Origin of the sequence: Pseudomonas sp. ANT_H4 (assembly GCF_008369295.1) — a bacterium.
GTDB lineage: Bacteria > Pseudomonadota > Gammaproteobacteria > Pseudomonadales > Pseudomonadaceae > Aquipseudomonas.
On record NZ_VOBG01000001.1, the window covers coordinates 285,426 to 397,858 of the forward strand.

Genomic DNA, 112,433 nt, shown 5'->3' on the forward strand with positions numbered 1-112,433 from the left:
GTGACGGGAAAGTTTGTCAGCGATTAAAGAAGAGCTAAATGGAGCGAGCGTGCTCGCTCCTGGCAAGAAAGGGGGTTACAGCGTTTTTTCAAAGATCTTCGAATTACGCTGGAAGTTGTACAGCGAAGCCCGCGCCGACGGCAGACGATCTACGCTGCTGGGCACAAAGCCCCGCTCACGGAACCAGTGGGCGGTGCGGGTCGTCAGCACGAATAGCGTCTTCAACCCCTGGGCCCGGGCGCGGGTCTCGATGCGTTCCAGCAGTTCATCACCCCGACCACCATGACGGTACTCCGGGTTGACCGCCAGGCACGCCAGCTCGCCAGCATCCGACTCGGCGATTTGATACAGCGCCGCACAAGCGATGATCATGCCTTCACGCTCGACCACGCTGAACTGCTCGATCTCCCGCTCCAGCACTTCGCGCGAGCGACGCACCAGAATCCCCTGCTCTTCCAGCGGGCTGATCAGGTCCAGCAAGCCGCCGACGTCTTCAATCGCCGCCTCGCGCACCAGTTCGAACTGCTCCTGGGCCACCAGCGTACCGCCGCCGTCACGGGTAAACAGTTCGGTGAGCAAGGCGCCGTCTTCGACGTAGCTGACGATATGGCTGCGCCCAACTCCGCCACTACACGCCTGGGCGGCGGCATCCAGCAATTCGCCCTGGTAGTCGCTGCCCAGGCGCTGCAAGTGCGCGGGCACTTGTTGCGGCCGCAGCTCACGCACCAGGCAACCGTTTTCATCGATCAAGCCCAAATCGGCGCCAAACAGCAGCAATTTGTCAGCACCCAGGTCGATGGCCGCACGGGTGGCGACGTCTTCGCAGGCCAGGTTGAAAATTTCCCCGGTAGGCGAGTAACCCAACGGCGACAACAACACGATGGAACGCTCGTCCAGCAGGCGGTTGATGCCCTTGCGGTCGACCCGGCGCACTTCGCCGGTGTGCTGGTAATCGATGCCATTCAGCACGCCGATGGGACGCGCTGTCACCAGGTTGCCACTGGCCACCCGCAGGCGCGAGCCCTGCATCGGCGAAGAGGCCATGTCCATGGACAGGCGTGCTTCGATGGCGATGCGCAAATGGCCAACCGCGTCGATCACACACTCCAGGGTCGTAGCATCGGTGATGCGCAAGCCTTCGTGGTAATGCGGGGTCAAGCCACGAGCGATGAGGCGGGTTTCGATTTGCGGGCGCGAACCGTGGACCAGCACCAGTCGCACGCCAAGGCTGTGGAGCAGCACCAGGTCATGAACAATGTTGCCGAAGTTCGGATGGTCCACACCATCGCCCGGCAGCATGACCACAAAAGTGCAGTCGCGGTGGGCGTTGATGTAGGGCGAAGCATGACGAAGCCAATTGACGTATTCGGGCATAAAACCTGGGCCTGTAATAAAAAGCAGCCGAAAAAGGATGAATCGTGAAAACACACAGCGGGCTGTTGCTTATCGTCGGAACAGGCTTGGCGACACGCTCACTCTCCTTTATGTACGGGATGGTCAGTGGTTAATTTATGCAGGCTTCAGGCAGTAATGTTCAATCAGTTCCCGCAATAGACGCACTGTAGGCGTCAAGCGTGACATTTCGAGGTACTCGCCCGGCTGGTGGGCGCAGGCGATGTCGCCAGGGCCAAGCACAATGGTTTCACAACCAAGGCGCTGAAGATAAGGCGCTTCGGTGCCGAACGCTACTGCTTCGGCACGATGGCCGGTCAGTCGCTGCGCAACGCGCACCAATTCAGTGTCTTCTGCCTGCTCGAACGGCGGCACTTCGGGGAACAGCGGCGCATAGTCGATCTTCACCTGATGGCGCTCGGCCAAGGGTTCCAGTTTCTGTCGGATGGCGGCGCGCAAGACTTGCGGGTCCATGCCCGGCAAGGGCCGCAGATCAAACTCCAGGGAGCACTGGCCGCAGATGCGGTTGGGGTTGTCGCCGCCATGAATGCAGCCAAAGTTCATAGTCGGTTGCGGCACACTGAACTGCGGGTTGCGGTATTCACGCTGCCAGGCCAGGCGCAGGCCACGCAGTTCGCCGATGGCATCGTGCATGGCTTCCAGGGCGCTGTGGCCCAGGCTTGGGTCCGACGAATGGCCGCTGCGTCCGAGAATATCAATGCGCTCCATCATCACACCCTTGTGCAGGCGGATTGGCTTGAGGCCCGTCGGCTCGCCAATCACCGCTGCGCGGCCCAGCGGGCGCCCCGCCTCAGCCAACGCACGGGCGCCGGCCATGGAGCTTTCTTCATCACAGGTGGCGAGGATCAGCAGCGGTTGCTTGAACGGTTGATCCAACAGCGGTTGCACGGCTTCGATCACCAGGGCGAAAAAACCCTTCATGTCGCAGCTGCCCAAGCCTACCCAGCGACCGTCCACTTCCGTCAGCTTGAGTGGATCGGTCTGCCACAGCGCGCCGTCGTAAGGCACCGTATCGCTGTGCCCCGCCAGTACCAGGCCACCAGGTCCGGTACCGAAGCTGGCCAGCAGGTTAAATTTACCGGGGCTGACCTGCTGGATGTCGCAGGCAAAACCCAGGTCGCCGAGCCAGGTTGCCAGCAAGTCGATCACCGGCCGGTTGGTTTGATCGAGAGACGCCTGGGTACAACTGACCGAAGGTGCGGCAATCAGCGCGGCAAATTGATCTTTCATGGGTGGTAAAGGCATGCGCTGTCTCTCAACTTCCACAGATGAAACCCATCATAGAGCCATCTGCGCCGAGGAATAAACCGTTGCGGCACGTTGCCGGGCTCAGTCCTGTACACTGCACGACTTTGGCAGCCACACATTTCCCCGGCTGCGCTCCCGATCCTGGATTTTCCGGCCATGCAGAAAGAAACCGAAATCAAGCTCCGCGTCAGCCGCGAAACCCTCGCCGCGCTGCGTGAGCACCCGTTACTGAAAAAGCGCAACAAAAGTGGCTGGGAACGCCGTGAGCTGATGAACCAGTACTTCGACACGCCTGAGCGTGACCTGGCCCAGGCCAAGGTGGCCCTGCGCCTGCGCAAGGATGGCGACGAAGTGATCCAGACCCTCAAGACCCGTGGCCAGAGCGTCGCCGGCTTGTCGGAACGTAACGAATACGACTGGAAACTGGCCAAAGCCAAGCTCGACGTGAAAAAGCTCGACGGCGAATGCTGGCCCGAGCAACTGGCCGATCTGGACAAGAAGACCCTCAAGCCGATCTTCACCACCGATTTTGTCCGCGAACGCGCCGAAATTGCCTGGGGCCGTGGCAAGGCTAAGGTGGTGATCGAAGCCGCCCTGGACCTGGGCCACGTGATTGCCGGCAAACAGAAAGAAGAAATCTGCGAACTGGAACTGGAACTGCGCGAAGGCGAACCCGCCGCGCTGCTGGAACTGGCTGCGGAATTGGCGGCGACCCTGGCGCTGATGCCCTGCGACATCAGCAAGGCCGAGCGTGGTTATCGCCTGTTCGACGCCAACAGCTATTCCCTGAGCCTGCCAGCGCCGGTGCTGCACGCCGAAACGCCGCTGGACGACGCTTTCGCCGCCGTGATGTGGCATTTGCTGGGCAGCAGCCAGCGCCTGGCCGAGCAGTACCGTTTCAACGGTCACTGGCGCCTGTTGCAAGACTGGGTGGAAAACCTCGGCGAACTGCGCGCCTTGATTGGCAGCCTCGGCCAAGCCGCGCCACGCCAATCCACCAGTGAACTGCGCAGTGCGCTGGACGCCTTGCTGGAAGACTGGCGCCCGTTGGTTCAGGCCGGCGACGAAGATGAAGACGTGCGCAAAGCTGCGCCGGAACAGTTCGCCGATGAATTGGAAGACGTGCGCTGGGGCCTGTTCTCACTGAACACTTCCCGCTGGCTGCTGGCCCGTACCTGGGCTGCTGATCGCAACGTACGCGGCAACCGTCAGGGCGCTGCACAAGTCGCCAACTGGCTACCGCGCCTACTGGCCGACGAAGCCGTCGCCCTGCAACTGCAGCGCTATCAGCAACAGCCGGAAGACTTGGCCGAGCAACTGCCACGCATCGAACGCATCCTGGCCTGGTTGCACCATGCGCGTCAGGTACTGGAAATTCCGGAGATGGATCGCTTGTACGGTGAGCTAAATAAGTTGGCGCACCTGGCCAATCAGCCGATCACCGATGAATCGTTGGATGCGCGGATGCACCAGGCGATTGCGGTGTATCAGAATCGGGCGTGGAAGACTTTACTGCGCCTGTAAAAAACCTGTGGCGAGCGGGCTTGCCCCGCTCGCCACAAGGGCCGCCTAGCGCAACACCGGTAAGCTCGTCGTTGATTTGATCTCCGACAAGGCCACAATCGAATTGACCTCCTGAATCCCCGGCACCATCGACAGTTTTTCGAAGAAAAACCGCTCATACGCCTCGATGTCTGACGTGACGATCCGCAGCAAAAAATCCACCGCCCCCATCAACACATAACACTCCAGAACTTCCGGAAAACCGCGAATCGCCTCGGTGAATTCGGTGAAGTTGGAGCGCCCGTGAGCATTGAGTTTGACCTCGGCGAAAATTTGCGTGTTCAGGCCGATTTTCTTGCGGTCGAGCAAGGTCACCTGTCCACGGATCACCCCTTCCTCCTTGAGCCGCTGAATCCGCCGCCAGCACGGCGACTGCGAGAGGCCGACCTGTTCGGCAATCTGCGCGCTGGAAAGCGAAGCGTCTTCCTGTAGCAGCGCCAGAATCCGGCGGTCGTATATATCCAACTCACTGTGCATAAAAATACCTTTAAGCGTCATATCTACGAATTGATTTATTCATTTATAGGCCAATACGTCCAAACATAGATAAGAAATACCCGCTGCAGCATGTAAAAATTTCTCCAGTCGAATCCGGAGAATTGCCATGCACTCAGTCGAAGCTACTCGCCCAGCCACCCGCGTCGATGCCTGGGCAGTCAACAACAGCCATTGCCGGGCCCACTATCAAATCCTCGCCGAGGCGGAACCCGACGTGTTGTGCCGGGTGCTCAACTACTTCGCCCTGCAGTTTTTGGTGCCGCAGCAGGTGAGTGTGATGCGCGACGATGACCTGTTGACCATCGACGTGGTCATGGACGGTTTGAGCTGGCATCGGGCCCAGGTGATCGGTGAAAAACTTCGTAACCTGATCAGCGTCTGTTCGCTGGAGCTGCAACCGCTTGAATCCACGCGGCTACAAGCGGTACAGGCGGTGGCTCAGTAAAAGCCTGCAATACCCTGCTGGACGACAAGGCCCAAGGCGCAACTAGCCTTGTTGCACCTCTCGATATCGTCCAGGAAATTCACCATGCCCGTTGCGCCAACCCCTCAGGATCGCAGGCTGACGCTTGATGAGCTGCTACCCGCGTTGATCACACAAGGACTGATCAGCGAAGACATGGCCAAGCGGTTGTCGAACGAGACGGACAACGGACTGCATCCCCTGGAGTTTCTCGCCAGCCGGCAGCTCGCCGATCCCGCCCACCCCGGCCAGTCGCTGTCCCTGGAAACCCTGACGCAATGGCTCGCCTGTCACGTTGGCCAACCCTACCTGCGCATCGACCCGTTGAAGATCGACGTGGCGACGGTGGTGCCACTGATGTCCTACGCCTTTGCCCAACGGCATAAAATCCTCGCCATCGCCCTCGACTCCCAAAGCGTGACGGTCGCCAGCGCCGAGCCTTATCTGTGCAGTTGGGAATTAGGCCTGGCCCATGTACTGAAACGCTCGATCAAACGCGTGCTGGCCAATCCCCAGACCATCCAGCGCTGTAGCGTGGAGTTTTTCAGGCTGGCCAAGTCAGTCAGCGGAGCTGATCAAAAAACACTCAGCGCGTTCAATCCCGAACAGTTGCTCAACCTCGGCGCCAGTGACCAGGAGCCCGACGCCAACGATGCGCACATCGTCAACATCGTCGATTGGCTGCTGCAATACGCCTTTGATCAGCGCGCCAGCGATATTCATGTCGAACCCTGTCGCGATCAGGGCCGCGTGCGCTTTCGCATCGACGGGCTGCTGCACGATGTCTATCAATTCCCGCCCCAGGTGACGACGGCCGTGGTCAGCCGCCTGAAAAGCCTCGGGCGGATGAACGTGGCGCAAAAGCGCAAACCCCAGGACGGCCGCGTGAAGACCAAAAGTCCGACCGGAATAGAAATGGAACTGCGCCTCTCGACCTTGCCCACAGCCTTTGGCGAAAAGCTGGTCATGCGGATTTTCGATCCCCAGGTGCTGCTCAAGGACTTCCACCAACTAGGGCTCTCAAGTAACGACCTGCAACGCTGGAAAAGTATGACCGGCCAGGCCAATGGCATCATTCTGGTTACCGGTCCCACCGGCTCGGGCAAGACCAGTACGCTGTACACCACCCTCAAACAGCTGGCGACCCGCGAGGTCAACCTGTGCACCGTGGAGGACCCGATCGAGATGGTAGAGCCGGCCTTCAACCAGATGCAGGTCCAGCACAACATCGACCTGACCTTCGCCAGTGGCATACGCGCACTGATGCGCCAGGACCCAGACATCATCATGATCGGTGAAATCCGCGACCTGGAAACCGCCGAAATGGCGATCCAGGCCGCGCTGACCGGGCACCTGGTGCTGTCGACGCTGCACACCAACGACGCGCCGAGCGCCATCAGTCGCCTGCTGGAACTGGGGATTGCTCACTATTTGATCAAGGCAACTTTGCTGGGGGTCATGGCTCAACGTCTGGTGCGCCTGCTGTGCCCGCACTGCAAACAGGCCATGGCCCTGGCGCAAGAGGATTGGCAAAGCCTGACCCAGCCTTGGCCGGTCCCTCGCCCAGAGCAGGTTTATCAGGCCGTCGGCTGCCCGGAATGCCGGCAAAGCGGTTATCGCGGGCGGGCCGGCGTTTACGAAATCATGCGGATGAGCGATGACGTCAAGGCACTGATCAGCCCGGACACCGATGTGCAGGCCCTGCGGCGCGAGGCGCTCAAGGAAGGCATGCACAGCCTGCGGTTATCGGGCGCGCTCAAGGTGGCCGAAGGGCTCACAACCCTTGAGGAAGTGTTGCGGGTAACGCCTCAAAACGAAGTGCGATAAAGATTGCGTCGCCAAAGCTGCCAGCAACATCAGCACACTTATTTAACAAAATGACCGACGGGGCGGGGCCAAAGATCATGAAAGCACGCCGTAGAGGGGGCAGGGTTTGCCCTTAAGGTCCGCCACGTCACCACGAGTGGCGCAATCCCTTAATTGTTCACCGAGTAAACCGTTCTTATCTCTGACAAGCCCGTTACAATCAGCCAAACCTCGCTTTACCGCCACCATCCAGACAGGGAATAGTTATGCAGATCGGTACCGTATTGCTTCTTTTTGTAGGCTTAGCTATCGCCATCCTCTTCATGGGTTTCAAGGTCGTGCCACAGGGCTATCAGTGGACGGTCGAACGCTTCGGGCGCTACACCAACACGCTCACACCCGGCCTGAACATCATCATTCCGGTCATGGACCGCATCGGTCGCAAGATCAACGTGATGGAAAGCGTGCTGGATATTCCGCCCCAGGAAGTCATCACCGCCGACAACGCCACGGTACAGATCGATGCCGTGTGCTTCTTCCAGGTGGTCAACACCGCCCAGGCGGCCTACGAGGTGAACAACCTCGAACACGCCATACGCAACCTGCTGCAAACCAATATCCGTACCGTGCTCGGATCCATGGAACTGGACGCGATGCTCAGCCAGCGTGACGGTATCAACGAAAAACTGTTGCGCACCGTCGACGAAGCGACCGCGCCGTGGGGCATCAAGATCACCCGGATCGAAATCAAGGACATCAGCCCGCCTGCCGACCTGATGGCCGCCATGTCCGGCCAGATGAAGGCCGAGCGGATCAAGCGTGCCCAGATCCTTGAAGCCGAAGGCCTGCGGGCGGCGGCGATCTTGACGGCTGAAGGCAAGAAGCAGGCACAGATTCTTGAAGCCGAGGGTGGTCGCCAGGCCGCATTCCTGGAATCCGAAGCTCGTGAGCGTCAGGCCGAGGCAGAAGCCCGCGCCACCAAAGTGGTATCGGAGGCAATTGCCACCGGTAACGTGCAAGCCATCAATTATTTTGTTGCGCAGAAGTACATCGACGCCCTCGGCAAGCTGGCCTCGGCCAACAACAGTAAAGTGATCCTGATGCCTCTGGAAGCCAGCCAGGTGATCGGTGCGGTGGGCGGCATCGGCGAGATCGTCAAAGCCACCTTCGACAACAAGAAAGCCTGAGGCACACGCCATGTGGGAATTCTTGCAGAACCTGTCTTTTTGGGACTGGCTGGCACTGGGCACCGTGCTGTTGATCCTTGAAGTGTTCGGTGCCGGTGGCTATCTGTTGTGGATGGGTATCGCGGCGGCGGCCGTCGGCGTGCTCAAGTTCCTGATCCCAGGGCTTGGGCTGGAACTGCAACTGCTGCTGTTCGCCGTGCTGTCCATATTGACGGCGGTGTATTGGTGGAAACGCCAACGCAGCAGCGCCAAGGTCAGTGACCAACCGGGGCTGAACATGCGTGGTTCGGAGCTGATCGGTCGCACCTTTGTGGTGCATCAAGCGATTGTCGATGGCCGGGGCAAGATCAAAGTCGGCGATGGCGTGTGGATGGCCACCGGTGAAGATGCGCCGGTGGGGGCTCAAGTCCGAGTGATTGGCCAGGATGGCGTGGTTCTGCGGGTTGAAACTGTTTAGTCAGCCAGGGAACTAGGCTGGGCTATCTATAATCCAACGATTTAGATAACCCAGTTGGAGTCACCCATCATGCGTCTCAAATATGCTGTCGCAACCCTCGCCGTGCTATCCCTTCCTGTCGGTTCAGCCATGGCCGACAGCTTCTGGCGTAATGTCATCTCGTCGGGCGCCACAACCGGCTCGACGTACCTGACCTTCAAGGACCACAAACTCGTGGTCGCAGCCCAGGACGACGCCGGCAGTTTCGTCGCCAGTGACGGCGGCATCCGTGGCCCGTACCTGGAAGCCGCAATGCAGAAGGTCCGCGCTGACAACCCTGGCCTGAAAGCCACAGACATGGAGCTGGCCAACGCCATCCTGGCGAAAAACGCCATCGCTTCCGAGTAAAACCGCCTCATGAGAAAGCCGCTTTTGAAGCGGCTTTTTTTTGCCTGGAGGGTGACAATTCGTTCACAGATGACAGGCTATATTCAGTCTCTGCATGTAACCATGTTGATATGTTCTTACCCATTGCCTCTCTTAAACGGATACCTGCCACGTCATGAGCCAGTTGCCCTTCCTGCCGTTTTCAAAGCCCACCATTGATGAAGCCACCATCTCGGCGGTTGGTGATGTGTTGCGCTCTGGCTGGATCACCAGCGGGCCCAAGGTGCAAGCGTTCGAGGCGCAGTTATCGGAATATTTTGGCGGCCGGCCGGTGCGCACGTTCAACTCAGGCACCTGCACGATGGAGATTGCCTTGCGCATCGCTGGCGTTGGGCCTGGGGATGAAGTCATCACCACGCCGATCTCCTGGGTGGCCACGGCCAACGTGATTCTTGAAGTGGGCGCCACACCGGTGTTTGCCGATATCGACCCGGTCACCCGCAACATCGACCTGGCCCAGGTGGAAGCGGCCATCACGCCGCGCACCAAGGCAATCATTCCGGTGTACCTGGCGGGCCTACCGCTGGACATGCCAATGCTCTACGCGCTGGCCAATAAGTACGGCCTGCGCATCGTCGAAGATGCCGCGCAGGCACTGGGCTCCAGCTGGGATGGCCAGCGTATTGGTGCCACCGGAGATTTTGTGTCGTTCAGCTTCCAGGCGAACAAAAACATTACTTCCTCTGAAGGCGGCTGCTTGGTGTTGAACAACGCCGAAGAAGCCCGACTGGCAGAGAAATATCGCCTGCAAGGCGTTACCCGCAGCGGCTTCGACGGCCTGGACGTGGATGTGCTGGGCGGCAAGTTCAACATGACTGATATTGCGGCGGCCATCGGCCTGGGTCAGTTTGCCCATATAGAGAACATCACCGCCCATCGCCAGGCACTGGCCCAGCACTATTTCGAATGTTTTGGCAGTGATTTTGAAGAGAAGTACGGCGCGCAACTGCCGCCGACAGACTTCGAGAACAGCAACTGGCACCTGTTCCAACTGGTGCTGCCGGAGCGCCAGGACGGCCTGCCGGCACGCGCCACGTTCATGGAGCAGATGCAGGCCCACGGCGTCGGCATTGGCTATCACTACCCGCCGATCCACCTGCTGAGCCTGTATCGGGCACAAGGATTCAAGGAAGGCATGTTCCCGGTGGCGGAAAAAGTCGGGCGTTTGATTGTTTCGTTGCCGATGTTTACGGCGATGACGAAAGCGGATGTAGAGCGTTCGGTGGCGGCGGTCAAAGCAGTGTTGAAGGCAAGCTAAACAACGATTTTTAGCCTCCTCCAATCAAATGCAGGAGCTGGCTTGCCAGCTCCCGCACTGATTTGTGCCGTTGCAGCTCTCGGGCTTATTCGCCGATGGCGGCCTTGTAGCCGGCAGCATCCAGCAGTTTGTCCAGTTCCGCGGCATTGCTTGGCTTGAGCTTGAAGATCCAGGCGCCGTACGGGTCGGTGTTCAGCGACTCGGGGCTGCCACTCAAGTCTTCATTGACTGCAATCACTTCACCGGCAATCGGTGCATAGATGTCCGAGGCCGCTTTCACCGACTCTACCACGCCAGCCTGATCGCCCTTGCCAAACACCTTGCCCACTTCAGCCAACTCGACGAACACCACATCCCCCAGAGCTTCCTGGGCATGGTCGGAGATTCCGACAGTTACGGTGCCATCAGCTTCCAGACGGGCCCATTCGTGACTTTCGGCAAAACGCAGGTCGGCAGGGATATCGCTCATAATCTGTGTCCTCAAGAAGAAATGTCAGCGGCCATTGGCCCGCCGGAAAATTTAAATCAATGTTTTGCCATGGCGCACGAAGGTCGGTTTGACCACCCGGACCGGGTACCACTTACCGCGAATTTCCACTTCGGCACGGTCAGCGGTCGCCATCGGTACACGCGCCAGGGCAATGGATTTGCTAAGCGTAGGAGAGAAACTACCACTGGTGATCTCTCCTTCGCCAACATTGGCGATACGGACCACCTGATGAGCACGTAAAACCCCGCGTTCTTCCAGCACCAGGCCCACCAGCTTGAACTTCACACCGCCTGCCCGCTCGGCTTCCAGCGCAGCGCGGCCGATGAAGTCGCGGCAGGCAGGTTCCCAGGCGATGCTCCAGGCCATATTGGCGGCAAGCGGCGATACATTCAGGTGAATATCCTGTCCGTAGAGGTTCATCCCGGCCTCAAGGCGCAGGGTGTCACGGGCGCCGAGGCCGATGGGCGAGATACCCGCACCTACCAGGTCGTTGAAAAACGCCGGGGCCTGATCGGCAGGCAGGATAATTTCCAGGCCGTCTTCGCCGGTATAGCCGGTACGCGCAATAAACCAGTCGCCGTCGGCCTGACCTTCAAAAGGTTTGAGCTGGTGAATCAGGACGCCACGGGACTGAGTCACTAGTTCGGCAATTTTGTACCGCGCATGGGGGCCCTGAATGGCGAGCATGGCCAAGTCCGCGCGCTCGTGCAGTTGCACCTGGTAGCTGCCCAAATGAGCCTGCATCCAGGCGATGTCCTGGTCGTGGGTGGCAGCGTTGACCACTAGCCGATAGCCGGCTTCAGTGCGGTAGACAATCATGTCGTCCACCACGCCGCCTTGCTCGTTGAGCATGGCGCTGTACAAGGCACGGCCGCAGCCATGCAAACGATCAACATCATTGGCCAATAAATACTTGAGCCAGTGCGTGGCCTGCAGGCCGGTGACGTCGATCACGGTCATGTGGGAAACATCAAATACTCCGCAGTCACGTCGCACCTGATGGTGCTCTTCGACCTGCGAGCCGTAATGCAGAGGCATATCCCAACCGCCAAAATCGACCATTTTCGCGCCAAGGGCGAGATGCAGGTCATACAGAGGCGTACGCTGTCCCATGGGTTTCTCCTTCCGGGCGTGGCGAAGGTGCGGACGGTTGCCGTTCGGGCCACACACCTTGCAATACAAGGCCTGCAGCCACGTTCAGTCACCCGATCTAAAAGATGGACCGCACCGAATGCCGCGCATTGTAGCCTCAAGCCGTAGGACTGGCACCTAACCGATTCGTCGCGCTGAGCGCCGGATCAATCCGATGACCGGTAATAGGCCCACCAGCACCAGGGTCAACGCTGGCAGAGACGCGCGCGCCCACTCGCCTTCACTGGTCATTTCGAAGATTCGTACCGCCAACGTGTCCCAACCGAACGGGCGCATCAGCAGGGTCGCAGGCATTTCCTTGAGCACATCGACAAACACCAGCAGCGCCGCGCTCAAGGTCCCCGGCAGCAATAACGGCAGATACACTTTGCAAAACAGTCGCGGGCCACTTACCCCCAAACTGCGGGCGGCTTCAGGCAGCGAGGGTCGGATTTGCGCCAGGCTGTTTTCCAGCGGCCCGTAGGCCACCGCCATGAACCGCACCAGATAAGCCAACAGCAATGCCGACAGGCTGCCCAACAGCAACGGCTTACCCGCACCGCCCAACCAGCCCGACACCGGGATCACCAGTTCACGGTCCAGGTAACTGAATGCCAACATGATCGACACCGCCAGCACCGAACCCGGCAAGGCGTAGCCGAGGTTGGCCAGGCTGATACCCGAACGAATGGCCCGGGTCGGCGCCAAGCGATGGGCAAACGCCAGCACCAACGCCACGCTAACGGTGATCAACGCCGCCATGGCGCCCAGGTACAAGGTATGGACGATCAGCCCGGCGTAACGCTCGTCGAGGTCGAACCGGCCACGCTGCCAGAACCAGGCCACCAGTTGCACCATAGGGATGACGAAAGCGCAGGCGAAAACCAATCCGCACCAGCCGCTGGCCGCTGCCGCCTTGAACCCGCGCAGGTGATAGAGCGCCTTGCCACGCGGCCGTTCATTGCTCGGCCGGCTGGAACCCCGGGCACGACGCTCGCCGTACAGCACCAGCATCACCACCAGCAGCAACAGGCTTGCCAATTGCGCGGCGCTGGAAAGGCTGAAAAAGCCGTACCACGTCTTGTAGATGGCGGTAGTGAAGGTGTCGAAGTTGAACACCGAGACCGCGCCGAAATCTGCCAGGGTTTCCATCAGCGCCAACGCCACACCAGCCCCGATGGCCGGCCGGGCCATGGGCAAGGCCACGCGCCAGAACGCCTGCCACGGCGATTGCCCCAGCACCCGCGCCGCTTCCATCAGGCCCTTGCCCTGGGCCAGGAATGCGGTGCGCGCCAGCAGGTAGACGTAGGGGTAGAACACCAGCACCAGCACGATGATGACGCCACTGGTGGAGCGCACCCGCGGCAGGCGCAGGCCGCTGCCGAACCATTCGCGCAGTAGGGTTTGCACGGGGCCGGAGAAGTCCAGCAGGCCGACGAAGACAAATGCCAGAACATAGGCGGGAATGGCGAACGGTAGCATCAGCGCCCAGTCCAGCCAGCGGCGGCCGGGGAACTCGCAGAGGCTGGTCAGCCAGGCCAGGCTGACACCCAGCACCGTAACGCCCACGCCAACGCCCAACACCAGGGTCAGGGTATTACCCAGCAGGCGCGTCATCTGGGTTTCCCATAAATGGGACCAGATTTGCTGGTCGATGCTTTGCCATGACAGCAACAGGACGCTCAGCGGCAACAGCACTAGGGCGGCGACGATGAAGACCGGCAGGTACCAGCGGCGTTGAGCGGGGTGGGCCAAGGAAAACTCTCGATCAAGGTAGGAATATGTGCGCTTTGCAGAATACGCCGCGGCTCTACTGTACGAGCGAGCTTGCTCGCGAAAAACGTCAACGGCAACTCGGGCTTGCCTGGAAGAATGCGGCGCTCTCAGGCTTTTCGCGAGCAAGCTCGCTCCTACACAAAGCAAAGCCCGTTAAGCAAAACGCCCCGCAAATGCGGGGCGCAGTATAGCGTTTGGCTTAGTTCCAGCCAGCGCGATCCATCAGGCGAATGGCTTCGGCCTGGCGCTTGCCAGCCACTTCAACCGGCAGGGTGTCGGCGACAAACTTGCCCCAGGCGGCCACTTCGGCCGACGGCGGCACAGCCGGATTGGCCGGGAACTCCTGGTTCACGTCTGCAAAAATTCTCTGGGCCTCAGGTGTGGTCATCCACTCCACCAGCGCCTTGGCCGCTTGCGGGTGAGGCGCGTGCTTGGTCAGGCCAATACCCGACAGGTTGACGTGCACGCCACGGTCGCCCTGGTTCGGCCAGAACAGTTTCACCGCCAAGCCCGGCTTCTGCTTGTGCAGGCGGCCGAAGTAGTAAGTATTGACGATGCCAACATCGCACTGGCCGGCGTTGATGGCTTCCAGCACGGCAATGTCATCGGAGAACACGTCGGTGGACAGGTTATTGACCCAGCCCTTGACGATTTCTTCAGTCTTGGCCGCGCCGTGGGTTTCGATCAGGGTGGCAGTCAGCGACTGGTTGTAGACCTTTTTCGACGTGCGCAGGCACAGGCGGCCTTCCCATTGCTTGTCGGCGAGGGCTTCGTAAGTGGTCAAGTCGCCCGGTTTTACGCGATCGGTGGAATAGGCGATGGTCCGCGCCCGCAGGCTCAAGCCAGTCCAGGCATGGGTCGATGAGCGGTATTGCAGCGGGATGTTGGCGTCGATCACCTTGGAGGTGAGCGGTTGCAGGATGCCCATTTGCTCGGCTTGCCAGAGGTTGCCGGCGTCGACGGTGAGCAGCAGGTCGGCGGTGGCGTTTTCGCCTTCGGCCTTGATGCGCTGCATCAGCGGCGCTTCCTTGTCAGTGATGAACTTGATCTGTACGCCGGTTTTTTTGGTGTAGGCATCGAAGACTGGCTTGATCAGTTCGTCGATACGCGAGGAGTAGACCACCACCTCGTCAGCCGCCTGGACGGTGGTGCTGCCAATTAGAGTGAGTGCCAGGGCAGTCAGGAGGCGCTTGGGTACCAACATGAGTGCGGTCTCTCGTAGCGAAATGAGCGTAAATGATAAGGACTCACATTTAGCTTCTCAACTGAACACTTGGCGAAGGCGTTACGAGATGTTGCGCAACCGGAATTTCGGGTGAGGCCATCAGCCGCACCCTCTCCTTCACGCCTTGGCCAGTTCCGGCAAATCCCCGGTCAACCCCAACGCCTGACGCACGAACATCGCCTTGGCCTCAGGCATCTGGTCCACCACTTTCAAGCCGGCATTGCGCAGCCAGCGCAACGGCAGTTGATCGGCCTGGAACAACCGCTCAAAGCCTTCCATTGCCGCCATCAGCGCCAGGTTATGGGGCATGCGCCGGCGCTCATAACGGCTGAGCACTTTCACATCCGCCAGCCGCTCGCCGCGCTCCGATGCCTGCAACAACACCTCAGCCAACACGGCTGCATCCAGGAAACCCAGGTTCACACCCTGCCCCGCCAGCGGGTGAATGACATGAGCCGCATCGCCGATCAGCGCCAGGCCTTCGGCCACATAGCGCTTGGCATGGCGTTGACGCAGCGGCACGCACAGTCGCGGGTCGGCGCTCACCACGGTGCCAAGACGGCCTTCAAAGGCACGCTCCAGCTCACGACAGAAGCTTTCATCATCCAGCGCTATCAGGCGTTCGGATTCGCTCGGCGTGGTCGACCAGACGATCGAACACCAATCTTCCTGGCCGTCCCGTACCAGCGGCAGGAACGCCAGCGGGCCATGGTCGGTAAAGCGCTGCCAGGCGGTACGCTGATGCGGCAGGCTGCTGCGCACGCTGGTGACGATGGCGTTATGCAAGTAATCCCATTCACGTGTCGCGGTACCGGTCAGACGTCGCACCGCCGAATTGGCGCCGTCAGCGGCGATCACCAGCGGCGCGCGCAAGGTGCGGCCGTCGGCCAGGGTCAGCAGCCAGTCGTCGCCGGAGCGGCGCATCTGCTCCAGCCGCGCATTGGCCAACAGGCCCAGGTCGCAGTCGTGCAGGCGGTCGAGCAAGGCGTCCTGGACCACGCGGTTTTCGACGATATGCCCGAGCACCTCGGCATGCACGCTGGCCGCCGAAAAGTGGATCTGCCCGGTGCCGCTGCCGTCCCACACCTGCATCTCGCCATAAGGGCTCGCGCGGCGCTCAACGATGCCGTCCCAGACGCCGAGGCGCTCCAGAATTCGCTGGCTGGCGGCCGACAAGGCGCTCACCCGCGGTTCGAACGGCGCATCCACGTCGAAGGGCTTGACGCTCAGCGGGCTGCCATCGAGCAGCAGCACTTGCAGGTCACTGCCCTGCAACGCCAGCGCCAGGGCGCTTCCGACCATTCCGGCCCCGACAATCAGCACATCTGCGCGCATGTCCATGCTTTAAGCCTGTCTCGCTTGCGGCTTGCGCCGCACGTAAAGGGTTTTGTCGACCCCCGCCACCAGGGTGCCGGAGCCGTCATGAATCAGGACCTTGAGGTGCGGCAAATACTTGTCGCCGCTATCGGTCTGTCGGCGAATCTCGTCCAGCAAGGCTTCGTCGATGGAAAACTCGGCAAACACCGGGCCTTTACCCGGCGAGATAAAGTCGATGGCCGCAGCCTTGTCCCATACGATGTAGTCGCGGCCCAGGTTCTCCATCAGCATCAGCATGAAAAACGGGTCGACCATCGAGTACAGGCTGCCGCCAAACTGCGTGCCTACGTAATTACGGTTGTACCAGCCCAGGCCCATGCGCACCTTGACCTGACGAAAGTCGCTGCTGATGTGCTGCACGCGAACCCCGGCGCCGAGGTACGGCGGGTACAGGGTCATGATCCAGCGCAACAGCCGCGCCTTGCCCAGCCGCTCGATCAGCCACCTACGCATCGGGACGGGTGCCCAGGCCCATGGCCTGACGGGCGAACCAGCGCTTGGCCGGTGGCAACAAGTCCAGACCGAGCAAGCCCATGTTGCGGCCCAACGCGACCAACGGCTGGGCACTGCCAAACAGGCGGGTGACCTGATCGGAGAAACCCACGGTCAATTTCTGATCCATGCGCTGGCGTTCGCGGTACGCCTGCAAGGTCGCCAGGTCACCCGGCACCGCCGGCCCGGCCAACAAGGCCTCGGCCAGGGCGTAGGCATCGCGCAGGGACAAGTTGAAACCCTGCCCCGCAATCGGGTGCAGGCTGTGGGCGGCGTTACCCAGTATCGCCAGATGGGAGCGCACCTGCTCCTCGGCTTCCACCAGGGTCAACGGATACAAATGCCGAGCGCCCACCTGTTTCAGGGTGCCAAGGCGATAGCCGAACACACCTTGCAACTCACTGAGAAAACTACGTTCGTCGAGATTGGCAAGACGCTGGGCGTCCATGCCGACACGGGTCCAAACCAGCGCGCAACGGTTGTCCGGCAGCGGCAGCAAGGCCATCGGGCCGTCATCGGTGAAACGTTCGAACGCCTCGCCGTTATGGGCTTCACTCGGGGTGATGTTGGCAATCAACGCGCTCTGGTTGTACGGGCGTTGTTTAACGCCGATGCCTAACTGCTCCCGCAGCCCGGAACGGCCGCCATCGGCGAGTACCGCGAGGTCACATTCGAGGACGGTTTCATCGTTCAGCGTCAGGCGATAGCCGTCGACCAGCGGCTCCATGCGGGTGACTTCGGCCGGGCAGCGCCAACTGATCACGTCCTTGTCCAGGCCTTGCCACAGGCACTGGCCGAGCCAGGCGTTTTCCACCACGTAGCCGAGAGCCGGAACGCCTTCTTCCATGGCCGACAAGCGCGCGGTAGAGAAACGTCCACGGTCCGACACATGAATCTGCTTGATTGGCTCGGCGCGGCGGGAGATGTCTTGCCACACCCCCAGGCGCTGATAAATCTGCCGCGCACCGAAGGACAGTGCCGAAGAGCGGGCATCGTAGCTCGGCTGGAAACTGTCGCCGGGGGCGAAGGGCTCGATCAGCACGATCTTCCAGCCGCGCGCCTTGGCCCCGGCCTGCAGCGCCAACGCCAGGCTGGCGCCCACCAGGCCGCCACCAATGATTGCCAGATTGATCCGGCTCATCGTGCATCCGCCATCAGGGCTTCGATCTCGGCGACCGTCTTGGGTACGCCAACGGTCAGAATTTCACAGCCTTGCTTGGTCACCACCACGTCGTCCTCGATGCGTACGCCAATGCCACGCCATTTCTTCGCCACGTTCTGGTTGTCCGACGAGATATAGATCCCCGGCTCCACGGTCAGGGCCATGCCGACTTCCAGCACCCGCCACTCACCGCCGACCTTGTACTCCCCGACGTCGTGCACATCCATCCCCAGCCAGTGGCCGGCGCGGTGCATGTAAAAAGCCTTGTAGGCTTCGCTGGCGATCAACTCATCCACATCGCCCTGCAACAAGCCCAACTTCACCAGCCCGGCGGTGATGACGTGCACCGTCGCTTCGTGGGCCTGGTTCCAGTGCTTGTTCGGCGCGATCTGAGCAAACGCTGCTTCCTGGGACGCCAGCACTATTTCGTAAATCGCTTTCTGCTCAGCAGAAAACTTGCCGTTGACCGGCCAGGTACGCGTGATGTCGCTGGCGTAGCAGTCGATCTCGCAACCGGCGTCGATCAGCACCAGATCGCCGTCCCTGAGCACCGCGTCATTCTGCTGATAATGCAGGATGCAACTATTGCGTCCCGACGCGACGATGGAGCCATAGGCCGGCATCTTCGCCCCGCCCTTGCGAAATTCGTAATCAAGCTCCGCTTCCAGGCTGAATTCATGCAGCCCGACACGGCTGGCCTGCATCGCCCGTACATGGGCCGCGCAGGAAATCCGCGCAGCCTCGCGCATCACCTTCACTTCCGCGGCGGATTTATACAGCCGCATGTCGTGGAGCAGATGATCCAGGGCAACAAATTCGTTCGGTGGCTGGGCGCCCAGGTGCGCCTTGGAGCGGATCACATTGATCCACTCCATCAGGTGCCGGTCGAATTCGGCGTGGCTGCCCATGGCCGAATACACCCGGTCGCGGCCTTCGATCAGGCCAGGGAGGATGTCGTCGATATCGGTGATGGGAAAAGCATCGTCGGCACCGAACTCACGGATCGCGCCTTCTGTGCCAGCACGCAGGCCGTCCCACAACTCGCGCTCGGCATTGCGTTCACGGCAGAACAGCACGTACTCGCCATGCTGGCGACCGGGCATCAGCACGATCACCGCCTCAGGCTCGGGGAAGCCACTCAGGTACTGGAAGTCGCTGTCCTGGCGATAGACATGTTCGACATCGCGATTGCGGATCGCCACGGCAGCAGCAGGCAGGATCGCGATGCTGTTGGGTTCCATCTGCGCCATGAGCGCCTTGCGGCGCCGGGTGTATTCCGCTTTGGGGATATGAATCATGGGCAGGTGGGCTTCCTTTCTTAGTGCAGCGAAGGCTTGATTGCTGCCGGTTCATCCGGTTTCTTGGTCTCGGTGAACAGCAGCAGCGGCGCGACGCGCAAGTATTCCATCACTTCCATATAGTCGCTTTCACCGTCTTCGGATTCTTCCAGGGCTTCTTGCACCTGGGAGATGGCGGCGAGGTCTTGCAGCACTTCCTTGGCGTCGGTGCTCAACTCCAGGCCGGCGGCGTTCACCCCAAAACCATGGAGGAAGCCCTGGCACCATTGGCCCAGTGCCGCGGCACGGTCAGGGAGCGGCGCATCATCGGTTGGCAACAGCAGGACGACAGTCACGTCGTCGCCGGTCAACTCGCCCTTGACCATCTCTTGCAAGCCGATCAGGGCGTTGCGAACGTTCTCTTGCGGCTCGGTTTCAAGCAGCTCGGCAACGTCAGCCAACCAGTTGTCGGCATCAAACCCGACACCGGTGCAACTGCGACCCAGCAGCACGCCGTGAAGCTCGGCAGGCGAGCAAGGATGACCGCTGATGCTCAGCAGTTTGGAAAAAGCGTCGTACGGGGAATTCTGAATAGGCATGGTGAGCTAGGCGCCAAGCGGCGCAATGTCTAGAATGAAGCGCTGTATCCTAGCATCGGCAGACGTACCAAGACTATCGAGGGCGTCAGATCGTTTATCCAGCAGTTGCCATTCATCAGACAAATCCAGTGGAACCCAATGGAAGACACCGACCTGCAAGCGCTGATGGCCAGACTCGAATTGCTAATTAACCGGGTCGAGCAACTAAAGAGCCAGAATGGACTCCTATTAGCTCAGGAAAAGACCTGGCGCGAGGAGCGCGCTCACCTCATTGAAAAAAACGAAATCGCCCGGCGTAAGGTCGAGTCGATGATTTCGCGCCTGAAGGCCCTGGAGCAAGACTCATGAGTTCAAGCAATAGCGTCACCGTGCAGATTCTCGATAAAGAATATTCGATCAGTTGCCCCCAGGAAGAACGCAGCAACCTGGTGAGCGCTGCCCGCTACCTGGATGGCAAGATGCGTGAAATCCGCAGCAGCGGCAAAGTGATTGGCGCCGATCGCATCGCTGTGATGGCCGCGTTGAATATCACCCACGATTTGCTGCATAAGCAGGAACGCCCTGACGTGCAGGCCGGCGGCTCGACGCGCGAGCAGGTACGCGACCTGCTGGAGCGCGTTGATCTGGTGCTTTCTACCGACCAGGAGCCACCCAAGGGCTGATTGCAGTGTCTGTTTCGGGTATACTCGCCCCACTCCCTGGCGTGCTTGCCAGTCGGCGATGTCCCGGAGCCGATTCGCACTACCCTGGAAGTTGCACGTTTGGCTGGTGTGCATGTCCGCTAGACGGAAAGCCTTAAAGCCTACTGCATCTTCCACCTTGAACTTTCGGGTTCAAGGGCTTAGTCGACAGCGGTTCTGTCGGGGAGCCTGATTCCCAAATCCAATGCCAGTCTTGTGACTGGCATTGTTTTATGACCCGAAAAAAGCAGATCCCCATGACCGAACCTGCGCCGCTTTCCCGCCCGCAACTTCGACGCATGCTGCGCAAAGCCCGTCGCGCCCTGACGCCGAGCGAGCAACGCCAGGCCGCCCACGGCCTGTATCGGCAACTGGCACAACACCCGCTGTTTCGCCGGGCCAAACATATCTCTTTATATCTACCGATGGACGGTGAAATCGATCCGCGCTTGCTGCTGCGCGCCGCCCAGCGCCGGGGCAAGGCTACCTACCTGCCGGTACTCAGTGCGTGGCCGCGAACCAAGATGGTGTTTCAACGGGTGCGTCCGGGGGAAAAGCTGTCGCCTAACCGTTTTCGCATTCTTGAGCCACGGGTCAACGTTGGCCGCCAGCGCAAGGTCTGGGCCCTGGATCTGGTGCTGTTACCGCTGGTGGGTTTCGATGATATGGGTGGACGCCTTGGCATGGGCGGCGGCTTTTATGACCGCAGTCTTGCCTACTTGGCGCGGCGAACGACCTGGCGCAAGCCGACGCTATTGGGCCTGGCCCATGAATGTCAGAAAGTCGAACGACTGGCGCAGGCGAGGTGGGATGTGCCGCTTGAAGGCACGGTCACCGATAGGCAATGGTATGTCGCAGAGAGGACGCAGCTGGAGTCAGCGGCGCCGAAGTAGCTTCAACGCTTGAAGAGTTGTGGCGTCTGTTGTGCAAGTTCAATCGGTGCTTCGGTCTTGTTCGTCCACAGGCTTTGCGCGTAGCCAGTGGTCACGACGCCCAGACCGAACAAAATAACCAAAATCCATAGTAAATCCGGTTTGCGTTTCATCGATTGCCCCCCTTCAGGCATATCACACACGATGACAGCAACGTTCCATAAGTAGTCCGTTCTGGCTGCGTCAAGCTTAAAATCCCGGCATTCTGCGTTAACGTGATCCAACACGCAAACCTTGACGTCAACCGACCGTCGGTTTGTCATGCAATTGCCGAACAACTTGCCCAATACCCCAAAAGGAGCAAAAACATGGCCTATTGGCTGATGAAATCCGAGCCCGACGAGCTGTCCATCAAGGACCTGGAAAAACTCAGTGAAGCCCGTTGGGATGGCGTGCGCAATTACCAGGCGCGCAACTTCCTGCGGGCCATGGCGGTGGGCGATGAGTTTTTCTTCTACCACTCCAGCTGCCCGGAACCGGGGATTGCCGGGATAGGGAAAATCATCGAGGCGGCCTATCCCGACCCGACCGCGCTGGAGCCCGAGAGTCATTATTTCGATGCCAAGGCTACGCCCGAAAAGAATCCGTGGAGCGCGATCAACGTCGCCCATGTCGAGACTTTCCCCAAGGTGCTGGGCCTGGGGTATTTGAAACAACAGAGTGCCCTTACCGAATTGCCCCTGGTGCAAAAAGGCAGCCGACTGTCGGTGATGCCGGTAACCGCCGACCAATGGGCCGCCGTGCTGGGCTTGCGCTAGACAGCAGAACCCTGCGGTCACGCCACCGGCGCATGCATCTGCGCGTCAACCGGGTTAGGCTTGCGCTTCATTTGACCGGTATCAAGGGCCCTAGGGCAGTATCTGTCAAACTAGGACGCTAACACCGCAGGACGCACCCATGTCGACGACCCATCGCAGTTCCCATCTTTTCGCCACGCTCCTGATACTTCTGCTGGTGGCCGCTGGCGGCTTCGGTTACTGGAAGTCCACCCAGGACCGCCTGCCCGAAGGCTTGAGCATGGGCAACGGCCGGCTCGAATCCACCGAAGTGCAGATCGCCACCAAAATCCCCGGGCGCCTGGCCGAGGTGCGGGTCGATGAAGGCGACAAGGTGCTCAAGGGCCAACTGCTGGCGCGCATCGACACACGCACCCTGGAAGCCCAGCGTGCCCAGGCCGAAGCTGAAGTGCTGCGGGCCAAGGAAAACTTCGCGGCAGCCGAGGCCAACGTGCAACTGCGCCAGAGCGAACAGCTGCTGGCCAACCAGGAACTCAAGCGCACCCAGGAGCTGTACAAGCGCGGCTTCGCCAGCGGCCAACTGATCGACCAGCAACAGGCCCACCAGAACACCGGTAACGCCGCCGTGCTTGCTGCCCGCGCTCAGGTCAACGCAGTCAAGGCCGCCATTGGCGCCGCCCAGGCCAGCGTCGAACAGCTCACCAGTGAAATCGAAGACAGCAGCCTGCGGGCGCCCATCGACGGCATCATCCAGTTGCGCTTGGCCGAGCCCGGCGAAGTGCTCGGCGCCGGTGGCCGGGTGTTGTTGCTGATCGATCCCAACGACCAATACATGAACCTCTATTTGCCCGCCTCCGTTACCGGTCGCCTGACCGTAGGCAGCGAAGCGCGGATCGTCCTCGACGCCCTGCCACAACAACCGCTGCCGGCAAAAATCAGCTTTGTCGCCGCCAAATCCCAGTTCACCCCCAAAGAAGTTGAAACCCGCGACGAGCGCCAGAAACTGGTATTCCGGGTCAAGTTGCGCCTGACCCAACCCAGTGCCGTGCCGCAAGCCAAGCCCGGCATGCCCGGCGCCGGCTACGTGCGCACCGCCGAACTGGACTGGCCGGCTAACCTGCAATGACCGGCCCGGCGCTGCACGCCACAGACATCAACCATCGCTACGGTAAGCAACAGGCCTTGATCGACATAGCCTTCAGCTTGCCGGCCGGCACCCGTTGCGGGCTGATCGGCCCGGATGGTGCCGGCAAGTCGAGCCTGCTGGGATTGATCGCCGGGGTTAAAAAGCTCCAGGACGGTCAACTTGAGGTGCTCGGCGGCTCCATCGAAGACCGCCGCCACCGCAACAGCCTGTACCCGCGCATCGCCTTCATGCCCCAAGGCCTGGGCGGCAACCTTTACCCCGAGCTGTCCATCAGCGAAAACATCCGTTTCTTCGCGACCCTGTTCGGCCTGTCGAAAGCCGATTGCGACCAGCGCATGCACAACCTGCTGCTGGCCACCGACCTGGCTCGTTTCGCCGAGCGCCCGGCGGGCAAGCTCTCCGGCGGGATGAAACAGAAGCTCGGCCTGTGCTGCGCGCTAATCCACGACCCGGACCTGTTGATCCTTGACGAACCCACCACTGGCGTAGACCCGCTCTCCCGCCGGCGCTTCTGGGAGCTGGTAGAAAACGTACGCAGCGAGCGGCCGCAACTGACCCTGCTGGTGGCCACCGCTTATATGGAAGAGGCCGAGCAGTTCGAACATTGCCTGATGCTCGACCGCGGCAAATTGATCGCCGACGGCCTGAGCAGCGAACTGGCGGCCATCACCCCCAGCGGCAAACTGGATGAAGCCTTTACCCACTTCCAGGGCGACAGCGCCCACAACAACCAACCGTTGGTAATTCCACCCAGGGCGAGCGACAACACTGACATCGCCATAGAAGCCCATGACTTGACCCTGCGTTTCGGCGACTTCACGGCGGTGGACAAGGTCAGCTTCGCTATCGGCCGGGGCGAAATCTTCGGCTTCCTCGGCTCCAACGGCTGCGGCAAGACCACTACCATGAAAGTCCTCACCGGGCTGATGCCGGCCAGTGAAGGCAGCGCCACCTTGCTGGGCAACCCGGTGAACGCCAAGGACCTGGCCACTCGCAAGCGCGTGGGCTTTATGTCACAAAGCTTCTCGCTGTACGGCGAACTCAGCGTGCGGCAGAACCTGGTGCTGCATGCGCAACTGTTCGACCTGCCCAAGGCTGACAGCGAGCAGCGCATCGACGAGCTGATCAAGCGCTTTGACCTGAGCGGCGTTGCCGAGCAGCCTTCCGGCGAGTTGCCATTGGGCTTGCGTCAGCGCCTGTCATTGGCGGTGGCGGTGCTGCATCGTCCGGAAGTGCTGATCCTCGATGAACCGACTTCCGGCGTCGACCCGGCGGCGCGGGATGATTTCTGGCGGCTGTTGATAGAGTTGTCCCGCGAGCAAGGGGTGACGATCTTTCTGTCCACCCACTTCATGAACGAAGCCCAGCGCTGCGACCGCATCTCGCTGATGCACGCCGGCAAGGTGCTGGCTTGCGATACGCCCGATGCACTGCAACAGCAATTTCACGGCGAGACCCTGGAAGCGGCGTTTGTTACTTGCCTGGAACAAGCCCAGGGTGCGCCTGACGCGCCGACAACCGTCGAGACCGCCACTGCTGAAACACCCGCCACGGTGCCCACCAGCAAACGCGGCTTCAGCGTAGCCCGCCTGTTGGCTGTCGCCAGCCGCGAAGGCAAGGAGTTGTTGCGCGACAAGGTGCGCATGGCCTTCGCCCTGCTCGGGGCGATTTTCATGATGGTGATCTTTGGCTACGGCATTTCCCTCGATGTGGAGAAGCTCGCCTTCGCCGTCTACGACCAGGACCAAACTCCACAAAGCCGCGCCTACCTGGAAGCCTTTCGCAGTTCGCGCTACTTCGCCGAACAACCGCCGATCCAGGACTCGAACGAACTGCACAAGCGCCTGCAACGCTCGGAAATCAAGCTGGCCCTGGAAATTCCACCCGGTTTCGGCCGCGACCTGTACGCCGGGCGCCAACCGGCGGTTGCCGCATGGCTCGACGGCGGCATGCCGTTTCGGGCCGAGACCAGCCGCAACTACGTGGAAGCAGTACACCAGGCCAATCTCCAGCAACTGGCCGAACTCCACAGCCCACCACTGAACAACCGCGCCGCCGCCAAACTGGAAACCCGCTTTCGCTACAATCAGGACGTGGTCAGCGTAAACGCCATCGGCCCCGGCGTCATGGCGCTGATCCTGGCGTTTATCCCGGCGATGCTCACCGCCCTCGGAATCGTGCGTGAGAAGGAGTTGGGTTCCATCACCAACTTCTATGCCACGCCGCTGACCCGCCTGGAATTTCTGCTGGGCAAACAGGCGCCGTACCTGGCCGTCAGCCTGATCAACCTGGCCTTGCTGGTGGCGATGAATCGCTGGCTGTTCGGCGTGCCGTTCAAGGGCAGCGGCGTGACCCTGGCCTTCGGCGGCCTGCTTTACGTGCTGGCGACCACCAGCATGGGCCTGTTGATTTCGGCGTTCACCCGCACCCAGATCGCCGCGATCCTCGGCACCATGATTATCACCAGCCTACCGACCATTCAGTTCTCCGGGTTGATCGTGCCGCGCTCGTCCCTGGAAGGTGCGGCCGCGCTGATGGGCATGCTGTTCCCGGCCGGTTACTTTCTCGATATTGCCGTCGGCACCTTCACCAAGGCCCTGGACCTGCGCCAGCTGTGGCCGCAGTGCCTGGCACTGTTCGGGTTTTTCCTGGGGTTTACCGGACTTAGCCTGATCATGCTCAAGAAGCAGGAGGCCTGATGCACAAGCTCGCTCATATCCTGCGCCTGGGCATTAAAGAACTGACCAGCCTGCGCCACGACAGCGTGTTGCTGTTGTTTTTGTTCTACGCCTTCACGGTGGCGATCTATATGCCGGCGGCCGGTTCGGTCATCGGCGTACATAACGCCAGCGTTGCCCTGGTGGATGAAGACCACAGTCACTTGTCCCGCCAGTTGGCCGAAGCCTTGCTACCGCCAGAGTTCCAGCCCGCGGTGCCGTTGCCCTATGACCAGCTGGACAAGGTCATGGACAGCGGCCAGTACACCTTCGTGATCAACGTGCCGGCAAATTTCCAGGCCGACCTGTTGGCCGGGCGCCAGCCGAGTGTGCAGGTCAATGTCGATGCCACAGCCATGAGCCAGGCCTTTATGGGCGCCGGGTACATCGGGCGGATTTTCCAGCGCGAACTGCTCACCTATAGCGGTCAGGCCGATGCGGCCAACAAGGCGCCGGCGTTACTCACCACGCGGGCGTTGTTCAATACCAACCTGGAAGGCGGCTGGTTCCTGGCGGTGATCCAGATCGTCAACAACATCACCATCCTCGCCATTGTGCTGACCGGCACCGCATTGCTGCGCGAGCGCGAACACGGCACCCTCGACCACTTGCTGGTGCTACCGCTGACGGCGCTGGAAATCATGCTGGCGAAAATCTGGAGCAACATGCTGGTGGTGGTGCTCTGTACCTGGCTGTCGCTGGAAGTGGTGGTCAAGGGCTTGCTCGGGGTACCGCTGGCAGGATCGCTGACGTTGTTTCTGCTGGTCACGGCACTGTATCTGTTTGCCAGTACTGCCCTGGGAATCTTCCTCGCCACCCTCGCCCGCTCGACGCCACAGTTCGGCTTGCTGGCGATCCCGGTGATCATTCCGATGCTGTTGCTGTCAGGCGGCAGCACACCGCTGGACAGCATGCCGCAATGGTTGCAATGGGTGATGCAGGGCTCGCCGTCGACGCACTTTGTCAGCCTGAGTGCGGCGATCCTGTTCAGGGATGCGGGTGTGAGCGTGGTGTGGCCGGACTTGCTGGCGCTGGCGGGGATTGGCTTGCTGTTTTTTGCGGTGGCGTTGGCGCGGTTCAGGAAGAGCCTTGCCTCTTAAGGTATTGCCGATCTCTGTGGCGAGCGGGCTTGCCACAAAGGGCCCGCCGCACACAGCAATAGGGTGCGATTACTGGATGATCAGGTTGTTGAACAACAAATCCTCAACCATCGGTTTACCGGTCTCGTCGTTCATCACTTGCTGGGTCTGCTTCAAGGCTTCCTGACGCAGTTTTTCCTTCCCCTCGACGCTGCCCATGGCCTCGGCGGTTTGCTGGGTGAACAGGGCCACCAACTGATTACGAATCAACGGATCGTTGGCTTTGACCGCAGCAGCAGCCTCCGGCCCGGTCACGCGCAGGGCGATGTCAGCCTTGTACACCTTGAGTTTCGCAGTGCCGTCCAGGCCATAGTTGCCGACGAAGGGCGGCGTCAGGCTGATATAGCTCACCTTCGGCGCTTCGCCTTCCTTGGCTTCTTTGGCTTCTTCGGCATGGGCTGCCATTGGCAACGTCAGGGCCAGCATCAACAGGGTCCACGCTTTCACAGTTCATTCCTCAATTCGATTGCTCAGTAGCATAACGCTAGCAAGGCTGAGCACAAGCTTATGGCGACTTATCAGGCCAAGGTATGCTCGTTGACCCCTCGACTTACCCACCTACACTTATCGGCCAATACGCCAAAAGGAAGAGTCCGATGAAAGCCGTGCTGTGCAAAGCCTTCGGCCCCGCCGAAACCCTGGTGCTGGAAGACGTCGAAAGCCCGGCAATCAAGAAGAACGAAATCCTGCTGGATGTGCACGCCGCCGGGGTGAATTTCCCGGACACCTTGATCATCGAAGGCAAATACCAGTTCAAGCCGCCCTTCCCGTTTTCGCCGGGTGGTGAAGCGGCGGGCGTGGTCAGCGAAGTCGGGGAAAAGGTCAGCCACCTGAAAGTCGGCGACCGGGTCATGGCCTTGACCGGCTGGGGCAGCTTTGCCGAACAGGTCGCGGTACCGGGCTACAACGTGCTGCCAATCCCGCCAAGCATGGACTTTAACACCGCCGCCGCCTTCAGCATGACCTACGGCACGTCGATGCATGCCTTGAAACAGCGCGCCAACCTGCAAGCAGGGGAAACCCTGTTGGTACTGGGCGCGTCTGGCGGCGTTGGTCTAGCTGCTGTGGAAATCGGCAAGGCCATGGGCGCCCGGGTGATTGCTGCCGCCAGCAGCGCGCAAAAGCTCGCGGTGGCCAAGGCAGCCGGCGCTGATGAGTTAATCAACTACAGCGAAACCAGCCTCAAGGATGAAATCAAACGCCTGACCGACGGCAACGGCGCTGATGTGATCTACGACCCGGTGGGTGGCGATCTGTTTGACCAGGCCATCCGCGCCATCGCCTGGAACGGCCGGCTGCTGGTGGTGGGTTTTGCCAGCGGGCGCATCCCCGAGCTGCCGGTGAACCTGGCACTGCTCAAGGGCGCGGCAGTGGTCGGGGTGTTCTGGGGTTCGTTTGCCCAGCGCCAGCCCCAGGATAATGCGGCGAACTTTGCGCAGTTGTTTGGCTGGTATGCCGAGGGCAAGTTGAAGCCGTTGGTGTCGCAGGTGTATCCGCTCGACAACGCCGCCCAGGCGATCAATGACCTCGGCCAGCGCAAGGCGGTGGGCAAAGTCGTGGTTCAAGTCCGCTAACCCTGCCTTTCTGTGGGAGCGAGGGGGACGCCTAGTTCTTGCTCGCTCCTACCTTATTACGCCCCTAACTTATCCATTAGCGACATGTTCGTAAAAGAACATGCAATAGCTCCCAATTCCTGTGCTCCCAGATAAGAGGCGATGCTATTTTCGGTAACGAAACTGTAACATTCGCATCCGCAGTCAAAACAAGAAACTTGGAGCTCTTGAATGTTTGCTTTCTTTCGACCTGCCGCACACCAGGCGCCCCTGCCTAAAGAAAAAATAGACAGCACCTACCGACGCCTGCGCTGGCAGATCTTCGCCGGTATTTTCGTCGGTTACGCCGGGTACTACCTGCTGCGCAAAAACTTCTCCCTGGCCATGCCGTATCTGATCGACGAGGGTTACACCCGAGGCCAGTTAGGCCTGGCAATGTCGGCGATTGCAATTTCCTACGGCTTGTCCAAGTTCCTCATGGGCCTGATTTCCGACCGCTCCAACCCACGTTACTTCCTGCCCTTCGGCCTGCTGGTTTCCGCCGGGGTGATGTTCATTTTCGGTTTCGCACCTTGGGCGACGTCCAGCGTCACCATGATGTTCATTTTGCTGTTCATTAACGGCTGGGCCCAGGGCATGGGTTGGCCGCCAAGTGGGCGGACCATGGTGCACTGGTGGTCGCAGAAGGAACGCGGCGGCGTGGTGTCTGTGTGGAACGTGGCGCATAACGTCGGCGGCGGCCTGATCGGCCCGCTGTTCCTGCTGGGCATGGCCTTGTTCAACGACTGGCACGCGGCATTCTACGTCCCGGCCACCGTGGCTCTGCTGGTGGCGGCCTTTGCCTTCATCACCATGCGCGACACCCCGCAATCGGTAGGCCTGCCGCCGATCGAGCAATACAAAAACGATTACCCGGAAGGCTACGACGCCAGCCACGAAGAGGAATTCAGCGCCAAGGAAATCTTCGTCAAGTACGTGCTGCGCAATAAAATGCTCTGGTATATCGCCTTCGCCAACGTCTTCGTCTATCTGCTGCGCTATGGCGTACTGGACTGGGCGCCGACTTATTTGAAAGAAGCCAAGCACTTCGACGTCGATAAAACGTCCTGGGCCTATTTCCTCTACGAGTGGGCAGGGATTCCAGGCACGCTGTTGTGCGGCTGGATGTCAGACAAGATCTTCCGGGGCAACCGTGGCCTGACCGGCATTGTGTTTATGGCATTGGTGACGGTCGCGACCCTGGTTTACTGGCTCAACCCACCAGGCAACCCGATGGTCGACATGATCGCGCTGTTCTCCATCGGCTTCCTGATCTACGGCCCGGTGATGCTGATCGGCCTGCAGGCGCTGGAATTGGTACCGAAGAAAGCCGCTGGTACGGCGGCAGGCTTTACCGGCCTGTTCGGTTACCTGGGCGGTTCCGTGGCAGCCAGTGCAGCCATGGGCTACACCGTTGACCACTTCGGCTGGGATGGCGGTTTTGTGTTGCTGATCGGTGCGTGTCTGTTGGCGATTGCCTTCCTGATCCCCACCTTGTGGCACACCAATAGCGTCAGCAACGCGCGCTAGTCGACGGAGCAATCCTTCAAACAACGCTTGAGCCGCGCCTCCAGGTTTTTATCTGGCATGGCGTGGCTACGCAGGGCGTTGACGGTCTGCTCGACATAATCGCGCGTAGTGCCGTAACGCCCGCAAGCGCTTTCAAATACCTGGTTCAGCACGCTGTCCGGCAAGTTGCCGGCGTAGCTGGGCAGGTGCCGTTCCAGGACAAACCCCAACGCCTGCACCTGGCTGCCATCGGCAAGACGGCAGCTGAGCCAGTGCGGGCGGTAGGATGGAAACGGCATCTCGCGGCGCCACAGGGCGTAGAGCGACGCTTCCAGTTGCTCTTCCGGCAAGCGGTAGGCAAACCCGCTGCAGGAGCCGCCACGGTCCAGGCCAAACACCAGCCCCGGCAACTCCGGCGTGCCCCGATGCTCGTGGGACCACAGGTACAAGCCGCGATGATAACCATGTACCCGTCCCCGCACCCGCTCTACAGCTGAGCATTCAGGCCGCCAGATCAGCGAGCCATATGCGAATAGCCAGACCGGCCCACCCTTGTGCCGACCCATGGTGGCCTGCATCGAGCTCATCAACTGTTCGTGAGTGAGTTGCGGCCCAAGATCGAGCCGCGGAGGGTAAGCCAATTGCAAAAGATCAGATTCAATGGCGGTCATGGCGAATCGCTTAGGTCCCCCTTTTTAATTACCAATTGTATGCAACTTTACCGTAATAGAACGCGCCGCTGTAACCGTACGGCGAAAAAGTGCTATAGGCCAAGTTACCACCGCTACTCGCGTAGGCATTGAGCTTTTCCGGGTATTTGTCGGTGACGTTGTCGCCACCGACGGTGAAGGTCCAGTTCTTCAACTTGTAGTCCGCCGACAGGTCCAGCACCCAAGCGGCCTTGAAGGTTTGGTCGTTGACCTTGTCTGCCTGATAGCTGGTGAACTCGCCATAACGCACCAAGTTGCTGTGCAGCGCCCAGTTGCCGAAGCTCAGGTCGTTGCCCAGGCTCAACTTGTGTTGGGGAGTGGTATCACCCAGTAAACCGATGCGTTCGCGACGGTCCACCCGCACCAGGTTGACGCCCAGGTTATCCAGCACCGCCGGGTTAGCTTTTACGTCCGTGACCTTGGTGTGGTTGTAGTTGTAGCCGACGGTGCTGTTCCAGCGCACGCCGTTGTCCAGTGGGTAGCGATAGTTGGCCACCAGATCGACGCCGTCGGTGCTGGTGTCGGTGGCGTTGGTGAAGTAGCGGGCGCTGGTGTAGTTGATGTTGCCGACGCCATTGGCTTGCAGGTAAGCAATCGCAGCCGGGTTCAGCACCAGGTTCGACGACAGGCTGATGCGGTCACGGATGTCTATGCGGTAGACGTCGGCGGTCACCGTCAGGTTGTCGGTGGGCTCCAGCACCAGGCCGAGGCTGTAGTTGCGCGACTTCTCGGCCTCGAGGTCTTCGGCACCAAGCAGGCGGGCCACCTGACTGTTGGCCGGGAAGGTACCGGCTTCCTGCACGGTATTGCCGATCAGTTGCGATGAAGTGAAGGCAAAGTTTTGCTGGGCCAGGGACGGCGCTCGGAAACCATTGGAGACGCTGCCGCGCAAGGCCACTTGCGGAGTGAAGTCGTAACGGGCCGAGAGCGAGCCGCTGACGTTGGAGCCAAAGTCGCTGTAGTCCTCATGACGCACGGCGGCCGAGGCGCTGAGTTTTTCGGTGAAGTTGGTTTCCAGGTCCAGGTACTGGGCCCAGTTGTGCCGCGATGCAGTGCCGGCATCTGCCGCACGGAAACCGCCCAGGCCGGAACTGCCGGTCTGGTAGTAGGACGCTGGCTCGCCGGCCTCGATTTCGTAGCCCTGGTGCAGATATTCGCCACCAAAGGCCACCGATACCGGGTACGGCAACCAGCCCAGGTCGAACTCACGAGACAGGTCCAAGCTCACTTGCTTCTGGTCGTTGCTCAGGGTGCCGTTGTCGAACTTGCGTGGTGTCGCCAAGCCCAGGGAGGTGTTGATGGTCTCGGTGCCCAGTTCGTACTGGTTCTTGCCGTAGTTGGCCGACAAGTCGTAATGCCAGTCATAAGCCAGCAGGCCGCGCAGACCAACCACCAACGAGGTGTCTTCCAGGCTGCCGCGAATCAGCGGCAAGTAGCCGTTGGGGTTGAGTGCCGCAATGTTGTTGGAAGCGTTGCTCGCCCGGTAGAAGGCCGCCGTCTCACCGCGACGCTTGCTGTAGCCGCCGAAGGAGTAGAACTCGGCGGCTTCGTTGAAGGAATATTCGCCGTTGAACGCCAGCTTGCCTTCATTGGTCGACGGTTCGCCCTGGCGGAACACTCGCTGACCATAGGTGGTGGAGCCCACGCTGGCCGGGCGGTAATCGTTACCGGCGCGGTTGGTGTAATCGTTATCGGCGCCTTCGGCCGAGAGGTTGATAAAGCCGTTGTCCCCCAGCGCCAAGCCGGTGTTGCCGCTGATGTTGCGCTGGATGCCGTCGCCTTTTTTGTACTCGCCGAACTTGGTGGAGATTGAGCCGCCATGGTCGGCGTGCTTGAGGATGACGTTGATCACCCCGGCGATCGCGTCGGAGCCGTAGCGGGCGGAGGCGCCGTCGCGCAGTACTTCGATGTGGTCCACCGCCGACAGCGGGATCGCATTCAAATCCGCCGGTGCCGAACCTCGACCTACCGCACCGCCGAGGTTGACGAAGGCGCTGGTGTGACGACGCTTGCCGTTGACCAGCACCAGCACCTGATCCGGTGACAGGCCGCGCAGTTGCGCCGGGCGCACCAGTTCGGCACCGTCCACCAGGCTGGGGCGCGGGAAGTTGATGGAAGGGATCAAGCGCGCCAGCACGGCGCCCAACTCATCGGAACCGGTGCTGCGCAAGCTGTCGCCGGAAATCACGTCAATCGGTGACAGCGAGGCGCTGGCGGTGCGCTCTTGAGCGCGCGTACCGGTCACGATGACGGTGTCGAGTTTTGGTACATCGGCAGTGACCGTTTCGGCGGCTGCGACGGGACGAAATCCCACGGCGGCCAGCAAATTAGCCGACAAAATCGCCGTGTAAAGCAGGTGCTGCTTGTTGCTCCCCATACCGCTCCCCTTGGAATCAAAAGTCAGAACATCAATGCTCTGAGCTCATACGATCGATCCGTGTGGCAGACGGTGGCGGTCAGTGTCTGGTTATTGGCAGATAGTCGGTGGCCCGATATATATAGCTTAATGATATCTATTGGACAGAATAAATACCGTCTAGGAATAAGCAAAGGTATAAGCCCGTACACCCGCCCGTCAGGATTCAGCGACTCAATTCCGGTACTTTCAGCATCCGTTCAGCCTTTGTGCACCCCGAGCCTTCAAAATAGGCGTACGTCACGACCCACTTAGCCGTCACTCAACCGACTATCGAGGTCGCACCATGAAATACCGACTTTGCGGCCTGCTGCTTATTGCACAGGCCACCACTGCCCTGGCGGTCGAAACACCACCGACCGAAGATGACAAAGGCTTCTGGTACGTCCAGACCAGCGTCTACACCCGGCACTTTGCCCCAGACCCCGAGCACAACAACAACCAGGACCTGATTGGCCTGGAGCGCAATGAAGCTTCGGGCCTGGTGTATGGCGGGGCGACGTTTCGCAACTCGTTCAGTCAGCGGTCCTACTACGCCTATGCCGGCAAGCGCTATGACATGACCGACTATCCGGTGTACCTGAAGCTGACCGGCGGGGTGATCCAGGGCTATCGCGGCAAGTACCGCGACAAGATCCCGCTGAACCGTTTTGGCGTGGCGCCGGTGATCATTCCGTCAGTGGGCGTTAACTATGGGCCTGTGGCCGGGGAGTTTGTGTTGCTGGGGTTTAATGCGGCGATGGTGACGACGGGGCTGCGGTTTTGATTGCTGTGGCGAGCGGGCTTTCCACAACAAGCCCGTTCGCCACAGGATACTCGGCAGCCTTTGAGGTTAGGACCTTGGGGCATAGGCAAACACATCGGCACGCATCTGGTGCGCATCCATGCCGGCCGTCACCAACGCATCCAGCGTGGCATAGATCATCGCCGGGGAACCGCTGGCGTAGACATGCACGGCCTTGAGTTCGCTGATGTCTTCGCACACTGCTTCATGCAACATTCCGCAGCGCCCTTCCCAACCGCAAAGGTCGCTGACCACTTTGTGCAGGAACAGGTTGGACAGTTGCTTCCACTGCTCCCAATGCTCGATCTGATAAAAGTCGTCGGGACGACGCACGCCCCAATACAGGTGCACCGGGTGTTTGAAACCGCTGGCCCGGCAATGTTCGATCAGGCTGTGCATCTGCGCCATGCCGGTACCGGCGGCGATCAACACCAGCGGCCCGTCGGGCAATTCCGCCAGGTGAGTATCACCAAACGGAAATTCGACCCGCGCCATCTGGTTGCGTTGCAACTGCTCGATCAGGCTACGGGCACTGTCTTCGCGGACCAGCACATGCAGCTCAAGCTCACGTCCACCGTGGGGGGCCGAGGCCAGTGAAAACGCCGACTTCTCGCCGTTTTCCCGCTCAATCATCAAGTACTGCCCGGCGTGATAACGCACTGGCTTGCCGGCCGGCGCCCGCAAGCGGACGCGCCAGACATCACCGCCGATGTCCACGCACTCGCTCAGTTGGCACGACAGCTTGCGCACGGGCAACTCTCCCGGCGCCAACACGCCATCCCATAGAACGATGCAATCCTCCAGCGGCTCGGCAATGCAGGTATAGAATTCGCCATGGTCACGCACCTCGCCGGCCTGCTGCACGCGGCCCTCGACCAGCAGTGCCGCGCACACGTGGCACACGCCGTTGCGACAGGCCTGGGGGCAATCGTAGCCCAGGCGCCGCGCGCCATCGAGAATCCGCTCACCGGGCACAAGCTCAAGTACCGCACCGGAAGGCTGCAGGGTTACACGCATCAATCTATTCCTAATTCTTTCCAGAGCGCATCGATACGAGCAGTCACCGCCTCGTCCTTGACGATCACCCGGCCCCACTCGCGGGTGGTTTCACCCGGCCATTTATGGGTGGCATCCAGGCCCATTTTTGATCCCAGGCCTGATACCGGCGAGGCGAAGTCGAGGTAGTCGATTGGCGTGTTGTCGATCATCACCGTGTCGCGCTTGGGGTCCATGCGCGTGGTAATGGCCCAGATCACGTCATTCCAGTCCCGGGCGTTGATGTCGTCGTCGGTCACAATAACGAACTTGGTGTACATGAACTGTCGTAAAAACGACCAGACACCGAGCATTACCCGCTTGGCGTGGCCCGGATACGACTTCTTCATGGTCACGATGGCCATGCGATACGAGCAACCTTCAGGCGGCAGGTAGAAGTCGGTGATTTCCGGAAACTGCTTCTGCAGGATAGGCACGAATACTTCGTTCAGCGCCACGCCGAGAATCGCCGGCTCATCGGGCGGGCGGCCCGTGTAGGTGCTGTGGTAGATCGGCTTGATCCGGTGGGTGATGCGCTCGACGGTGAACACTGGGAAGCTGTCGACTTCGTTGTAGTAGCCGGTGTGGTCGCCATACGGACCTTCAGCAGCCATCTCCCCGGGATGTATCACGCCTTCGAGGATAATTTCGGCAGTCGCCGGCACTTGCAGGTCGTTGCCACGGCACTTCACCAGCTCGGTGCGATTACCGCGCAGCAATCCGGCAAAGGCGTATTCGGACAGGCTGTCGGGCACCGGCGTCACCGCGCCGAGGATGGTTGCCGGGTCTGCGCCCAGGGCCACGGCGACCGGGAACGGTTTGCCGGGATGCTTCTCGCACCACTCGCGATAATCCAGCGCACCACCTCGGTGACTCAGCCAACGCATGATGACCTTGTTGCGGCCGATCACTTGCTGACGGTAAATGCCGAGGTTCTGGCGGTCCTTGTTCGGGCCCTTGGTAACGGTCAGGCCCCAGGTGATCAGCGGGCCAACGTCGCCGGGCCAGCAGGTTTGCACCGGAAGCATGCCAAGGTCGACGTCATCGCCTTCGATGACGACTTCCTGGCATACCGCATCCTTGACCACCTTGGGGGCCATGGCAATGATCTTGCGGAAGATCGGCAGCTTCGACCAGGCGTCTTTCAGGCCCTTGGGTGGCTCGGGCTCCTTGAGGAAGGCCAGCAGCTTGCCAATCTCGCGCAACTCGCTGACCGCTTCGGCACCCATGCCAAAGGCCACTCGCTCGGGGGTGCCGAACAGGTTGCCGAGCACCGGAATATCAAAGCCCACCGGTTTTTCGAACAGCAACGCCGGGCCCTTGTTACGCAAGGTGCGGTCGCAAATCTCAGTCATTTCCAGGACCGGGGAAATCGGCACCTGGATACGTTTCAACTCTCCGCGCTGCTCAAGTTGCTGCACGAAATCCCGAAGATCCTTGAATTTCATTAACCATGCCACCCGTAAAATAGGCGTACATCCTACCTGCTCTGAGGGCGGCTGGCAGCTTATCGCGGTGCAATTGAGTGCCGCGCACGCTTAATTGGCCGTCAGCCCTCGCGATTGCAGCGAACTGAACAACGGCTCCAGAAAACCCTCAATGTAGCGCGCGCCCACCTCGGAAATGTGGTTGTCGTCGGTATACAGCGCCTGGCCATTGAGTTCGACCCGGCACAGGCTGTCGATAGCACACAACCGGGACGCAGGGTCCAACGCTACGACGCCTGAGTCGGCGGCGGCCATCTGATCGAACAACTGGTTGATGAACCCCTGGCGCTGCAAGTGCTGAGCCAGCGGTAATCCTTGGCCTTCCACCGGCCGATGGAGCATCGCCAGACGGCTCAGGCGGTACGGCACGCTAAACTCCTGCAGCGGCACTTCCTTGACCAGCCAGACCCGATGCCCTGCGGCGCGCAACCCGGCGACGCGCTCACGCATGCCCTCGGCGAAACGCTGTTCGGCAATAGCCTGCACGTAGTGGCCGGTGGCCGGGTCCTTGAGCGCATGCTCTTTGTCACCAGACGCCTGCCCATAAACGTATAGGCTCCAACGGGCCACCAGCACCACATCGCTGAAGGTTTGCTGGACCAGGACCTCCTGCACGCGCTGGTTGAAATGCGCACAACGGGGAATACCTTCCAGGCCTGCAAGGGGCACGCAGCCGGCAAAACTGGCCTGAACCAGGCTGATATCGTGTTTCTGCGCCCCATCCTCAAGGGCCGGGATCAACGCCGTGGCATGGCTGTCGCCCCAGACCAGGGCGGAAACCGAGCGACTCTTGGGCCCGAAATGGCAGAAAAGCCGGTCATCAGGGGTGTCCTTCTCGGCCAGGCACGCCAACAGTTCCGGGCTCCACTCTTTGGCCTGGGCATAACGCAACGCCTCCTCGGACAGCCGCCAGGGCAAGCCATCGGTCCAGCGCAACGCTTGCCCGGCCAGGCCGATACAAAGAATGCCGACGCCCGCCGCAGCCAATATCGCCTTGCGTCCCGCCAACAAACGCTTTTCCCGGAACGGGCTTTCCACCAGCCGCCAGGACAGGTAACCCAGTCCCAGGGTCAACATAATCAGCCCAGCGAGCTCGAACGGCCCCAGACCATCGACGCTGGCATAACTGGCAAAAACAAACACTGGCCAATGCCACAGGTACCAGGAATAGGAAATCAGCCCCAGCCCCACCAGCACTCGCGTGCCCAGCAGCCGTCCCATCAGCGTTTGCTGATGTCCGTTGGCCCATATCAGCCCGACCACGCCCAGCACCGGCAGCAACGCCGCCACACCTGGAAATGGCGTGCGGGGGTCAAAACAGAACACCGCCACCAGGATCAGCACCATGGACACCAGGCTGACGCCTTGAGCCAGGGCCGGTGATGCGCGCCAGTTACGCTTGGGCTGTACCGCCAGCATGGCACCGGCAAGTAGCTCCCAGGCTCGCATCGGCAGCAGGAAGAAGGCTTTTTCCGGGTGATAAGCCACGGCCCAGACACTGAGCCCGAACGACACCAGCAACACCGCGAACAACGCCGTGCGCCAGTGTTTCAAGTAACGAGACAGCAGCGCCAGTAACAGCGGAAACAGGATGTAGAACTGCTCCTCCACCGCCAGCGACCAAGTGTGCAGCAAGGGCTTGAGGTCGGACGCCACGTCAAAGTAGCCGTCCTGACGCATAAACAGCAGGTTGGAGGTGAACAGCACCTGATAGCGCACCGAACGCCCCAGCTCTTCATAGTCCTTGGGCGCCAGCAGAAACCAGCCCATCAGCAGCGCCGCGATCATCATCACGAACAGCGCAGGCAGGATGCGCCGGGCACGACGGGCCCAGAAATCCACGAAACTGAAACGATTGGATTGGCGCTCGCGCCAGATGATGGAAGTGATCAAGTAGCCAGAAATCACAAAGAACACGTCGACGCCAATAAAGCCGCCTGTGAACCCTGGAACGCCAAAATGGAATAACACTACAGCGATTACAGCTATTGCGCGCAGGCCGTCGATATCCCGTCGGTAAGCAAATGTGGTCATAAAGTCTTATTGTCAGTCAGATGCGAATGGGGTGAGCGTAGACGTGCTCACCTTTTTTGTTTCTTAACAGACACGCATAGTGCCTAAACCTCCCTCTCTCGACACAAAAAAAATAGCGCCCCGTAGGGCGCCATCTTTTTTCGACCTGAAAAGTCGCGTTACTTGCGCTTCATCGACAAGAAAAACTCGTCGTTGGTCTTGGTTTGTTTCAACTTGTCGATCAGGAACTCGATGGCGGCTACTTCGTCCATCGGGTGCAGCAGCTTGCGCAGGATCCACATGCGTTGCAGTTCGTCGTCGGCAGTCAGCAACTCTTCGCGGCGGGTGCCGGAGCGGTTGATGTTGATGGCCGGGAAGACGCGTTTTTCAGCGATCTTACGATCCAAAGGCAATTCCATGTTGCCGGTACCTTTGAATTCTTCGTAGATCACTTCATCCATCTTCGAGCCGGTTTCAACCAGCGCGGTGGCGATGATGGTCAGCGAGCCGCCTTCTTCGATGTTCCGTGCGGCGCCGAAGAAACGTTTAGGTTTCTCCAGGGCGTGGGCATCGACACCACCGGTGAGGACCTTGCCGGAGCTCGGGATCACGGTGTTATAGGCACGGGCCAGACGGGTGATGGAGTCGAGCAGAATCACCACGTCCTTCTTGTGCTCGACCAGGCGCTTGGCCTTCTCGATCACCATTTCGGCAACCTGCACGTGGCGGGTTGGCGGCTCATCGAACGTCGAGGCAACCACTTCGCCGCGCACGGTGCGCTGCATTTCGGTCACTTCTTCCGGACGCTCATCGATCAACAATACGATCAGGTGAACTTCAGGATTGTTACGAGCGATGTTCGCTGCGATGTTCTGCAGCATGATGGTCTTGCCAGCCTTCGGTGGCGCGACGATCAGGCCACGCTGGCCTTTACCGATCGGGGCGCACAGGTCGATGACACGACCGGTCAAGTCTTCGGTGGAACCGTTGCCGGCTTCCATCTTCATGCGCACGGTCGGGAACAGCGGCGTCAAGTTCTCGAAGAGAATCTTGTTTTTCGCGTTCTCGGGACGATCGTAGTTGATCGTATCGACCTTGAGCAGGGCGAAATAACGCTCGCCTTCCTTCGGAGGACGGATCTTGCCAACGATGGTGTCACCGGTGCGCAAGTTGAAGCGACGGATCTGGCTCGGCGAGACGTAGATATCGTCTGGACCGGCAAGATAGGAAGCGTCTGCAGAGCGGAGGAAGCCGAAGCCGTCCTGGAGGATCTCCAGCACGCCATCACCGGAGATTTCCTCGCCGCTTTTCGCGTGCTTTTTCAACAAGGAGAAAATCACGTCCTGCTTGCGCGAACGGGCCATATTTTCTATGCCCATCTGTTCGGCCAATTCGAGCAGTTCGGTAATCGGCTTTTGCTTGAGTTCAGTCAGATTCATATAGGAATGACGTAATCATTTATGGAGGGGGGGAATTAAGCTTTGGGCTTAATGAGGCCGCGCCGCAGAGAAGGCGACAGAATCGCGTACTAATCGAAAAGAAGAGCGTCGGCGACGGCTTGCAGGGGGCAGTGGAGAAACCAGTGCGGGACCGAATGTACCACCTGAGTTTCAGAGCGTCTAGCCCTGACTTACGAAAAAGCCCCGCAATTTGCGGGGCTTTTTTTACGACGCTTAGATGTTGGCGTCGAGGAATGCTTGCAACTGGGACTTGGACAGTGCGCCGACCTTGGTGGCTTCGACGTTGCCGTTCTTGAACAGCATCAGCGTCGGGATACCACGCACGCCATGCTTGGCCGGGGTTTCCTGGTTGTCGTCGATGTTCAGCTTGGCAATGGTCAGTTTGCCTGCGTAAGTGGTAGCAATGTCGTCCAGGACCGGAGCGATCATTTTGCAAGGACCACACCATTCAGCCCAGTAGTCAACCAGCACCGGGCCTTGGGCCTGAAGTACTTCTGCCTCAAAGGTCGCGTCGGTGACGTGCTTGATAAGATCGTTGCTCATGGATGTCTCCGGGTTGTAAGCAAAAAAAACGTTGCCCATCATAGCTGCCCTTCCCTCGTTCAGGAAGCCGCCTCTGATTGAGTCTTGCTATGGTGGTGCATGAGTTTGGGTATAGCCCAACTTAAGGTGCGACGGGAGTAATGAAGGCAATTCCTGTACGCAACGCCGCATTGCGTACGTGTTCCTGCATGGTTTTCTGCGCCACCCCGCTAGCGCGCCGGGCCAGCGCCCGGAGAATCTTGCGGTGCTCCTGCCAGGTTTCCATGGCACGCTCCGGCCGGATGAACGGTAGCTTCTGGCTCTCCAGAAACACCTCGGCACTGGCACTGAGAATGCTGAGCATCGCCTGATTGCCGCTGGCCTGGAGGATGTGCTGGTGGAATTCGAAGTCTAGCCGGGCCGACGCCTCAAAGTCGCCGATCTTGAACTCCTTGCGCATCGCCTCGACATTATCTTCCAGGAGATCCAGCTCATCGGTGGTCAACGTCACCGCCGCCAGCCCCGCCGCGAACCCTTCCAGGGCGTAGCGCAGTTGAAAGATGTCCAGCGGCGTGGCCTGCGCAGCAAAAGGCCAGGCCAGCCCCGGGGTTTCCTCGGGCGCTTGTACGAACACACCTTTACCTGGCTGCACACTGACCACGCCCAAAGCGCTGAGGGAAGACAAGGCTTCGCGCAACGAGGCGCGACTCACGCCCAATTGCAGCGCCAGGTCGCGCTGGGAGGGCAGCGCATCGCCCGGCCCGAAACCCTCTTCAGCGATCAGTTTGCGGATGGCTTGCAACGCCACCTCCGGTACGGCCTGCGCGATGGAATTCATAAAAACTCAAGTTTCCAGTCAACTGATCGGCTAGTTGTAAAGCTATTCGCACCAGCCGGCAAGCCACGCCCTAAAGGGGCTCGTGGGGTTTTGGCAACGCTCGAAAAGGGTGCAAAAAGCGCAGTAACTGTTCAGACCAGTAAGACCGCCGTAGCTCAACAAGTACCGATCTTTCAGCCGATCCAGGCAGTGATGGCATGGGCTGTGCACTGGCAGAAATCAGAAAATCCCTTCGCCCTTTTCGGAGAGTTGCCATGACCAAGCGTTGCAGCGTCCTGCTCACTGCCCTGTTTGCCAGCCTGATGCTGAGCCAGGCGCCCGCACAGGCTGACAGCCTGGACGATATCGTTGCCCGTGGCACCCTCAAGGTCGCCGTGCCTCAGGACTTCCCGCCGTTTGGTTCGGTAGGACCCGACATGAAGCCTCGCGGCCTGGATATCGATACCGCAAAACTGTTGGCCGACCAGCTCAAGGTCAAGCTGGAACTGACCCCAGTCAACAGCACCAATCGCATTCCGTTCCTGACCACCGGCAAGGTCGACCTAGTGATTTCCAGCCTGGGCAAGAATCCGGAGCGGGAAAAAGTCATCGATTTCTCCAAAGCTTATGCGCCGTTCTACCTGGCGGTCTTCGGTCCGCCTGACGCCACGATCAGCACCCTCGACGACCTCAAGGGCAAAACCATCAGCGTGACCCGTGGTGCCATCGAAGACATCGAGCTGACCGCCGTCGCGCCCAAAGAAGCCACCATCAAGCGCTTTGAAGACAACAATTCAACCATCGCCGCCTACCTCGCAGGCCAGGTAGACCTGATCGCCAGCGGCAACGTGGTCATGGTGGCCATCAGCGCGCGCAATCCCAAGCGCGTGCCGGCACTGAAAGTGAAGCTCAAGGACTCGCCGGTCTACGTGGGCGTGAACAAGAACGAGCCAGCGCTGCTGGACAAGGTCAACCAGATCCTGGTCGCGGCCAAGGCCGACGGCAGCCTGGAAAAGAACGCAAAACTGTGGCTCAAAGAGCCGCTGCCAACTGATCTCTAATCGCTGCGAAGAGGGTTAGATATGGCCTATCAATTTGACTTTGTGCCAGTCCTGGCCAATACCGATCTGTTGCTGCGCGGCGCGCTGTTCACACTTGAGCTGACCGCCATCGGCGCGGTGCTGGGCGTCGCCCTGGGGATCGCCGGGGCAGTGGTGCGGGCGTGGAAGATCCAGCCGTTTTGCTGGATCTTCGGGGTGTATGTCGAATTGATCCGCAATACGCCGTTCCTGGTGCAGTTGTTTTTCATCTTCTTCGGTTTGCCCTCCCTCGGCCTGCAGATTTCCGAATGGCAGGCGGCTGTACTGGCGATGGTGATCAACCTGGGGGCCTACTCCACGGAGATTATCCGTGCCGGCATCCAGGCCATTCCTCGTGGACAGCTGGAAGCCGCGGCGGCGCTGGCGATGACCCGCTTCGAGGCGTTCCGCCATGTGGTGCTGCTGCCGGCGCTGGGCAAGGTCTGGCCCGCCCTGAGCAGCCAGATCATTATCGTAATGCTCGGCTCGGCAGTCTGTTCGCAAATCGCCACTGAGGAGTTGAGCTTTGCCGCCAACTTTATCCAGTCGCGCAACTTCCGCGCTTTTGAAACCTATGCCCTGACCACCCTGGTCTACCTGTGCATGGCGTTGATGATCCGTCAGTTACTCAATTGGATCGGCCGCCGCTATGTGATGAGAAACAGTCGATGAGTGATTTTTCCTTCTGGGACATCGTGCGCAACCTGCTCACCGGCCTGCAATGGACCCTGCTGCTGTCGCTGGTAGCGTTTATTGGTGGCGGCCTGATCGGTTTGCTGGTGATGACGATGCGCATCAGCACCAAGGCGTTCCCACGCAACGTCGCGCGTACTTACATCGAACTGTTCCAGGGCACGCCGCTGTTGATGCAGCTGTTTTTGGTGTTCTTCGGCGTGGCCCTGCTGGGGATTGATATCTCACCCTGGCTGGCGGCGGCGATTGCCTTGACCCTGTTTACCAGCGCCTACCTGGCGGAGATCTGGCGTGGCTGCGTCGAATCCATCGTCCACGGGCAATGGGAAGCGTCGGCGAGCCTGGCCCTCAACCCGTATGAGCAACTTCGCTACGTGATCTTGCCCCAAGCCCTGCGCATCGCCGTGGCGCCCACCGTAGGTTTCTCGGTGCAGGTGGTCAAAGGCACCGCCGTGACCTCGATCATCGGCTTCACCGAACTGACCAAGACCGGCGGCATGCTCGCCAATGCCACCTTCGAACCCTTCATGGTCTATGGCCTGGTGGCGCTGGGTTACTTCCTGCTCTGCTACCCCTTGTCCCTCAGTGCGCGCTACCTGGAAAGGAGACTGCATGCCTCTGCTTAGAATTTCTGCCCTGCATAAGTATTACGGCGATCACCATGTGCTCAAGGGTATCGACCTGACGATCGAAGAAGGCCAGGTGGTCGCGATCATCGGCCGCAGCGGCTCGGGAAAATCCACTTTGCTGCGCACCCTCAACGGCCTGGAGTCGATCAACGATGGCGTGATCGAGGTCGATGGCGAATACCTCGACGCCGCCCGTGCCGACCTGCGCAGCCTGCGGCAGAAAGTCGGCATGGTATTCCAGCAGTTCAACCTGTTCCCCCATCTGACGGTGGGTGAAAACGTCATGCTCGCGCCGCAGGTGGTGCAGAAAGTGCCCAAGGCCAAGGCCGCACAGCTGGCGAGGCAGATGCTGGAACGGGTTGGGTTGGGGGAGAAGTTCGATGCTTTCCCCGATCGCCTGTCCGGCGGCCAGCAACAGCGTGTGGCCATCGCCCGTGCGCTGGCAATGTCGCCCAAGGTGTTGCTGTGCGACGAAATCACCTCGGCGCTGGACCCGGAGCTGGTCAACGAAGTGCTCAGCGTGGTCCGCCAACTGGCCAAGGACGGCATGACCCTGATCATGGTCACCCACGAGATGCGTTTTGCCCGGGAGGTGGGTGACAAACTGGTGTTCATGCACCAGGGCAAGGTGCACGAAGTCGGCGACCCGAAGGTGCTGTTTGCCAACCCGCAGACAGCTGAACTGGCCAACTTCATCGGTTCGGTGGAAGAGCCGGGCTGACCAGCTCAAAATTCCCCAGGCACTACGCGTTGGCGTCAGCGTTTGATCGTGGCACGATGGCGAGGTTATCGACCGAGATCCCCTACCCATGCCGCAATCCCAAGCCAAGAATCTGTCCCTGATCGCCGCCATCGACCTGGGCTCCAACAGCTTTCACATGGTCGTGGCCAAGGCCCAGAACGGCGAGATCCGTATCCTTGAGCGGCTCGGTGAAAAGGTGCAACTGGCTGCCGGGATCGACGAAGAGCGCAAGCTCAACGAAGAATCCATGCAGCGCGGGCTCGATTGCCTCAAGCGCTTTGCCCAACTGATCAACGGCATGCCTCCGGGCGCCGTGCGAATTGTCGGCACCAACGCCCTCAGGGAAGCCCGTAACCGTGGCGAATTCATCCGTCGCGCCGAAGAAATCCTGGGGCATCCGGTAGAAGTCATTTCTGGTCGTGAAGAAGCACGCCTGATTTACCTCGGCGTGTCCCACACCCTGGCCGACACCCCTGGCAAGCGCCTGGTGGCAGACATCGGCGGCGGCAGTACCGAGTTCATCATCGGCCAACGCTTTGAACCCTTGCTGCGCGAAAGCCTGCAGATGGGTTGCGTCAGCTACACCCAGCGTTATTTCAAGGATGGCAAGATCACCCCGGCCCGCTATGCCCAGGCGTATACGGCGGCGCGGCTGGAGATCATGAGCATCGAACATGCCCTGCATCGCCTGACCTGGGGTGAAGCCATCGGCTCATCCGGCACCGTCCGCGCCATTGGCCTGGCCCTGAAGGCCGGCGGCCACGGCACCGGCGAGGTCAATGCCGAAGGCCTGGCCTGGCTCAAGCGCAAGATTTTCAAATTGGGCGACGCCGAAAAAATCGACTTCGACGGCATCAAGCCTGACCGCAGGGCGATCTTCCCCGCCGGCCTGGCGATCCTCGAAGCGATTTTCGACGCCCTTGAACTGCAACGCATGGATCACTGTGATGGCGCCCTGCGCGAAGGCGTGCTCTACGACCTGCTGGGCCGCCATCACCACGAAGACGTCCGTGAACGCACCCTGGGCTCCCTGATGGAGCGCTACCACGTCGACCTCAAACAAGCGGAGCGAGTCGAGCGCAAGGCGCTGCATGCCTTCGACCAGGTGGCCGAGGATTGGGACCTGGCAGACGGCGTCTGGCGTGAATTGCTGGGCTGGGCGGCCAAGGTCCATGAAGTGGGCCTGGACATCGCCCACTATCATTACCACAAGCACGGCGCCTACCTGATCGAACACTCGGACCTGGCCGGTTTCTCCCGGGAAGACCAGCAAATGCTTGCGCTCCTGGTACGCGGCCATCGCCGCAATATCCCCAAGGACAAGTTCGCCGAGTTCGGTGCCGAGGGCATCAAGCTGATTCGCCTGTGCGCCCTGCTGCGGTTTGCAATTTTGTTCCACCACATTCGTGGCACCCAGGAAATGCCTCAGGTCACCTTGCGCGCGCACGGTGACAACCTCGATGTGGTGTTCCCGAAAAACTGGCTGAACGAAAACCAACTGACCCAGGCGGATTTCGCCCAGGAAGCGGAGTGGCTGACGCGGGTTGGGTTTAGCCTGAACGTGCGTTGATCTGTGGCGAGGGGCTTGCTCCCTCGCCACATTGAGAGTTACCCGCCCCAATCAAAAACGGCCCTCGCAAGGGCCGTTTTTTGTCAGGCTTAAAAGAGTCTCAACGAACGTTCAACACCGGGCTGCCCAACCGCTCCAGCAACGTCGCCTGGGCGCTGCGTGGGTTCTGGTTGCCGGTTGGCGTGTTGCGCACGTAGCGACCGTCCGACTGCAGGCTCCAGCTGTGGGTGTTATCGGTGAGATAACTCTCCAGTTCCTTCTTAACCCGCATGATCAGCTTCTTGCCTTCCACCGGGAAGCAAGTCTCCACACGTTTGTCGAGGTTGCGCTCCATCCAGTCGGCACTGGAGAGGAACATCTGCTCCTCGCCGCCGTTGAGAAAGTAGAACACCCGCGTGTGCTCCAGGAAGCGGCCGATGATCGAGCGCACATGGATGTTATGGGAGACCCCGGCGATGCCCGGCCGCAGGCAGCACATGCCACGCACCACCAAGTCGATGCGCACGCCAGACTGGCTTGCCTTGTACAGCGCGCGGATGATTTTCGGATCAGTCAGCGAGTTGAACTTGGCGATGATGTGTGCCGACTTGCCGTCGAGGGCGAACTGGGTTTCCCGGGCAATCATGTCGAGCATGCCCTTTTTCAGGGTGAACGGCGCGTGCAGCAGCTTCTTCATGCGCAACGTCTTGCCCATGCCGATCAACTGGCTGAACAGTTTGCCGACGTCTTCGCACAATGCATCGTCGGAGGTCAGCAGGCTGTAGTCGGTGTAGAGTTTGGCGTTACCAGCGTGGTAGTTACCGGTGCCCAAGTGGGCGTAACGCACGATTTCGCCGGCTTCACGACGCAGGATCAGCATCATCTTGGCGTGGGTCTTGAAGCCGACCACGCCGTAGATCACCACCGCACCGGCCGCTTGCAGACGGCTGGCCAGTTGCAGGTTGGATTCTTCATCGAAGCGCGCGCGCAATTCGATCACTACAGTGACTTCCTTGCCGTTACGCGCGGCGTCCACCAGCGCATCGACGATTTCCGAGTTGGCGCCGCTGCGATACAGGGTCTGGCGCACCGCCAACACATGCGGGTCCTTGGCAGCCTGGCGCAGCAAGTCGACCACCGGGGTGAACGACTCAAAGGGGTGCAGCAGCAAGATGTCTTGCTTGCTGACCATGCTGAAAATGTTCTCGCTGTTTTGCAGCAGTTTCGGGATCTGCGGGGTAAAGGGGATGTATTGCAGCTCCGGATGGCTGTCCAGGCTGGTGATGCTGAACAGGCGCGTCAGGTTCACCGGGCCGTTGACCTGGTACAACTCGGTCTCGGCGAGGTTGAACTGCTTGAGCAAATAGTCGGACAGGTGCTTGGGGCAGGTGTCCACCACTTCCAGGCGCACTGCATCGCCGTAGCGACGGGAGAACAATTCGCCGCGCAAGGCGCGGGCCAGGTCTTCGACGTCTTCGGTGTCTACCGCAAGGTCCGCGTTACGGGTCAGGCGGAACTGGTAGCAGCCCTTGACCTTCATGCCCTGGAACAGGTCATCGGCGTGGGCGTGGATCATCGATGAAAGGAACACATAGTTATCGCCAGCACCCCCAACCTCTTCGGGCACCTTGATGATTCGCGGCAACAGACGCGGTGCCGGAATGATCGCCAGGCCCGAATCGCGACCGAAGGCGTCGATACCTTCCAACTCAACAATGAAGTTCAGGCTCTTGTTCACCAGCAGCGGGAACGGGTGCGTCGGGTCCAGGCCGATCGGGGTGATGATCGGTGAGATCTCGTCACGGAAATAGCGACGCACCCAAGTCTTGAGCTTGACGGTCCAGTTGCGGCGACGAATGAAGCGGACCTGATGTTTTTCCAGTTCCGGCAACAGGATGTCGTTGAGGATGGCGTATTGACGATCAACATGACCATGCACCAACTCGCTGATGCGGGCCAAGGCCTGGTGCGGTTGCAGGCCATCGGCACCGGCCTGTTCGCGGGCGAAGGTGATCTGTTTCTTGAGGCCAGCGACACGAATCTCGAAGAACTCGTCCAGGTTGCTGGAGAAAATCAGCAGGAACTTCAGTCGCTCCAGCAGCGGGTAGGACTCATCCAGCGCCTGTTCCAGCACGCGAATGTTGAATTGCAGTTGCGACAGCTCGCGATGGATGTAGAGGCTGCTGTCATCCAGGTTCGGAATCACGATCGCAGGCGCCACCACCACCGGCGGTTCCGCGATCACGGCAGGCGGCGCGGGCTCCAGTACCGACGGGGTTTCGGCAACTGGTTCGACCACCGGGTGAGCGTCTTTTACGGCAACTTCTGTGAGTCCTTCGGTATTCATCGAGTGTTCCTGTGAGGGCTATTTTTGCTCTCTAAGCAATTGGGCGGCACGGACGGCAAAGTAAGTCAGGATGCCATCAGCTCCCGCACGTTTAAAGGCAGTCAAGGATTCAAGAATCACCCCTTCACTCAACCAACCATTCTGGATCGCGGCCATGTGCATGGCGTACTCACCGCTAACCTGATAGACAAAGGTCGGCACCTTGAATTCATCTTTGACGCGGTAAAGGATATCCAGGTACGCCATGCCGGGCTTGACCATAACCATATCGGCGCCTTCGGCCAAGTCTGCCGCCACTTCGTGCAGGGCTTCGTGGCTGTTGGCCGGGTCCATCTGGTACGAGGCCTTGTTGGCCTTGCCCAGGTTAAGCGCCGAGCCGACCGCATCGCGGAACGGGCCGTAATAGGCGCTGGCGTACTTGGCCGAGTAGGCCATGATCCGCACGTTGACGTGATCGGCCAGCTCCAGGGCTTCGCGGATCGCCTGGATTCGACCGTCCATCATGTCCGATGGAGCAACCACCTGAGCGCCCGCCGCCGCATGGGATAGAGCTTGCTTGACCAGTGCATCGACGGTGATGTCGTTCTGCACATAACCGTCTTCGTCCAGGATGCCATCCTGCCCATGTGTGGTGAACGGGTCCAGGGCCACGTCGGTAATCACCCCAAGCTCCGGGAAACGCTCGCGCAGGGCACGAGTGGCGCGCTGGGCGATGCCTTCGGGGTTCCAGGCTTCGCCGGCGTCCAGTGACTTGAGTTCGGATGGCGTCACCGGGAATAGCGCCAGCGCCACAATTCCCAACTCGACCCAGTGCACAGCTTCTTCAAGCAACAGATCAATGGTCAAGCGCTCGACACCAGGCATCGACGCCACCGCTTCCCGACGGTTTTCACCGTCCAGCACAAATACCGGCAGGATCAAATCATCCACCGTCAGGACGTTTTCACGAACCAGACGGCGAGAAAAATCATCACAGCGGTTGCGGCGCAGACGCGTGGCAGGGAACAAGCGGTTGGCGGGAGTGAAGCTCACGGCAGACTCCTGAGCCCGTGTTGACGGGCGAGCGTGACAGTTATAAGCGGCCATTATGACGAAGGAATGACAGTTGTGCTTAGCCATGCGACCTGTAGTCGCATTCGCAGTTTTTGTAGGAATTGTTCACTTCGTGACACATCTCGATACTTTCATGAATGTTCACGAAGGCGTAGGCTGCGCGTTCATTTCGCTAGCACCCAGACAATGCTCCAACAACTTCTGCATGACTTCGGCTATTTTGCCCTCTTCCTAGGCACGTTCTTCGAAGGCGAAACCATCTTGGTGCTCGCAGGCTTCCTGGCGTTCCGCGGATACATGGATATCAACCTGGTGGTGGTCATTGCCTTTTGCGGCAGCTACGCCGGCGACCAGCTGTGGTATTTCCTGGGGCGCAAGCATGGCCGCAAACTGCTGGCACGCAAGCCGCGCTGGCAACTGCTGGGTGACAAGGCGCTGGAGCATATCCGCAGGCATCCGGACATTTGGGTGCTGAGTTTCCGTTTTGTCTACGGCCTGCGCACCGTCATGCCGGTGGCCATCGGTCTGTCGGGCTATCCGCCGGGACGTTACCTGCTGCTTAACGGCATCGGTGCGGCGATCTGGGCGACTGCGCTGGGCGCTGCGGCCTACCACTTCGGCGCGGTACTTGAAGGCATGCTGGGCAGCGTCAAGAAATACGAACTGTGGGTGCTGGGCGCCTTGCTGGTACTGGGCCTGGGCCTGTGGATCCGTCGCCGCATCAAGAACGCCCGCCTGATCCGGGAAGCCTGCGCTGCCGAAAAGGTTCGCCTGGCAGAAGAACAGTTGAGCGAACCGCAAACATCCAACACGCCTAAGACGCCAGTCGAGTAAGCCGGTCTCTGCAACAGTAGAGGCCGATGACGCTAAGCAAGCTGTAGCTGAGCAGCCCCAGCCAGCTCAGCGAACTGGCCGGCCATAGCCCGACCAGCGGCGCCAGCCACACCAACGGCACGTTCAGCGCCAGTCGCACAAGCTCAGCCTTCAATGCCCATGGGCGATTCTCCAAAGCCACGCCCAGCGTAAACAACCCCAATGCCATCGCGCTCCAGCCCAATACCAGGGCCGCAGTCGGCATTGCTTCGCCAAAATTCATCAGATAGCTGCCAAATCCTACATAAGCGGCGAATTGCAGGGCGACATAAATCTGCTGGCGCGCATCCAACGGCACCTCGAATTTGCGGAACTGGCTCAGGTCCGGCTTGGCCAGCGGGTACTTGGCCTTCACGTCCGCCGGGCGCCAACCGGTGCGCATGAACCAGATGCGTAGCTTGTCCCACCTACTTTCGGTGCGCCGGGCATCGCTCCACAGCTGTGCATAAAACTGCAGGTTAGCCCACAGCGGGTTCCAACTGGCCAGCGGCGTGGTCACGCCAAAGATGACCGGCTCGTTTTCGTCTTCCTCCTGGAAGGAGCCAAACAGCCGGTCCCAAATAATGAACACACCGCCGTAGTTGCGATCCATGTAGAGAGCGTTCTGCGCATGGTGAGCCCGATGATTGGACGGCGTGACGAAAAACCACTCGAACCAGCCAAGCTTGGGCACATGGCGGGTGTGGACCCAGAATTGATACAGCAGGTTGAGGGACGCTACGCTGATAAATACCACCAGCGGCACGCCGAGCACGGTCAGCGGCAGGTAGAAGATCCAGCTCAGCAGAAAGCCGGTGCTGGTCTGGCGCAAGGCCGTGGTGAGGTTGTAATCCTCGCTCTGGTGATGCACCGAATGCGCGGCCCAGAGGATGTTGCGCTCGTGGCCACAGCGATGCAGCCAGTAGTAACAGAAGTCATAGAAGACAAAGGCAAATACCCACGTCCAGACGCTTTGGGCCGAGAGTTCGATGACTGCCAGGTGCTTGAGGGCAAACGCATAGGTCAACAGCCCCACACCTTTGGTCAGCAACCCCGTGGTGGTGGAAAGCACGCCGGTGCTGAGACTGTTAATGGCGTCCGCCACCCGATAGTTGCGCTCACCGCGCCAACGGTCGGCCAGCAGCTCGACCACGATCAGCGCAATGAAAAACGGTACCGCGTAAGGAACGAAGTCCATGGGCAAGTCCGGTCAATTATTGTTACATCAAGATTAGGTGTAGCGGCTTGAGATCCCATTGGCAACGAGTGACAAATTAGTAGACATTTAACGCCATGAATCAGGAGAAATGCCCATGAGCAAAAAGATTGCAGTGATCCTTTCCGGCTGTGGCGTGTACGACGGCGCTGAAATCCATGAAAGCGTAATCACCCTGCTGCGCCTGGACCAACGCGGCGCTCAGGTGCAGTGCTTTGCACCCAATATTGCGCAGTTGCATGTGATCAACCATCTGACCGGCGAAGAAATGCCCGAATCACGCAACGTGCTGGTGGAATCGGCGCGCATTGCCCGGGGCCAGGTGAAGGATATTCGAGAAGCCCGCGCCGAAGAGTTTGACGCGCTGATCGTGCCCGGCGGTTTTGGCGCGGCGAAAAACCTGTCGAACTTCGCTATTGAAGGCGCCGGGTGCAGCGTCAATCCGCAGGTGCTGGAACTGGCTGAAGCCTTTGCTGAAGCAGGCAAGCCGGTGGGGCTGATCTGCATCTCGCCGGCCTTGGCGGCGAAGATCTACGGCCCTGGCGTGATCTGCACCATCGGCAACGACGCCGACACAGCGGCGGCCATGGACAAGATGGGTGCGACTCACCAGGAATGTACCGTGGATGAGATTGTCGAAGACAAGGCCCGCAAACTGGTGAGCACCCCGGCTTACATGCTGGGGCAGAACATCAGTGAAGTGGCCTCAGGGATCAACAAACTGGTGGACCGCGTGCTGGAACTGACCCACGAGAACGATTAATCGGTGCGCATCAACCGGATCAAGATCCGGTCCAGGGCATTGGCGAAGGCTTGCTTCTCCCGTTCACCGTGAGGCGGCGGACCGCCGCCCATCTGGCCCTGCTCCCGCAGATCAGTGAACAGGTTGCGCACTGCCAGCCGCTCGCTCATGTTCTGCGGGCTGAACTCCTTGCCGCGAGGGTCGAGAGCAGTCACGCCGTTTTTCACCAGGCGATCCGCCAACGGCACATCGCTGCAAATCACCAGTTCACCAGGCACCGCGTGTTCCACCAGGTAATCATCGGCGGCGTCCGGGCCGATGGGCACGACGATCAGCTTCACGCACGAAAAACTCGGCTTGATCTGGCTCTGTCCGGCCACCAACACCACTTCAAACTGGCGCTTGAGAGCGAATTTCACCACCTGATCCTTGGCCGCCCGAGGGCAGGCGTCGGCGTCGATCCAGACTCGCATGGGTATTTCCTTTTGATCAGACCGTAGCCCGGCGCTTATCGGCCAGCCGACTGCGGCCATACAGCACCACAATCGCCAGAATTGCCACCGCCTGGGCACTCAGCGAATAGGCATCAGCGTGGATGCCCAGCCAGTCGAAGTCAAAGAACGCCACCGGCCGCGTGCCAAAGACACCGGCTTCCTGCAACGCCTTGACGCCATGCCCGGCGAACACCACCGACAGTGCGCACAGCAGCGCCGCGTTGATGCCAAAAAACAGCGCCAGCGGCAGTTTTGCCGAACCGCGCAAAATCACCCATGCCAGGCCCATCAACAGCACCAGCGCCGTGGCGCCGCCTGCCAGTACCGCGTTGTGCCCGGAGGGACCTGCCTGCAGCCACAGGGTCTCGTAGAACAGAATCACTTCAAACAACTCACGGTAGACCGAGAAGAACGCCAGCACCGCAAAGCCAAAACGCCCGCCGCCGCCCACCAGGCTGCTCTTGATATAGTCCTGCCAGGCCGCCGCGTGACGCCGGTCATGCATCCACACCCCGAGCCACAGCACCATGACGCTGGCAAACAGCGCCGTGCAGCCTTCCAGCAATTCGCGTTGGGCGCCGCTGACATCAATCACATACGCCGCCAACGCCCAGGTCGCCAAGCCAGCCACCAGCGCCAGGCCCCAACCAACGTTGACGCTGCGCACCGCCGATTGCTGGCCGGTGTTACGCAGGAATGCGAGGATCGCCGCCAGCACCAGAATCGCTTCCAACCCTTCACGCAGCAGAATCAACAAGCCGGAGATATAGCTCAACGACCAGCTCAAGCCATCGCTGCCCAACAGGCCGGCAGATTCCGTGAGCTTGCCCTTGGCCACATCCAGGCGCTGCTGGACTTGCTCGATCGGCAACCCATCCTGCAACGACTGCCGATAGGCCATCAGGGCTTTTTCGGTGTCCTTGCGCACGTTGGCGTCGACGTTGTCCAGAGAGCTTTCAACCAGCTCGAACCCTTCCAGGTAGGCAGCCACCGACAGGTCATAGGCCTGTTCGTGTTCACCGTTGCGAAAGGCAGCAAGGCTCTTGTCCAGGGTGGTCGCGGTGTAATCAAGCAACTGCGCCGGGCCTCGCTTGACCTGAGGCGGCTGCGCCCGTTGCGCACGAAAGGTGACAGCCGCGTCCGGGCCTTCGGCGGCCAATACTTCGTTGGGGGTCTGTCGAGCCAGCTCGGCAAGGTTGAAGGATTTTTCGCTTTTCGCCGCAGCCGGGTTGGCGGTGAAGCCGGCGATGTAGGTGGCCAGGTCCCAGCGCTGGCGGTCGTCCAGTTGATCGGCGAAAGACGGCATGTCAGTGCCTTCGACCCCGAGACCAAGGGTGTTGTAGATCCCGTAGAGACTCAAGCGGTCCAGCCTCGCGGTATCACGCAGGTTGGCCGGTGGCGGCGTCATGCCAACGCCCGCAGGACCGTCGCCGGCGCCTGCATCGCCGTGGCACACCGAGCACTGCTGGGCGTACAACGGCGCGCCACGCGTCGGGTCTGGAGTGATGGCCGGGGCCTGGCTGACTTCATAGGCCACCGCCAGCTTCGCGCCCAATTGGCGAGCCTGATGGGCTACCGACTCACCCTCCTGATGCCCGTTCACGGCAGCAACCAGTTGATCAACGCCTTTCACCAGTTCAGCGCGTTCGGGCTTGTCCGGTAGTTCAGCGACAAGCCCCTGCAAAACGCCAAGAAATTCCACCTGTTCACGGTATTCAGAATCATCGATAACCTTGCCCGCCTCCACCGTCGGCGGGTAATCGGCGCCGATATAGTCCAGTAGATGCAGAGCCTGAGTGGCACCCTCTGCGGTTGCAGCCAACAGGTTGAAGCTGCACGACACCAACGCAGGCAGGAGCAACCAGGCGAGAAAACGGGAAGGGGCAGTCATGAATGATTCCCAAATGGAAATAAGAAGTAACACATTGTCGAGTGTTAGAAGGTTTGACTCAAGACGTTAGTGATTTGTCGGGGGCAATGACCCGTCATTGGGTCGATGTAGGTAGTGGCATTTTCGTTAAGCGATGGCACTGAAAAGCCATTGTTTTGCCAGTATAGGGACCTATAATGCGGCGCCTTCGTTATCGCGAAATGGCATTTTGCTCCTCTTTTATGAGGGATTTGTGGGATAGAGGCTTCTCCTGCGATTGGTTATTCGGCCCAACCAGCACATTAGGCCGATTACGCTCAGGGAAGCAGCACTCCAATGGTATCTCGCCTCTTTACTTCGCTTGCGCTCAGCGCGGTCATGTTGCTGACGGGCTGTTCTATGTTTCGCAGTTACGATTCGGAGTTGCAGGCTACCAATCAGCAGTTGGCCACCGGTAATGTTGACGGCGCATTGACGTTGCTGGAGAAGAACAACAGCGGCGAAGACAAGGACCTTCTCTACTACTTTGAAAAAGGCGAGCTGCTTCGGGCCAAGGGTGACTTGACCGGCAGCCAGACAGCCTGGCGCAGTGCGGATTTGGCGGTCTACAAATGGGAAGAGTCGGTGAAGTTCGACACCGAGCGCTACCTGTCGCAGTTCGGCAGCTTCCTGGTCAACGATAAAGTCCGCCGCTACGAAGGCTATGACTACGAGAAAGTCATGCTGACCACGCAGATGGCGCTGAACCTGCTGGCCGTGAATGACTTCGACGGCGCCCGCACCGAAATCAAGAAAACCCACGAACGCGAAGCAGTGATCGCGGATCTGCGGGATAAGGAATACCTCAAGCGCGAAGAGGCGGCTGAACGCCAGGGCGTGAGCACCCAATTCAAGGATCTGCGCGGCTACCCGGTGGAAAGCCTGAATGCACCGGAAGTGGTCGGCTTGAAGAACAGCTACCAGAGTGCCTTCAGTCATTACCTGGCTGGCTTCGTCTACGAGGCCCTGGGCGAGAAAGACCTGGCCGCGCCGGGCTATCGCAAGGCTGCTGAACTGCGCCCCAATACGCCGTTGCTGGAACAGGCGCTGCTGGATCTGGATAAATCAGCTTCCAGCGCCGATGAAAGCGACGTGCTGATCGTCGTGCAAAGCGGTTTGGCACCGGCCCGGGATTCGATTCGCTTGCCGCTACCGATCCCCATCAACGGCAATCTGGTGATCACTCCGCTGTCGTTCCCGGTGATCAAGCCCGACACCTCCACCGCGACATTCAACCAGATCGGCGTCGACGGTCGGCAGCAGAACCTCACCGCCCTCAATAGCACCACCGCCATGTCTCGTCGCGCCCTGCGCGATGACATGCCGGGGATCATCCTGCGCACCACCGTGCGGGCGATTACCCGAGGCATAACGCAAAAGAACCTCAACGAGGTTAATCCCATGGCCGGCCTGGTGCTGGGTATCGCCTCGGCGATCACCGAAGGCGCCGACACCCGCACCTGGCGCACCCTGCCAGACCTAACCCAGGTGACGCGCCTGCGCCTCAAGCACGGCGAGCATCAGGTCAGCCTGCCCAATGCCCTGGGCGGCAGCCTGGTGACGGTTAAAGCCGACCAGCGTTATCAAGTGATCACCTTACGCGTGGTCGGCAACCAGGTGTTCGCCAGCGGTCTGGCGGCCCATGTGGTACCAAGCAACCCTTCCCAGGCTGTCGCCAGCCTCAAACAACCTTAAGGAGCACGCTATGCGTCATTTCATTTTCGGCGCCCTGGCGCTGGTCCTGCTCGCCGGCTGCGCCACACCGCCACCGGAACCGGGCAGCGCTGCGAGCAAAATCGTGGTGATGGGCAAGTTCAAGGGCATCGCCGTGGGCGCAATCCGCGTCGCCCGGGAAAACGGCTTCATGACCGCCAAGGTGCAACTGAGCAACATCACCAGCAGCAACCAGATGATGTATTACCGCTTCGCCTGGTTAGGTGCCGATGGTTTCCCGGTGGGCGATGAAGAGACCTGGAAAGTGCTGACGCTCTATGCCAACCAGGCCACCTTCCTGCCGGCTATCGCCAACCTGCCCCAGGCTGCCGACTTCCGCCTTGAAGTAAAAACGCCGTGATCCACCCCCCTATTAAGCTTCAGAGAGACATCCCCATGTTTGCACGCTTTTCGTTCCTCGCCGTGGTCGCCGTTTTGGCCAGCGGCTGCGCCAACACCTCGCCGGTCATCGGCGGGAAAAACATCAGTTACGGCGACACCAAGGCCGTGGAACTGGTGACCAACGAGTTCGGTTCCACCGACCTGCAGATGATCGCCGAAAGCATGACCCGCTCCCTGGCCCAGTCCGGCATCCTCCACGGCCGCCCTGTGGTGCAGGTGTACGACGTGAAGAACAAGACCAGCGAGTACATTGACACGCGCGAAATCACCACCTCAATCAAGACCCAGTTGATGAAGACCGGCACCGCGCGTTTTGCCAGCGACAACACCGACATGCAAAGCCAGGTCGACCAGCTCAAGCTGCAAAACCAGAGCGGCCTGTACAAGAAGGCCACGGTCAGCAAGACCGGCAACATGATCGCCGCCAAGTACCGGCTGGAAGGCTCCATCAGCTCCATCGTCAAGCGCAGCGCTGACTACAAGGACGTGTTCTACAAGTTCAGCCTGCAACTGATCGACGTCGAAAGCGGCCTGGCCGAATGGATGGACGAAAAAGAAATCCGCAAGACCACGGAGCGCTAAGCAATGCGTGCATGGATCGGCATAATCGGCCTGCTGTGCGCCTTTGGCGCCTCGGCCGCACCCAAGATCGCCGTCACTGACCTGGCCTACGAGGCACGAGTGGAGGAGTACATCCACGCGGTCTCGGCCAACAACAACTTCCAGGCCAGCGCCTACAACGCCAGTGGTTCGTCGAGCTACAGCGAGTTCGAAAGCCGCAACAGCTACATCGAACAGACCGAGTTGCGTAAATTCACGGGCGACATCAAGGGCGAGATCCTCAAGTCGCGGCAGTTTCAGTTGGTGCAGGGCACGCCCTATACCGCTGACGCCAAGGGCGATGTCTACGACGTGATCAAGCGCATCAAGGCGGGCAACTTCAAGGGTGCCGACTACGTGCTGTTCGGCACCTTGTCGGACATCGACTTCACCCAGGACATCAACGCCCTGGACAACACCAACAGCTACTCGGCGGTCCTGGGCCTGACCCTGGTGGCCGATTTCAGCCTGATCAACACCCGCACCTTTGAGATCACCTCGGCGTTTACCGCCATAGGCGAAGGCCAGGACACCAAGCTGGTGAACAGTCGCGATGTAAAGGTCAGCCTGAGCCGGCCACGGGTAGTGCGGGAAGTGTCGAAGGCGTTGGGGGAAGATGTAGCGCGCCAGTTGCAGGAGCAACTGGGCAGCGGCTATCAGGAGCAACCTGGTCAACCTGCATTGCGCAACAACTTGCCACGAGATGAAGCGCCGAAAATTCTGCGCTGATACACAAATCAAATGTGGGAGCTGGCTTGCCTGCGATACAAACGCCTCGGTGTATCAGTTACACCGTGGTGATGCTATCGCAGACAAGCCAGCTCCCACATTTTGATTCGGTTTCTTCAGTCAGGCCGTTGCGCGATGCAGGCTGGCAAGGAAACCCGCCGCGCCCACAAACAACCCGGCAAACGTACGGTTCATACGTTTCTGTTGTTTGGGCGTGCGCAACAAACGCAACACTTTCGACGCCAGCCCCGTGTAGCCCGCCATTACAATCATATCCACGCAGATCATCGTCGCGCCCAAGATCAGGTACTGAATCAGCAGCGGAGCCTGCGGGTTCACGAACTGCGGCAGCACCGCCAGCATGAACACCAGGGCCTTGGGGTTGCTGGCATTTACCAGGAAGCCGCGAAACATCATCGCCAACGGCTTGCCGATGGGGCGAACCGCTGCGTCATCGGTCAGGTCGGCCGGCAGTGCGCGCCATTGCTTGATGGCCAGGTACACGAGGTAGGCCACGCCAAACCATTTGATTGCGTAGAAGGCAGTGGACGATGTGGCGAGAATCGCGCCCAGGCCGCCGGCAACCACGGCAATCTGCATTGCCAGGCCCAGTTGCAGGCCCAGGGCGTTCCAGTAGCCGCGCAGGAAACCGTATTGCAGGCCACTGGACATCGAGGCGATGGCGCCCGCGCCAGGAGAGAGACTGATGATCCAACTGGCCAGGAAAAAGGCCAGCCATGTGTCGAGCGCCATTACACACCTCGGGGAGAGTTTGCTGAATATTTCTTAAACTAACCCCGGCACCCGAACAATGGCTACAGATTTTTCTGTAGAAGCGCTCGCGCCTACAAAGGTGTTACATCGGTGCCGCGCCAACGGCGCACCGAGCGCTGGAAGAACAGGCTGTTGGGCACTTGCACCATGACGCTGCCGGTCCCCGCCTCCTCCACTTCAATCAGCGTGGTGTAGAGCAGGTTGATCGCCACCACCCGGCCTTTGACGCCAGGCTTGTCGACGGTGTCCACCAACTCGACCACATCTCCGAGGCGAAACGGCCCAACGGTGAAGATCAAAATGGCGCAGAGCAGGTTGGACAGCACCGACCACATGGCGAAGAACGCTACCGCTGCCACGGCGACAAAGCCCGACAGCGCGGTCCACAGCACCGTGGCAGAAACGCCGAGGCGCTCCAGCACAAAGATCAGCGCACTGCCCATGATCAGCCAGCGCAAGCCGCCGCGCAGGGGCATCAGCAGTTGCGGCGGGAACGGATAACGCTCGCCCAGACGGGTCAGGCACTTGGCGACAAAACGCTGGGCGAGGTAGCCAGCCAGCAGGATCAGCAGGATTTGCACGCCAAACCATATGGGCTCGACCCATTGCGGCGGCAGCGGCAGTTGCAACGCTTCCATCAGGACAGCGCCTCCAGCTCTGCTTGCAGGCTTTCCAGCAGTTCGAGGGATTCCATCCAGGTTTCTTCCAATTGCGCTTCACGCACCTTGAGCTTGGCCTGTTCGGCCAGCAGGTCGCGCAGCTCGTCCTTGCGCGCAGGTTCGTACACAGCGCTGTCGCCGAGGCTGGTTTCGATCTTCGCCAGCTTCTCGTGGACCTTGCCCAACTCGGCTTCCAGCTTGTCGGCTTCGCGTTTGTGAGGGGCCAGTTGCTGACGCAACGCGGCGGCGGCCTGGCGCTGGGCCTTCTTGTCGGTTTTGTCGGGATTGACCGGAGTATTGCTGGCCGGCGCGTGGCGCAGACGATAGTCCGTCAGCCAGCGGGCGTAGTCTTCCAAGTCACCGTCGAACTCCTCAACCTTGCCATCGGCCACCAGCAGGAAGTTATCGGTAGTGCTCTTGAGCAAGTGCCGATCGTGAGACACCACCAGCACGGCGCCGGTGAACTCCTGCAGGGCCATGGTCAGCGCCAGGCGCATTTCCAGGTCCAGGTGGTTAGTCGGCTCATCGAGCAGCAACAGGTTCGGCCGGCCCCAGGCGATCAACGCCAGGGCCAGACGAGCTTTTTCGCCTCCGGAAAAATTCAGCACTGGCTCGTCGATGCGCGCGCCACGGAAGTCAAACCCGCCGAGGAAGTCGCGCAGTACCTGCTCCCGCTCGGTGGGCGCCAGGCGCTGCAAGTGCAACAACGGGCTGGCCTTGGAGTCGAGAGAGTCCAACTGATGCTGGGCGAAGTAGCCCACCACCAGGTTCTCGCCACGCACCAGGCGACCGGCCAGGGGTTGCAGATCGCCGGAAAGGTTTTTGATCAGCGTCGACTTGCCCGCACCGTTGGGGCCGAGCAAACCGATCCGCGCGCCCGGAGCGAGTTGCAGCTTGACCTTCTCCAGGATGGTCTTCTCGCCGTAGCCCAGGCGAGCATCGGACAGGTCGAGCAAGGGGCTGGAGATTTTCAGCGATTCGCGGAACACGAAGTCGAACGGTGAGTCGACGTGGGCCGCCGACAGTTCTTCCATGCGTTCCAGGGCCTTGATCCGGCTCTGGGCCTGACGGGCCTTGGTGGCCTGGGCCTTGAACCGGGCGATGTAGCTTTCCATGTGCGCCCGTTGCACCTGTTGCTTCTCGTAGGCTTGTTGCTGTTGAGCCAGGCGTTCGGCACGGGCACGCTCGAACGCGCTGTAACCACCGCGATAGAGGGTGATTTTTTTCTGTTCGATGTGGGCAATGTTGTCGACCACGGCGTCGAGGAAGTCCCGGTCGTGGGAAATCAGCAACAGGGTGCCCGTGTAAGCTTTCAGAAAGTCTTCCAGCCACAGGATCGCATCAAGATCCAAGTGGTTGGTCGGTTCATCGAGCAGCAGTAAGTCCGAGGGGCACATCAGCGCTTGGGCCAGGTTAAGGCGCATGCGCCAGCCACCGGAGAAGTCCGCGACCGGGCGATCCATTTGTTCGTTGGTGAACCCGAGGCCAGCCAGCATCTTGCGGGCGCGGGCGTCGGCGGTGTAGCCATCGGCGCTGTCCAGCTCGGCATGTAGGCGGGCCTGTGCGGCGCCGTCCTGGGCCTTCTCGGCCTCGGCCAGGTCGTGTTGCACCTGGCGCAGGCGCAGGTCGCCATCGAGCACGTAGTCGATCGCGATGCGGTCCAGGGTGTCGATCTCCTGGCGCATATGGGCGATTCGCCAGTCGGCCGGCAGCAGACAATCCCCGGAATCGGGAGTCATCTCGCCCAGCAACAAGGCAAACAACGTGGATTTGCCGGCGCCGTTGGCACCGATCAGGCCGGCTTTGTGACCGGCGTGCAGGATCAGCTCGGCGTCTTCAAGAAGACGTTGCGGGCCACGCTGTAATGTTAGGCTTTGAAGTCGGATCATAATGGCGGCGGAGTCTACCAGCTTCGTTGACCGCTGGCTTGGGGGGAATATGTGCGCTGACCTGTGGAGCTTTGCCCTCTTGACCTACGCCCGCCCGGGTGTCGAGGACGCTTGCCTACGCCTGCAGGGTCAAGGGGCCGATGTGTGCCTGTTGCTGTGTGGGTTGTGGCTGGATCAGCGTGGCGTGACGTTCGAACAGCGCCGCTTGCAGGCGCTGCGACAGATCGCAGATCCCTGGCAGGCCGAGGTGGTCGAACCCCTACGACACGTGCGCAAGCAATGGCGCGCCATGGCGCAGCAGGATGCCGAGCTGGGAGTGTTACGGGAACGGGTCAAGGCCCTGGAGCTGGATGCCGAACGGCAATTGCTGTCGCGCCTGGAAGCCCTGGCGCAGATATGGCCATTGGGCGAGGCGACCGATCAAGGTGCCTGGCTTGAAGGACTGGCGACCGAAGCCGCCAACCTTGACCGCGACGCGCTGCATCAGCTGCGCGTCGCGATCACCGGCACTTAGGAAGCGCTGGTTGGGGTGGTGCTTGCCGGTGCAGGGGTGCTGCTGGCCGACGCGACAGATGCCGCAGTGCTGGCAGCCGGTGCGGCCGGGGTAGCTGGCTTGGCAGCGATAGCGGCTGGTTTTGTTACAGCAGGTTTAGCGGCGGCTGGCTTGACGGCTGGCTTTGCAGCAGCAGGTTTAGCAGCTGGCTTGGCGGCTGGTTTCGCAGCAGCGGTTTTAGCAACTGGCTTGGCGGCCGGTTTTGCAGCAGCGGTTTTAGCAACTGGCTTGGCGGCTGGTTTCGCAGCAGCGGTTTTAGCAGCTGGCTTGGCGGCTGGTTTCGCAGCAGCGGTTTTAGCAACTGGCTTGGCGGCTGGTTTCGCAGCAGCGGTTTTAGCAACTGGCTTGGCGGCTGGTTTCGCAGCAGCGGTTTTAGCAACTGGCTTGGCGGCTGGTTTCGCAGCAGCGGTTTTAGCAGCTGGCTTGGCGGCTGGTTTCGCAGCAGCGGTTTTAGCAACTGGCTTGGCGGCCGGTTTTGCAGCAGCGGTTTTAGCAGCTGGCTTGGCGGCTGGTTTCGCAGCAGCGGTTTTAGCAGCCGGTTTGGCAGCAGTTTTAGCTGGTGCTTTAACCGCAGGCTTGGCTACAGCTTTTGCAGGCGCCTTGGCAGCAACTGCTTTGCTCGCAGGTTTTTTCGATGCGCTCGCCGCAGCCGGTTTGGCCGGTGCGCGGGAGCCCAAGACCTTACCGACGGCTTCTTTCACACGACCAATACCCTGAGCCAATTTCAGGCTCTCTTGAGCATCGCGCTTGAGTTGTAGAATGTAGGTGCGGGTTTCGGACTGACGACCCTTGAGGGCGTCGAGCAAGTCCTCAAGTTCTTTGACTGCGCCCTTGGCTTTGGCTTGTGCCTTGGCTTTGCCGGCGGTTGCGGCGTCTTGCAGTTTAGTGCGGGATTTGTGCAGTTTTTCCTGAGCCTTGCCGCGTTGTTTTTCCAACTTGGCGAGCAACTTCTCAGCATCAGCCAAGGCTTGGGAACACGCACTTTCCAAATGTTCGAGCAGGCTGCTCGATAGCTGTTGGAGCAAGTGCAATGGGGTATTTACAGGCTTCTGTTTGGCCGACATGGTTTACCTCCTGGCTGACGTGGGTGCGGCTCATACTAGCTCTCTGCTCTTGCCGCCGCTAGGGCATGTTGACAGTATCGAATGCCTTGCGTTGCACAGCTTCAAAATTCTTATCGATATAACAAAAAGCCGCTCCACTTTTTGGGCACTCACACTGGCATAATCCAACGCACTTTCGGCTGGAGAACGCCCATGTCGCGTTACCTTTTTTTAGTGTTGAGTTTGTCGATTTACGCAGCCCAGGCAAATGACCAAGCCCCGTCTAACGACAGCCATGATCTCGCCTACAGCCTAGGAGCCAGCCTGGGTGAACGCTTGCGTCAGGAAGTCCCCAACCTGCAAATCCAGGCCTTGATCGACGGGCTCAAGCAGGCCTATCAAGGCAAGCCTCTGGCTCTGGATGACGCGCGCATTGAACAGATCCTGGCTCAGCATGAAACCCAGAGCACAGCAGAGGCGCAAGTTCCGCAAAGCGAAAAAGCACTCGCCGCCGAACAGCGTTTTTTAACCACGGAAAAAACCAAAACCGGTGTGCGCGAATTGGCAGACGGGATCTTGCTAACCGAACTGACCCCCGGCGCCGGAAAAAAACCGGGGCCCAACGATCGAGTTCAAGTGAAGTATGTGGGGCGGCTGCCCGATGGGACGATCTTCGATCAGAGCGCACAGCCCCAATGGTTTCGCCTGGACAGTGTGATCACTGGCTGGCGCAACGCGTTGCAACAGATGCCGGTCGGGGCGAAATGGCGCCTGGTGATCCCATCGGCGCAAGCCTATGGCACTGACGGTGCAGGCGAGTTGATCGCACCCTACACGCCGCTGGTATTCGAAATTGAGCTGCTCGGCACAAGTGCCTGAACTCAACGAAAAACGGTGCGCAATGCGCACCGCTTTTTGATCCTGCAGCGACCTATCAAGCCTGTGTTACCGGCTCTTCCTTGTGGGCGTTGTGCAGCACCTCGATCAGGCAATCTTCCAGCTCAAAGCGCTCATGGAGCAGACCGCCCAACTCTTTGAATTTCGCCGCAACGCACTCGCCCTTGTCGCAAAGATCGTTGAAGGCCAGGAGCTTTTCGGTGATGACGTCGATGCGTGGGTAAATCGTCTCAGCCAAGTCAAGACCTCGCTGATCGTCGAAAGCTTCTGCTTCCTTGGTCAACTGCTCATAAACACCGAAGTGGCCAGCTGACACGTAATCCACCAAGACACCACAAAACTCCTGCAAAAGCTTGCGATTCTCAGCTAGCGCTTCGGGCTTGGCACCGAGAGCATCATAGGCTCGAACCAGTTCGTGACGCGCCTTCAACCAACCATCGATCAGTTTGTGCACACCACCCCAACGTTCCTGAGCATTCTGACAACTTTCCAGCATGATGATCTCTCTTCCCTTATGGGCGGTGCCGTCCTTTGCCCGCGCAACACTTCAAGATTAAAGCGGCAACCGGACAAAGCCGCATCGAACAAACTGTTTCAATAACGCGTGCGGGCCAGATTATGCCCGCAGGACTATGGCTTCAAGGTACGCAGGAGAGAAAGTTCATACAAGTGTTTAATCCCGCCTACAGACCTGTGGTGCTCAATCAGTGCTGCGCCATCCTTAGACGCAGACTGAATACCAACCGGAAAAACTGCGTACTACCCAGGATCAGCATCGCGACGAAGAACAACAGGCTCCACTCCGCAATGCTCAAGTCGAACAGCGTCCAGTTGATTTCCACGCAATCGACGGTGCCCTTGAATGTCAGCCTCAGCGCCTGCCAGAGCGACAGGTTTTCAATCATGTATTGCAGGCTGGGCCAGCAGTTGGGCAATTGCTCTGGAGGGGTGTTTTGCAACAGCACCTGACGCACCGCCGTGATGGCGCCCAGCAATGCACACCCCATGCTCGCCAACCAATACAGATAGATGCCGGAGCGCTTGGGGCCATGAGTCGCGGCCACAAGGTTGATCAGCGTGAAAGCTGCCAGCGAAATTCGTTGGACCATGCACAAGAAACAAGGGCGCAAAAGAGCCTCGTATTCCAGGTAAAAGGACGCGCCCAAGGTCAGCGCACCAGCCAAAAACGCCAGGAAGAACAAGGAGCGTGAGGGGGCCAAAGACATTGTTTATCCGCAACGCAAGAGATAGGTAGTTACGGTAGAGGAAAGGCCTTACCCCTTTCAATACGCGCTGGAGCAGACGATTCCGCGAGAACGTAGGGATATCCCATCAGCATCAGGGTGATTAAACGTAAGCCTGCGTAGGTATTTACCTGCAAGCCGTTTTATTCGCACCTATCAGGCGGTATTGAGGGTTGGCCACCAGACAATTCTGAGCCAACCCTGCGCTACTTCCTACTTCAAACCCGCGCGGGCACCGGTAGCGGTGACGCCAGCAGGCGATTGTCCAACAGGCCCAGGCCTTCCTGAAATAATTGGTTGCTGCGCTCGGTGTCGCCCAACTGCGCTAACAGCCGTGCCAATTCGGCGCAGGCCTCGGGATTGCGCTGAACCTGCAAACAGCTTTCCAGATAGTCCCGAGCCTTGCCCCACAGGCTGTTTTGCAAGCACAGGCGACCCAGGGTCAGTAACAAGCTGGCATCTCCTGGATGGTCCTTGAGCCAGCCTTCAGCAAACTTCAATTGCCGCGCCGGATCACCGCCGCGCAACAAACCATAAAGCCTGATCAGATGGCTGTCATAGGCGCGTTTGAGCGTCCCACGCAGCACCTCTTCGGCCTTCGCATCCGCGCCCAGCTGGCGCAGTTGCTCGGCATAGGCCAGCACCAGTTGCGGTTCCTGGCGCTGCGCCGAGGTCAACTGCTGCCAGGCACGTTCGAGGGATTGCAGACCTGCCTCGCCTTGTTCTTCGCGCTGGGCTGCCAGGGTCAGGTTCTCGCCCCATGCCCGACGCTCCAGGTCTGCCAGTTCAGCCGACGGCAACACCTTGTCCTTGCGCAACTGCGGCAACAACCGAATCACCGACGACCATTCACCACGCTGCTGGTAAAGCCGCTGCAACTGACGCAACACCTGAGCATTATGGGGATGGCGTTCATGCATGGCCTGCAGAGTCACCAGGGCAGCTTCGGTATCGCCACGGTCCACCTGCAATTGCGCGTGACTCAAGGCCACCGCCAGCTCGGCCTGGGGCTGACGCTCAAGCGCACGCTCCAGCAAGCCATCCGACTCTTCGTAGCGACCCTGCTCATTGGCCGCCCGCGCGGCGCCGAGGTAGTAAAGCAGAGGTTGGCGTTCGGCCTCAGCGGCACGGTGCAAATGACGTTCGGCGCTGGCCCAGCGCCCTTCTGCCAAGTCCATCTGCCCCTGCTCGATAGCGATCTGAACCCGACGACTGCGGTTACGCCGCGACCACGGGTTGACCACCCCACCGGAGGTGGTCATCAGGCTCAGGAGCACCCTGATCAAATAGATCGCCAAACCGATGACGAACACCGCCACTAACGTCGACCACAGCCCAGACTCGTAATGCAGCACGTGGGGATAAGTAATCAGCACATAACCGGTGTGTTTCGAAATGCCCACAGCCAGCGCCAGGGCAACTGCAATCGCAAGCACCAGGATCACGTAGAAACGCTTCATCGGCTTTACTCCTGGGTCGCCGGCGTGCCAGCGGAAGCCTTGGCTTCATCGGCAGACAGATGACGACGTTCAAGGTAAGCCTGCACCGCAGACAGGCTCGCGGCCAAGTCCGGCGTCACCACCGAAACAGCTTTGGGCTCAAGCTCGGCAAGGCGTGCCAGCATTGCCTGGCTTTGCGGGTTGTTCTGATTGAAGTTGTCCTGCAAGACGCTTCGGGCCTCGCCCAACGAACGGGTGTAGACCGCCGGCTCGCCATTCAAGGCAGCCCATTGCGCCTGCTCCAGCGCCAGGCTAAGGGCCAGGCGAACCTGGTTCAGGCCTTGGCCGGCAAGCAGTGGACGAATGTTGTCATCCGGGTTGAAGTCGATACGAAAATAGCGGGATATCTGCTCCCACCATTGACTCCAACGGCTTTCATCATCGGTGGTTGGGCGTCCTGGGGGGGCGTCCTGAAGCTGATATTCCGGAGAAGTGGCGGCCAGTTGCACTACTTGGTCACGCAGGGCCGCCAGTTGCAGATAGAGCCCGGTGCGATCCGGCTGCTCGACGCTGCGCAGGGCCGCCAGGCTCTTGGCCAACTGCTCACGGGCAGCATAGGAACCCGGATCGCTCTGCTCACGAAGGATTTCATCAGCGCCCTGGACCAGCGCCTGGGCACTGTTGATATCTTGCAAGGCGGACAGCCGCAGGCTGGCCAGACGCAACAGATGCTCGGCCTCGGCCAGGCGCCAGTCCTTGCGGCTCGCGCCCAGCACGGTTTCCAGTCGCTGGCTCAAGCGCTGCTGATCACCTTGCAGTTGCGCTACCAGACGGCGACGCTCTTCCAGCTCATCAGCTCCCGGCAACTGCGCCAAGCGTGCGGCCAACTGCTGCTGGCTCTGCTTAAGGCCTTGGGATTGTTCATCCAGGGTTTGCACCTGGCCCAGCTGTTGCTGGCTGCTCGCTTGCAGGGCCCGGACCTGCCAGATCCCCCAGCCACCGGCCGCAACGCCTGCGGCACCAAGCAACAAGGCCAGGATCGCCAGGCCGTTACCACGGCGGGGCGCAGTGACTGGGGTCTCAACAGGCGCATCAAGCGCGGGCTGGGCTTCATCTTTAGGCAAGGCTGTTTCGCTCACGTATCCATCCTTTGCGTTTAGAGAGTGGGAACGGGTTGGCTCCGTAGCGCCACTAGCAAAGCCGCGGCACTCGCACCGCGACAATCCACAACTTTTTCTGCACCAGCGGCACGGGCCATTTCGGCGACGCGCGGGCTGGGCACGAACAACGGCATCTGTGCAACGCGCGGCCAGTCGGCGCCCGCCAGAGCTTGCAGATGTAAAAAACCCTGCCCACTGCTGACCACCAGGCCGTTCAAGCGTTCCGCGTCGATGCGTTGCGTCAGCACGCCAGTGTCGTAAGCCGCAAGGAAACGGCGATACAACTCCAGATAATCGACACTAGCACCTTGGTCACGCAAACGCTCAGCCAGTAGCTCGCGCCCACCCTCGCCCCGCAGGATCAACACGCGCGGATCGGGCCCTGCAATAGCCTCGCGCAACCTGGGCAATTCAAGCAAGGCCTCGCTGTCATCGCCGCTCTCGGGGTAGCTGACGTCCAGGCCATGGCCGGCCAATACTTGCGCCGTCGCGGCACCGACGCTGAACCAGGGTTGAGCCGGTATCCGTGGCCCGTATTGGGCCAGCAATCCCAGTGCGAACCGAGCAGCCGGCTTGCTGACAACGATCACCGCACAATAGCGGTCAAGGTTGCGAAAAGCTGTTTGCTGTTCGGCCGTGGCGGGTAGGCCTTCGATTTCCAGCAAGGGCAAGCTGCTGCTGAAGATCCCCTGCTCGGACAGTGTTGCAGCGAGGGCGACAGACTCATCTGCCGGCCGGGTCAGCAGCACACGCCAAGCTGTCACTGCGGACCGACCTCGCCATAGACTGCTTGCAGAATGGCGCCGGCACCTTTTTCCAGCAGTTCCTCGGCCACTTTTACCCCCAGGCTGGCAGCCTCACTTTGCGGCCCGCGAATCTCGGCGGTCAGCAGCAAGCCGCCACTCGGATCACCCACCAGGCCTCGCAGCCAGAGGTTTTCACCTTCCAGAACGGCGTAGCAGGCAATCGGCACTTGGCAGCCACCGTTAAGGTGCTTGTTCAGGGCACGCTCTGCAGTCACCCGGATCTCGGTATCGCGGTGATCCAGGGGCTTGAGCAGCGCGTGAATTTCGCTGTCAGCCGTGCGGCATTCAATGCCCACGGCGCCCTGCCCACCGGCTGGCAAGCTGTCCTCAACGCTGATGGCCGAGGTGATGCGGTCTTCGAAGCCCAAGCGAATCAGGCCGGCGGCGGCCAGGATGATTGCGTCATATTCACCAGCATCCAGCTTGGCCAGGCGGGTGTTGACGTTGCCACGCAGGAAGCGGATTTGCAGGTCTGGCCGGCGGGTCAGCAACTGGGCCTGGCGGCGCAGGCTAGAGGTGCCGACGATGCTGCCCAGTGGCAATTTATCAAGGGAGGCGTAGGTATTGGAAACAAAAGCGTCGCGAGGATCTTCGCGCTCGCAGATGCAGAACAGGCCCAGGCCTTCGGGGAAGTCCATCGGCACGTCTTTCATCGAGTGCACGGCGATGTCGGCCTCGTTCTCCAGCAGAGCGGTTTCCAACTCCTTGACGAACAGCCCCTTGCCGCCGATTTTCGACAGCGGCGAGTCAAGCAGCTTATCGCCGCGACTGACCATGGGCACCAGGGATACCTTCAGGTCGGGATAGGCCTGCTCAAGGCGTGCTTTGACGTATTCGGCCTGCCACAAGGCCAGGGCGCTTTTACGGGTGGCGATGCGGATTTCGCGAGAGGACATGGATCAATCCGTACTGAATAGATACGGCAGATAATAACAGCTCAGGCAGATTCGCCTTGATTTGAATCAGCAGGTGCGGGGCCACCCTGACCTCAACGCACCGGGATAGAGGATGTGAAGGTCGCCGCAACCCTCGGGTTAAAGCTGCTGCATCATCTTGCGCACACCTGCGACGTGGCGCCGGCTGACGATCAAGGCGTCGCCGTTAAGCCCCTTCAGAAATAACTGAAAGTGTCCCAGCGGCGTGCGTTGCAGGCGTTCGATGCGTTCGCGGGCCACCAGCGCATTGCGATGGATACGCACGAAGCGCTCACCAAACTCGTCTTCCAGGGCCTTGAGCGGCTCATCGAGCAGCACTTCCCCGGCCTCGTGACGCAAAGTCACGTACTTATGATCGGCGATGAAGTAGACCACCTGGTCAAGGGGGATCAGCTCTATGCCCTTGCGGGTCCGTGCACTGATATGGCTGCGTGGCCCGTTGCCGCTTTGCGCTGCGGGCTGGGTCAGGGCGGCGAGTTGGACGCGATTGGGGCGCTCGGCTTTTTTCAAGGCCTTGAGCAGGTCTTCGGCGCGCACCGGCTTGGCCAGGAAGCTCACCTCGCTGGTTTGTAGGGCCTCAAGGGGAAACTCATCCTCGGCCGCACAAAACACCACATTGGGCGCTGACTCGCGCTCGCTCAAGCGGGCCGCAACCTGCAGGCCATCAAGGCCCGGCATGCGGATATCAAGCAAGACGACATCCGGTTTCAGGCTGTCGATCAAGACCAATGCCTCGTCGCCGTTGGAGGCGCTCGGCTCAAGGACACTGTATCCCTCGATCTCACTGACCATACGGCTCAGTCGCTCGCGGGCTTGGGGTTCGTCATCAACGATCAGGACATTCATATTGCGCTGGATTCCTGCGTGAGTCTCGCACAAGGATAGCGTAGACAGGTGCGGTGACTTCCGTCACGGCGATCCACGCTAAGACTAGCGGGAGCGGCAAAAAGTGCCCCAAGAGCGGCACCAATATTTACCCGGTCCTGTTCAATCGCGCCCAAAGCCTGCTGCCTTTGGGCATCGTCGTAGGGTTTGCTGATACACAATACGAACACCCCCCTCTCATTATGGATAGCCTGAACTTCGACCCCGCCGACCGTCATTGGTGCAAGATGGATCAAATCAACGCATAAGCGACGCCCCGGGCCCTGAGCGCCACGGATACGAATACTTACTTCTTCACAGTCCAACTGTAGACGTTCGCAGAGACGATATTACTCAATCGTCAAATATCGTCTCAATAAACACCCTTTGTTTACCTCAAGGCGCGGGCGGCTTTAAACCCTTGATTCAATCCTGTCTCCAGTCTCTTCCCGGACGAGGCCGGGGGCAAGGCACTTAGCCATCCTCCTCGCAAATAAAAATGCCGCCGCGCTGCATCAACGCCTCTAGGGCAACCCTGTTATTATCGGCGGAACACTTCATGCCCTCTTTCAGCAGATCACGAGCGAATCCATGAGCACCGACAAGACCAACCAGTCCTGGGGCGGCCGCTTCAGTGAACCCGTCGACGCCTTCGTCGCGCGCTTCACCGCCTCCGTCACGTTCGACCAGCGCCTCTACCGCCACGACATCATGGGCTCCATCGCCCACGCCACCATGCTGGCCAAGGTCGGCGTGCTGACCGACGCCGAGCGCGACAGCATCATCGATGGCCTGAACATCATCCGTGGTGAAATCGAAGCCGGCACCTTTGACTGGCGCGTCGACCTGGAAGACGTGCACATGAATATCGAGGCCCGCCTCACCGACCGCATCGGTGTGACCGGCAAGAAACTGCACACCGGTCGCAGCCGTAACGACCAGGTGGCCACCGATATTCGCCTGTGGCTGCGGGACGAGATCGACCTGATTCTCGCTGAAATCACCCGCCTGCAAAAAGGCCTGCTGGAGCAGGCCGAGCGTGAGTCCGACACCATCATGCCCGGTTTCACCCACTTGCAGACCGCGCAGCCTGTGACATTCGGTCACCACTTGCTGGCCTGGTTCGAAATGCTCAGCCGCGATTACGAGCGCCTGGTGGACTGCCGCAAGCGCGCCAACCGCATGCCCCTGGGCAGTGCCGCGCTGGCCGGCACCACCTACCCGATCGACCGCGAATACACTGCACAACTGCTGGGTTTCGACGCTGTCGGCGGCAACTCCCTGGACGGCGTGTCAGACCGTGACTTCGCCATCGAATTCTGCGCCGCGGCCAGCATCGCGATGATGCACCTGTCGCGTTTCTCCGAAGAACTGGTGCTGTGGACCAGCGCGCAATTTCAGTTCATCGACCTGCCAGATCGCTTCTGCACCGGCAGTTCGATCATGCCGCAAAAGAAAAACCCTGACGTTCCGGAACTGGTGCGTGGCAAGAGCGGCCGTGTATTCGGCGCGCTGATGGGCCTGTTGACCCTGATGAAAGGCCAGCCGTTGGCCTACAACAAGGACAACCAGGAAGACAAGGAACCGCTGTTCGACGCCGCCGACACCTTGCGCGACTCACTGCGGGCCTTTGCCGACATGATCCCGGCGATCAAGCCCAAGCACGCCATCATGCGTGAAGCGGCGCTGCGCGGTTTCTCCACCGCCACTGACCTGGCGGACTACCTGGTACGCCGTGGCCTGCCGTTTCGCGATTGCCACGAAATCGTTGGCCATGCCGTGAAATACGGCGTGGAAAACAGCAAGGACCTGGCGGAAATGAGCCTGGAAGAGCTGCGCCGGTTCAGTGACCAGATCGAGCAGGACGTGTTTGCAGTATTGACCCTGGAAGGTTCGGTGAATGCCCGTAACCATATCGGCGGCACTGCACCGGCGCAGGTGAAGGCAGCGGTGGTACGCGGTCAAGCATTGCTCGCCAGCCGCTAACCCGAAACTGTGGCAATAAGCTAGTTGTGGCGAGGGGGCTTGTCCCCTCGCCACAACAGCCCGCTCACCACAAAGTTACTCAACAGACTGATCCGCTACTTCTTGGCAGCAATCATCGCCATGAAAGCCGGCATTGCCGCTTCCCTGTCCGCCGCCACCCGCTGGGCATTGGGCAATGCGTGCAAACGCTCCAGCAACGCCTTGGCCGTGGGCAACTCAGCCAACAAGTCCAGGCCAAACAGCTTCTCGCCCACCGCGCAGGCGAGGTTCACGCTGTACATGAAGTACAAGTCCGCAATGCTGAAACTATCGCCCGCCACATAGGGCGCGAACTTTGCGTGCCGCCCCAACGCGGCGATCCCCAGCAACAACTCTGCCTTGGATTTTTCCTTGATCGCCTCCGCTACCGGCATGCCAAAGAAGGCTTCGGCAAAGCAGGCACGAGCCGGCAGCTCGATGTACAACTCGATTTCCCGGCACAACGCCAGCACCTGAGCACGCTGGAACGGGTCGCTGGGCAGCAGCGAAGGCCCACCCTGGGTCTGTTCGATGTATTCGAGGATGACGCTGGTTTCGTTAATAAACCCTTGCTCGACACCCAGCACCGGCACCTTGCCCCTAGGGCTTACCCTTATGGCTTGCGCGGTTTGCCCGGCGTAGAAAGGCACTTCTTCAAAGGGCAATCCTTTTTCCAGGAGCGCCAGTTTGACCATATTGTAGTAGTTGCTGACCGAAAATCCGTAAAGCTTGAGCATCACAAAGCCTCCAGGCCATGCAGGGGTTGGCTGCGTTGGTTATAGAACGTCATGCCTGATCTGACCAGCAGCATCACCTCCCTGAATGGGGGTAGACTGGCGCCCTTTCCTTCAGGAGCCTGCCATGAGCGAGCCAACCGATATCGACAACGACGAAGAAGAGTTCGCCGAGACCACCTTAATTGAAGCGATCGAAAACCAGATCGAAAGCGACAACCCGCCTGCAGCCAAAGCCACATTCAACAAGCTGACCCTGGTGGGCTACGAGCGCGAAGACATCTTGCAAATGATGGCCCATGTACTCGCCATCGAAATCGACGCCTTGCTCGAAGAAGACCGCGCCTTCAATACCGAATGGTATGAAACTGCCTTGCGCGCGCTGCCAGAGTTGCCGCCAGAGAAGCAGTAAGCAGAACATCTTCCTGGCCAGCAAACTCTTGCTGGCCGCAATCCTGTCCCATATCAATACCTCACGACTTCTGACTGGACAGCTTGGCAAAGTACGTTCACCTTATGGACTGCTAACGCCTAAAAATTCCTAGAAAGTCTGGAGTCCTTATGTCGTATACCCCTGAGTTGGTTGCCGAACTGGAAATCCTTGCACTCTTCAACCTGGACAGCTCCCAAGAAGGTCTGAAAGTTCATCAAACTGCAGCACCTGCTGCTATCGCTGCTGCCCGGCGACTGTTTGAAAAAGACCTGATCGACCAGCCAGACGGCGGCTATCTGACTAGCCTCGGCCGGGACGCGGCTCAACATGCCCAAAGCCTTCTGACCATACTGACCACCGCCACAGAAGCAGCCTGACACATCGTATCGCCCACGGAATCCCTTCTGACGGATTCCGCGGGCACTTCTGTGCCCGGGATAAAATTCTGACGCCAAAAACAAATTCCCCTTAAACCTCCTACGCTTCTGTCTGTAAACTCCTACACGGCTGCCCACGCCGGGCCCTGCGAGCCACCGAGTTCGACATGACCCGCACCCACGAAATCCGCCCCAACCTGGACGAAGGCATCGACCGCAAGGTGCTGGCCCAGTTGCGCACACGATTTCTGACCCTCAATGATGGGCGCATGACCAGGGCCATGGAAGGTTTGACGCCGCGCCAGCAAAGCGTACTGACCCTGCTGCCGCTGTTTTTTCACGTCAATCACCCACTGTTGCCCGGCTATGTCTCGGGCAGCACTCCGGCCGGGCTGTCGAACTTCGAACCTGACGACCAGGCATTGGCCGAAGCCCTGCGCCTGACCCGATCTTTTTCCTACAAACCCCGTCACGGCAACCCTCCGCTCCCTATTCATGGTCTGTTTCTGATGGGCAGCCTCGGCACCCTGGCTCAGGCAGATCAGAGTGATATGGACGTTTGGGTCTGCCACGCCGCTGATTTAAGCGAGAGCGAGCTGACCGAGCTGCGCAAGAAATGCCAGTTGCTGGAAGCCTGGGCCTTGACCATGGGCGCCGAAGCGCACTTCTTCCTGATCGAACCGAACCGCTTTGTCCAGGGTGAGCGCGACACCCAGCTCAGTTCCGACGATTGCGGTACGACCCAGCACTATCTGTTGCTGGACGAGTTCTACCGCACCGCCATCTGGCTGGCCGGACGTACGCCCATCTGGTGGCTGGTGCCGGTCTACGAAGAAACCCGCTATGCTCAATTCACTCACGCGCTGATCTCAAAACGCTTTATACGCGCCGATGAAACCCTAGACCTCGGCCACCTGGCGCACATCCCGCCTGGTGAGTTTATCGGCGCAGGCCTGTGGCAACTGTTCAAGGGCATTGAGTCACCCTACAAATCGGTGCTCAAGCTGCTGTTGACCGAGGTCTACGCCAGCGAACACCCCAAGGTGCAATGCCTGAGCCTTCGCTTCAAACGTGCGGTGTTCGCCAACCAGGTCGCTCTGGATGAGTTGGACCCGTACATCGTGGTCTATCGCCGCATCGAGGAATACCTCCAGGGCCGCAACGAACCGGAGCGCCTGGAACTGGTGCGGCGCAGCCTGTACCTGAAGGTCAACCGCAAACTCAGCAGCGGGCAGCGTACCTCTGGCTGGCAACGATTGCTGCTGGAGCGGCTGGCCAACGAATGGGGCTGGGATCAACGACAACTGGCCTTGCTCGATAGCCGCAGCCAGTGGAAAGTCCGCCAGGTTGCGTCCGAACGCCGGGCCCTGGTCAACGAGCTCAATTACAGCTATCGCTTCCTGACCCAGTTCGCCCGCACCGAACAGACCGTCAGCCTGATCAACAAACGCGACCTCAATGTGCTCGGCCGGCGCCTGTATGCCGCCTTCGAGCGCAAGGCCGGCAAGGTCGAGTTCATCAACCCTGGCATTGCCCCCGACTTGGCCGAAGACACCCTGACGCTGGTGCAGTCGCCCAACCGCAAAGAACCGGGCCAGCACCATTGGGGCCTGTACAACGGCAACCTGACGGCTCTGGAGTGGGAACACTTTGCGCCAATCAAGCGCAGCCGTGACCTGCTGGAAATGCTTACCTGGTGCCACCGCAACGGGGTGATCGACAGCAGCACCCGCCTGGCGCTACATCCAGGCACCAGCGACCTGACCGAGTTCGAACTATTCAACCTACTGGGCAGCCTGCAGCAGACCATAACTCTGCCTCTGGTCAGCGTTGATGAGGATCAACTGCTGCGTACGGCGATACCCGATGAAGTGCTGTTGCTGGTCAATGTCGGCGTCGATCCGCTCAAGCATCACCGCGACCTGAATATCCTGATGACCACCGAGCGCACCGACTCCCTGAGCTACGCAGGAGTGCGGGAAAACCTGGTGCTGACCCTGGACCAGGTCACGCTCAACAGCTGGAGCGAGGTGATGGTCAGCCGCTACGACGGCCCCCACGCCCTACTCGATTGCCTGCGCGACTACCTCAACCAACTGCCGAGCAATCATCTGCCGCGGCTGCGGGTGCGCTGCTTCTGTCACAACCGCGCGCAATTCATTGCCCAGCGGGTGGAAGAGATTTTCGACACCGCGCAAAACCTGCTGCTCGGCCAGCTCAACCATCGCTACCTGATTCAGGTGCAACAGCACTATCACGTGATGGAGCTGGCGCCAGGCCAGGCCAACCATGTGTCACTGGCTAGCCAGCAGGCGCTGGTCGACTACCTTAGCGAGGAATTGGCCAGCTACAGCCCGCTGCACCTGGACGCTATGGCCTTGGAAGACCACGACCTGGCGCTGCTGCTGCCCATGGGCCTGCCGGACTGTGTCCAGGTGTTCTACCGGATCAACGACACCTTCGCTGAGCTGTACGTGCTCGACGAATTCAACGCGCTCTGGCAGCAACGCCTGCCGTTTCACGACGAGCAAAGCCTGTTGGTGCCCTTGCAGCGATTCCTGCAATCGGTCATCTATCGCCGTGACGCGCTGTCACCGCTGGACCCCCAGCAACCGCTGGGCGCGGTGCAGACGCTGTATTACCAGCTATCACCTTCGGGCAGCGGCCGCGCACGCAGGGCCGAGCCTCGCCCGGCGCCGCAAACCCCGGCCAACAAGCCGTTCTACGACGTGCAGGCGATTATCGGCAAGGCCGCACCCGGCCAGGTCGGCATCACCTTGTACTGCAATCAACGGGAGTTTTCCGAGCTGGAATTTGGCGACCAACTGTTTGCAGTGGTCGCCCAGGAAATCATCGGGCAACGCCGGGAGACCGAGCGTTACCGCTGCTACATCACCGATCTGGACCTGTCCGGCCTGCTCGGTGATGTTCAAAGCCCGAGCAATCTGTACCTGCGCTACAAGGCCGAGTTGGAACAGGCGCTCAACGAGGCACTGGGCCAGATTTAGAGAGAAAAGGCGCCGCCGTCTTTGGGCTGAACTTCGACACTGAGCAATTCAAGCTTGAGGGTCTTGCCTCCCGGTGCGGGCCAATCGATGTGCTGACCGACTTGCAAGCCCAGCAAGGCGCTGCCGACCGGAGCCAGGATCGAGATTTTGCCTTCGTCGGCATTCGCGTCCTTGGGGTACACCAGGGTCAGGTGATAGTCCTTGCCACTGCCTTGCTCACGGCAATGCACGCTGGAGTTCATGGTGACAACACCGGCAGGCACTTCATCGTGGCCAACCACTTCTTCGGCGCGGTCGAGTTCATGTTGCAGGGCCTCGACGCCCGGCGAAGCTTCGCCTACACGGTCGATCAGTTGCTCAAGACGCTGCACGTCAAGACGGGTGAGGATGATGGAAGGTGCGGTCATGATTCAGGCAGACTCCTTTTTTCTGCACAAAAAAGCAAAACCCCGCCAGGAAAAGGCGGGGTTCTCACGGACCTCGATGAGTTGAGGTGTATCCGGACACTACCACAGCACAATAAATAAACAAGACAGGCTGACCTGAGGGTCAGGCGCCAGCCTTGCGCTGCTCGGCCTGGGCAACGATTACCCGTCGGCGCTGATCGTCAGCAGAGCGCCACTCACGGATGTCTTCCACATGCCGGAAGCAGCCGAGGCAGACTTTCTGCTCATCTAGCCGACATAAACTGATACAAGGTGACGGCACCGCCGGGCTGGCATTGCTGAACAGCGGCTTGGGCGGGCGAACCGAAACAGGCTGTGTCACGATCAGATCTCGTCGAAGTCCAGCTCGACGCCGGCTTGTTCCAGGGTGATGCGCGCGAGCATTTCGCTGAGCAGCTCATCGCTGGTGTCATGTGCCCAGCGCTTTTCCTCTTCATCGTAGTCAAAGTGAAAACCACCGGAGCGCGCAGCCAGCCATAGCTGACGCAGAGGCTCCTGGCGACTGAAGATCAACTGGCTACCGTTCTCGAACTTGGCGGTCAGTACCCCCGCCGAGTTCTCCAGATCCACGTCCAGGCCACTCTCGTCGAAAATATCTTCCAGCGCTTGCTGGGTGGCATCCACCAGATCGTGAAAGCGGGCTTCGGTCAAACTCATTGTGGGAACCTCGAAAAGTGTCTACTCACGCTCAAGCGCCGCACGATACGGGCGAGCCCCGACGATTGCAAAGGATACCAATTTCATTACCGAGAGCTGCATGAAATATCCTCGCTTGAGGTAGGCCACTTCCCGACAAACTCGGCAAAGCCCCGCCGGACGGGTGTCCCGGCGCATAGGCAAGCTGGCGGGTGGTCGGTATACTCGGGCGCAATTAATGCATATTCAAGGATTTCGCCATGAAGCGCCTGATCTCTTCCCTTGCTGCGCTCGTCGCGGTCGCTTGCCTCGTTAGTGCCTGTGGTCAAAAAGGCCCGCTGTATCTGCCCGATGACAGCAAAGACCCGAATGAACAGGCGCAATCGTCGCAAACCAAAGCGCACAAGCACGACACCTACTAAGGGAACACCATGGACGCTTTTAACTACCGGGACGGCGAGCTGTTCGCGGAAGGCGTGGCGCTGTCTGCAATTGCCGAGCGCTTTGGCACTCCGACCTACGTTTATTCTCGTGCCCACATCGAAGCACAATACCGTACCTTCGCCGATGCGCTGGACGGTACGCCACACCTGGTGTGCTACGCGGTCAAGGCCAACTCCAACCTGGCCGTGCTCAATGTCCTGGCGCGCCTGGGCGCCGGTTTTGACATCGTGTCCCGAGGCGAGCTGGAGCGCGTGCTGGCGGCTGGCGGCAAGGCTGACAAGATCGTGTTCTCTGGCGTCGGCAAGTCACGTGAAGACATGCGCCGCGCCCTGGAAGTGGGCGTGCATTGCTTCAACGTCGAATCCACCGACGAGCTGGAGCGCCTGCAAGTAGTTGCCGCCGAGATGAACGTTCGCGCGCCTATTTCACTGCGGGTCAACCCGGATGTTGATGCAGGTACTCACCCGTACATTTCTACCGGCCTTAAAGAAAACAAGTTCGGCATCGCCATTGCTGACGCCGAGGATGTGTACATCCGCGCCGCCCAACTGCCGAACCTGGAAATACTCGGTGTCGACTGCCACATTGGCTCGCAACTGACCAGCCTGCCTCCCTTCCTCGATGCCCTCGACCGCCTGCTGGCACTGATCGACCGCCTCGGCGAGTGCGGCATTTACCTGCACCACATCGACCTCGGTGGCGGTGTCGGCGTGCGTTATCGCGATGAAGAGCCGCCGCTGGTGGCCGACTACATCAGGGCCGTGCGTGAGCGCACCGAAGGCCGCGACCTGACACTGATGTTCGAGCCGGGCCGTTATATCGTCGCCAATGCCGGCGTACTGCTGACCCAGATCGAGTACCTCAAGCACACCGAACACAAGGACTTCGCCATCGTCGATGCGGCGATGAACGACCTGATCCGCCCCGCGCTGTACCAGGCCTGGATGAATGTCACTGCGGTTCGCCCACGCGATGGTGCAGGCCGCACCTATGACATCGTCGGCCCGATCTGCGAAACCGGCGACTTCCTGGCCAAGGGACGTCAGTTGGCCCTGGAAGAAGGCGATTTGCTGGCCGTGCATTCGGCCGGTGCCTACGGATTTGTCATGAGCTCCAACTACAACACCCGCGGGCGTACAGCCGAAGTGTTGGTGGACGGTGATCACGCGTTTGAAGTGCGCCGCCGCGAGACAGTAGCCGAGTTGTTTGCTGGCGAAAGCCTGCTGCCGGAGTAAGGCCATGCTGCTGCGTTTTACCAAGATGCACGGCCTGGGCAATGACTTCATGGTCCTCGACCTGGTCAGCCAGCACGCGCACATCCTGCCCAAGCATGCCAAGCAATGGGGCGACCGGCACACCGGTGTCGGCTTCGACCAGTTGCTGCTCGTCGAGGCGCCGAGTAATCCGGACGTGGATTTCCGTTACCGGATCTTCAACTCCGACGGTTGCGAAGTAGAACAGTGTGGCAACGGCGCACGTTGTTTCGCCCGTTTTGTCCTGGACAAGCGCCTGACCGCCAAGCGGCAGATTCGCGTCGAGACTAAAAGCGGCATTATCGAGCTGGATATTCGCAGCGACGGCCAGATCAGCGTCGACATGGGCGCGCCTCGGCTGGTTCCGGCGGATATTCCGTTCCAGGCTGCCGAACAGGCCCTGAGCTATTGCGTCGATGTCGACGGCGAGAGCGTAGAACTGGCCGCCGTGTCCATGGGCAACCCCCATGCGGTACTGCGGGTCAACGACATCAACAGCGCGCCTGTCCATGAGCTGGGGCCGAAGATAGAACATCACCCGCGCTTTCCGGCACGGGTAAACGTCGGTTTCCTGCAGGTCATCGACCGCTCCCGCGCGCAATTACGCGTCTGGGAGCGAGGTGCCGGGGAAACCCAGGCCTGCGGCACCGGTGCTTGCGCCGCTGCCGTGGCCGCGATCAGCCAGGGGTGGATGGATTCGCCACTATTGATCGACCTGCCCGGCGGACGCCTGTCCATCGAATGGGCAGGCCCAGGCCAGCCGGTGAAGATGACCGGTCCGGCCATGCGTGTATACGAAGGACAAGTCCGTCTATGAGTGAGCCAATCCAATGACCGATAAGCCCCAGGTACCCGTTCAAGAGTCCGAACCAACCCCTGATGAAAGTCTGGAGGCAGCGGCCGTCGCCGCTTACCTGGAGGCTAACCCGGACTTCTTCGTCGAGCATGAAGAGCTGCTGCCGGCCCTGCGCATTCCCCACCAACGCGGCGATACCGTGTCGCTGGTGGAGCGGCAGATGAAGATCCTGCGCGAGCGCAATATCGAAATGCGCCATCGGCTCTCGCAACTGATGGACGTGGCCCGCGACAACGACCGCCTGTTCGACAAGACCCGTCGGCTGGTCCTGACCCTGATGGACGCCGCCAGCCTGGAAGACGCGGTCATTGCCGTCGAAGACAGCCTGCGCCAGGACTTCCAGGTACCTTTTGTCAGCCTGATCCTGTTCAGCGACAACCCGATGCCGGTGGGCCGCTGGGTCAGCGGCAGCGATGCGCAAACCGCCATTGGTGGCCTGCTGTCGGAAGGTAAAACCATCAGTGGCACTCTGCGCGAGCATGAGCTGGACTTCCTGTTTGGTGAAGAACAGCGCAAGCAGATCGGTTCCACGGCCGTGGTCGCCCTCAGCCATCAAGGCCTGCACGGTGTACTGGCCATCGCCAGCCGTGACCCACAGCACTACAAGAGTTCGGTGGGTACGCTGTTCTTGAGCTACATCGCCGAAGTGTTGGGCCGCGTCCTGCCGCGCTTCACCACCGCCCTGCGCGCGGTGCGCTAGCCATGGAACGACAACTGGACGCCTACTGCGCTCATCTGCGCAGCGAGCGCCAGGTGTCTCCCCATACGCTTGAAGCCTACCGACGGGACCTGAACAAGGTCCTGGCATTCTGCGAGAAACAACAGATCAGCAGTTGGAAGGTCCTGGACATCCAGAGCTTGCGTAGCCTGATCGCCCGCCTCCACCAGCAAGGCCAATCCTCTCGTAGCCTGGCGCGCTTGCTGTCGGCGGTGCGTGGCCTTTATCACTACCTGAACCGCGAAGGCCTCTGCGACCACGACCCGGCCAACGGTCTCGCGCCGCCTAAGGGCGAACGGCGCCTGCCCAAGACCCTCGATGCCGACCGTACCTTGCAACTGCTCGATGGCGCGGTAGAGGATGACTTCCTCGCCCGTCGCGACCAGGCGATCCTTGAGCTGTTCTACTCCTCGGGCCTGCGCCTGTCGGAGTTGACCGGCCTCAACCTCGATCAGTTGGACCTCGCGGATGGCTTGGTACAAGTGCTCGGCAAGGGCAGCAAGACCCGCGTGCTGCCGGTCGGCAAGAAAGCCCGGGAAGCTTTGCAACTGTGGTTGGGGCTGCGAGCCCTGAGCAATCCGGCGGATGATGCGGTGTTTGTCAGCCAGCAAGGGCGGCGCCTCGGGCCACGGGCGATCCAGTTGCGGGTCAAGGCCGCCGGCGAGCGCGAGCTGGGGCAAAACCTGCACCCGCACATGCTCCGGCACTCGTTTGCCAGCCATATGCTGGAGTCTTCACAAGACTTGCGCGCGGTGCAGGAACTGCTCGGCCACTCCGACATCAAGACCACCCAGATCTACACCCACCTGGACTTCCAGCACCTGGCGACGGTGTACGACAGCGCCCATCCACGGGCCAAACGCATTAAAGGCGGCGACTCATGAGCATCAAGCTGATCACCTTCGACCTGGACGACACGCTCTGGGATAACGTGCCCGTCATCATCAGCGCCGAGGCGTCGATGCGCGAATGGCTCGCCACTCATGCGTCATTGGTGGGCGAATTGCCCCTGGAAAAGTTCGCCGGCCTGCGCCAACAGGTGCTGCAGCGCTATCCCGAGCTGAAATACCGTATCAGTGTGTTGCGTCACCGTGTCCTGCTGCATGCCTTTGAAGAGGCAGGTTATCCACAGCCTGAGGCGACGGAATTGGCGGATGCGTGTTTCGAAGCGTTCATCCACGCCCGGCACCAACTCACGATATTCCCCGAAGCAGAGCCCATGCTGCAGGCCCTGGGCCGCCAGTACATGCTGGGAGTGATCACCAACGGCAACGCCGATGTGCAACGCGTCGGTCTGGCGGATTACTTTAAGTTTGCCCTGCGTGCCGAGGATATCGGCATCGCCAAGCCGGACGCACGGCTGTTTCAGGAGGCGTTACAGCGCGGTGGTGTAGATGCGAGCGCCGCCGTACATATTGGTGACCACCCCGGCGATGACATTGCCGGCGCCCAGCAGGCGGGGCTTCGCGCTATCTGGTTCAACCCAGCGGGTAAAGCCTGGGAAGCCGAGCAATTGCCAGATGCAGAGATTCGCAGCCTGACTGAACTGCCCGATTTGCTCGCCCGCTGGAACGCATAACTTGCGTGATGAAAGGCTCTTTGTGTCAGCCATGAAAAAGCCCGCAGCGACGGCGGGCTTTTTCAGCAAGCAAGTAACTGACCTTAGATAGGCCGGCTGCCGTACTTGTTATCAGGCTTCTTCGGTGGATCAGCCACCACGTTGGCCTCGACTTCCTGCACTTTGCCGCCTTTGGCGAGGAATTCATCCATCGCTCGGGCCAGCGCATCGCGCTCTTTGTTCTTGGCTTCAACGCTTGGCAGCTCGTCAACCGAAACAGCAGCCTTGGCCTTGCCCTTGGCAGCCGGGGCCGGTGCGTCTTCGCCGCCGTCGTCGTCAGCAACGTCTGACGCAGCCGCTTCCAGACCTTCTTCGGCTTCGTCGTCACCTACTTCGAGGTCGTCGTTTTCCAGATCATCGTCGCTCATGTTCTACCTCATGACTTGCGAAAAGCAGATTAGTTATAGCCCAGCTTCGCCGTCTGTCGACGGTGGCTGGAAAAAAATCAACATCCGCCGGATAACCAGCGGCTTATGCCCCATCACCGTGCAAGGTGGCGAGGACTTTACGAGCACCACCATGATCGCGGTGCTCGCCCAGATAAACACCTTGCCAGGTCCCCATCGCCAAGTGGCCGGCCTTGACCGGCAAACTCAACTGACAGCCCAGCGGTCTGCCCTTGAAGTACGTCGGCAGATCATCCGGGCCTTCGTCGTCATGTTCATACACCGCTCTACCTTGTGGTACCAGCGTGTTGAAAAAACGTTCGAAGTCACGGCGAACCGCCGGGTCGGCATTCTCGTTGACGGTCAACGAGGCCGAGGTGTGCTGCAGCCACAAATGTAACAAGCCCACCCGACTGGCCTTCAATTCAGGCAAACCAACGAGCAACTCGTCCGTCACCAAATGAAAGCCCCGGGGCTTGGCCCGCAGGATAATCAGGGTCTGTAGCCACATACAGTTCTGCGCACATCGGCGCGCATTCTAGCGCGCTCAGGGAAAAAACAAAGTGCCGAATACGCCTACATGCATGTAAGACATTCGCACAGTAAAAAGCACCCTGTGGATCCAATCACAAAGTCAGCACAAAAATGCTCACAACCCTTTACCGCAGACAAACCCCAGACAAAAAAATGCCCGGCAAGCCGGGCATCTTTTTTAAGCGTACTTACAAGTTGTAGCCACGTTCGTTGTGTTCCGCCAGATCGAGGCCGACCGCCTCTTCCTCTTCGGTAACCCGCAGGCCCATGACCTTGTCCAGCACCTTGAGGATGACGAAGGTCACGATACCGGTGTAGATCACCGTGAAACCGACACCCTTGGCCTGAATCCAGACCTGTGCCGCAACATCAGTCACAGTGCCGAAGCCGCCCAGGGCCGGGGCTGCGAACACACCGGTGAGGATCGCACCGACGATACCGCCGATCCCGTGAACACCGAAGGCGTCCAGGGAGTCGTCGTAGCCCAGCTTGCGCTTGAGGCTGGTAGCGCAGAGGAAGCAGATCACACCGGCAACCAGACCAATCACCAGGGCGCCCATCGGGCCCACGGTGCCAGCGGCTGGCGTAATGGCGACCAAACCGGCAACCACACCCGAAGCAATACCCAGGGCACTTGGCTTGCCGTGGGTGATCCACTCGGCGAACATCCAGCCCAGCGCCGCAGCAGCGGTAGCGATCTGGGTCACCAGCATCGCCATGCCGGCAGTGCCGTTGGCAGCAGCAGCGGAACCTGCGTTGAAGCCGAACCAGCCAATCCACAGCATCGCCGCGCCGATCAGGGTGTAACCCAGATTGTGCGGAGCCATCGGCGTGGTCGGGTAGCCTTTACGCTTGCCGAGCACGATGCACGCGACCAGGCCAGCAACACCGGCGTTGATGTGTACCACGGTGCCGCCAGCGAAGTCCAGTACGCCCCAATCCCACAACAGGCCACCGTTGCCGCTCCAGACCATGTGCGCAATCGGCGCATAGACCAGGGTGAACCAGATGGCCATGAAGATCAGCATCGCGGAGAACTTCATGCGCTCAGCGAACGCACCGACGATCAGTGCCGGAGTGATGATGGCGAAGGTCATCTGGAAGGTGATGAACACCGCCTCAGGGAACAGCGCCGCAGGCCCGGTGATGCTGGCCGGAGTGACACCCGCCAGGAACGCCTTGCCCATGCCGCCGAAGAACGAGTTGAAGTTGACGACGCCCTGCTCCATCCCGGTAGTGTCGAACGCAATGCTGTAGCCGTAGACGACCCACAGAATGCTGATCATGCCGGTAATGGCGAAGCACTGCATCATCACGGAAAGAATGTTTTTGGAGCGGACCATACCGCCGTAGAACAGCGCCAGACCGGGGATGGTCATGAACAGCACCAATGCGGTAGCGGTCAGCATCCAGGCGGTGTCGCCGGAGTTGAGGACTGGAGCCGCCACTTCGTCTGCCGCCATAGCCAGGCTGGGCATTACGATGGACAACAGGGCTCCTAGCCCTGCGAATTTACGCAGAGTCATATTGTTTTCTCCTGGGGCGTTGGGGTTTGGCGGCTTAGATTGCGTCGGTATCGGTTTCGCCGGTACGGATGCGAATAGCCTGTTCCAGATTGACCACGAAGATTTTGCCGTCACCGATCTTGCCGGTGTTGGCGGCCTTGGTTATCGCCTCGATAACCCGATCAAGATCCTTGTCGTCAATGGCGACATCAATCTTCACCTTCGGTAGGAAATCGACCACGTATTCCGCGCCGCGATACAGCTCCGTGTGACCCTTCTGCCGACCGAAGCCTTTGACCTCAGTAACGGTAATGCCCTGCACGCCGATCTCGGACAACGACTCGCGTACATCGTCCAACTTGAACGGCTTGATGATGGCAGTGACTAGCTTCATGAAAACTCTCTCCCGAATTGGTGGACTTGCCCCAGGAAAACAAACCCGTCTCAAGTCTAAGCGCAGTGCCTGGCTTTGTAACGCTTCGTCGCCCTGACAAGTGCCATTGCGACGCGAGCTAACCACTGGTGACGAAACCTGTACCCCGCTCCGTCGGCGCACTGCATTCGTCACAGCGACTGCATCAGTGCATGGGTCATGATGGTCTAAGCAGAAACCTTGCCAGCTCCGTAAAAATCACTGAAATCAATCCTTTGCTCACTCGTGCCCACTTGCGGGGGCCTACGGCGGCGTGGATACGCACGAAAACAGTGCGCAGCTGCCCGACCCCACGCACGAAAAGCGTGCGCCGCGCCGCGAGGAAAAGACTGTAGACGCTGCGTGATACACTGCCTGCCAACAGTTTTCCGGAATGTTTCCCATGCTCGCTCCCAAAGACCTCCTCGACGCCCTGAGCGGCCACGCCTCCCGCCTGTTCAGCGGCGAAACCCCGCTGCCTCGCAACGAAATCGAAAGCCAATTCAAGGCTTTGTTGCAGAGTGGCTTCAGCAAGCTGGACCTGGTCAGCCGGGAAGAGTTTGATAGCCAGATGGTCGTATTGGCCCGCACTCGGGCACGGCTGGAAAGCCTTGAAGCCAAGGTTGCAGAGCTGGAAGCGCGGTTGAATCCACCCACCGAATAACGCCTGCCCTTGTAGGAGCGAGCTTGCTCGCGAAGAGCCCGAGAGCGCCGCGTTCATTCAGAATGCCCGCGTTATCGTTGACTATTTTCGCGAGCAAGCTCGCTCCTACAGTTTGGTCACGCTCTGTAAAACCTCCCCGCCTCACTCTTCCCCACCTCGTCTACTCTTGGAAAACCCGCAGGAAGCGGCCATCCCATTTCAAGGAACGAGCATGTCCCTCGCCATCGTCCACAGCCGCGCCCAGATTGGCGTCGAAGCCCCCGCCGTCACCGTCGAGGTGCATATGGCCAATGGTTTGCCGTCGCTTACGCTAGTGGGTTTGCCGGAAACGGCGGTCAAGGAAAGCAAGGACCGAGTGCGCAGCGCCATTCTCAACTCTGCCCTGCAATATCCCGCCCGCCGTATCACCCTCAACCTCGCGCCCGCCGACCTGCCCAAGGACGGCGGACGTTTTGATTTGGCGATTGCCCTGGGGATTCTCGCCGCCAGCGTGCAGGTGCCAGCGCTGATGCTCGATGACGTGGAGTGCCTCGGCGAACTGGCGCTGTCCGGCGAAGTACGCGCGGTAAAGGGTGTGTTGCCAGCGGCGCTCGCAGCACGCAAGGCCGGGCGCACCTTGATAGTGCCTCGGGCCAATGCCGAAGAGGCGTGCCTTGCCTCCGGCTTGAAGGTGATTGCGGTAGATCACCTGCTGCAAGTGGTGGCGCACCTGAATGGGCATGTGCCGATTGATCCCTTCGCTTCCAGTGGCCTGATGTACCTGAACAAGCCCTACCCCGACCTGAGTGAAGTCCAGGGCCAGTTGGCGGCCAAACGAGCGTTATTGATTGCCGCGGCAGGCGCCCATAATCTGCTGTTCAGCGGGCCGCCAGGCACCGGCAAAACCTTGCTCGCCAGTCGCCTGCCAGGATTGCTGCCTCCCTTGAGCGAGCAGGAAGCGCTGGAGGTGGCGGCGATTCAGTCAGTGGTCAGCCTGGCACCGCTGAGCCATTGGCCGCACCGACCATTTCGCCAGCCCCACCATTCGGCTTCAGGGCCAGCACTGGTAGGCGGCGGCTCAAAACCGCAGCCTGGAGAAATCACTCTCGCCCATCACGGCGTGCTGTTTCTCGACGAGTTGCCGGAGTTTGATCGCAAGGTGCTGGAGGTACTGCGCGAGCCACTGGAGTCGGGCCATATCGTCATCTCCCGCGCCCGCGACCGGGTGAGTTTCCCGGCGCGCTTTCAGCTAGTGGCCGCGATGAACCCATGCCCATGTGGCTATCTGGGTGAGCCAAGCGGGCGCTGTCGTTGTTCGCCGGAAAAAATCCAGCGCTATCGCAACAAACTCTCCGGGCCGTTGCTGGACCGCATTGACCTGCACGTGACCGTTGCGCGGGAAAGCACCGCGCTGAACCCGGCCACACAAGCCGGAGACGACACGGCCAGCGCTTCGGTACGTGTCGCCGAGGCCCGCGACCGCCAGCAGCAGCGCCAGGGTTGTGCCAACGCCTTTCTCGACTTGCCGGGGCTACGAGAGCATTGCGCGCTGGCGAAAGTCGATGAAGGCTGGCTGGAGACCGCCTGCGAGCGGCTGACTTTGTCGCTGCGGGCGGCGCATCGATTGTTGAAGGTCGCCCGCACCTTGGCGGATCTGGAGCAGATGGAAGCGATCGGCCGCCACCATTTGGCAGAAGCGTTGCAGTATCGGCCAGCAGCGATCAGCTAATCCCTCGCCACAGTTTTGATGCTCACCTGAATCGGTCAACCTCATGGCGCAAACCCGCCGCCAACGTCTCCAGTTCCTTGGCGGTAATCGCCAGGTTCGACACCACTTCCCGCTGCTCACTGTTGGCCAGGGCGATGCTTTGCAAGTTACTGCTGAGCAATGTGGCAGTGCTGCTCTGTTCCTGGGTTGCGGTAGTGATCGCGGCAAATTGCTGGCCGGCCGAGCGGCTTTGTTCGTCGATCCGCGCCAGAGCCAAAGCCACATCGGCATTGCGTGACAGGCCTTCCTGCATCAACACGTTGCCTTGCTCCATGGTGCTGATGGCGTTGCCGGTTTCCTGCTGGATACTCTGGATCATCCCGGAAATCTCGTCGGTGGCCTGACGGGTGCGCGACGCCAGGTTGCGCACTTCATCGGCCACCACCGCAAAGCCACGACCCTGCTCGCCGGCCCGGGCTGCTTCGATGGCGGCGTTGAGGGCCAGCAGGTTGGTCTGTTCGGCAATCGAGGTGATCACCCCAACAATTCCGCCGATTTCCTGGGAGCGCTGCCCCAAGGTGTTGATCACCGTCGCCGTGCTGTTCAGTGCGGTGGCGATATGTTCCAGGGACGACGACGCCTCTTGCATCGAGGTACGGCCGATCCGTGTTTGCTGGGCGTTTTCCTGGGCCAGGCGTTCGGTACTGCCCATATTGTCGGCGATGTTCAGCGACGTGGCGCTGAATTCTTCCACTGCGCCGGCCATGCTGGTGATCTCGCCGGACTGCTGCTCCATGCCTTCATAGGCACCACCGGACAGACCGGACAGCGCCTGAGCGCGGCTGTTGACCTCTTCGGCAGCCTTGCGGATATGGGACACCATGTTCGACAGCGCTTCGCCCATCTGATTGAAGCTGCGGGCCAACTGACCGATTTCGTCGTGGCTGGAGACATTCAAGCGCGCACTCAAATCCCCGGCACCCAAGGCTTCGGCCTGGCGCACCAGGTCCCCAAGCGGCGCCAATTTGCTGCGCAGCAGCCAGACCGTCGCGCCCACCGCCAGCAACATCGCCAGCACGCTGCCGATCACCAGGCGAATGCCCACCGACCAGGTCACTGCGCGAATTTCGGCTTTCGGCATGCTCGCCACCACCGACCACGGGCCACCGTCGAACGGCACCGAAACGCTGTAGAAGTCTTCGTTCTTGTCGCTCCAGAAATGGCCCTTACCCGGTTTCTTGGCCAGATCGAGCATCACCGGAACCGCTTGATCCAATGCTTGCACGCCGGCCGGCGGCACCAACCAACGCTGCTGTTCGTCCAGCAACGCCAGGGAGCCGGTCTGGCCAATACGGAAACGCTTGAGGTTGTCGAATTGGGTGTTCTGCGCATCGGTGTAGTCGAAACCGATAAACAATACGGCGATGACCTTACCGGCCGTATCACGCACTGGACTGTATTGAGTCATGTAGGAGCGTTCGAACAACACCGCTCGGCCGATGTAACTCTGCCCGGCCAGCAGGCGCGAATAGGCCGGGCCCTGGCGATCCAGCACCGTACCGATGGCGCGATTGCCATCCTGCTTGGTCAGGGAAGTACTGACCCGGATGAAGTCATCGCCGCTGCGCACAAACACCGTGGCCACGCCGCCGGACATCTGCTTGAACTCGTCGACTTCGTCGAAGTTGTTGTTGAGCATCTCAGTACCGAGGTACAGGCTCGGCGTCTGCACGCCGGCCACTGTCACCAGCTGGTCTGCACGCACACTCAAGCCGGCGCCGAAGCGTTTTTCGAACAGCCCGCTCAAACGCTGGGTGCTCTCGCGCAAGGTGCCGTGGAAGGTATTGAGCTGGTCAGCGAGCAACCGCGCCTCGCTGGCCAGGTGTTCTTCCCGGGTATCGAGGTTGGCGGAGTCCAGGGAACGCAGGGCAAAGACAGTACTGCCGCTGATGACGACAGCCAATATCACCGCTAAGGCAAACCCCAGCTGGGAGGCAATCCGGGCGCGTGGTTGAGACATGACAGCTCCTGGCCGAGGCCCGGATCATCCTGATCTCATAGCGCAGCTCGGCAAATTTTCTAATAGGGGGGGCACGCTGAGCCGCTAAAAAATGACGGCTCCGTCACACCTACTTCGGCGGGGCTGATCAATACTTGAGTGATTCACAGAGGCGCCACTCAAACGCATTGCTTTGGGACACTACACCGAGTCAGTCGAGCCGTTCGACCTGAGGCAACTCCATCGCCCTGACCTCGCCCTGAAGGAAGTCCGAGAGCCTGCGCAAGCGCTCACCACCGGGACGGGTTTTCGGCCAAACCAGGTAGTAATTTTCCCCACTGGCCACAGCGGTCGGCCACGGCAGGCTCAACCGGCCTTGGGCCACGTCTTCGGCCACCATCAGCAAATCGCCCATCGACACCCCATAACCTCGGGCCGCGGCGATCATGCCCAGTTCCAGGGTATCGAACACTTGCCCACCCTTGAGCGATACCTGGGACGACAGCCCCATACGCGCCAACCAGTTGCGCCAATCCCGACGGTCTGGCGTCGGGTGCAGCAGTTCGGCAGTGGCCAGGCGCGCAGCGTCCCAGGACCCGTCGCTGAGCAGGTTGGGCGCACCCACCGGGATCAGCAGTTCGGGAAACAGGTAACAGGCCTCCCAGTCTGGTGGAAAGTGGCCATTGCTCAGCAGTACAGCGCAGTCGAAGGGCTCCTGATTGAAGTCCACTTCATCGATGCTCATCCAGGCGCTGGTCAATTGCACTTCATTGCCTGGCTGCAAATGCCGGAAACGACTGAGCCGCGCCAGCAACCAGCGCATGGTCAGGGTGGACGGTGCCTTCATGCGCAGGATGTCATCTTCGGCGTTCAGGGTATGACAGGCGCGCTCCAGGGCGGCAAAGCCCTCGCGCACACCGGGCAGCAGCAATCGCGCCGCTTCGGTGAGCTGCAAGGTGCGACCGCTACGCTGGAACAGGCGGCAGGCGAAATGCTCTTCCAGGGTGCGAATGTGCCTGCTAACCGCACTTTGGGTAATGGACAACTCCTCTGCCGCACGGGTGAAGGAGTTGTATCGCGACGCGGCTTCAAATGCCCGCAAGGCATAAAGCGGAGGAAGACGACGAGACATAGGGACAGCTCCGACAGCGCAATCTCGAAACCCTACCAGAATCGCTCAGGCATGAGTTTTAATCATGCAAACCATCGCATTTATCCCTTTGTGCAAAGTGCTGAGAGCGCCGAGAATCAACCCTCCCCCCTACTCCGACTTTTTGAGCGTGATGATCATGCAGCATCCGGCACGTACCGAACTCTGGGCCATTCTGCGGCTGGCAGGGCCGTTGATTGCCTCACAGTTGGCGCACATGCTGATGGTGCTGACTGACACCCTGATGATGGCTCGACTGAGCCCCGAAGCCCTGGCTGGCGGTGGCTTGGGCGCGGCGAGCTATTCGTTTGTATCGATCTTCTGCATCGGCGTGATCGCCGCCGTCGGCACGCTGGTCGCCATCCGCCAGGGCGCGGGCGACATTGAAGGCGCCACCCGGCTGACCCAGGCCGGGCTCTGGCTGGCGTGGCTGATGGCGCTGGTGGCCGGCTTGCTGCTGTGGAACCTCAAGCCGGTGCTGCTGATGTTCGGCCAGACGCAAACCAACGTGCACTCGGCCGGGCAGTTCCTGATGATTCTGCCGTTCGCCCTGCCCGGCTACCTGACCTTCATGGCCCTGCGCGGCTTTACCAGTGCCATCGGCAAGGCGACGCCAGTCATGGTGATCAGCCTGGGCGGTACGGTGATCAACTATCTGCTCAACCATGCCTTGATCGAAGGCATGTTCGGCCTGCCTAAGCTGGGCCTGGTGGGCATTGGCCTGGTGACCGCCGTAGTCGCCAACTGCATGGCCCTGGCACTGATTTGGTACATCAAAATCAACCGAGCCTACGATGCTTATCCGCTGTGGGAGGGCCTGTTGCGTCCCAACCTTCAGTACCTGCGAGAACTGTGGCGCCTGGGCCTGCCAATTGGTGGCACCTATGCGGTGGAAGTCGGCTTGTTTGCATTCGCAGCGCTGTGCATGGGCACCATGGGCAGCACGCAATTGGCGGCGCACCAGATCGCCCTGCAAATCGTCTCGGTGGCGTTCATGGTCCCGGCGGGGTTGTCCTACGCGATCACCATGCGCATCGGCCAGCACTATGGCGCCGGGCAATTGCTGGATGCACGTCTGGCCGGGAGGGTCGGGATTGTCTTCGGAGCGGTGGCGATGCTCGGGTTTGCGGTGATGTTCTGGCTGCTGTCGAACCAGTTGATCGGCCTGTTCCTCGACCACAATGACCCGGCGTTTCGCGATGTCATCAGCCTGGCGGTCAGCCTGTTGGCTGTCGCTGCCTGGTTTGAGCTGTTCGATGGCGTACAGACCATCGCCATGGGCTGTATTCGCGGGCTCAAGGACGCCAAGACCACGTTCCTGGTGGGGCTGGGTTGCTACTGGCTTATCGGCGCACCAGCCGCCTGGTTGATGGCCTTCACGCTCGGCTGGGGGCCGACCGGCGTCTGGTGGGGCTTGGCTCTCGGCCTGGCGTGCGCAGCGGTAAGCCTGACGTGGGCGTTTGAAGCGAAGATGAAGCGGATGATTCGCCGGGAAGGAGCGGTGCATGAAGCTCACAATGAATTTCAGGCAGCGCAGCCGGACTAGATCACGTCTCCCAACAATGCCTGCTGACTGCTGCCAAACGTCAGATATTCCACCAACTGCGCCAGCGGCAACGGCTTGCTGATCAGATAGCCCTGGGCTTGATCACAGCCAAACAACCTCAACAACGCCAACTGCTCGGGCGTTTCCACACCTTCAGCGACCACTTCCAGGTTGAGGTTGTGGGCCAGGTTGATCATGGCGTGGACCAGCTTGCGGTTTTCTTCGCGCTCTTCCATGCCGCCTACAAAGCTCTTGTCGATTTTCAGCAAGGTAATCGGCAGGCTGTTGAGGTGCACGAACGATGAGAACCCGGTGCCAAAGTCATCCAGGGAAAAACGCACCCCCAGGCGGCCGAGAGCGTCCATGGTCTGCTTGACCAGATCGCTGCGACGCATCACGGCGGTTTCCGTCAGTTCGAATTCCAGCCACTGCGCGTCCACCCCCCGCTCGGCAATCAGCCGGCTAAGGGTCGACAACAATTGGCTGTCCTGGAACTGACGGAACGACAGGTTGACCGCCATGTGCAGCGGCGCAATCCCGCGTTCGCGCAGATCCTGCATGTCACGCAAGGCCCGGGAAATCACCCAGTAACCCAGCGGCACAATCAAGCCACTCTGCTCGGCCAGGGGCACGAACTCACTGGGCGGCAACAGGCCGCGCTCGCCATGGCGCCAGCGCACCAAGGCCTCCAGGCCGACGATATGCCCGTCGTCCAGGTCCAACCGTGGCTGGTAATGCAACTCCAGCTCATCACGGCGCAGCGCCCGGCGCAGTTCGCTTTCCAGGTCGGCGAGGCTGCGGGCGTTGCGGTTGATGCGCTCGTTGAAAATATGGAAGGTGCAGCCCTGGGTGCTTTTGGCTTGTTGCATGGCGATATGGGCATGCCACATCAGCGGGTCGGCGCCAGCCTTAGCGCGAGCGTGGGCTACCCCCAGGCTGCAACCGATCAGCAGGCTTTCGCCATCCACCCAATAGGGTTCGGCCATGGCTTCGGTGATGCGCTCGGCCATCCACTCGGCGCGTTGGGGCGCCCGGCGAGTGTCGATCAGCAGGGCGAATTCGTCACTGCCCAGGCGCGCCAGTTGATCCCCGGCCTCCAGCTGGCTCTTGAGCCGCGAGACCACTTGCAGAATCAGGCGGTCGCCGGCCTGGTGGCCGAGGGCGTCGTTGGCGTGACGAAAGTTGTCCAGGTCCAGGTGCCCGAGGGCCAGGCCACGTCCTTCGTTTTCAGCCAGGCGTGCGGTCAGCAGGGTCTGGAAGCCCTGGCGATTGGCGATGCCGGTCAGCGGGTCCTGTTCGGCCAGGCGCTGCAAGGTGTTTTCCAGCAAGCCGCGCTCGCGGACATGGCGCAGGCACCGGCGCAATGTATCGATATCCAATGCCATGCGGACCAACCAGTCGCTGACGCCCAACGGCGCTACCAGCGGCTCCTGTTCCAACAACAACACGCAGGGCAGGCTGCAACGGCCGGGCCCGGGTTGAAGGCTGGGAGTGGTCAACAACACCGCCGTGCGGTCGTCATCGAACAGACTGCTCACAGACTCCCAATTTGGCGCGCTGATCAGCACAGCCCCATCGCCCATCGGCGCCAGGCACTCGCGCAACAACGCTGCCCACGCTGGCTCATCGGCCAGTAGCAGCAAACGCAAGGGTTCGACAGGCGTAGACAAGCTAGCTCCCTAGACTCTGCAAAATTTCGTTGGCGGCGGGCATTATGACGTGCCGCCTGATAATGACCAATGATATTGGTTATCAAATACAGTGCAGTGCGGCTCTAGATCAAACAATAGACTCTAATACCCCGCACATCCTGCGGCAAAGTAACAAAACCGGCAAATTTAGATCGAGTGGTACGTCACACTGTCGTTCAGAGGCAGCAGAATCTCGCCAGCCTGTTAAAATACCTGCCCTTTTGATCAATGACTCCCTGAACTCTGTATGTCCCGACTCAATCCCCGGCAGCAAGAAGCCGTGAACTACGTCGGCGGCCCTCTATTGGTGCTCGCCGGCGCGGGCTCCGGCAAGACCAGCGTGATCACCCGCAAGATCGCGCACCTGATCCAGAACTGCGGCATCCGCGCCCAGTACATCGTCGCCATGACCTTTACCAACAAGGCGGCGCGAGAAATGAAAGAGCGTGTCGGCACCCTGCTCAAGGGTGGCGAAGGCCGCGGCCTCACTGTGTGTACCTTCCACAACCTGGGGCTGAACATCATCCGCAAGGAGCATCTGCGGCTGGGCTACAAGCCGGGCTTCTCGATCTTCGACGAGACCGACGTCAAAGCCCTGATGACCGACATCATGCAGAAGGAATACGCGGGCGACGACGGCGTCGACGAGATCAAGAACATGATCGGCTCGTGGAAAAACGACCTGATCCTGCCGCCCGAAGCCCTTGAAAACGCACGCAACCCCAAGGAACAGACCGCTGCCATCGTCTACACCCACTACCAGCGCACGCTCAAGGCGTTCAACGCAGTGGACTTCGACGACCTGATCCTGAAGCCGGTGAAACTGTTCCAGGAACACGCTGACATTCTCGAAAAATGGCAGAACAAAGTCCGTTACCTGCTGGTGGATGAATATCAGGACACCAACGCCAGCCAGTACCTGCTGGTGAAGCTGCTGATCGGCATCCGCAACCAATTCACCGTGGTGGGCGACGATGACCAGTCGATCTACGCCTGGCGCGGCGCACGCCCGGAAAACCTGATGCTGCTCAAGGACGACTATCCGTCCCTTAAAGTGGTGATGCTGGAGCAGAACTACCGTTCCACCAGCCGCATCCTGCGCTGCGCCAACGTGCTGATCTCCAACAACCCCCACGAGTTTGAAAAACAACTGTGGAGCGAGATGGGCCACGGCGACGAAATCCGCGTGATCCGCTGCCGCAACGAAGACGCCGAAGCCGAGCGCGTGGCCGTTGAATTGCTGACCTTGCACCTGCGCACCGACCGGCCGTACAGCGACTTTGCCATCCTGTATCGCGGCAACTACCAGGCCAAGCTGATCGAGCTGAAGCTGCAGCACCACCAGATCCCTTATCGCCTGTCCGGCGGCAACAGCTTTTTCGGACGCCAGGAAGTCAAAGACCTGATGGCCTACTTCCGGCTGATCGTAAACCCGGATGACGACAACGCCTTCCTGCGGGTGATCAACGTCCCACGCCGGGAAATCGGCGCGACCACCCTGGAAAAGCTCGGCAACTACGCCACCGAACGCAAGATATCGATGTACGCCGCCACCGACGAAATCGGTCTGGGCGAGCATCTGGACACCCGTTTCACCGATCGCCTGTCGCGCTTCAAGCGCTTTATGGACAAGGTCCGTGAGCAGTGTTCCGGCGAAGACCCGATCAGCGCCCTGCGCAGTATGGTCATGGACATCGACTATGAGAACTGGCTGCGCACCAACAGCTCCAGCGACAAGGCCGCGGACTACCGTATGGGCAACGTCTGGTTTTTGATTGAAGCGCTGAAAAACACCCTGGAAAAAGACGAAGACGGCGAAATGACCGTCGAGGACGCCATCGGCAAGCTGGTCCTGCGAGACATGCTCGAACGTCAGCAGGAAGAGGAAGACGGCGCCGAAGGCGTGCAGATGATGACCTTGCATGCGTCCAAGGGACTGGAATTCCCCTACGTGTTCATCATGGGCATGGAAGAGGAGATCCTCCCCCACCGCTCCAGCATCGAAGCCGACACTATCGAAGAAGAACGGCGCCTGGCCTACGTGGGTATTACCCGCGCCCGTCAGACCCTAGCCTTTACCTTTGCCGCCAAGCGCAAGCAGTACGGCGAAATTATCGATTGCGCCCCTAGCCGCTTCCTTGATGAGCTGCCTCCGGACGATCTGGCCTGGGAAGGCAACGACGACACACCGACCGAAGTCAAAGCCGTTCGCGGCAACACCGCTCTGGCGGATATACGCGCAATGTTAAAGCGCTAGAATTGACTACTTTTTAATCTACTTTCGGCGTACAAGACGCCAGTTGAGGAAGCTTTCGTGGAAGCACTGCACAAGAAAATTCGCGAAGAAGGCATCGTGCTTTCCGATCACGTACTCAAGGTCGACGCCTTTTTGAACCACCAGATCGACCCGGCCCTGATGAAGCTGATCGGCGACGAATTCGCCGCACGGTTCAAGGATTCGGGCATCACCAAGATCGTCACCATCGAAGCGTCGGGCATTGCCCCAGCGATCATGACAGGCCTGAACCTGGGCGTGCCGGTGATCTTCGCCCGCAAGCAGCAGTCCCTGACGCTCACCGAAAACCTGCTGTCGGCGACGGTGTACTCCTTCACCAAGAAGGTGGAAAGCACCGTGGCGATCTCGCCGCGCCACCTGACCAGCAGCGACCGCGTGCTGATCATCGATGACTTCCTGGCCAACGGTAAGGCGTCCCAAGCGCTGATCTCAATCATCAAACAGGCCGGCGCGACCGTGGCCGGCTTGGGGATCGTGATCGAGAAGTCGTTCCAGGGTGGCCGTGCGGAACTGGATGCGCAGGGTTACCGGGTTGAATCGCTGGCTCGGGTGCAGTCGTTGGCGGGTGGCGTCGTAACCTTCATCGAATAATCGACGCCCCCACATACTGTAGGAGCGAGCTTGCTCGCGAAAAACGTCCAGACAACGCGCTCATCCAGAATGCCAGCGTTATCGTTAACGTTCTTCGCGAGCAAGCTCGCTCCTACAGTGACGTCGCCTGAAGCCCTGCCAACAGCAGTCGCTGATACAAGTCCTCTTTCAACCCCTCCGGCTTGGCCAACCCCATCCGCTCCAGATGCAGGGGGAACGCCTTCGGCTCCGGTGCATCCAGCGCCGCCTTGCCCAGCTCCAGAATCTCCGTCAGTTTGAATTTGCTCTTGAGCCAGTTCAACGCCCGCAGCAAATCCCGCTCCTCATCAGTGAAATCACTGCCCAGCGGATATTCCGGAAATAACCGCGCATGCCGGGCCTGGACTGCCTGCAAACGCTCTGGCGTATTGTCGGCAAAGCGCGGGGCCAGTTGGAAATCCTTGGACAACTTGCCCGCTTTTTGCGCCCATTCGATCAGGTCGACCTGGAACCGCGAGTCGGTGATATTCAGCAGCGCCTCAATCACCTTGGCGTCAGTCTGCCCGCGCAAGTCGGCGATGCCATATTCGGTGATGACAATGTCCCGCAAGTGCCGGGGAATAGTGCAATGGCCATATTCCCAGACGATGTTGGAGCTGACCTCACCTGCCGATTCACGCCAGCTACGCAGGATCAGGATCGAGCGCGCGCCCTCCAGCGCATGGCCTTGAGCGACAAAGTTGTATTGCCCGCCCACACCGCTGAGCACACGGCCATCTTCCAATTGGTCTGCCACACCCGCGCCCATCAGGGTCACGGTAAATGCGCTGTTGATAAACCGCGCATCCAGGCGCTGCAAACGCTTGAGTTGTTCCTGCCCGTACAGCTCGTTGATGTAGCTAATGCGGGTCATGTTGAATTCCAGGCGCTTGCTCTGGGGCAAGTCCCGCAACCGCTCATAAAAACTGCGCGGCCCCAAGAAGAAGCCGCCGTGCACCGAAATACCATCTGGCTGCGCCGCCTCATCCAGGGTGCCGGCATTGGCCTGCTCCTGAGTCGCAACGTCCGGATAGACCTTGCGCCGGACGATGCCCGCATCGGCCAGTACCAGCAAGCCATTGACAAACATTTCGCTGCAACCGTAGAGGCCCCGAGCAAACGGCTCGACCCCACCTTCGCGACTGATCAGCGGCGCCCATTGGTATACGTCCAGGTCGGTGAGCAACAGCCGATAGGACTCGTTATCCGCCTGGCGCGCCAACAGTGCGGCGGTCAGCGCATCGCCCATGGAGCCGATGCCGATCTGCAAGGTGCCGCCGTCACGCACCAGGGTGCTGGCGTGCAGGCCGATAAAGTGATCCTGGAACCCCACCGGCATGTTCGGGGTGGAAAACAGCGTGGTGCTGTCCTTCTCGTCGATCAGGAGATCGAACTGATCCATGCCCAGCTCTGCATCGCCGGGCATGTAGGGCAAGTCGTTGTGGACCTGGCCGACCACCAGGATGGTTTCCCCGGCCGCGCGCCGCTTGGCGATCATCGGCAGCAGGTCGAGGGTGATGTCGGGGTTGCAGCTCAGGCTCAAGCGGTCCGGGTGTTCGCTGCTGCTGGCCACCAGTTGCGCCACCAGGTTCAAGCCAGCGGCGTTGATGTCGCGGGCGGCATGGCTGTAGTTGCTGCTGACATAGTCCTGCTGGGCCGAAGCGCTGTGGAGCAGGCTGCCGGGCTGCAGGAAGAACTGTTGCACATGGATGTTGGCCGGCAGGCTGTCCTTGTGCAGGTCGGCGAGGAAGTCCAGCTCGGGATAATCACCGAAGACTCGCTCGATAAAGGGTTCGAGGAAGCGCTTTTGCAAACCGTCACCCAAGGTCGGGCGGCCCAGGCTCAGGGCGGTGTAGATCGTCAGTGCGCGATCGGGCAGCTTGGCGATGCGACGGTACAGCGCATTGGCAAACAGATTGGGTTTGCCCAGGCCCAAGGGCATACCCATGTGAATATGCGCCGGCAACCGCGCCAGTACGTCATCCACCGCTTGCTCGATTGAACACAACTGCACCATCGGACTTCTCCCGAACATTCCATGAATTGGGGTTGGGCCGAGCTTGCCGGGTCTTTGCCGTAAAGAACAGCCTCGAAAGGCAAATCGCGCTCACAAAAAAGCCGCTCGCAAGCGGCTTTTTTGACGAAGATCGGTTTTTTACAAACCGGACATCTCCTTGATTGCACCCTTGAGGTCGTCATCCGAGCAATCGGAGCATGTCCCTTTAGGTGGCATTGCGTTGATGCCGGTGATGGCTTTGGCCAGGATGCCATCAAGGCCGCCCTGATGGTCGGCGCGCTCTTTCCAGGCAGCTTTATCACCGACTTTCGGCGCGCCCAACAGGCCGGTGCCGTGGCAAGCATTACAATGCTTGGCAACGATATCCGCCGGCGTTTTTGCTCCGCCGCCGCCCGCAGCCACAGCAACTTCCATCCCCTTGCATTCTTCGCCCTGAACACAGACCTTCCCGACGGGTTCAAGACGCTTGGCAATATCATCATTGGTCGCAGCTTGAGCGCTGACAGCCCAAAGGGCCAGTACGGCTGCTGGTGCGGCCAGCATTTTCATAATTAGGTTCACGCGTTCACCCTCATGGTGGCTATTCACGCCTGCGGCCACGGTTTCGCAGGCGGCGAAAGTATAACGGTTAGCCCGCCTCACTGAAACAACCCTATTGTCGAAGGGGAGATTCATCACGACGGAATACTGCTTCGGGTATCGCTGCAATACAGGCAGGATGCCTCTTTTCTTAAAAGTTCGCGGGTGTGGCTGCGCTGATTAGTCGCGCCGGCACATCGAACGGATTACGAAAACGGTGTGGCTTGGTGCTTTCAAAGTAGTAGCTGTCGCCGGCTTCGAGCACAAAAGTTTCAAGACCGACCACCAGTTCCAGGCGTCCTTCTACCAGGATTCCGGTTTCCTCGCCCTCGTGGGTGAGCATTTCCTCGCCGGTGTCGGCGCCTGGCGGGTAAATCTCGTTGAGAAACGCAATGGCCCGGCTTGGATACGCTCGGCCCACCAGTTTCATTGTCACCGCGCCATCGGAGATGTCGATCAGCTCATTGGCTTTATAGACGATCTGGGTCGGTTTTTCCTGGAGGATCTCCTCGGAAAAGAACTCGACCATGGACATGGGAATGCCGCCCAGCACCTTTCGCAAGGAGCTGATGGAAGGGCTGACACTGTTTTTCTCGATCATCGAAATAGTGCTGTTGGTGACGCCCGCGCGCTTGGCAAGCTCTCGCTGGGAAAGACCTTTCAGCTTACGGATGGATTGCAGTCGTTCGCCGACGTCCAATGCTGGAGCCTCCTAGATTCAGGCGTTATTGTAATTGAGCGTTATCATGGCGACAGCGTTCAGTATTTACAACACTTGGGCCTAAATCCTGGCGCCCTCAGTTCGTCGCCGACGGCTAAACGCCGCAATAGAGCCGTGGCACTCGACGCAGGTTGCAAAAAATCTGATACGGGATGGTGTCAGCAGCAGCAGCAACCTCACTGGCGAGAATGTTTTTGCCCCATAACTCGACGGTGGAACCCAGACCGGCTTCAGCGACATCGGTCAGGTCGACACACAGCATGTCCATCGACACGCGACCGAGCAATTGGCTGCGCTGGCCAGCGACCAGTACGGGTGTGCCGGTCGGAGCGTGGCGTGGATAACCGTCTGCATAGCCCATGGCAACCACGCCGATGCGCATCGGCTTCTGAGTCACGAACCTGGCACCATAGCCCACCGGTTCTCCGGCCGGCAGTTCGCGTACACAAATGACTTTCGATTCCAGAGTCATGACTGGCTGCAAACGCGCATCGATCGCCTGGCCTTCACCAAATGGCGTGGCGCCATACAGCATGAGGCCTGGGCGAACCCAATCGCTGGAAACGTTCGGCCAGCCCATCAGCGATGGCGAGTTGCGCAGGCTGACCTGGGCCGACAAGCCTTGGCTAGCCGCCGTGAATACAGCGACCTGCTCTTCGCTGCTCGTGCTGTCCAGCTCGTCTGCACGGGCGAAATGGCTCATCAACACGATCTTCGCCACTTTGCCGCTGGCCAACAGACGCTGGTAAGCGTCGTGATAGTCCTTGGGATGCAGGCCAACCCGGTGCATGCCCGAGTCCAGCTTCAGCCAGACCGTGAGCGGTTTGCTCAAGGTCGCTTGCTCAATCGCCTCCAACTGCCACAACGAATGCACCACGCACCAGAAATCATGCTCGATGATCAGCGGCAGTTCATCGGCTTCGAAAAAACCTTCCAGCAGCAACACCGGCGCACGAATGCCGGCGGCCCGCAGCTCCAGCGCTTCCTCGATGCAGGCGACGGCAAAGCCATCGGCTTGCCCCTCCAACGCCTGGGCACAGCGCACGGCGCCATGCCCGTAGGCATCAGCCTTGATCACGGCGAGGGCCTTGGCCCCACTGATTTCGCGAGCCAGTTGGTAGTTGTGGCGCAGGGCTTGAAGGTCGATCAGGGCACGGGCAGGACGCATGGCGGCAGGCTTCTAGGCGGCTTGGGGAAGAAAATCGGCACCAACTGACAGCGTCGGCACCGGGAAAGGGATCAAGGTTTAAGGCAAAGCGGCCACGACCGACAGCTCAACCAGAATTTCCGGTTCGCAGAGCTTCGACTCAACCGTCGCACGGGCCGGGGCAACACCTTTTGGCAGCCACTTGTCCCACACCGCGTTCATGCCGGCGAAATCGGCGTCAATGTCTTTCAGGTAGATCGTCACCGACAGCAGCTTGCTTTTGTCGGTACCGGCCAGATCCAGCAAACGCTCGATGTTGGCGAGGGTTTCACGGGTCTGCTGTTCAATCCCGGCACTCATGTTGTCGCCGACTTGCCCTGCCAGGTACACCGTACCGCTGTGGACAACGATCTGGCTCATGCGCTCATTGGTGAGCTGGCGCTGGATTGACATGTTTTGCGGACTCCTGGTGGTGGTTGCCGTAACGGGAAATATCGAGGCCTTCGGCACTGATTTGCGGTGTTTTCTTCGCCATCAAATCGGCCAGCAGACGACCAGAGCCACAGGCCATGGTCCAGCCGAGGGTGCCGTGGCCAGTATTCAGGAACAGGTTTTTGAACGGCGTGCCGCCAACAATCGGCGTGCCGTCCGGGGTGGTCGGACGAAGGCCGGTCCAGAATGTGGCTTCGGTCAAATCACCGCCCTGAGGATAAAGGTCGTTGACGATCATCTCCAGGGTTTCACGCCGACGCGGGTTCAGCGACAGGTCAAAACCGGCGATTTCAGCCATGCCGCCGACGCGGATGCGGTTGTCGAAACGGGTGATCGCCACCTTGTAGGTTTCGTCGAGAATGGTCGAGGTCGGGGACATTGCCGGGTTGGTGATCGGCACGGTCAGGGAGTAACCCTTGAGCGGATACACCGGCGCCTTGATCCCCAGCGGCTTGAGCAACTGCGGCGAGTAACTGCCCAGGGCCAGGACGTAGCGGTCGGCGGTTTCCAGCTTGCCGTCGATCCAGACGCCGTTGATGCGATCACCAGCCTGGTCCAGGCGCTGAATATCTTGTTCAAAGCGGAACTCGACGCCCAGCTGGATGGCCATTTCCGCCAGGCGGGTGGTGAACATCTGGCAGTCACCGGTCTGGTCATTGGGCAAGCGCAGGGCGCCGGCCAGGATATCGGTGACGCCGGCCAGGGCGGGCTCGACGCGAGCGATACCGGCACGGTCCAGCAGCTCGAAAGGCACGCCAGACTCCTTCAAGACGGCGATATCCTTGGCGGCGCCATCGAGCTGGGCCTGGGTGCGGAACAATTGCGTGGTACCCAGGCGGCGACCTTCGTAGGCAATGCCGGTTTCGGTGCGCAATTCGTCGAGGCAATCGCGGCTGTACTCAGACAGGCGGACCATGCGCTCCTTGTTCACCGCATAACGGTTGGCGGTGCAGTTACGCAGCATCTGCGCCATCCACAGGTATTGATCGATATCGGCGGTGGCCTTGATCGCCAGCGGCGCGTGGCGTTGCAGCAGCCACTTGATGGCCTTGAGCGGCACACCCGGCGCGGCCCACGGCGAGGCGTAGCCAGGTGAGACCTGCCCGGCGTTGGCGAAACTGGTCTCCATGGCAACAGCCGGCTGACGGTCGACCACAACCACCTCGAAACCGGCCCGCGCCAAATAGTAGGCACTGGCCACACCAATGACACCGCTACCCAAGACCAGAACACGCATTTTTATATCCTCATCGCGGCTTGACCGCTGACGTTTATTGTTCAGCACAAAGATGTTTGCAGTATAAAAAGCATTCGCCAGTGCATTTCACTATATAACTGCCTATATTTGGCGAGAATTCTCGGCAAAAACCCTTTTCACGGAGGCGCATCCCCTATGCGTACCAACACCCAGACCAAACGGGAGCTGGACAAGATCGATCGCAACATCCTGCGCATCCTGCAAGCTGACGGGCGAATTTCCTTCACCGAGTTGGGAGAAAAGGTCGGACTGTCGACCACGCCCTGCACCGAGCGGGTTCGGCGCCTGGAGCGTGAAGGGATCATCATGGGCTACAACGCCCGGCTTAATCCCCAGCACTTGAAGGGTAGCCTGCTGGTGTTTGTCGAGATCAGCCTCGACTACAAATCAGGCGATACCTTCGAAGAATTCCGACGAGCCGTGCTGAAACTGCCTCATGTGTTGGAGTGCCACCTGGTGTCGGGGGATTTCGACTACCTGGTAAAGGCGCGGATTTCCGAGATGGCCTCGTACCGCAAACTGCTGGGCGACATCCTGCTCAAACTGCCCCATGTGCGGGAGTCCAAGAGCTATATCGTGATGGAAGAGGTGAAGGAGAGTTTGAGTTTACCCATACCGGATTGAAGAGCGGACTAAACCAGCACTTGCCGCGTCGTCGCCATGTACTCATGAATCTGCTTCTCCACCCGTGGATGGATCATCTCCACCGGGCCGCGGCCATTGGGGCATGGCAGGGTCGGCGTAGTACCGAACAGTCGGCAGATCAGCGGCCGCTCGCCGTAGACGGTGCAGCCATTGGGGCCCAGGTGCACGCAGTTCAGTTCGTCCATCGCGGCGTCCTGTTCGGCAGCCGTCTTACGGGGCAGACGGGACATTTCCTCGGTTGAGGTGGTCACCGGCCCACAGCAGTCGTGGCAACCCGGGACGCACTCAAACGAGGGGATTTGCTGACGCAGCGTGCGAATTTTCTGACTGTTGCAACTCATCGAAACAGGTACCGAACGGCGAATAGGCATGGATTCTGCCTTAAAAACCCTCGGTGAGACAGCTTCGTCCGACCGCTGTATCCTGCGTCACATTTTCCAAACACGGATGCCTCCCATGACAGCCAGTGCCCGGCACACCGCTTCCTACTATGCAGCCAGCAGCTTGCCGCAACCCGATCATCCGGTGCTTGTAGGAGAAGTGGTGGCCGATGTGTGCGTGGTTGGTGGCGGTTTTTCCGGGCTCAACACCGCCCTGGAGTTGGCCGAACGAGGCTTGAGCGTGGTGCTGCTGGAAGCGCACAAGATCGGCTGGGGCGCCAGCGGTCGAAATGGCGGGCAGTTGATTCGCGGCGTTGGTCACGGCCTGGATCAGTTTTCCAATGTCATCGGCACCGACGGCGTGCGGCAGATGAAGCTAATGGGCCTGGAAGCCGTGGAGATTGTGCGCCAGCGGGTCGAGCGTTTCCAGATCGACTGTGACCTGACCTGGGGCTACTGCGACCTGGCCAACAAACCCCGCGACCTGGAAGTCCTGAGCGCCGATGTCGACGAACTGCGCAGCCTGGGCTATCGCCATGAACTGCGTCTGCTGCAAGCCGGGGAGATACGCAGCGTGGTGGGTTCCGACCGGTATGTCGGCGGGATGATCGACATGGGCTCCGGGCATCTGCATCCGCTTAACCTGGCCCTCGGCGAAGCTGCTGTCGCCCAGCGACTGGGGGTGAAGCTGTTCGAACAATCGCAAGTGGTGCGTATCGACTATGGCCCGGAAGTCAAAGTCCACACCGCCCAAGGCTGCGTGCGGGCCAAGACCCTGGTGCTGGGCTGCAATGCCTATCTGAACGACCTCAATGCGCAACTGAGCGGCAAGGTACTGCCCGCCGGCAGTTACATCATCGCCACCGAACCCTTGAGCGAAGCGCAAGCCGCTGACCTGCTGCCGCAGAACATGGCGGTGTGTGACCAGCGGGTAACCGTGGATTACTTCCGGCTGTCGGCGGACCGGCGCCTACTGTTCGGCGGTGCCTGTCACTATTCCGGCCGCGATCCCCAGGACATCGGTGCCTATATGCGGCCGAAGATGCTGCAAGTGTTCCCGCAACTGGCTGGCGTAAAAATCGATTACCAATGGGGCGGCATGATCGGCATCGGCGCCAACCGTTTGCCGCAGATCGGTCGGCTGGCTGATCAGCCTAACGTGTATTACGCCCAGGCCTACGCCGGCCATGGGCTCAACGCCACCCACCTGGCGGGCAAGCTGTTGGCCGAAGCCATCAGCGGCCAGCAAAGTGGTGGCTTTGATCTGTTTGCCAAGGTGCCGCACATGACCTTCCCCGGCGGCAAGCATTTGCGCTCGCCGCTGTTGGCGCTGGGAATGCTCTGGCACCGGCTCAAAGAGTTGGTGTAACCCTTACCCGCGCCAGAACGGCTTCAATCCTTCCCGTCGCGCCTGCCCGGGGCTCAAGCCGATATCGCGCAACTGCTCCGCGGTCAGCTCCAACAGTGCCTTGCGCGTGTGCCGACGGTGCCAGAAAAGGGCCCAGCGGCTGAGGAAGGAAGGTGCATTGCGGCGGATGCACACGCCCGTCGCCCGCTCCTGCCCTGCTGCCAGCTCCTGACTGTGTAGCGCCAGCCGTACATCGCTCAAGCCGTTCATTTTGCTGCCCCTCATCTACCTGTTGCCATGAGTGACCATGATGAGTCGAGCGTCGAAACCAATACAGATCCAAACAGCCAGCATTAAATCCATACAGATACTGCCTATCTTTGACTGAATCGTGTATTTTCGCTTCATCTGTACTGGTTAACCGGGAGCAAACGTCATGACCCTCTATGTAAACCTCGCCGAACTGCTGGGCACTCGCATCGAACAGGGCTTCTACCGCCCCGGCGACCGGCTGCCCTCGGTACGGGCCTTGAGTGTCGAACACGGGGTCAGCCTGAGCACTGTGCAGCAGGCCTATCGGCTGCTGGAAGACAACGGCCTGGCGATGCCAAAGCCTAAATCCGGTTACTTCGTGCCCGTGGGCCGAGAGCTACCGGCATTGCCAGCGGTGGGCCGCCCGGCCCAGCGCCCGGTGGAAATATCTCAGTGGGACCAAGTACTGGAACTGATCCGCGCCGTCCCGCGCAAAGACGTCATACAGATGGGCCGGGGCATGCCGGATGTTCTGTCACCCACCATGAAACCTCTGCTGCGCAGCCTGGCGCAGGTCAGCCGCCGACAGGATATGCCCGGCCTGTATTACGACAACATCTACGGCTACCTGGAGCTGCGCGAGCAGATTGCCCGCTTGCTGCTGGACTCTGGCTGCCAACTGAGCGCCCAGGACCTGGTGATCACCACTGGCTGCCATGAGGCGCTGTCCACCAGCATCCGCGCCACTTGCGAGCCGGGCGATATCGTTGCAGTTGACTCGCCGAGCTTCCACGGTGCCATGCAGACCCTCAAGGGCGCGGGCATGAAAGCCCTGGAAATCCCTACCGACCCGTTGACCGGCATCAGCCTCGAAGCCCTGGAGCTGGCGCTGGAGCAGTGGCCGATCAAGGCCATACAGTTGACGCCTAACTGCAACAACCCGCTGGGCTACATCATGCCGGAGTCACGCAAACGGGCGCTGCTGACACTGGCCCAGCGCTTTGACGTGGCGATCATTGAGGACGATGTATATGGCGAACTGGCCTACAGCTACCCGCGACCGAGAACCATCAAATCCTTCGACGACGATGGCCGCGTCCTGCTGTGCAGTTCCTTCTCGAAAACCTTGGCGCCGGGCCTGCGGATCGGCTGGGTAGCGCCGGGCCGTTATCTGGAACGGGTGCTGCACATGAAATACATCAGCACCGGCTCCACCGCCACCCAACCACAGATCGCCATTGCCGAATTTCTCAAAAATGGGCATTTCGAACCTCATTTGCGGCGGATGCGCACTCAATACCAACGTAATCGCGACCTGATGCTCGACTGGGTCAGCCGCTACTTCCCGACCGGCACCCGCGCCAGCCGCCCCCAAGGCAGCTTCCTGTTGTGGGTGGAGTTGCCGGAGGGGTTCGACACCCTGAAGCTCAATCGGGTGCTGATCGACCAAGGCGTGCAGATTGCTGTGGGAAGTATCTTTTCCGCCTCAGGCAAATACCGTAACTGCCTGCGGATGAACTACGCTGCCAAGCCAACGCCGCAGATTGAAGAGGCGGTGCGCAAGGTCGGTGCGGCGGCCATCAAGTTGCTGGCCGAAACGGAGCAAGGCCTGGACTGACCTTTCGCGGAAAATTACCGTCATATGGCGATAACCGCCCTGATTCGGAACCCACACCCTTGATGAGCCAACGGCTTTTAGCGCTTTTCCTGCTGGGATTCCTGGGCGTGGCCGGTTGCGCCACCGTGAATGTGCCGCGTACACCCAGCCAAGCCATGCCAGCGATCGACTCCTCCTTCGGCCGCTCGATCCAGGCCCAGGCCGCGCCGTACCAGGGCCGCTCTGGATTTCGCCTGCTGCCCAACAGCAGCGAAGCGTTCATGGCCCGCGCCGAACTGATCCGCAACGCCCAGACCAGCATCGACCTGCAGTACTACATCGTTCATGACGGCATCAGCACGCGGATGCTGGTGGAGGAACTGCTCAAAGCCGCTGACCGTGGCGTGCGGGTGCGTATCCTGCTGGATGACACCACCAGCGATGGCCTGGACGAGATCATCGCCACCCTCGCCGCCCACCCGCAGATCCAGATTCGCCTGTTCAACCCGCTGCACCTGGGCCGCAGCACCGGAGTGACTCGGGCCATGGGCCGGCTGTTCAACCTGTCGCTGCAACACCGGCGCATGCACAACAAGCTGTGGCTGGCGGACAACAGCGTGGCCATCGTCGGTGGACGCAACCTGGGGGATGAGTATTTCGATGCCGAACCCAACCTGAACTTCACCGATATCGACATGCTCAGCGTCGGGCCGGTGGCCGAGCAACTGGGCCACAGCTTCGATCAGTACTGGAACAGCGCCCTGAGCAAACCGATTGACGAATTCATCTCCACTGCGCCTTCCTCGCGCGACCTGGCCGCCGCCCGCTTGCGCCTGGAAGAATCCCTGGCCGAGTCCCGCCAGCAAAACCACGCACTCTATCGCCGCCTGATGGCCTACAAAACCCAGCCGCGCATGGACATCTGGCGCCGCGAGCTGATCTGGGCGTGGAACCAGGCTTTATGGGATGCGCCGAGCAAAGTCCTGGCTAAGGCCGATCCCGATCCACGGCTGCTGCTGACCACGCAACTGGCACCGGAAATGGAAGGCGTCAGCCACGAACTGATGATGATTTCAGCCTACTTCGTGCCCGGCCAACCTGGCTTGCTGTACCTGACCGGCCGGGCCGACGCGGGTGTATCGGTAAGCCTGCTGACCAACTCCCTGGAAGCCACCGACGTGCCAGCGGTGCACGGTGGCTACGCGCCCTACCGCAAGGCGTTGCTGGAGCATGGAGTGAAGCTGTACGAGCTGCGCCGTCAACCGGGAGGCGGCGGCAGTGGCCCGCATCTGTTGCGCAGCGGTTCATTCCAGGGCTCGGATTCCAGCCTGCACAGCAAGGCGATCATCTTTGACCGGAAAAAATCGTTTATCGGCTCCTTCAACTTCGACCCGCGTTCAGTGCTGTGGAACACCGAAGTCGGCGTGTTAGTGGACAGCCCAGAGCTGGCCGAACACGTGCGCAACCTGGCGCTGGAAGGCATGGCGCCGGCTTTGAGTTATCAAGCCAAGCTGCAGGATGGGCAAGTGGTGTGGGTGACGGAAGATAACGGCCAGCTGCATACGCTGCCCCGTGAGCCGGGGAGCTGGTGGCGCAGGTTCAATGCCTGGTTCGCCACCACTGTTGGCCTGGAGCGCATGTTGTAGCGAGCTTGCTCGCGAAAAACCCGAGAGCGCGGCGTTCATTCAGGCAGCAAACGTTATCGTTGACGACCATCGCGAGCAAGCTTGCTCCTACACGGACTGTGTAGCGCCAAATGCGCCTTGGCGCAGCAGCAAAATCACCAGCCCAAACGCCCCCGCCGCCATCAGCAATGGCAGCGCATGCCCGCTAACCCACTGGCTGCCTGCGCCGGCCACCAGTGGCCCGATCAAGCAGCCGATCCCCCACAACTGCGCGATATGGGCATTGGCGCGCACCAGCGCATCGTCGCGGTAGCGCTCGCCGATCAGGATCAACGATAAGGTGAACAGGCCACCGGCACTGGCACCAAACAGCACCCACACCGGCCAGATCAGCAATGTATCCAGCAGCAGCGGAATCGCCAGGCTCGACCCCAGCAACAGCAGTGCGCAACCCATAAACAGGGTGCGCCGGGGCAGGTAATCGGCCAGCGCACCAATCGGCAATTGCAGCAGTGCATCGCCCACTACCACCGTACTGACCATGGCCAGGGCAATCTCGGCCGTGAAACCTTGTTGCAGGCAATACACCGGTAGCAGCGTAAGAATCATCGCCTCGAAGGCAGCGAACAAGGCCACCGCCCAGGCAATTGCTGGCAAGCCCTGGCAGAAGCGCAGCAAGTCGCCAAAGGTCACACTGAGGGATTCGGCGGTCGGTGCCCCTGATCGACCCAAAAGCACTATCGGTGAGACGGTCAGCAAGCCCACGCCGACCCAGAAGCCAATGTCGTTATCCGTGCCCAGCGCGCCCAGCAACAGCGGCCCCGACAGCTGGCTCAGGGCATAGCTGCAGCCATACAGCGCCACCAGCCGCCCTCGCCATTGCTCCACCACCAGTTGGTTGATCCAACTTTCGCCGAGGATGAACACAATGGTCAGGATCACCCCGATCATCAGGCGCAGCACCAGCCACACCGGATAGCTGGGCAATACCGCCAGCAAGCCGATGGAAATCGCACCGGCCCACAGGCACAGACGCATCAGGTTCGCCGTGCCCAACCGCGAGGCCAGGCCACTGGACACCTTGGCCCCCAACAACACACCGAAGGCCGGCATCGCCGCCATGACACCGATAGCAAAGCTGCCGTAGCCCCAGCTTTCCAGGCGCAGGGACACCAGCGGCATGCTCATGCCCAGAGCGAGGCCGACGCTCAACACTGAGGCCAGGACGGCGAAGTAAGTCGCCCAACGCATTTACATGCTCCTGTGGATAATTATTTTTCAGACCGTAAACGAACTGTAGGAGCGAGCTTGCTCGCGAAAAACCTGAGAGTGCTGCGTGCATTCAGCATGCCCGCGTCATCGTTCAAGTCCATCGCGAGCAAGCTCGCTCCTACAGGGGATCGCCGGGGTTACTTACAACTTGATCCAGGTCGACTTCAGTTCGGTGTACTTGTCGAACGCGTGCAGCGACTTGTCGCGGCCGTTGCCCGATTGCTTGAAGCCACCAAATGGCGCGGTCATATCCCCGCCATCGTATTGGTTGACCCATACACTACCGGCACGCAGGGCCTTGGCGGTCAGGTGCGCCTTGGAGATGTTGGCAGTCCACACCGCAGCGGCCAGGCCGTACGGGGTGTCGTTGGCGATCTCGATGGCTTCTTCAGCGCTGTCGAAGGTAATGACCGACAGCACCGGGCCGAAGATTTCTTCCTGGGCGATTTTCATCGCGTTGTTCACACCGTCGAAAATCGTTGGCTCAACGTAGGTGCCACCGGTTTCCTGCAGGATGCGCTTGCCACCGGCCACCAGCTTGGCGCCATCGGCATGCCCGGACTCGATGTACGACAGCACGGTGTTCATCTGCTGGGTATCCACCAGCGCGCCGACGTTGGTCGCAGGGTCCAGTGGGTTGCCCGGCTTCCAGCCCTTGAGCGCTTCAATCACCAGCGGCAGGAAGGTGTCCTTGATCGAGCGTTCGACCAGCAAGCGGGAACCTGCAGTGCAGACTTCGCCCTGGTTGAAGGCAATGGCGCCAGCAGCGGATTCGGCAGCGGCTTGCAGGTCCGGGGCATCGGCAAACACGATGTTCGGGCTCTTGCCGCCGGCTTCCAGCCACACGCGCTTCATGTTCGATTCGCCGGAGTAGATCAGCAGTTGCTTGGCGATCTTGGTGGAACCGGTGAACACTAGGGTATCGACGTCCATGTGCAACGCCAAAGCCTTGCCCACTGTGTGGCCGTAGCCCGGCAGCACGTTGAGCACTCCTTGGGGGATACCGGCTTCGACGGCCAGGGCGGCGATGCGGATGGCGGTCAGCGGCGATTTTTCGGACGGTTTGAGGATCACCGAGTTACCGGTGGACAGCGCCGGCCCCAGCTTCCAGCAGGCCATCATCAGTGGGAAGTTCCACGGCACGATGGCAGCAACCACCCCGATCGGCTCACGGGTCACCAGACCCAGTTGGTCATGGGGCGTGGCAGCGACTTCGTCGTAAATCTTGTCGATGGCTTCGCCGCTCCAGCTCAGGGCTTGCGCGGCGCCAGGGATATCGATGCCTAGGGAATCGCTGATCGGCTTGCCCATGTCCAGGGTTTCCAGCAGCGCCAGCTCCTCGGCATTGGCCTTGAGCAGTGCTGCGAAACGGATCATGGTGGTTTTACGCTTGCTTGGCGCCAGGCGCGACCAGACACCAGAATTGAAGGTGGCACGGGCATTTTCAACGGCGCGCTGGGCGTCGGCGACGTCACAGCTGGCGACGGTGGTCAGCAGGCGGCCATCGACCGGGCTGATGCACTCGAAGGTCTCGCTG

Annotated in this window: 109 protein-coding genes, 1 other RNA gene and 2 pseudogenes (2 of these 112 cut by a window edge); 52 read left to right on the plus strand and 60 right to left on the minus strand. The window is 60.2% G+C overall.

All coding sequences use genetic code 11. From position 1 onward, the window contains the following. Positions 1–27 carry the final stretch of a taurine ABC transporter substrate-binding protein gene (gene tauA, locus FQ182_RS01365; protein ID WP_149412282.1) on the plus strand. The gene continues 960 nt to the left of window position 1, outside the view, so only the last 27 of its 987 coding nucleotides appear in the window; its start codon lies beyond the left edge, outside the window; its stop codon occupies positions 25–27. Positions 28–75: 48 nt separating this feature from the next. On the opposite strand, the gene argA is transcribed toward tauA, so the two are convergent. Both argA and argE read right to left on the minus strand, forming a co-directional pair. Beyond that, positions 76–1,374, minus strand: a complete 1,299-nt coding sequence (gene argA / locus FQ182_RS01370) for an amino-acid N-acetyltransferase (RefSeq protein WP_149412283.1) — start codon at positions 1,372–1,374, stop codon at positions 76–78. A 135-nt stretch (positions 1,375–1,509) separates the two neighbouring features. Continuing rightward, positions 1,510–2,658, minus strand: a complete 1,149-nt coding sequence (argE, locus tag FQ182_RS01375; protein WP_149412284.1) for an acetylornithine deacetylase — start codon at positions 2,656–2,658, stop codon at positions 1,510–1,512. Between the two features lie 159 nt (positions 2,659–2,817). Here argE and FQ182_RS01380 point away from each other — a divergent pair, with 159 nt between their 5' ends. Continuing rightward, positions 2,818–4,185: an inorganic triphosphatase gene (locus tag FQ182_RS01380; protein ID WP_149412285.1), complete on the plus strand. Its 1,368-nt coding sequence runs from the start codon at positions 2,818–2,820 to the stop codon at positions 4,183–4,185. Between the two features lie 45 nt (positions 4,186–4,230). On the opposite strand, the gene FQ182_RS01385 is transcribed toward FQ182_RS01380, so the two are convergent. Next, positions 4,231–4,701 (minus strand): Lrp/AsnC family transcriptional regulator, encoded by a 471-nt coding sequence (locus FQ182_RS01385; protein WP_133100867.1) that lies wholly within the window; start codon positions 4,699–4,701, stop codon positions 4,231–4,233. Between the two features lie 127 nt (positions 4,702–4,828). Here FQ182_RS01385 and FQ182_RS01390 point away from each other — a divergent pair, with 127 nt between their 5' ends. The 6 genes from FQ182_RS01390 to FQ182_RS01415 all read left to right on the plus strand — a co-directional run bounded on the left by FQ182_RS01390 (position 4,829) and on the right by FQ182_RS01415 (position 10,319). Then, the gene (locus FQ182_RS01390) at positions 4,829–5,167 is read left to right on the plus strand and encodes a hypothetical protein (protein WP_149412286.1); all 339 of its coding nucleotides are present in this window, start codon (positions 4,829–4,831) and stop codon (positions 5,165–5,167) included. Between the two features lie 84 nt (positions 5,168–5,251). Then, positions 5,252–7,012: a GspE/PulE family protein gene (locus FQ182_RS01395; RefSeq protein ID WP_149412287.1), complete on the plus strand. Its 1,761-nt coding sequence runs from the start codon at positions 5,252–5,254 to the stop codon at positions 7,010–7,012. Between the two features lie 245 nt (positions 7,013–7,257). Beyond that, complete coding sequence (locus FQ182_RS01400; RefSeq protein WP_149412288.1) at positions 7,258–8,178, plus strand: SPFH domain-containing protein; 921 nt, start codon at positions 7,258–7,260, stop codon at positions 8,176–8,178. A 10-nt stretch (positions 8,179–8,188) separates the two neighbouring features. Further along, on the plus strand, positions 8,189–8,635 hold the full coding sequence (locus FQ182_RS01405; RefSeq protein WP_149412289.1) for an NfeD family protein: 447 nt from the start codon (positions 8,189–8,191) through the stop codon (positions 8,633–8,635). Positions 8,636–8,704: 69 nt separating this feature from the next. After that, on the plus strand, positions 8,705–9,022 hold the full coding sequence (locus tag FQ182_RS01410) for a DUF2388 domain-containing protein (protein ID WP_041161049.1): 318 nt from the start codon (positions 8,705–8,707) through the stop codon (positions 9,020–9,022). 154 nt (positions 9,023–9,176) lie between these two features. Beyond that, entirely contained in the window at positions 9,177–10,319 is a 1,143-nt protein-coding gene (locus tag FQ182_RS01415) for a DegT/DnrJ/EryC1/StrS aminotransferase family protein (RefSeq protein ID WP_149412290.1), read from the plus strand. Between the two features lie 85 nt (positions 10,320–10,404). On the opposite strand, the gene gcvH is transcribed toward FQ182_RS01415, so the two are convergent. The 9 genes from gcvH to FQ182_RS01460 all read right to left on the minus strand — a co-directional run bounded on the left by gcvH (position 10,405) and on the right by FQ182_RS01460 (position 19,848). Further along, positions 10,405–10,788, minus strand: coding sequence for a glycine cleavage system protein GcvH (gcvH, locus tag FQ182_RS01420; protein ID WP_149412291.1), 384 nt, complete (start codon positions 10,786–10,788; stop codon positions 10,405–10,407). A 51-nt stretch (positions 10,789–10,839) separates the two neighbouring features. Then, entirely contained in the window at positions 10,840–11,922 is a 1,083-nt protein-coding gene (gene gcvT, locus FQ182_RS01425; RefSeq protein WP_149412292.1) for a glycine cleavage system aminomethyltransferase GcvT, read from the minus strand. Between the two features lie 156 nt (positions 11,923–12,078). Continuing rightward, positions 12,079–13,695 carry an iron ABC transporter permease gene (locus tag FQ182_RS01430; RefSeq protein WP_149412293.1) on the minus strand — a complete coding sequence of 539 codons (1,617 nt, stop codon included), beginning with the start codon at positions 13,693–13,695 and terminating at the stop codon, positions 12,079–12,081. A 220-nt stretch (positions 13,696–13,915) separates the two neighbouring features. After that, positions 13,916–14,920: an extracellular solute-binding protein gene (locus FQ182_RS01435; protein WP_149412294.1), complete on the minus strand. Its 1,005-nt coding sequence runs from the start codon at positions 14,918–14,920 to the stop codon at positions 13,916–13,918. A 138-nt stretch (positions 14,921–15,058) separates the two neighbouring features. Continuing rightward, positions 15,059–16,276, minus strand: a complete 1,218-nt coding sequence (locus tag FQ182_RS01440; RefSeq protein ID WP_178114375.1) for a 2-octaprenyl-3-methyl-6-methoxy-1,4-benzoquinol hydroxylase — start codon at positions 16,274–16,276, stop codon at positions 15,059–15,061. A gap of 9 nt (positions 16,277–16,285) precedes the next feature. After that, on the minus strand, positions 16,286–16,771 hold the full coding sequence (locus FQ182_RS01445) for a DUF4442 domain-containing protein (protein ID WP_149412296.1): 486 nt from the start codon (positions 16,769–16,771) through the stop codon (positions 16,286–16,288). Further along, entirely contained in the window at positions 16,764–17,951 is a 1,188-nt protein-coding gene (gene ubiH, locus FQ182_RS01450; protein WP_149412297.1) for a 2-octaprenyl-6-methoxyphenyl hydroxylase, read from the minus strand. The genes FQ182_RS01445 and ubiH overlap by 8 nt, the downstream gene beginning before the upstream one ends. Beyond that, positions 17,948–19,270, minus strand: a complete 1,323-nt coding sequence (pepP, locus tag FQ182_RS01455; RefSeq protein WP_149412298.1) for a Xaa-Pro aminopeptidase — start codon at positions 19,268–19,270, stop codon at positions 17,948–17,950. Before pepP ends, ubiH begins: the two co-directional genes overlap by 4 nt. A gap of 20 nt (positions 19,271–19,290) precedes the next feature. Then, positions 19,291–19,848 (minus strand): YecA family protein, encoded by a 558-nt coding sequence (locus tag FQ182_RS01460; RefSeq protein ID WP_149412299.1) that lies wholly within the window; start codon positions 19,846–19,848, stop codon positions 19,291–19,293. A gap of 138 nt (positions 19,849–19,986) precedes the next feature. On the opposite strand from FQ182_RS01460, the gene FQ182_RS01465 reads away from it, so the two are divergent. From FQ182_RS01465 to FQ182_RS01480, 4 genes are all read left to right on the plus strand, one after another. Continuing rightward, positions 19,987–20,196, plus strand: coding sequence for a TIGR02449 family protein (locus tag FQ182_RS01465; protein ID WP_003213954.1), 210 nt, complete (start codon positions 19,987–19,989; stop codon positions 20,194–20,196). Continuing rightward, positions 20,193–20,510: a cell division protein ZapA gene (locus FQ182_RS01470; RefSeq protein ID WP_149412300.1), complete on the plus strand. Its 318-nt coding sequence runs from the start codon at positions 20,193–20,195 to the stop codon at positions 20,508–20,510. Before FQ182_RS01465 ends, FQ182_RS01470 begins: the two co-directional genes overlap by 4 nt. A 30-nt stretch (positions 20,511–20,540) precedes the next feature. Further along, positions 20,541–20,719, plus strand: a non-coding RNA gene (gene ssrS, locus FQ182_RS01475) — 6S RNA. A gap of 66 nt (positions 20,720–20,785) precedes the next feature. Continuing rightward, entirely contained in the window at positions 20,786–21,421 is a 636-nt protein-coding gene (locus FQ182_RS01480; protein WP_149412301.1) for a 5-formyltetrahydrofolate cyclo-ligase, read from the plus strand. Positions 21,422–21,423: 2 nt separating this feature from the next. On the opposite strand, the gene FQ182_RS29685 is transcribed toward FQ182_RS01480, so the two are convergent. Next, a complete protein-coding gene (locus tag FQ182_RS29685) occupies positions 21,424–21,573 on the minus strand; it encodes a hypothetical protein (RefSeq protein ID WP_178114368.1) in 150 nt (49 codons plus the stop codon). A gap of 195 nt (positions 21,574–21,768) precedes the next feature. On the opposite strand from FQ182_RS29685, the gene FQ182_RS01485 reads away from it, so the two are divergent. The 4 genes from FQ182_RS01485 to FQ182_RS01500 all read left to right on the plus strand — a co-directional run bounded on the left by FQ182_RS01485 (position 21,769) and on the right by FQ182_RS01500 (position 27,161). Next, complete coding sequence (locus FQ182_RS01485; RefSeq protein ID WP_149412302.1) at positions 21,769–22,218, plus strand: EVE domain-containing protein; 450 nt, start codon at positions 21,769–21,771, stop codon at positions 22,216–22,218. Positions 22,219–22,357: 139 nt separating this feature from the next. Further along, on the plus strand, positions 22,358–23,323 hold the full coding sequence (locus tag FQ182_RS01490) for an HlyD family secretion protein (protein WP_149412303.1): 966 nt from the start codon (positions 22,358–22,360) through the stop codon (positions 23,321–23,323). Beyond that, positions 23,320–26,043 carry a ribosome-associated ATPase/putative transporter RbbA gene (gene rbbA / locus FQ182_RS01495; protein ID WP_149412304.1) on the plus strand — a complete coding sequence of 908 codons (2,724 nt, stop codon included), beginning with the start codon at positions 23,320–23,322 and terminating at the stop codon, positions 26,041–26,043. Before FQ182_RS01490 ends, rbbA begins: the two co-directional genes overlap by 4 nt. Then, complete coding sequence (locus FQ182_RS01500; RefSeq protein ID WP_149412305.1) at positions 26,043–27,161, plus strand: ABC transporter permease; 1,119 nt, start codon at positions 26,043–26,045, stop codon at positions 27,159–27,161. The genes rbbA and FQ182_RS01500 overlap by 1 nt, the downstream gene beginning before the upstream one ends. Before the next feature lie 69 nt (positions 27,162–27,230). Here the strand turns inward: FQ182_RS01500 and FQ182_RS01505 are convergent, their stop codons facing one another. Further along, positions 27,231–27,647 carry a flagellar basal body-associated protein FliL gene (locus FQ182_RS01505; protein WP_149412306.1) on the minus strand — a complete coding sequence of 139 codons (417 nt, stop codon included), beginning with the start codon at positions 27,645–27,647 and terminating at the stop codon, positions 27,231–27,233. A 149-nt stretch (positions 27,648–27,796) separates the two neighbouring features. On the opposite strand from FQ182_RS01505, the gene FQ182_RS01510 reads away from it, so the two are divergent. Both FQ182_RS01510 and glpT read left to right on the plus strand, forming a co-directional pair. After that, positions 27,797–28,774, plus strand: coding sequence for an NADPH:quinone oxidoreductase family protein (locus FQ182_RS01510; protein WP_149412307.1), 978 nt, complete (start codon positions 27,797–27,799; stop codon positions 28,772–28,774). Positions 28,775–28,984: 210 nt separating this feature from the next. Next, complete coding sequence (gene glpT / locus FQ182_RS01515; RefSeq protein ID WP_149412308.1) at positions 28,985–30,322, plus strand: glycerol-3-phosphate transporter; 1,338 nt, start codon at positions 28,985–28,987, stop codon at positions 30,320–30,322. On the opposite strand, the gene FQ182_RS01520 is transcribed toward glpT, so the two are convergent. Then, positions 30,319–30,972, minus strand: a complete 654-nt coding sequence (locus tag FQ182_RS01520) for a gamma-glutamylcyclotransferase (protein WP_149412309.1) — start codon at positions 30,970–30,972, stop codon at positions 30,319–30,321. The two genes, glpT and FQ182_RS01520, sit on opposite strands and share 4 nt — an antisense overlap. A 28-nt stretch (positions 30,973–31,000) precedes the next feature. After that, positions 31,001–33,388 carry a TonB-dependent siderophore receptor gene (locus FQ182_RS01525; protein ID WP_149412310.1) on the minus strand — a complete coding sequence of 796 codons (2,388 nt, stop codon included), beginning with the start codon at positions 33,386–33,388 and terminating at the stop codon, positions 31,001–31,003. A 325-nt stretch (positions 33,389–33,713) separates the two neighbouring features. Here FQ182_RS01525 and FQ182_RS01530 point away from each other — a divergent pair, with 325 nt between their 5' ends. Next, a complete protein-coding gene (locus FQ182_RS01530) occupies positions 33,714–34,193 on the plus strand; it encodes a sn-glycerol-3-phosphate transporter (protein WP_149412311.1) in 480 nt (159 codons plus the stop codon). 66 nt (positions 34,194–34,259) lie between these two features. Here the strand turns inward: FQ182_RS01530 and FQ182_RS01535 are convergent, their stop codons facing one another. The 6 genes from FQ182_RS01535 to FQ182_RS01560 form a co-directional block, all read right to left on the minus strand. Further along, complete coding sequence (locus FQ182_RS01535; RefSeq protein WP_149412312.1) at positions 34,260–35,228, minus strand: CDP-6-deoxy-delta-3,4-glucoseen reductase; 969 nt, start codon at positions 35,226–35,228, stop codon at positions 34,260–34,262. Then, on the minus strand, positions 35,228–36,694 hold the full coding sequence (gene ubiD, locus FQ182_RS01540; protein WP_133100840.1) for a 4-hydroxy-3-polyprenylbenzoate decarboxylase: 1,467 nt from the start codon (positions 36,692–36,694) through the stop codon (positions 35,228–35,230). Before ubiD ends, FQ182_RS01535 begins: the two co-directional genes overlap by 1 nt. 90 nt (positions 36,695–36,784) lie before the next feature. Continuing rightward, on the minus strand, positions 36,785–38,767 hold the full coding sequence (locus FQ182_RS01545; protein ID WP_149412313.1) for an acyltransferase family protein: 1,983 nt from the start codon (positions 38,765–38,767) through the stop codon (positions 36,785–36,787). A gap of 158 nt (positions 38,768–38,925) precedes the next feature. Further along, positions 38,926–40,185 carry a transcription termination factor Rho gene (rho, locus tag FQ182_RS01550; RefSeq protein ID WP_133100838.1) on the minus strand — a complete coding sequence of 420 codons (1,260 nt, stop codon included), beginning with the start codon at positions 40,183–40,185 and terminating at the stop codon, positions 38,926–38,928. Between the two features lie 234 nt (positions 40,186–40,419). Continuing rightward, the gene (gene trxA / locus FQ182_RS01555; protein WP_133100837.1) at positions 40,420–40,749 is read right to left on the minus strand and encodes a thioredoxin TrxA; all 330 of its coding nucleotides are present in this window, start codon (positions 40,747–40,749) and stop codon (positions 40,420–40,422) included. A gap of 121 nt (positions 40,750–40,870) precedes the next feature. Then, positions 40,871–41,566 (minus strand): FadR/GntR family transcriptional regulator, encoded by a 696-nt coding sequence (locus FQ182_RS01560; RefSeq protein WP_149412314.1) that lies wholly within the window; start codon positions 41,564–41,566, stop codon positions 40,871–40,873. A 254-nt stretch (positions 41,567–41,820) separates the two neighbouring features. On the opposite strand from FQ182_RS01560, the gene FQ182_RS01565 reads away from it, so the two are divergent. From FQ182_RS01565 to ppx, 5 genes are all read left to right on the plus strand, one after another. Then, a complete protein-coding gene (locus FQ182_RS01565; RefSeq protein ID WP_149412315.1) occupies positions 41,821–42,606 on the plus strand; it encodes a transporter substrate-binding domain-containing protein in 786 nt (261 codons plus the stop codon). A gap of 21 nt (positions 42,607–42,627) precedes the next feature. Then, positions 42,628–43,296 (plus strand): amino acid ABC transporter permease, encoded by a 669-nt coding sequence (locus FQ182_RS01570; protein WP_149412316.1) that lies wholly within the window; start codon positions 42,628–42,630, stop codon positions 43,294–43,296. Next, on the plus strand, positions 43,293–43,943 hold the full coding sequence (locus FQ182_RS01575; protein WP_133100833.1) for an amino acid ABC transporter permease: 651 nt from the start codon (positions 43,293–43,295) through the stop codon (positions 43,941–43,943). Before FQ182_RS01570 ends, FQ182_RS01575 begins: the two co-directional genes overlap by 4 nt. Beyond that, the gene (locus FQ182_RS01580) at positions 43,930–44,667 is read left to right on the plus strand and encodes an amino acid ABC transporter ATP-binding protein (protein WP_149412317.1); all 738 of its coding nucleotides are present in this window, start codon (positions 43,930–43,932) and stop codon (positions 44,665–44,667) included. Before FQ182_RS01575 ends, FQ182_RS01580 begins: the two co-directional genes overlap by 14 nt. An 88-nt stretch (positions 44,668–44,755) precedes the next feature. After that, a complete protein-coding gene (ppx, locus tag FQ182_RS01585; RefSeq protein WP_149412318.1) occupies positions 44,756–46,258 on the plus strand; it encodes an exopolyphosphatase in 1,503 nt (500 codons plus the stop codon). A gap of 100 nt (positions 46,259–46,358) precedes the next feature. Here ppx and ppk1 read toward each other — a convergent pair whose 3' ends face one another. Next, positions 46,359–48,584 (minus strand): polyphosphate kinase 1, encoded by a 2,226-nt coding sequence (gene ppk1 / locus FQ182_RS01590; RefSeq protein ID WP_149412319.1) that lies wholly within the window; start codon positions 48,582–48,584, stop codon positions 46,359–46,361. A gap of 18 nt (positions 48,585–48,602) precedes the next feature. Next, positions 48,603–49,616, minus strand: coding sequence for a porphobilinogen synthase (hemB, locus tag FQ182_RS01595; RefSeq protein WP_149412320.1), 1,014 nt, complete (start codon positions 49,614–49,616; stop codon positions 48,603–48,605). A gap of 207 nt (positions 49,617–49,823) precedes the next feature. Here hemB and FQ182_RS01600 point away from each other — a divergent pair, with 207 nt between their 5' ends. After that, positions 49,824–50,471, plus strand: a complete 648-nt coding sequence (locus tag FQ182_RS01600) for a DedA family protein (protein WP_149412321.1) — start codon at positions 49,824–49,826, stop codon at positions 50,469–50,471. Here FQ182_RS01600 and FQ182_RS01605 read toward each other — a convergent pair. Further along, entirely contained in the window at positions 50,452–51,687 is a 1,236-nt protein-coding gene (locus FQ182_RS01605; protein WP_149412322.1) for a sterol desaturase family protein, read from the minus strand. The two genes, FQ182_RS01600 and FQ182_RS01605, sit on opposite strands and share 20 nt — an antisense overlap. A 115-nt stretch (positions 51,688–51,802) precedes the next feature. Between FQ182_RS01605 and elbB the strand changes: the two genes are divergently transcribed. Next, entirely contained in the window at positions 51,803–52,468 is a 666-nt protein-coding gene (elbB, locus tag FQ182_RS01610) for an isoprenoid biosynthesis glyoxalase ElbB (RefSeq protein WP_149412323.1), read from the plus strand. On the opposite strand, the gene FQ182_RS01615 is transcribed toward elbB, so the two are convergent. Both FQ182_RS01615 and FQ182_RS01620 read right to left on the minus strand, forming a co-directional pair. Then, positions 52,465–52,920 (minus strand): DUF188 domain-containing protein, encoded by a 456-nt coding sequence (locus FQ182_RS01615; RefSeq protein WP_149412324.1) that lies wholly within the window; start codon positions 52,918–52,920, stop codon positions 52,465–52,467. The two genes, elbB and FQ182_RS01615, sit on opposite strands and share 4 nt — an antisense overlap. A gap of 16 nt (positions 52,921–52,936) precedes the next feature. Next, positions 52,937–54,832, minus strand: a complete 1,896-nt coding sequence (locus tag FQ182_RS01620) for an FTR1 family protein (protein WP_149412325.1) — start codon at positions 54,830–54,832, stop codon at positions 52,937–52,939. 315 nt (positions 54,833–55,147) lie between these two features. On the opposite strand from FQ182_RS01620, the gene FQ182_RS01625 reads away from it, so the two are divergent. From FQ182_RS01625 to FQ182_RS01640, 4 genes are read left to right on the plus strand one after another with little or no spacing between them, the layout of a single operon-like run. Next, positions 55,148–56,545, plus strand: coding sequence for a COG3014 family protein (locus FQ182_RS01625; RefSeq protein WP_149412326.1), 1,398 nt, complete (start codon positions 55,148–55,150; stop codon positions 56,543–56,545). 10 nt (positions 56,546–56,555) lie between these two features. Next, positions 56,556–56,924, plus strand: a complete 369-nt coding sequence (locus FQ182_RS01630; protein WP_133100822.1) for a YcfL family protein — start codon at positions 56,556–56,558, stop codon at positions 56,922–56,924. Positions 56,925–56,959: 35 nt separating this feature from the next. Beyond that, positions 56,960–57,547, plus strand: coding sequence for a penicillin-binding protein activator LpoB (gene lpoB / locus FQ182_RS01635; RefSeq protein ID WP_133100821.1), 588 nt, complete (start codon positions 56,960–56,962; stop codon positions 57,545–57,547). Positions 57,548–57,550: 3 nt separating this feature from the next. After that, complete coding sequence (locus FQ182_RS01640; RefSeq protein ID WP_149412327.1) at positions 57,551–58,294, plus strand: penicillin-binding protein activator LpoB; 744 nt, start codon at positions 57,551–57,553, stop codon at positions 58,292–58,294. A 120-nt stretch (positions 58,295–58,414) separates the two neighbouring features. Here the strand turns inward: FQ182_RS01640 and FQ182_RS01645 are convergent, their stop codons facing one another. From FQ182_RS01645 to FQ182_RS01655, 3 genes are all read right to left on the minus strand, one after another. Further along, positions 58,415–59,047: a LysE family transporter gene (locus tag FQ182_RS01645; RefSeq protein WP_149412328.1), complete on the minus strand. Its 633-nt coding sequence runs from the start codon at positions 59,045–59,047 to the stop codon at positions 58,415–58,417. Between the two features lie 92 nt (positions 59,048–59,139). After that, entirely contained in the window at positions 59,140–59,706 is a 567-nt protein-coding gene (locus tag FQ182_RS01650; protein WP_149412329.1) for a mechanosensitive ion channel family protein, read from the minus strand. Then, positions 59,706–61,616, minus strand: a complete 1,911-nt coding sequence (locus FQ182_RS01655; RefSeq protein ID WP_149412330.1) for an ATP-binding cassette domain-containing protein — start codon at positions 61,614–61,616, stop codon at positions 59,706–59,708. The genes FQ182_RS01650 and FQ182_RS01655 overlap by 1 nt, the downstream gene beginning before the upstream one ends. Positions 61,617–61,665: 49 nt before the next feature. Here FQ182_RS01655 and FQ182_RS01660 point away from each other — a divergent pair, with 49 nt between their 5' ends. Further along, a complete protein-coding gene (locus FQ182_RS01660; protein ID WP_149412331.1) occupies positions 61,666–62,130 on the plus strand; it encodes a TIGR02444 family protein in 465 nt (154 codons plus the stop codon). Here the strand turns inward: FQ182_RS01660 and FQ182_RS01665 are convergent. Beyond that, positions 62,127–63,233 (minus strand): AlgP family protein, encoded by a 1,107-nt coding sequence (locus FQ182_RS01665; protein ID WP_149493970.1) that lies wholly within the window; start codon positions 63,231–63,233, stop codon positions 62,127–62,129. The two genes, FQ182_RS01660 and FQ182_RS01665, sit on opposite strands and share 4 nt — an antisense overlap. Positions 63,234–63,425: 192 nt before the next feature. On the opposite strand from FQ182_RS01665, the gene FQ182_RS01670 reads away from it, so the two are divergent. Continuing rightward, positions 63,426–64,091: an FKBP-type peptidyl-prolyl cis-trans isomerase gene (locus FQ182_RS01670; RefSeq protein WP_149412333.1), complete on the plus strand. Its 666-nt coding sequence runs from the start codon at positions 63,426–63,428 to the stop codon at positions 64,089–64,091. Between the two features lie 55 nt (positions 64,092–64,146). Here FQ182_RS01670 and rsd read toward each other — a convergent pair whose 3' ends face one another. From rsd to FQ182_RS01695, 5 genes are all read right to left on the minus strand, one after another. Further along, positions 64,147–64,605 carry a sigma D regulator gene (rsd, locus tag FQ182_RS01675; protein ID WP_149412334.1) on the minus strand — a complete coding sequence of 153 codons (459 nt, stop codon included), beginning with the start codon at positions 64,603–64,605 and terminating at the stop codon, positions 64,147–64,149. A 208-nt stretch (positions 64,606–64,813) separates the two neighbouring features. After that, entirely contained in the window at positions 64,814–65,335 is a 522-nt protein-coding gene (locus tag FQ182_RS01680; RefSeq protein WP_149412335.1) for a disulfide bond formation protein B, read from the minus strand. Between the two features lie 236 nt (positions 65,336–65,571). Then, positions 65,572–66,813, minus strand: coding sequence for a heme biosynthesis protein HemY (locus FQ182_RS01685; protein WP_149412336.1), 1,242 nt, complete (start codon positions 66,811–66,813; stop codon positions 65,572–65,574). A gap of 5 nt (positions 66,814–66,818) precedes the next feature. Then, entirely contained in the window at positions 66,819–67,931 is a 1,113-nt protein-coding gene (locus FQ182_RS01690; protein WP_149412337.1) for a uroporphyrinogen-III C-methyltransferase, read from the minus strand. Positions 67,932–67,948: 17 nt separating this feature from the next. Beyond that, entirely contained in the window at positions 67,949–68,698 is a 750-nt protein-coding gene (locus tag FQ182_RS01695) for a uroporphyrinogen-III synthase (protein WP_350615184.1), read from the minus strand. Here FQ182_RS01695 and FQ182_RS30840 point away from each other — a divergent pair. Next, positions 68,637–68,765 (plus strand): annotated as a pseudogene (locus FQ182_RS30840) (hypothetical protein); the annotation flags it as partial. The gene FQ182_RS01695 and the pseudogene FQ182_RS30840 sit on opposite strands and share 62 nt — an antisense overlap. Here the strand turns inward: FQ182_RS30840 and hemC are convergent. Continuing rightward, complete coding sequence (gene hemC / locus FQ182_RS01700; protein WP_149412339.1) at positions 68,713–69,654, minus strand: hydroxymethylbilane synthase; 942 nt, start codon at positions 69,652–69,654, stop codon at positions 68,713–68,715. The pseudogene FQ182_RS30840 and the gene hemC sit on opposite strands and share 53 nt — an antisense overlap. A 138-nt stretch (positions 69,655–69,792) precedes the next feature. Further along, positions 69,793–70,539 carry a LytTR family DNA-binding domain-containing protein gene (locus FQ182_RS01705; protein WP_149412340.1) on the minus strand — a complete coding sequence of 249 codons (747 nt, stop codon included), beginning with the start codon at positions 70,537–70,539 and terminating at the stop codon, positions 69,793–69,795. Positions 70,540–71,148: 609 nt separating this feature from the next. Here FQ182_RS01705 and argH point away from each other — a divergent pair. After that, complete coding sequence (gene argH / locus FQ182_RS01710) at positions 71,149–72,543, plus strand: argininosuccinate lyase (RefSeq protein WP_149412341.1); 1,395 nt, start codon at positions 71,149–71,151, stop codon at positions 72,541–72,543. A 95-nt stretch (positions 72,544–72,638) separates the two neighbouring features. Here argH and FQ182_RS01715 read toward each other — a convergent pair whose 3' ends face one another. Next, the gene (locus FQ182_RS01715) at positions 72,639–73,298 is read right to left on the minus strand and encodes a glutathione S-transferase family protein (RefSeq protein ID WP_149412342.1); all 660 of its coding nucleotides are present in this window, start codon (positions 73,296–73,298) and stop codon (positions 72,639–72,641) included. 124 nt (positions 73,299–73,422) lie between these two features. Here FQ182_RS01715 and FQ182_RS01720 point away from each other — a divergent pair, with 124 nt between their 5' ends. The 3 genes from FQ182_RS01720 to FQ182_RS01730 all read left to right on the plus strand — a co-directional run bounded on the left by FQ182_RS01720 (position 73,423) and on the right by FQ182_RS01730 (position 77,113). Further along, a complete protein-coding gene (locus tag FQ182_RS01720; RefSeq protein ID WP_003208814.1) occupies positions 73,423–73,707 on the plus strand; it encodes a hypothetical protein in 285 nt (94 codons plus the stop codon). 149 nt (positions 73,708–73,856) lie between these two features. Continuing rightward, entirely contained in the window at positions 73,857–74,105 is a 249-nt protein-coding gene (locus tag FQ182_RS01725) for a TIGR02647 family protein (protein ID WP_133100804.1), read from the plus strand. Positions 74,106–74,272: 167 nt separating this feature from the next. Next, a complete protein-coding gene (locus tag FQ182_RS01730) occupies positions 74,273–77,113 on the plus strand; it encodes a class I adenylate cyclase (protein ID WP_149412343.1) in 2,841 nt (946 codons plus the stop codon). On the opposite strand, the gene rnk is transcribed toward FQ182_RS01730, so the two are convergent. From rnk to cyaY, 3 genes are all read right to left on the minus strand, one after another. After that, positions 77,110–77,520 carry a nucleoside diphosphate kinase regulator gene (rnk, locus tag FQ182_RS01735; protein ID WP_178114369.1) on the minus strand — a complete coding sequence of 137 codons (411 nt, stop codon included), beginning with the start codon at positions 77,518–77,520 and terminating at the stop codon, positions 77,110–77,112. The genes FQ182_RS01730 and rnk overlap by 4 nt on opposite strands. A gap of 142 nt (positions 77,521–77,662) precedes the next feature. Next, a complete protein-coding gene (locus FQ182_RS01740; RefSeq protein WP_149412344.1) occupies positions 77,663–77,881 on the minus strand; it encodes a DUF1289 domain-containing protein in 219 nt (72 codons plus the stop codon). 2 nt (positions 77,882–77,883) lie between these two features. Next, positions 77,884–78,216 carry an iron donor protein CyaY gene (cyaY, locus tag FQ182_RS01745; protein ID WP_149412345.1) on the minus strand — a complete coding sequence of 111 codons (333 nt, stop codon included), beginning with the start codon at positions 78,214–78,216 and terminating at the stop codon, positions 77,884–77,886. 239 nt (positions 78,217–78,455) lie between these two features. Between cyaY and FQ182_RS01750 the strand changes: the two genes are divergently transcribed. From FQ182_RS01750 to FQ182_RS01775, 6 genes are read left to right on the plus strand one after another with little or no spacing between them, the layout of a single operon-like run. After that, positions 78,456–78,617 (plus strand): lipoprotein, encoded by a 162-nt coding sequence (locus tag FQ182_RS01750; protein WP_003208801.1) that lies wholly within the window; start codon positions 78,456–78,458, stop codon positions 78,615–78,617. 9 nt (positions 78,618–78,626) lie between these two features. Further along, entirely contained in the window at positions 78,627–79,874 is a 1,248-nt protein-coding gene (gene lysA, locus FQ182_RS01755) for a diaminopimelate decarboxylase (protein ID WP_149412346.1), read from the plus strand. Between the two features lie 4 nt (positions 79,875–79,878). Further along, positions 79,879–80,709 carry a diaminopimelate epimerase gene (gene dapF, locus FQ182_RS01760; RefSeq protein WP_149412347.1) on the plus strand — a complete coding sequence of 277 codons (831 nt, stop codon included), beginning with the start codon at positions 79,879–79,881 and terminating at the stop codon, positions 80,707–80,709. Positions 80,710–80,722: 13 nt separating this feature from the next. Beyond that, entirely contained in the window at positions 80,723–81,448 is a 726-nt protein-coding gene (locus FQ182_RS01765; protein ID WP_149412348.1) for a DUF484 family protein, read from the plus strand. 2 nt (positions 81,449–81,450) lie between these two features. Further along, positions 81,451–82,350: a tyrosine recombinase XerC gene (gene xerC, locus FQ182_RS01770; RefSeq protein ID WP_149493971.1), complete on the plus strand. Its 900-nt coding sequence runs from the start codon at positions 81,451–81,453 to the stop codon at positions 82,348–82,350. Beyond that, positions 82,347–83,045, plus strand: coding sequence for an HAD family hydrolase (locus FQ182_RS01775; protein ID WP_149412590.1), 699 nt, complete (start codon positions 82,347–82,349; stop codon positions 83,043–83,045). Before xerC ends, FQ182_RS01775 begins: the two co-directional genes overlap by 4 nt. 83 nt (positions 83,046–83,128) lie before the next feature. On the opposite strand, the gene sutA is transcribed toward FQ182_RS01775, so the two are convergent. From sutA to glnK, 4 genes are all read right to left on the minus strand, one after another. Then, positions 83,129–83,452, minus strand: coding sequence for a transcriptional regulator SutA (sutA, locus tag FQ182_RS01780; RefSeq protein ID WP_133100794.1), 324 nt, complete (start codon positions 83,450–83,452; stop codon positions 83,129–83,131). A 103-nt stretch (positions 83,453–83,555) separates the two neighbouring features. Further along, the gene (locus tag FQ182_RS01785) at positions 83,556–83,981 is read right to left on the minus strand and encodes a secondary thiamine-phosphate synthase enzyme YjbQ (RefSeq protein WP_149412589.1); all 426 of its coding nucleotides are present in this window, start codon (positions 83,979–83,981) and stop codon (positions 83,556–83,558) included. 211 nt (positions 83,982–84,192) lie between these two features. Further along, positions 84,193–85,530, minus strand: coding sequence for an ammonium transporter (locus FQ182_RS01790; RefSeq protein ID WP_133100793.1), 1,338 nt, complete (start codon positions 85,528–85,530; stop codon positions 84,193–84,195). A gap of 34 nt (positions 85,531–85,564) precedes the next feature. Beyond that, positions 85,565–85,903: a P-II family nitrogen regulator gene (glnK, locus tag FQ182_RS01795; protein WP_002555808.1), complete on the minus strand. Its 339-nt coding sequence runs from the start codon at positions 85,901–85,903 to the stop codon at positions 85,565–85,567. Positions 85,904–86,324: 421 nt separating this feature from the next. Between glnK and FQ182_RS01800 the strand changes: the two genes are divergently transcribed. Both FQ182_RS01800 and FQ182_RS01805 read left to right on the plus strand, forming a co-directional pair. After that, positions 86,325–86,585 carry an accessory factor UbiK family protein gene (locus FQ182_RS01800; RefSeq protein WP_133100792.1) on the plus strand — a complete coding sequence of 87 codons (261 nt, stop codon included), beginning with the start codon at positions 86,325–86,327 and terminating at the stop codon, positions 86,583–86,585. A 211-nt stretch (positions 86,586–86,796) separates the two neighbouring features. Then, positions 86,797–88,293, plus strand: a complete 1,497-nt coding sequence (locus tag FQ182_RS01805; protein ID WP_149412588.1) for a YifB family Mg chelatase-like AAA ATPase — start codon at positions 86,797–86,799, stop codon at positions 88,291–88,293. Between the two features lie 22 nt (positions 88,294–88,315). On the opposite strand, the gene FQ182_RS01810 is transcribed toward FQ182_RS01805, so the two are convergent. Next, positions 88,316–90,292, minus strand: a complete 1,977-nt coding sequence (locus tag FQ182_RS01810; RefSeq protein WP_149412587.1) for a methyl-accepting chemotaxis protein — start codon at positions 90,290–90,292, stop codon at positions 88,316–88,318. Positions 90,293–90,482: 190 nt separating this feature from the next. Beyond that, positions 90,483–91,403, minus strand: a complete 921-nt coding sequence (locus tag FQ182_RS01815; protein ID WP_149412586.1) for a LysR substrate-binding domain-containing protein — start codon at positions 91,401–91,403, stop codon at positions 90,483–90,485. 151 nt (positions 91,404–91,554) lie between these two features. On the opposite strand from FQ182_RS01815, the gene FQ182_RS01820 reads away from it, so the two are divergent. Then, a complete protein-coding gene (locus tag FQ182_RS01820) occupies positions 91,555–92,967 on the plus strand; it encodes a NorM family multidrug efflux MATE transporter (protein ID WP_149412598.1) in 1,413 nt (470 codons plus the stop codon). Here FQ182_RS01820 and FQ182_RS01825 read toward each other — a convergent pair. Beyond that, complete coding sequence (locus tag FQ182_RS01825; RefSeq protein WP_149412585.1) at positions 92,964–94,637, minus strand: bifunctional diguanylate cyclase/phosphodiesterase; 1,674 nt, start codon at positions 94,635–94,637, stop codon at positions 92,964–92,966. The two genes, FQ182_RS01820 and FQ182_RS01825, sit on opposite strands and share 4 nt — an antisense overlap. Positions 94,638–94,905: 268 nt before the next feature. Here FQ182_RS01825 and rep point away from each other — a divergent pair, with 268 nt between their 5' ends. Both rep and FQ182_RS01835 read left to right on the plus strand, forming a co-directional pair. Beyond that, the gene (gene rep / locus FQ182_RS01830) at positions 94,906–96,915 is read left to right on the plus strand and encodes a DNA helicase Rep (RefSeq protein ID WP_149412584.1); all 2,010 of its coding nucleotides are present in this window, start codon (positions 94,906–94,908) and stop codon (positions 96,913–96,915) included. A 57-nt stretch (positions 96,916–96,972) separates the two neighbouring features. Continuing rightward, a complete protein-coding gene (locus tag FQ182_RS01835) occupies positions 96,973–97,545 on the plus strand; it encodes a xanthine phosphoribosyltransferase (RefSeq protein WP_149412583.1) in 573 nt (190 codons plus the stop codon). A 112-nt stretch (positions 97,546–97,657) separates the two neighbouring features. Here FQ182_RS01835 and FQ182_RS01840 read toward each other — a convergent pair whose 3' ends face one another. The 6 genes from FQ182_RS01840 to dadA all read right to left on the minus strand — a co-directional run bounded on the left by FQ182_RS01840 (position 97,658) and on the right by dadA (position 103,756). Further along, complete coding sequence (locus FQ182_RS01840; RefSeq protein ID WP_149412582.1) at positions 97,658–99,580, minus strand: acetyl-CoA hydrolase/transferase C-terminal domain-containing protein; 1,923 nt, start codon at positions 99,578–99,580, stop codon at positions 97,658–97,660. A 138-nt stretch (positions 99,581–99,718) separates the two neighbouring features. Continuing rightward, positions 99,719–100,129, minus strand: coding sequence for a cytochrome c5 family protein (locus tag FQ182_RS01845; protein ID WP_306108722.1), 411 nt, complete (start codon positions 100,127–100,129; stop codon positions 99,719–99,721). Positions 100,130–100,310: 181 nt separating this feature from the next. Then, entirely contained in the window at positions 100,311–100,859 is a 549-nt protein-coding gene (locus tag FQ182_RS01850) for a cupin domain-containing protein (protein ID WP_149412581.1), read from the minus strand. A 115-nt stretch (positions 100,860–100,974) separates the two neighbouring features. Beyond that, positions 100,975–102,048 (minus strand): alanine racemase, encoded by a 1,074-nt coding sequence (gene alr / locus FQ182_RS01855; protein WP_149412580.1) that lies wholly within the window; start codon positions 102,046–102,048, stop codon positions 100,975–100,977. Positions 102,049–102,126: 78 nt separating this feature from the next. Continuing rightward, the gene (locus FQ182_RS01860; RefSeq protein ID WP_133100782.1) at positions 102,127–102,480 is read right to left on the minus strand and encodes a RidA family protein; all 354 of its coding nucleotides are present in this window, start codon (positions 102,478–102,480) and stop codon (positions 102,127–102,129) included. Continuing rightward, positions 102,452–103,756 carry a D-amino acid dehydrogenase gene (gene dadA / locus FQ182_RS01865; protein WP_149412579.1) on the minus strand — a complete coding sequence of 435 codons (1,305 nt, stop codon included), beginning with the start codon at positions 103,754–103,756 and terminating at the stop codon, positions 102,452–102,454. The genes FQ182_RS01860 and dadA overlap by 29 nt, the downstream gene beginning before the upstream one ends. 156 nt (positions 103,757–103,912) lie before the next feature. Between dadA and FQ182_RS01870 the strand changes: the two genes are divergently transcribed. Then, positions 103,913–104,401 carry an Lrp/AsnC ligand binding domain-containing protein gene (locus FQ182_RS01870; protein ID WP_003177284.1) on the plus strand — a complete coding sequence of 163 codons (489 nt, stop codon included), beginning with the start codon at positions 103,913–103,915 and terminating at the stop codon, positions 104,399–104,401. Between the two features lie 8 nt (positions 104,402–104,409). Here FQ182_RS01870 and FQ182_RS01875 read toward each other — a convergent pair whose 3' ends face one another. After that, a complete protein-coding gene (locus tag FQ182_RS01875; RefSeq protein ID WP_149412596.1) occupies positions 104,410–104,763 on the minus strand; it encodes a YkgJ family cysteine cluster protein in 354 nt (117 codons plus the stop codon). Between the two features lie 115 nt (positions 104,764–104,878). On the opposite strand from FQ182_RS01875, the gene FQ182_RS01880 reads away from it, so the two are divergent. Beyond that, on the plus strand, positions 104,879–106,171 hold the full coding sequence (locus FQ182_RS01880; RefSeq protein WP_149412578.1) for an FAD-binding oxidoreductase: 1,293 nt from the start codon (positions 104,879–104,881) through the stop codon (positions 106,169–106,171). A 3-nt stretch (positions 106,172–106,174) separates the two neighbouring features. Here the strand turns inward: FQ182_RS01880 and FQ182_RS01885 are convergent, their stop codons facing one another. Next, positions 106,175–106,420: a DUF1127 domain-containing protein gene (locus FQ182_RS01885; protein WP_149412595.1), complete on the minus strand. Its 246-nt coding sequence runs from the start codon at positions 106,418–106,420 to the stop codon at positions 106,175–106,177. Between the two features lie 166 nt (positions 106,421–106,586). On the opposite strand from FQ182_RS01885, the gene FQ182_RS01890 reads away from it, so the two are divergent. Continuing rightward, positions 106,587–108,020, plus strand: coding sequence for a PLP-dependent aminotransferase family protein (locus FQ182_RS01890; RefSeq protein ID WP_149412577.1), 1,434 nt, complete (start codon positions 106,587–106,589; stop codon positions 108,018–108,020). Between the two features lie 62 nt (positions 108,021–108,082). Beyond that, positions 108,083–109,645: a phospholipase D family protein gene (locus FQ182_RS01895; RefSeq protein ID WP_149412576.1), complete on the plus strand. Its 1,563-nt coding sequence runs from the start codon at positions 108,083–108,085 to the stop codon at positions 109,643–109,645. 87 nt (positions 109,646–109,732) lie between these two features. Here FQ182_RS01895 and FQ182_RS01900 read toward each other — a convergent pair whose 3' ends face one another. The 3 genes and pseudogenes from FQ182_RS01900 to FQ182_RS01905 form a co-directional block, all read right to left on the minus strand. After that, complete coding sequence (locus tag FQ182_RS01900) at positions 109,733–110,875, minus strand: MFS transporter (protein WP_149412575.1); 1,143 nt, start codon at positions 110,873–110,875, stop codon at positions 109,733–109,735. A gap of 41 nt (positions 110,876–110,916) precedes the next feature. Continuing rightward, positions 110,917–110,997 (minus strand): annotated as a pseudogene (locus tag FQ182_RS30130) (outer membrane lipoprotein carrier protein LolA); the annotation flags it as partial. 40 nt (positions 110,998–111,037) lie between these two features. Beyond that, positions 111,038–112,433, minus strand: partial view of an aldehyde dehydrogenase gene (locus FQ182_RS01905; RefSeq protein WP_149412574.1) — the 3' portion only. 98 nt of this gene lie beyond the right edge of the window; 1,396 of the gene's 1,494 nt are visible here — the last part of the coding sequence; its start codon lies off the right edge, out of view; it ends in the stop codon at positions 111,038–111,040.

Excerpts from the sequence above, each read along its gene's own strand:
- argA (WP_149412283.1), bottom strand. The coding sequence starts at position 1,374 with ATGCCCGAATACGTCAATTGGCTTCGTCATGCTTCGCCCTACATCAAC.
- argE (WP_149412284.1), bottom strand. The coding sequence starts at position 2,658 with ATGCCTTTACCACCCATGAAAGATCAATTTGCCGCGCTGATTGCCGCA.
- FQ182_RS01380 (WP_149412285.1), top strand. The coding sequence starts at position 2,818 with ATGCAGAAAGAAACCGAAATCAAGCTCCGCGTCAGCCGCGAAACCCTC.
- FQ182_RS01385 (WP_133100867.1), bottom strand. The coding sequence starts at position 4,701 with ATGCACAGTGAGTTGGATATATACGACCGCCGGATTCTGGCGCTGCTA.
- FQ182_RS01390 (WP_149412286.1), top strand. The coding sequence starts at position 4,829 with ATGCACTCAGTCGAAGCTACTCGCCCAGCCACCCGCGTCGATGCCTGG.
- FQ182_RS01395 (WP_149412287.1), top strand. The coding sequence starts at position 5,252 with ATGCCCGTTGCGCCAACCCCTCAGGATCGCAGGCTGACGCTTGATGAG.
- FQ182_RS01400 (WP_149412288.1), top strand. The coding sequence starts at position 7,258 with ATGCAGATCGGTACCGTATTGCTTCTTTTTGTAGGCTTAGCTATCGCC.
- FQ182_RS01405 (WP_149412289.1), top strand. The coding sequence starts at position 8,189 with ATGTGGGAATTCTTGCAGAACCTGTCTTTTTGGGACTGGCTGGCACTG.
- FQ182_RS01410 (WP_041161049.1), top strand. The coding sequence starts at position 8,705 with ATGCGTCTCAAATATGCTGTCGCAACCCTCGCCGTGCTATCCCTTCCT.
- FQ182_RS01415 (WP_149412290.1), top strand. The coding sequence starts at position 9,177 with ATGAGCCAGTTGCCCTTCCTGCCGTTTTCAAAGCCCACCATTGATGAA.
- gcvH (WP_149412291.1), bottom strand. The coding sequence starts at position 10,788 with ATGAGCGATATCCCTGCCGACCTGCGTTTTGCCGAAAGTCACGAATGG.
- gcvT (WP_149412292.1), bottom strand. The coding sequence starts at position 11,922 with ATGGGACAGCGTACGCCTCTGTATGACCTGCATCTCGCCCTTGGCGCG.
- FQ182_RS01435 (WP_149412294.1), bottom strand. The coding sequence starts at position 14,920 with ATGTTGGTACCCAAGCGCCTCCTGACTGCCCTGGCACTCACTCTAATT.
- FQ182_RS01440 (WP_178114375.1), bottom strand. The coding sequence starts at position 16,276 with ATGCGCGCAGATGTGCTGATTGTCGGGGCCGGAATGGTCGGAAGCGCC.
- FQ182_RS01445 (WP_149412296.1), bottom strand. The coding sequence starts at position 16,771 with ATGCGTAGGTGGCTGATCGAGCGGCTGGGCAAGGCGCGGCTGTTGCGC.
- ubiH (WP_149412297.1), bottom strand. The coding sequence starts at position 17,951 with ATGAGCCGGATCAATCTGGCAATCATTGGTGGCGGCCTGGTGGGCGCC.
- pepP (WP_149412298.1), bottom strand. The coding sequence starts at position 19,270 with ATGATTCATATCCCCAAAGCGGAATACACCCGGCGCCGCAAGGCGCTC.
- FQ182_RS01460 (WP_149412299.1), bottom strand. The coding sequence starts at position 19,848 with ATGCCTATTCAGAATTCCCCGTACGACGCTTTTTCCAAACTGCTGAGC.
- FQ182_RS01465 (WP_003213954.1), top strand. The coding sequence starts at position 19,987 with ATGGAAGACACCGACCTGCAAGCGCTGATGGCCAGACTCGAATTGCTA.
- FQ182_RS01470 (WP_149412300.1), top strand. The coding sequence starts at position 20,193 with ATGAGTTCAAGCAATAGCGTCACCGTGCAGATTCTCGATAAAGAATAT.
- FQ182_RS01480 (WP_149412301.1), top strand. The coding sequence starts at position 20,786 with ATGACCGAACCTGCGCCGCTTTCCCGCCCGCAACTTCGACGCATGCTG.
- FQ182_RS29685 (WP_178114368.1), bottom strand. The coding sequence starts at position 21,573 with ATGAAACGCAAACCGGATTTACTATGGATTTTGGTTATTTTGTTCGGT.
- FQ182_RS01485 (WP_149412302.1), top strand. The coding sequence starts at position 21,769 with ATGGCCTATTGGCTGATGAAATCCGAGCCCGACGAGCTGTCCATCAAG.
- FQ182_RS01490 (WP_149412303.1), top strand. The coding sequence starts at position 22,358 with ATGTCGACGACCCATCGCAGTTCCCATCTTTTCGCCACGCTCCTGATA.
- rbbA (WP_149412304.1), top strand. The coding sequence starts at position 23,320 with ATGACCGGCCCGGCGCTGCACGCCACAGACATCAACCATCGCTACGGT.
- FQ182_RS01500 (WP_149412305.1), top strand. The coding sequence starts at position 26,043 with ATGCACAAGCTCGCTCATATCCTGCGCCTGGGCATTAAAGAACTGACC.
- FQ182_RS01510 (WP_149412307.1), top strand. The coding sequence starts at position 27,797 with ATGAAAGCCGTGCTGTGCAAAGCCTTCGGCCCCGCCGAAACCCTGGTG.
- glpT (WP_149412308.1), top strand. The coding sequence starts at position 28,985 with ATGTTTGCTTTCTTTCGACCTGCCGCACACCAGGCGCCCCTGCCTAAA.
- FQ182_RS01520 (WP_149412309.1), bottom strand. The coding sequence starts at position 30,972 with ATGACCGCCATTGAATCTGATCTTTTGCAATTGGCTTACCCTCCGCGG.
- FQ182_RS01525 (WP_149412310.1), bottom strand. The coding sequence starts at position 33,388 with ATGGGGAGCAACAAGCAGCACCTGCTTTACACGGCGATTTTGTCGGCT.
- FQ182_RS01530 (WP_149412311.1), top strand. The coding sequence starts at position 33,714 with ATGAAATACCGACTTTGCGGCCTGCTGCTTATTGCACAGGCCACCACT.
- FQ182_RS01535 (WP_149412312.1), bottom strand. The coding sequence starts at position 35,228 with ATGCGTGTAACCCTGCAGCCTTCCGGTGCGGTACTTGAGCTTGTGCCC.
- ubiD (WP_133100840.1), bottom strand. The coding sequence starts at position 36,694 with ATGAAATTCAAGGATCTTCGGGATTTCGTGCAGCAACTTGAGCAGCGC.
- FQ182_RS01545 (WP_149412313.1), bottom strand. The coding sequence starts at position 38,767 with ATGACCACATTTGCTTACCGACGGGATATCGACGGCCTGCGCGCAATA.
- rho (WP_133100838.1), bottom strand. The coding sequence starts at position 40,185 with ATGAATCTGACTGAACTCAAGCAAAAGCCGATTACCGAACTGCTCGAA.
- trxA (WP_133100837.1), bottom strand. The coding sequence starts at position 40,749 with ATGAGCAACGATCTTATCAAGCACGTCACCGACGCGACCTTTGAGGCA.
- FQ182_RS01560 (WP_149412314.1), bottom strand. The coding sequence starts at position 41,566 with ATGAATTCCATCGCGCAGGCCGTACCGGAGGTGGCGTTGCAAGCCATC.
- FQ182_RS01565 (WP_149412315.1), top strand. The coding sequence starts at position 41,821 with ATGACCAAGCGTTGCAGCGTCCTGCTCACTGCCCTGTTTGCCAGCCTG.
- FQ182_RS01570 (WP_149412316.1), top strand. The coding sequence starts at position 42,628 with ATGGCCTATCAATTTGACTTTGTGCCAGTCCTGGCCAATACCGATCTG.
- FQ182_RS01575 (WP_133100833.1), top strand. The coding sequence starts at position 43,293 with ATGAGTGATTTTTCCTTCTGGGACATCGTGCGCAACCTGCTCACCGGC.
- FQ182_RS01580 (WP_149412317.1), top strand. The coding sequence starts at position 43,930 with ATGCCTCTGCTTAGAATTTCTGCCCTGCATAAGTATTACGGCGATCAC.
- ppx (WP_149412318.1), top strand. The coding sequence starts at position 44,756 with ATGCCGCAATCCCAAGCCAAGAATCTGTCCCTGATCGCCGCCATCGAC.
- ppk1 (WP_149412319.1), bottom strand. The coding sequence starts at position 48,584 with ATGAATACCGAAGGACTCACAGAAGTTGCCGTAAAAGACGCTCACCCG.
- FQ182_RS01600 (WP_149412321.1), top strand. The coding sequence starts at position 49,824 with ATGCTCCAACAACTTCTGCATGACTTCGGCTATTTTGCCCTCTTCCTA.
- FQ182_RS01605 (WP_149412322.1), bottom strand. The coding sequence starts at position 51,687 with ATGGACTTCGTTCCTTACGCGGTACCGTTTTTCATTGCGCTGATCGTG.
- elbB (WP_149412323.1), top strand. The coding sequence starts at position 51,803 with ATGAGCAAAAAGATTGCAGTGATCCTTTCCGGCTGTGGCGTGTACGAC.
- FQ182_RS01615 (WP_149412324.1), bottom strand. The coding sequence starts at position 52,920 with ATGCGAGTCTGGATCGACGCCGACGCCTGCCCTCGGGCGGCCAAGGAT.
- FQ182_RS01620 (WP_149412325.1), bottom strand. The coding sequence starts at position 54,832 with ATGACTGCCCCTTCCCGTTTTCTCGCCTGGTTGCTCCTGCCTGCGTTG.
- FQ182_RS01625 (WP_149412326.1), top strand. The coding sequence starts at position 55,148 with ATGGTATCTCGCCTCTTTACTTCGCTTGCGCTCAGCGCGGTCATGTTG.
- FQ182_RS01630 (WP_133100822.1), top strand. The coding sequence starts at position 56,556 with ATGCGTCATTTCATTTTCGGCGCCCTGGCGCTGGTCCTGCTCGCCGGC.
- lpoB (WP_133100821.1), top strand. The coding sequence starts at position 56,960 with ATGTTTGCACGCTTTTCGTTCCTCGCCGTGGTCGCCGTTTTGGCCAGC.
- FQ182_RS01640 (WP_149412327.1), top strand. The coding sequence starts at position 57,551 with ATGCGTGCATGGATCGGCATAATCGGCCTGCTGTGCGCCTTTGGCGCC.
- FQ182_RS01645 (WP_149412328.1), bottom strand. The coding sequence starts at position 59,047 with ATGGCGCTCGACACATGGCTGGCCTTTTTCCTGGCCAGTTGGATCATC.
- FQ182_RS01650 (WP_149412329.1), bottom strand. The coding sequence starts at position 59,706 with ATGGAAGCGTTGCAACTGCCGCTGCCGCCGCAATGGGTCGAGCCCATA.
- FQ182_RS01655 (WP_149412330.1), bottom strand. The coding sequence starts at position 61,616 with ATGATCCGACTTCAAAGCCTAACATTACAGCGTGGCCCGCAACGTCTT.
- FQ182_RS01660 (WP_149412331.1), top strand. The coding sequence starts at position 61,666 with ATGTGCGCTGACCTGTGGAGCTTTGCCCTCTTGACCTACGCCCGCCCG.
- FQ182_RS01665 (WP_149493970.1), bottom strand. The coding sequence starts at position 63,233 with ATGTCGGCCAAACAGAAGCCTGTAAATACCCCATTGCACTTGCTCCAA.
- FQ182_RS01670 (WP_149412333.1), top strand. The coding sequence starts at position 63,426 with ATGTCGCGTTACCTTTTTTTAGTGTTGAGTTTGTCGATTTACGCAGCC.
- rsd (WP_149412334.1), bottom strand. The coding sequence starts at position 64,605 with ATGCTGGAAAGTTGTCAGAATGCTCAGGAACGTTGGGGTGGTGTGCAC.
- FQ182_RS01680 (WP_149412335.1), bottom strand. The coding sequence starts at position 65,335 with ATGTCTTTGGCCCCCTCACGCTCCTTGTTCTTCCTGGCGTTTTTGGCT.
- FQ182_RS01685 (WP_149412336.1), bottom strand. The coding sequence starts at position 66,813 with ATGAAGCGTTTCTACGTGATCCTGGTGCTTGCGATTGCAGTTGCCCTG.
- hemC (WP_149412339.1), bottom strand. The coding sequence starts at position 69,654 with ATGTCCTCTCGCGAAATCCGCATCGCCACCCGTAAAAGCGCCCTGGCC.
- FQ182_RS01705 (WP_149412340.1), bottom strand. The coding sequence starts at position 70,539 with ATGAATGTCCTGATCGTTGATGACGAACCCCAAGCCCGCGAGCGACTG.
- argH (WP_149412341.1), top strand. The coding sequence starts at position 71,149 with ATGAGCACCGACAAGACCAACCAGTCCTGGGGCGGCCGCTTCAGTGAA.
- FQ182_RS01715 (WP_149412342.1), bottom strand. The coding sequence starts at position 73,298 with ATGCTCAAGCTTTACGGATTTTCGGTCAGCAACTACTACAATATGGTC.
- FQ182_RS01720 (WP_003208814.1), top strand. The coding sequence starts at position 73,423 with ATGAGCGAGCCAACCGATATCGACAACGACGAAGAAGAGTTCGCCGAG.
- FQ182_RS01725 (WP_133100804.1), top strand. The coding sequence starts at position 73,857 with ATGTCGTATACCCCTGAGTTGGTTGCCGAACTGGAAATCCTTGCACTC.
- FQ182_RS01730 (WP_149412343.1), top strand. The coding sequence starts at position 74,273 with ATGACCCGCACCCACGAAATCCGCCCCAACCTGGACGAAGGCATCGAC.
- rnk (WP_178114369.1), bottom strand. The coding sequence starts at position 77,520 with ATGACCGCACCTTCCATCATCCTCACCCGTCTTGACGTGCAGCGTCTT.
- cyaY (WP_149412345.1), bottom strand. The coding sequence starts at position 78,216 with ATGAGTTTGACCGAAGCCCGCTTTCACGATCTGGTGGATGCCACCCAG.
- FQ182_RS01750 (WP_003208801.1), top strand. The coding sequence starts at position 78,456 with ATGAAGCGCCTGATCTCTTCCCTTGCTGCGCTCGTCGCGGTCGCTTGC.
- lysA (WP_149412346.1), top strand. The coding sequence starts at position 78,627 with ATGGACGCTTTTAACTACCGGGACGGCGAGCTGTTCGCGGAAGGCGTG.
- dapF (WP_149412347.1), top strand. The coding sequence starts at position 79,879 with ATGCTGCTGCGTTTTACCAAGATGCACGGCCTGGGCAATGACTTCATG.
- FQ182_RS01765 (WP_149412348.1), top strand. The coding sequence starts at position 80,723 with ATGACCGATAAGCCCCAGGTACCCGTTCAAGAGTCCGAACCAACCCCT.
- xerC (WP_149493971.1), top strand. The coding sequence starts at position 81,451 with ATGGAACGACAACTGGACGCCTACTGCGCTCATCTGCGCAGCGAGCGC.
- FQ182_RS01775 (WP_149412590.1), top strand. The coding sequence starts at position 82,347 with ATGAGCATCAAGCTGATCACCTTCGACCTGGACGACACGCTCTGGGAT.
- sutA (WP_133100794.1), bottom strand. The coding sequence starts at position 83,452 with ATGAGCGACGATGATCTGGAAAACGACGACCTCGAAGTAGGTGACGAC.
- FQ182_RS01785 (WP_149412589.1), bottom strand. The coding sequence starts at position 83,981 with ATGTGGCTACAGACCCTGATTATCCTGCGGGCCAAGCCCCGGGGCTTT.
- FQ182_RS01790 (WP_133100793.1), bottom strand. The coding sequence starts at position 85,530 with ATGACTCTGCGTAAATTCGCAGGGCTAGGAGCCCTGTTGTCCATCGTA.
- glnK (WP_002555808.1), bottom strand. The coding sequence starts at position 85,903 with ATGAAGCTAGTCACTGCCATCATCAAGCCGTTCAAGTTGGACGATGTA.
- FQ182_RS01800 (WP_133100792.1), top strand. The coding sequence starts at position 86,325 with ATGCTCGCTCCCAAAGACCTCCTCGACGCCCTGAGCGGCCACGCCTCC.
- FQ182_RS01805 (WP_149412588.1), top strand. The coding sequence starts at position 86,797 with ATGTCCCTCGCCATCGTCCACAGCCGCGCCCAGATTGGCGTCGAAGCC.
- FQ182_RS01810 (WP_149412587.1), bottom strand. The coding sequence starts at position 90,292 with ATGTCTCAACCACGCGCCCGGATTGCCTCCCAGCTGGGGTTTGCCTTA.
- FQ182_RS01815 (WP_149412586.1), bottom strand. The coding sequence starts at position 91,403 with ATGTCTCGTCGTCTTCCTCCGCTTTATGCCTTGCGGGCATTTGAAGCC.
- FQ182_RS01820 (WP_149412598.1), top strand. The coding sequence starts at position 91,555 with ATGATCATGCAGCATCCGGCACGTACCGAACTCTGGGCCATTCTGCGG.
- rep (WP_149412584.1), top strand. The coding sequence starts at position 94,906 with ATGTCCCGACTCAATCCCCGGCAGCAAGAAGCCGTGAACTACGTCGGC.
- FQ182_RS01840 (WP_149412582.1), bottom strand. The coding sequence starts at position 99,580 with ATGGTGCAGTTGTGTTCAATCGAGCAAGCGGTGGATGACGTACTGGCG.
- FQ182_RS01845 (WP_306108722.1), bottom strand. The coding sequence starts at position 100,129 with ATGAAAATGCTGGCCGCACCAGCAGCCGTACTGGCCCTTTGGGCTGTC.
- alr (WP_149412580.1), bottom strand. The coding sequence starts at position 102,048 with ATGCGTCCTGCCCGTGCCCTGATCGACCTTCAAGCCCTGCGCCACAAC.
- FQ182_RS01860 (WP_133100782.1), bottom strand. The coding sequence starts at position 102,480 with ATGTCAATCCAGCGCCAGCTCACCAATGAGCGCATGAGCCAGATCGTT.
- dadA (WP_149412579.1), bottom strand. The coding sequence starts at position 103,756 with ATGCGTGTTCTGGTCTTGGGTAGCGGTGTCATTGGTGTGGCCAGTGCC.
- FQ182_RS01870 (WP_003177284.1), top strand. The coding sequence starts at position 103,913 with ATGCGTACCAACACCCAGACCAAACGGGAGCTGGACAAGATCGATCGC.
- FQ182_RS01875 (WP_149412596.1), bottom strand. The coding sequence starts at position 104,763 with ATGAGTTGCAACAGTCAGAAAATTCGCACGCTGCGTCAGCAAATCCCC.
- FQ182_RS01880 (WP_149412578.1), top strand. The coding sequence starts at position 104,879 with ATGACAGCCAGTGCCCGGCACACCGCTTCCTACTATGCAGCCAGCAGC.
- FQ182_RS01885 (WP_149412595.1), bottom strand. The coding sequence starts at position 106,420 with ATGAACGGCTTGAGCGATGTACGGCTGGCGCTACACAGTCAGGAGCTG.
- FQ182_RS01890 (WP_149412577.1), top strand. The coding sequence starts at position 106,587 with ATGACCCTCTATGTAAACCTCGCCGAACTGCTGGGCACTCGCATCGAA.
- FQ182_RS01895 (WP_149412576.1), top strand. The coding sequence starts at position 108,083 with ATGAGCCAACGGCTTTTAGCGCTTTTCCTGCTGGGATTCCTGGGCGTG.
- FQ182_RS01900 (WP_149412575.1), bottom strand. The coding sequence starts at position 110,875 with ATGCGTTGGGCGACTTACTTCGCCGTCCTGGCCTCAGTGTTGAGCGTC.